This is a genomic window from Sphingosinicella sp. CPCC 101087 (genome assembly GCF_004151485.1).
Taxonomy (GTDB): domain Bacteria; phylum Pseudomonadota; class Alphaproteobacteria; order Sphingomonadales; family Sphingomonadaceae; genus Allosphingosinicella.
Map to the genome: position 1 here is coordinate 111029 of NZ_SBFF01000010.1, position 115343 is coordinate 226371.

A 115343-nucleotide genomic window follows, 5' to 3' on the forward strand; every position below is an offset into this window, starting at 1 on the left:
CTCGGAAGCGGGAAGTCACGGCGCCGACCCGGCCATGATCGACTTCGTCGTGCCGGACATTGCCGGCTGGCTCGCCGAGATCCAAGGGACCTGGACCGACAAGGAAGCCATTGCATGACCGACTCGTTGCAGCAGAGGATCGACGAAGCCTGGGAGAAACGTGACGGGGTCGGCGCGGCGACGACCGGCGCGATCCGGGAGGCGGTCGAGGAGGCGATCCGCCGGCTCGATTCGGGGCAGGCGAGGGTTGCCGAGTCGGGGCCTGACGGCTGGCGCGTGAACCAGTGGCTCAAAAAGGCGGTCCTGCTTTCCTTCCGCCTGAATCCGATGGAGGCGATTAAGGGCGGACCCGGGGGGTCGATGTGGTGGGACAAGATCCCCTCCAAGTTCGCCGGCTGGGATCCGGATCGCTTTGCCGAGGCGGAGTTTCGCGCCGTTCCGGGCGCGATCGTCCGCCGCGGCGCCTTCATCGCCAGGGGCGCCGTGCTGATGCCGAGCTTCGTCAACATCGGCGCCTATGTCGGCGAAGGAACGATGGTCGACACCTGGGCGACGGTCGGGAGCTGTGCCCAGATCGGCCGCAATGTCCACATCTCCGGCGGTGCCGGAATCGGGGGGGTGCTCGAGCCGCTTCAGGCCGGGCCGGTTATCATCGAGGACAATTGCTTCATCGGCGCCCGCTCCGAAGTCGCGGAGGGGGTAGTGGTCGAGGAAGGGGCGGTTCTGTCGATGGGGGTGTTCATCGGCGCCTCGACCAAGATCGTCGACCGGACGACGGGCGAGATCTTCATGGGCCGCGTCCCGAGCTTCTCGGTGGTGGTTCCGGGATCGTTGCCGGGAAGGCCGCTTCCCGGCCGTGACGAGCCGGGCCCGAGCCTCGCCTGCGCCGTCATCGTCAAGCGCGTCGATGCCCAGACCCGGTCCAAGACCGCGATCAACGAGCTGCTGCGCGATTGACGAAGGCATCGCGCCGCGGGTCGGGAATGGGCGGCATAAGCGTTCCTTATGGCCCTGACCGCAACTTTCGTGACGGAAGGGCTCGCTCGATCGGCTAAGATCAAGGCATGAGTCCCACTATCGCCTTGCGCATGGGTGCCCGCGACTGGGCGATCCTGCTCTTCCTGTCGGTGCTGTGGGGTGGCTCTTTCTTCTTCATCGACGTCGCCGTCGATAGCGTGAATCCGCTGACGCTCGTGCTGGTGCGAGTGACCATCGCGGCGGCGATCCTTCTCGCCGTGCTCAAGGCGACGGGGCGGCCGCTCCCCTTCGCTCGCGCCACTTCCATCCCCTTCTTGGTCCTTGCACTGCTGAACAATGCGATCCCCTTCACGCTCTTTGCCTGGGGGCAGCAGCATATCGCCAGCGGCCTCGCCTCCATCCTCAACGCGACGACGCCGCTCTGGGCGGTTCTGGTCACGCACTTTCTCACCGCCGACGAAAAGGCGACTCCGCTCAAGGTGGCGGGGGTTGCGGTCGGCTTCGCCGGCGTCGCGGTGATGATCGGCGGCGACCTCCTGCTCGACATCAGCGGCGAGAACCTCCTCGCCCAGCTCGCCTGCCTTGGCGCAACCCTCTGCTACGCGCTAGCGGGGGTCCACGCGCGTCGCTTCCGCGCGATGGGCGTTCCGCCGATGACGGTCTCGGCTGGCCAGCTTCTCGCCTGCGCGCTGGTGATGCTGCCAATGGTTCTGCTCTTTGAACCCCCGTGGCGCGCCACCGCGCCGGAGCCGGGGGCGATGCTGGCGATTTTGGGACTCGCCGTCTTCTCCACGGCGCTCGCCTACATTCTCTACTTTCGGCTGATCGAAACGGCCGGTGCGACCAATGCCATACTGGTCACCTTCCTCATCCCTGCCACGGCCATTCTGCTCGGCGCCACCTTGCTCGGCGAATCGCTCGCGCCGCGCCATTTCGGCGGCCTCGCGCTGATCGTCTTCGGCCTCGCCGCGATCGACGGTCGGGTGTTCGCGAGATCACGGCCGCCGACGCCGGCTTGACTCCTAGCCCCCAGCCTCGGTCAGCAGCCTCGCTGCGCGCTCGCTTTCCCAATCGGCCATGCCGGTCATTCGCCAGACCTCGACGCCCTGCGCGTCGTAGAGGATGGTGGTCGGCAGCGTGTCGATGCGCAGTGACGTCATGAAGTCGAGGTCGGCATCGAGATAGGGCTCGAGCCGGCCGAAGTCGCGCTCGGCGAAGAAGTCGGTGACCTTCTGGCGGCCGGCCATGTCCTGGCTGAGCGCAAGCACCGTGAGTCGATCGTCTTCGCGCTTCGCCAGCGCATCCAGTGACGGCATCTCTACCACGCACGGCCCGCACCAGGTCGCCCACAGGTTGACCAGCACCGGCCGCCCTCGAAAATCGGCGAGCCGCGCCGGCCGGCCGTGCGGGTCCTCGAAGGTGACGTCGGGCGCCGGGGTGCCGCGATGGGAGCGGTCGAGACGCCCGGTCGGATAGGCCGCCGCGGCCGCGGCACCGTTCGCCGCAGTCGGCATCGCTTGTCGCGGATCCGACGCGGAGGCCTGCTCGGGCTCGCCTTGCGGCGCCCCGGCCTTTTGCCTATCGCATCCGGCCAGCGCGGGAGCCAGAGCCAGGCCGAGGAGAAGGGCGATAACGAGCCGCACGGATCAGGACTCCAACGCGATGTGGGGTGGGCGCTTCGCCGAGGGCCCCTCGGCACTGATGCGCGAGATAAATGCCTCCATCTCCTTCGACAAGCGCTTGTGGCGCCAGGACATCGCCGCCTCGCGCGCCCATGTCGCCATGCTCGCCGCCCGGGGAATCGTCGGCCAGGCCGATACGGACGCGATCGAGGAGGGCCTCGACCGGGTCGCCGACGAATATGAATCGGGAGGCGTGCCGGAGGATCCGGCGCTCGAGGACATCCACATGCATGTCGAGCACCGCCTCGCCGAACTGATCGGCCCCGCGGCGGGGCGACTGCATACCGCCAGATCGCGCAATGACCAGGTCGCCACGGACTTCAGGCTCTGGGTCCGCGACGCGATCGACGAGATCGATCTTCGTCTCGAGGCGCTGCAGCGTACGCTCGTCGCAACCGCCGAAGACCATGTCGACGCGGTGATGCCCGGCTTCACCCACCTCCAGGTCGCCCAGCCGGTGACGCTCGGCCACCACCTGATGGCCTATTACGAGATGCTGAAGCGGGACCGCTCGCGCTTCGCCGATGCGCGCACGCGGATGAACGAATGCCCGCTGGGCTCGGCTGCGCTCGCCGGTACCTCCTTCCCGCTCGACAGGGAGGCAGTGGCGCTCGCGCTCGGCTTCGACCGGCCTACCGCCAATTCACTGGACTCGGTGTCCGATCGCGACTTCGCACTCGATTATCTGATGGCGGCGACCCAATGCGCCCTGCATCTGTCGAGGCTGGCCGAGGAGTTCATCCTGTGGGCGAGCCAGCCGTTCGGCTTCGTCGCCTTGTCGGACGCTTTCTCGACCGGCTCGTCGATCATGCCGCAGAAGCGCAATCCCGACGCCGCCGAGTTGGTTCGCGGCCATTCGGGCCGAATCCTCGGCGCGATGACCGCGCTGCTGGTCGTGATGAAGGGGCTTCCGCTCGCTTATTCGAAGGACATGCAGGACGACAAGGAGCCGGTGTTCGAGGCCCACGACCTGTTGAACGTCTCGCTCGCAGCCATGGCCGGAATGGTCGAGACCAGCACGTTCAACATCGACCGAATGCGGGCCGCCGCCGCGGCGGGGCATTCCACGGCGACCGACCTGGCCGACTGGCTGGTGCGCGAGGCCGGCCTGCCGTTTCGGGAGGCGCACCATGTCACAGGGCGGGTCGTGCGGCTCGCCGACGAGCGCGGCGTCGGTCTGTGGGACCTGCCGCTGGACTCGCTTCGCGAGATTGACGGACGAATCGGCGCCGGCGTTTTCGATGTGCTTTCGCTCGATGCCTCGGTTAAGAGCCGGACCAGCTTCGGCGGCACCGCTCCGGCGGCCGTCAGGAAGCGGATCGAAGCGGCGCGGAAGGCATTGGGGATGAAGGCATGACGCGTTTTGCCTTTCTCCTTCCGGCGGCGTTGCTGGGCGCCTGTGGTTTGCGCGAGCCGCTCGAGCCCCCTCCGGGGGCAGCCATGCCGCCCGCCCCCGCCGCGGCGCGGCGTGCCCCGACCACCGAGGAATTGCTGACGCCGCCGCCCATCGCGCGGCCGGAACGCGTCGACGAGTTGCTGCGCCGCTCGGAGGAGCGCGAGGAGGATCGTTTCGACCTGCCGCCGCCAGACGTCCCGCCCGGCGCGGACCCGGTAGACCCCAAAGGAGATGATGAGCCCGAATGAAACCTGTCCGCAAGGCCGTCTTTCCCGTCGCGGGCCTCGGCACCCGCTTCCTGCCCGCCACCAAAGCGATCCCCAAGGAGATGCTGACGGTCGTCGACCGGCCGCTGATCCAATATGCGGTCGAGGAGGCGCGCGAGGCGGGAATCGAGCAGATGATCTTCGTCACGGGTCGCGGCAAGGACGCGCTCGAGGATCATTTCGACATCGCCTATGAGCTCGAGGCGGTAATGAAGGGACGCGGCAAGCCGCTCGACGCGCTCGTCGGCACCCGCTTCCCGCCCGGTGCGATCGTGTCGGTCCGCCAGCAGGAACCGCTGGGGCTTGGCCACGCCGTCTGGTGCGCGCGAGAGATTGTCGGCGACGAGCCGTTCGCGGTCCTGCTGCCGGACGACCTGATGGTCGGGCGGCCCGGCTGCCTCGCCCAAATGGTTTCGGCCTATGACAAGGTGGGCGGGAATATCGTCTGTGCCCAGGAAGTCGCGCCCGAGCGCACCGCAAGCTACGGGATCATCACGCCCGGAAGCCGCGACGGCCGTCTCACCGAGGTGAAAGGGCTGGTCGAGAAGCCGAAGCCCGAGGAGGCGCCCTCTAATCTGGGCGTGGTGGGGCGCTACATTCTCCAGCCGGAGATCATGGAGGTCCTCGCCAACATTGGAAAGGGCGCAGGCGGAGAGATCCAGCTTACGGACGGAATGGCGGCCCTGATCGGGCGACAGCCCTTCCACGGAGTGACGTTCGACGGCGACCGCCACGACTGCGGCGACAAGACCGGCTTCGTCATCGCCAACCTCGCTCTGGCGTTGCGCCGCGACGACGTGGCACCGGCGGTGCGCGCCTTCCTAGCGGAGATAGAGGGTTGAAACACTGATGGAGGGCGGCTTTCTCGCCGAAGGCGGCCGCGTCCGCCGACTCGGCGTGGAGGAGGCCGCCGCCTATCGCGGTCCCGGATTCCTCTGGCTCCACCTCGAAGCTCGCGGCGAGAGCGATCTCGCCTTGCTCAGGACGCATACCGAGATGCCGCCCGTGGCGGCCAGCGCACTCGCGGCGACCGAGACTCGTCCGCGTTGCGACAGGCTGGGCCAGGGCGCGATCCTCAACCTTCGCGGTCCGGGCGAGCTGGTGCCGGGCGATTCCGACCGGCTGGTTTCGATCCGCTTCTGGGTGGCCGACCACAAGGTGACGTCGTTGAGCCGCCGCCGCCTTGGCGCGACCGCCCGCGTGGTCGACAAGATGGAGTCGGGCCGCATCCACGATGCCGGCGACCTGGTTGCGGCTTTCTCCCATGCGATCAGCACCGAGCTCGACCCTCAGGTCGCGGCGCTCGGTGACACGCTCGACGACGTGGAGACCGAACTCGAGCCCAGGAACCTGTATCGCCTGCGCCGGACGATTACGTCGGTTCGTTCGGAGGCGATCGGCTTCCGGCGCTTCGTCGCGCCCGACCGGGATGCGCTTCGAACGTTGGTAGACCTCAATTTCAGCTGGCTCGCCGACGACGATCGCGTGCACATCGTGGAGGCGGCGGACCGCTTCGCCCGAATGGCGGAGGAACTGGAGGCGGTACGCGAGCGCGCGGCCCTGCTTCACGAGCAGATCACCGATCTGCGCGCCGAGCAGGTCGACCAGCGCGCCCTCTACATTGCCGTCGTCGCTTTCATCTTCCTGCCGTTGACCTTCATCACCGGCCTGCTCGGCATGAATGTCGAAGGCATACCCTATAAGGATGAGCCTTGGGCCTTCTGGGGTGTCGTCGCTTTCTGCGTGCTGATCGGCCTCTTCGTGCTCGGATGGTTCGTCAGGAGGCAATGGCTGAGGCGCTGAACGGTCGGCTCGATTGCTTCCTGTGCGGCCGTCCACTGGGCCGCCGCATCGAGTGGCATCATCCGGTGCCCAAGAGCCGCGGTGGACGCGAGACGCAGCCGGTTCACCCCATCTGCCATCGGACCATTCATGCGGTTCTGACCAATAGAGAGCTGGCGGCCCTTTATTCCCATCCGGCAGCGCTCCGGGGTCATCCAAAGATTGCCCGGTTCATCGACTGGGTGAGCGACAAGCCGCCCGACTTCCACGCCCCGACGCGCCGGCGCCGGCCCTGACCGCCAATGGCGGGTCCTCAAGTTCTTAGCGGCTCGGCGAGATGCCGCCTCCTTGGCCTCAGGCGTCCAGCTCGATGTCCCAGTAAAGATAATCGCGCCAGCTGTCGTGGAGGTAGTTGGGCGGAAAGCTCCGTCCATGCTCCTGAAGGTGCCAGCTGGTCGGCCGGAACGGGCGCCGGCGCAGCGTCATGTGCGCCTCTTTCGGCGTACGCCCGCCTTTGCGCAGATTGCAGGGCGCGCAGGCGGTGGCGACATTCTCCCAGGTCGTCCGCCCGCCTTGGGCGCGGGGAGTGACATGGTCGAAGGTGAGCTCGCGCGGATCGCCGCAATATTGGCAAGCGAAGCGGTCACGCAGGAACAGGTTGAACCGGGTGAAGGCGGGATATTCGGACGGCCGCACATATTGCCGGAGCGCGATCACCGACGGCAGGCTCATCTCGAAGCTCGGGCTGTGCACCTTGCGCTCATATTGCGCGACGATGTCGACGCGCTCGAGGAATACCGCCTTGACCGCGGTCTGCCACGGCCACAGGCTGAGCGGATAGTAGCTGAGCGGCGTATAGTCGGCGTTCAGCACCAGAGCGGGGCAGCTCTCGGGATGCCGGAGAAGATCGGGATGGTACAAGGCTCAACCAGCTCCGTCTTATGGAGTAGACTCCACAAAACGCCGCCCTCGAAGCCTGTCGCACTCAGAACGAGGGAGAAATCGGGCGTCTCGCCGTCTTCTCCTGTGTTCCGCCACGCCATGGCCGCTTCGCGTGACGCCGTCATGACACCATAGGTGTCGACTCGCGGTCAACAGAAAAGGTCCTTGGGCCTGCGATGATACCCGTAACCCGTTTCGCGCCGAGCCCGACCGGCCGGCTGCATCTCGGCCACGCCTGGTCGGCCTTGCTCGCCCATGACTTCGCTCGGCGACATGGCGGATCGTTCCTCCTGCGGATCGAGGACATCGACCCCGGCCGCGCCCGTGCCAGCCACGTCGATTCGATCCTCGAGGATCTGATCTGGCTCGGCCTCGAATGGGATGGGGAGATCGTCTATCAGTCGGAGCGGCTCGATCTCTATGCCGAGGCGCTGGAGCGGTTGAAGGGCGGCGGTCTCGTTTACCCCTGTTTCTGCACCCGTGCAGAGATCGCTGCCGAGGTCGCGGCCAGCGCAGCCGCACCGCATGGGGACGGGCCCCTCTATCCCGGGACCTGTCGGACCTTGGGCCCGGCGGATCGGGAACATATGGCGGCCGAACGCCCACATGCCTGGCGCCTCGACGTCGGGGCGGCGCTCGCCTCCCTCGGCGGCTCGCCATTGACCTGGATCGATGCGGCGGCAGGCGAGTTGCCCGCGCGGCCGGAGGCATTCGGCGACGTCGTTCTGGCGCGCAAGGATGCGCCCGCCAGCTATCACCTCGCGGTCACCCTCGACGATGCCGCACAGGGAATAAGCCACGTCGTCCGCGGAGTGGACCTGTTCGCCTGCACCCATGTCCACCGGCTGCTCCAGGCCTTGCTCGAACTGCCGACGCCGCATTATCACCATCATCCGCTGATCGTGGATGCCGAGGGACGACGGCTGGCCAAGCGCCACGGCGCTCCCACGCTCGCCGACCTGCGCAACGCTGGGGCCGACCCGGCCGAACTGGCCGCCCGGCTTCGTTCGGGGCGGATGCCGGCTGGATATTCCCTGGCCGATAACTAGATAGGGCCGATGGAAGTCTTGCTCATCATCCTGCTCGTCCTGGCTGCGGGCGCCACTCTCTTCGTCCTGGTCAAGGGCGTCATCGGCATGGCCCAGCAGAAGGACATATCCGGCCGCCGCTCCCAGGATCTGATGCGCAAGCGCGTCTTGTTCCAGGCGCTCGCCGTCCTGATCGCCGTCGTCCTGCTCCTGATGGCGAGCCAGTAAGGTCGAGGCCAAATTGGTCAGGCTGAACAAGATCTACACGCGCACCGGCGATGCCGGCGAGACCGGCCTTGTCGACGGCTCGCGGGTGTCCAAGGCTGATGCCCGGATGGCCGTGATCGGCGACGTCGACGAGGCCAACAGCGCGATCGGCGTGGCGCTGCTTCATGTAGAGGATGCCGGCGCGCGCTCCATGCTCGAGCGGATCCAGAACGAGCTGTTCGATCTCGGCGCAGACCTGGCTAATCCGGGCGACGATTTCACCCCTTCGGAAATGGTACTGCGAATCGTGTCGCCTCAGATTGCCCGGCTGGAGGCGGAGATAGATGCGATGAACGAAGGGCTGGAGCCACTTCGCAGCTTCATCCTGCCGGCCGGCCCGGGCGGTGCCGCTTCTCTCCACCTTGCTCGAGCCATCGTCCGCCGCGCCGAGCGCGCAGCCGTCGCCGCCGCTGGCACCGTTCCGCTCAACCCCCTCGCATTGACTTATCTCAACCGTCTTTCGGACCATTTGTTCGTACTCGCCCGCAAGCTCGCGGCGGCCGCGGGTGGCGAGCATTTGTGGCGCCCGGGGGCGACCCGCAGCTGAGGCGAATTACGCTTCGGCGTCGATTGGGCGATGAAGGCAGGCACCCCGGCGATCTCTGTTTGTTCCGGTGCCCTGACCTGTGTTAGGAGCGGCTATGGCGACCCACGCAACGAGCGGCATCCGAGGGATAGCCGATGCTTATGCCGCGGCAAGGCGGTTGAGCGTCGACTTGGCATCCCCTTTGTCGGACGCCGATGCAACCATCCAGCCGATGCCCGATGCCTCGCCGGCCAAATGGCACCTCGCCCATACGACCTGGTTTTTCGAAACGTTCCTGCTTCGCGACCATGTGCCGTGCTACCGGCCGTTCGACGAGCGCTGGGCCTATCTGTTCAACTCCTATTATGAGGGGGAGGGCGAGCGCCAGCCCAGGCCTCGGCGAGGCATGCTGAGCCGGCCGTCGCTCGACGAAATCCGCGCCTATCGCGAGCATGTCGATGCGGCCCTGCTGGATGCGGTCGACGACCTGCCGGAGGGTCTGATCTCGCTCGGACTGCATCACGAGCAGCAGCATCAGGAATTGATGCTGATGGACATGCTGGCCGCGTTCGCCGAAAATCCGCTGCGGCCCGCTGTTTGGCCTCCGGCCTCGGCAACGTCCGCATCGGATACGCCCGAAGGCTTCGGCTGGGTCGAATGTGCGGGCGGGATCGTCGCTGTCGGCCATGATGGCGTCGGATTCGGATTCGATTGCGAAGGCCCCCGTCACGAGGTCCTCCTTCGTCCTTACGCTTTGGCCGATCGCCCGGTGACCAATGGGGAATGGCTCGGCTTCATCGAGGCCGGTGGCTATGACGATGCGGGGCACTGGCTGTCCGACGGGTGGGCCTGGGTCCGGGAGCTGTCCATTCGCGCACCGCTCTATTGGGTCCGGGAACAGAGCGGCTGGCTGCGCTTCGGCCTCGACGGAGCAAGGCCCGTGGATCCGGCCGAACCGGTTACGCATATCTCCTATTACGAGGCGGACGCCTTTGCCCGTTGGGCGGGCGCACGGCTTCCGACGGAGCAGGAGTGGGAGAATGCGGCTGCGGCCGCCGATCCTCGGGCCGGGCACCAGCTCGACGAAGCCGGGCCCGCGCGGCCGCGTCCGACCGCAAATGGCGCAGGTCTCCGCGACCTGTTCGGCAATGTCTGGGAATGGACCGCGAGCGCCTTCCTTCCTTATCCGGGTTTCCGCCCGGCCGAAGGCACGGTCGGCGAATATAATGGAAAGTTCATGAGTTCGCAGATGGTGCTGCGCGGCGGAAGCTGTGCGACGCCGCGGGGCCATCTGCGAGCCAGCTACCGCAACTTCTTCTACCCGAATCAGCGCTGGATGTTCTCCGGCTTGAGGCTCGCAAAGGACCTGTGATGGATGCTGTCTCGACAATCACGAAGGTCGATCCCGCCTTCCGCGCCGACGTCCTCGCCGGTCTGGCCGCGCCGATCCGGGCAATTCCGGCGCGCTGGTTCTACGACCGGCGGGGCTCGGAGCTGTTCGAGGAAATCACCCGCTTGCCCGAATATTATCCAACCCGCACCGAGACGGCCCTGCTGGAGCAATATAGCGGGGATGTGGCGGCGCTTGCCGGGACCGGCGATGCTGTCGTCGAACTCGGATCGGGCTCCTCGGCCAAGACTCCGATACTTCTTCGCGCCGTGGAGCCCTGCGCCTATGTGCCGATCGACATCAGCGGCGATTTCCTTCGCGACTCCGCCGAGGCGCTTCGGACGGAATTTCCCGGCCTTCCGATCCATCCGGTCGAGGCCGATTTCATGCATTCGATCCCTATCCCCGAAGCGGTAGCGGACGCGCGCAAGCTCGGCTTCTTTCCAGGATCGACAGTCGGCAACATGGTACCCGGCACCGCCGTGGACCTGCTGCGCCGGCTCAAGCAGTCCCTGGGCTGCGGCGCTTTCCTCCTCATAGGAATGGATCGGATCAAGGATATCGAAACCCTGATCCGAGCCTATGATGATTCGGCCGGAATCACCGCACAGTTCAACCTGAACCTGCTTCATCGGATCAACGAAGAGTTGGACGGCGACATTCCCGTCCACCGCTTCCGCCACCGGGCCCGCTGGGATGAAGCCCATAGCCGGATCGAGATGCACCTGGAGGCGGTCGAGGATGTCGCCTTCACCGTTGGAGGCGAGCGTTTCTCGATGCGGGCGGGAGAGACCGTCCATACGGAGAATAGCCACAAATACGGCCCGCGCGATGCGCGGCTGCTGCTGCTTGCGTCGGGTTGGCGCGTCGTGCGGGAATGGACCGATCCGGCGGAAAGCTTCGCCATCCTCCTTGCCGAGGCCGAGCCGATCCGCTTCGCGCCCTGACGGATCCCTCTACCTCAGGGCGGCTCGACGTCCGAGCGCCAGGTCGTGATATACTGAAGCGAGCCCCGGCACTCACTCATCTCCTCCTGGCGGACGAGCTGGAAACGCTCGCCGTCCCAGCCATATTCGGCATGGACGCCGCAGTCGCCGAGCCCGCGGCCCTTCCGATATTCCTTGAGCAGCCGGGATTGCGGATCCCATTCGGCGTTGATCAAGGTCGGCCGGCGCAATTCCGCCTGCTCCCGCCCCCACTGGGACGCGAATGGAGCGATGTCGACGGCAAACGCTTCGCCTCGGCGCTTCGCGATGAAGGGGATGCTTGTCACATTATAGGCACCTGAGCCGCAGGCGAGCAGAATCAGCGTGGTCGCCGGCGCGATCGCCACCGCCTCGTGATGATCCGGTCCGCCGACTTCCTCGGTCGTGCAGCCGACCTCCCTTCGAAGAGCCTCGATCCCCGCCGCGTCCGCAGGAATCGCCGCCTCCCCTATCGGAGCGGGCGCGAGATTCAGGCGGGGCCGTGGTGGCGGATCGGGCACGCGGCTCGCGGGCATTGCGCCCGGTCGCGCCAGTGCGGTGACGGTGCCGACCCGGCCCTGCCGGTCGTCCATATAGAGCAAGGCGGCGGTCGCGCCGGCGAGGGAGATCCGGCCTATCGCTTCGCCGCCGGAGCTTCGCGCCTCGAGCGTTTCGCTCTGCCGCAAGGCCGCGAAAAAGCGGGTGGCGTCGTCGGAGACGACCGAATAGCCGTCTGCTTGCGCGGCGAAGCGCACGGCCAGCGGCCGGCCGTCAGCAAGCAGCGCTGCAGGCTCTCTGTCGAGATTCGGGAGCGTCACGATCGGAGCGTCCCCCGACGCGCCGCCGCGGCTGACGCTGAACGTCAACCATTGTTCCCACTCGGCATTTTCAGGCAGTAGAGCGATCGCTTGGCAAGCGCGGCCATTGTCGCAGCCGACGATCCAGTCGCGGAAGACCTCGAGCTCGCTCGGAACGGGCGCGGGCGCTGCGGCCGCCGCCGCGAGGAAAAGCCAGATCATCCTTCCAATCTAGGATGTTGCGGCGGCGGGAGGGAAGCGTCGATCGCGCAGCTGGCATTGCCCGGTCAGCGACGGCCCGTTAGAGGGCTGACGAGGCTATCCGGGAGAGACCATGCTGCTCGCCGTCTTCGACATCGTGATCATGCTGCTGTGGGTGCTCAGCTGGATCATCATCGGCCAGGCGATCCTGAGCTGGCTCGTCGCGTTCAACGTGATCAACACCCATAACGACTTCGTCCGCACCCTGCTTCAGGCGCTCGATCGGATCACGGCCCCGCTCTACCGTCCGATCCGCAAGATATTGCCGGATTTCGGGGGACTCGATTTCTCCCCTCTGGTCGTGCTCCTGATCATCTGGGGACTGCAGACCCTGCTCACCGGAATTGCTCGCGACATTGCCCTGAGCGGCTACTGATGAGCGCGGCGGTCATCGACGGCAAGGCCTTCGCCGAGAGGCTGCGCGAGCGGGTTGCCGAGGCCGTCCCCGCCTTTGCGAGCCGCGCCGGCCGCAAGCCGGGGCTGGCGGTGGTGCTGGTCGGCGACGATCCGGCGAGCCGGGTCTATGTCCGCTCCAAAGGCAAAGCGACGCTCGCCGCCGGCATGGCGAGCTTTGAGCATTGCCTCGCGGAGGCCACCGGCCAGGCCGAGCTGGTCGACCTTGTCCAAAGCTTGAACCGCGACGATCGCGTCGATGGGATCCTCGTCCAGCTGCCTCTTCCCCGGCATATCGACGACAAGGCTGTCATCGGTGTCATCGATCCGGCCAAGGACGTCGACGGATTTCACGTCGAGAATGCGGGGCGTCTCGCCGTCGGCGAAGAGGCCCTCGTGCCCTGTACGCCGCTGGGCTGCATCATGCTCCTGAAGGACCGGCTCGGCGACCTTTCGGGGCTCGAGGCGGTGGTCGTTGGACGATCCAACATTGTCGGCAAGCCGATGGCGCAATTGCTCATCAGGGAAAATTGCACCGTCACCACTGCCCATAGCCGCACGCGAGATCTGCCGGCGGTCGTCCGCCGCGGCGACATCGTCGTGGCCGCCGCCGGACGTGCCGAGATGATCAAGGGCGATTGGCTGAAGCCCGGTGCGACGGTGATCGACGTCGGCATCAATCGGATCGCCGGCAAGCTCGTCGGCGACGTCGATTTCGAGAGCGCCGCCGCCACCGCTGGCGCGATCACGCCGGTCCCAGGCGGCGTCGGTCCGATGACCATCGCGGTGCTGCTGCGCAACACGCTTACGGCCGCGCACGCGCGCGCCGGCCTTCCCGCTCCGGAAGGATTGTGAGCGAGCTCTTCGTCTCGGCTCTCGTCACTTTCCTGGTGGTGATCGATCCGCCGGGATGCGCGCCGATCTTTGCCGCCTTGACCAGCGACGCCACGCCGGTTCACCGGCGCGCCATGGCGGTCCGGGCGGTGCTGATCGCCGCTGGCATCCTGCTCTTCTTCGCCCTGCTCGGGGAGGACCTGCTTCGCGCCCTCGGGATCAGCCTCGGTGCCTTCCGGATCGCCGGCGGGATCATGCTGTTCCTCATCGCGATCGACATGGTGTTCGAGAAGCGAACCGAGCGGCGCGAGAGCCGCGCCCAGGAAGTGAGCGCCAGAGAAGCGGAGGACGTCTCGGTCTTTCCCATGGCGATTCCGATGATCGCCGGGCCGGGGTCCATCGCCTCGGTGATGCTGCTCATGGCCCGCAGCGAAGGCTTGCCTGAAAGTCTCCTCGTGCTTGGTGCCTTGCTGGCGACCCTGCTGCTGACGCTTGCCGCCTTGCTTGCCGCCGGCCCCCTGATGCGTCTCATGGGTCACCGCATCGAAGCGATGATCACCCGGATTCTCGGCGTCGTGCTGGCGGCGCTGGCCGCGCAATTCGTCATCGACGGGATCGAGCAGAGCTTCACCTGATGACGCGCCACATCTTGTAGGGCGAATCGTCCGGCAGCGGCACCGGAGCCAGCCAGTCCGGCGCCCGGCCGGCAGCGAGCTGCGCGTAGAAGCCGCGCGGCGCCTCCGATCGATAGATGGTCGATTCGGAGAGGTTCGGGCAGATCAGCACGTAATCGACGCGATACCGGTCGACCGTGCGGCGGGCCTGGGCGGCGTCGCCACGCCACGCTCGCATCACGTCGAGGATCTGCTCCGCATTGCGGTGATAGGGACCGGCGATGGCGCTATGCGGCGTCACCGCGATCAGGCGCGGGCCCAGGTCGACGAAGGTGAGCACCGTTCCGGGAGGCTGCTGCGCCACCGGCCGGAGCGCAGGCAGGGTCGGGCACCGCGCATTGGCCAGATTGATCGAGCGGCGATATTCGCTGACCGGCTGGGGAAAAGCCCTGTTCACATAGCTGGTCGCAATGCCCGAGACGATCAGGATGGTCACGACCGGGATGCCGACGCGCAGGATCATCAGCCGCAGGGACTGCACCCATTGCATGATCGCCCAGGCAAAAGCGGTCGCGCCCGGGATCGACAGCATCTGCGCCGCCGGCCCCGCCCGCGTCTGCCACAGCAGCAAGGCTGCGGCGAGGAAGGCCGGCAGCGCCAGCGCGAACCAGGGGATGAATCGGCCCGCATCGCGGCGGTGGGTCCAGAGCATCAGGGCGTAGCCGATCAGGCCGGCGATCGGCAGGGTCACGATGAGCGCCGCCGTGCGGGCGCCATGCCGCCAGACCGGCATTGCTTCGCGCACCCTGTTCAGCCAGAGCCGCTCCAGCTCGGGAGACGAACCTTCGAGCCGGCCGAGACAATGCGGCCACAGCAAAGCGAAGGCGGCGACCAGCGCCGCGCCCCCCACGGCGGCGGCGGCGATGCGCGTGCCGCGCCCGGCCGGGTTGACCAGGGCCAAAGCGACGGCGATGCCGCCGGCAGCGAGCATCGCCGAGAGCCAGACTGGCGAGAAGGCGTCGCACACCGGTGCGCGGTTCGCTTCCGAGACGAACGCCAGGAAGGCCAAAGCGCAGCCGCCGCCGAGCGCCGCCCCGTAGGCGGCCAGCCGGCGCGCTTCCTCGCGGTCGATGATCCAGCGCAGCACCGTCACCCCGCCGGCGAGGGCGAGGTAGAGCAGCATCTCCATTCCGATCGCCAGCGACAGGGCCGTCGCGATACCGAGCAGGACCCCGCCGCGGGCCCGCTTCGGATCCGTCAAGGCGGCCAGCGCCACCGCGAGCAATGCGAGCTGCCAGCCATGATGGTCGATCCTGAGCGGCGACCACATCCCACGGGCGGATCCCGCACAAGCGACGAGCAGGATGGCGAGCGGGAAGGCGCGGCCGTCGATCATTCGACGCGCGACCACCGACAACGCGACGATCGCGACGAGCAGCGGCAGCAGGGGGGCCGCCGCCACTGCGACCTGTTCCGCTGTCGGCCCACCGAGCAACGGCGTCAGCAGCAGCTTGATGCCGGCGATCGGCAGGTCGACCAGCCGCGACCAGTGGATGTCCGCGCCGGCCGGCGGGTTCAGCCGATACTGCCTGAGATCGAACCAGTCCTGCCCCTTTATGAGGGCGCGGACCTGCATCATCCGGAGATTGTCGTCGGTGTCGCCCAGCGCGAAGCCGCGGATCGCGTTCCAGCGCTGACCGATCAGATAGGCTGCGATACCCGCCCAGGCGAGGAGGACGAGGGGCCGCCAGTGCCGGTCCAGCCAGTCGGTCCGTACCCCCGCCATGCTTCGTCCCGCCCCTTTCCCGGCTTTTCAACGCGCCTCATGGGCATTAGTCGCTCGCCTCCAAAGGGCAAGCGGGGCATGTATCCGGCCGATGAAGATCATTGAGAGGCATGGAGAAATCCTCGGCCAGCTGATACGCTTCGGCCTCACGGGCGGGCTGCTGACCGTGCTCGTCGCCGGCGGCTACTGGCTGGTGGCGACCCTGCTTCACGTCGAGCCGATGCTGTCGCTGACGCTCAATTTCATCCTCTTCACCGGGCTCGGCTATCTGCTCCACAGCCGGTTCAGCTTCCGCGGCCACGGCGCGCGCGACCGAGCGGCGGCGCGGACCGCGCGCTTCTTCACCGTCAATCTGATCGGCTTCCTCTCCAATCAGTTCTTCGTCTGGCTGCTGGTCAAGCAATTGAACGGCCCCACCTGGTGGCCGGTCCTGCCCATCCTGTTCGTGACCCCCCTGATCACCTTCGCGCTCAACCGACGCTGGGTATTCGCCTGATGGAAATGACGCGCACTCCGGTGCCGGAATGTGGCACAACGGCGGAGATGAGCCCGACGTCCGCTCCCACTTTGTCGCTGATCGTCCCGGTCAAGGACGAGGAGGCGGCGATCGGCCCGTTCATCGAGCGGGTGAGGCCGCTCCTCGAAGGCCTGTTCGCCGGCGGGCCGGAGCCTTCATGGGAGATCATCTTCGTCGACGACGGTAGCGAGGATGCGACGCTGGCGGCCGTGGTGCAGGCGCACGGGCGGGACCCGCGCGTCCGTGCGCTGTCCTTGTCGCGCAACTTCGGCAAGGAGGCGGCGCTCACCGCCGGCCTCGATTTCGCCGCCGGCCAGGCCGTGATTCCGATCGACGTGGACCTTCAGGACCCGCCCGAGCTGATCGGCGCCATGCTCGCCAAATGGCGCGACGGCTATGAGGTGGTCTATGGCGTGCGCACCAATCGCCAGACCGACAGCCTGCCCAAAAGGCTGACCGCCGACCTCTATTATCGCGCGCACAATTACCTCTCGTCCGACAAGATTCCTGAGCATGCCGGTGATTTTCGTCTGCTCGACCGGTCGGTCGTCGAGATCATCCGCGCGATGCCGGAGCGCAACCGTTTCATGAAAGGCCTGTTCGCCTGGTCGGGCTTCCGCCAGGCCGCCGTCGAATATGAGCGGGCGCCCCGGGCGGTGGGCGAGACCAAGTTCCGCTACTGGAAGCTCTGGACGCTCGCGCTGGACGGGATCACGTCGGCCTCGACCATGCCGCTGCGCATCTGGAGCTATGTCGGCGTGGTGATTGCCTTCGTCTCCTTGCTCTATGCGCTCTACGTCGCGGTCAGGACCGTCGTGTTCGGCAGCGACGTGGCGGGTTATCCGTCCCTGATGGTGGCGATCCTCTTCTTCGGCGGCCTTCAGCTCATCTCGCTCGGGGTCCTGGGCGAATATGTCGGGCGGATCCTGATCGAGACCAAGCGGCGGCCGCTCTACGTGGTCCGCAGGAAAATCGGCTTTCCCGAGGCCGGAGGGGGATCCTGATGGAACGCGCCGTTTTCGATCGCATGGCCGAGCAGGACGAGGTCCATTGGTGGTATGTCGCGCGCCGCCAGATCCTGCACGACCTGATCGCGCGCGAGGTCCGGCTTCCGGAGCTGGCCCGGATCCTCGAGATCGGGTGCGGAACCGGGCACAATTTCGAGATGCTGCGCGGCTTCGGACGGCTCGACGCGATCGAGGTGGACGGCGAAGCCCGCGCGCTGGCCAGCCGCCGCCTGGGCCATGCCGTCGCATCGTCGCCGCTCCCCGACCTGAACGGCATCCCCGACCGCACCTATCATCTCGTCGCCTTGCTCGACGTGCTCGAGCATGTCGACGGGGACGAGGCGGCGCTGGAGAGCATCGCCGCCAAGCTTGCGCCCGGAGGCCGAATCCTGGTCACGGTCCCCGCTTATCAATGGATGTGGAGCGCGCATGATGTCGCCCATCATCACAAGAGGCGCTATTCGAGAGCGTCGCTCCGCGCGGTGGCCCAGGCGGCCGGCTTGCGCGTCCAGCGGATCGGCTATTTCAACAGCCTGCTCTTTCCGGTCGCCGCCGCGGCGCGGATCGCCGGGCGGGTCATCGGGAAGAAAGGCAGCGACGACCGGCTCCCGCCGGCCCCGCTGAATACCCTGCTACGCGCCATATTCGGGCTGGAGCGTCACCTGATCGGGCGCGTGTCGCTCCCGGCCGGCGTGTCGCTGTTCGCCGTGCTGGCGCCGCGTTCGACCCGATAGAGCACGCTCCGCCCGCTGCGCCAGATCGGCTGCAGGCCGCGGGTCAGCGCCGGATCGTAGGGCGGTGGCGAGATCAGCCAGACATAGTCGAAGGCGTCGCGCGGAAAGGTTGCCAGCGCCTGGCTCATCGTGCGCCAGCCCTCGCCGCGGCAGCGCCGGTGCGTGACGATCTGTGTCGGGTCGCCGACGAAGGGCCAGCCGGCGCGATAGTGCACGCGCAGGAGCTGCGCCCCGGCCATGAACCACTGGTCGTTGGAAAAGGCCTCGCGCCGGACGATCGCGAGTCCGGGCAGGTGGAGCAGCCGGTTCATCGCCCAGGGCTCGACGCAATGGCGGCCGACGAAGCTTACCATCGGCGCGCCCCGCGGCACGTGGTCGAGCGCGGCGAGCTCGCGGTCATAGGTTCGGTCGTAGAGCCACATGCTCACGGCCGTTCCGCCAGTCCGGACGATGAAGAAGGCGAGGCCCGCCACGCCCAGCACGCCGACAAGCCGGCGCCCGCCGCCTTCGGGGAATCGGATGGCGATGATCCCGATCGCGAACAGATAGGGTGCGAGACGCATGTCGGCATAAGCGGAACCGAAGACGATGCGCGGCAGCAGCACGAACACGATCGACAGGAACAGGGCCGAGGCGGCGAGATTGCGCGAATAGGCCATGCGTCGGTCGACCATCGCCCAGAGGATCAGGGCGCCCGCGACCCCGAGTGCGGCGAGATCGAAAACTTTCCACCGGTCGCGCAGCACCATGCCCAGCCAGTCGAGCTTGCGCTCCATGTTGAACCAGTCGGTAGTGACTCCGGCGGCATCGCTGCGCCACATCAGGACGAGGGCGATCGGCGGCGTCAGCGACAGACAATGGAAAGCCGCCCGGAAAGCTGACGGTATGAACGCGTGCCCCCGATCATATTGGCGCACTAGCTCGGCCGAGAAAGCGAGCACGCCGAGCGTCCCCCAGCCGAATGCGTGAACGACCCACAGTATCGCCGAGACCGGCACGAACAGGACGGCGCGGGCTCGCAGGCGGCCGAGCCGCGCCAGCCTCAGCCATAGCGCGAACGCCATCAGCGCCAGCGCCATCGATAAAGCGAAGTTCAGGAATCCGAACAGGAACGGGAAATTGTAGGCGAAGGGGAGCGCGAACAGAGCGGTTGGCGGAATCCGGCCGTGCACTTCATGGGCCACCCAGAGCAGCCCGCAGGCCGTAAGCGGCGGCACGGACAGCACGATCAGCTTCACGGCAGGCTCGAGTCCGATCACCGGCGCCAGCAGTTCGATCAGCAGATCGACGCCGAGATTGCCGATCAGCGCCCATTGAAAGCCGTAATAGTTCTGGAGCGCCGCCGACTCTGCGAGGTCGAGCTGGACCCGGTAACGCCCCATATGGCCGGGCAGGTCGAGCAACGGCGGGACGTCCGGCCACAGCAGCGGAATGGCGCTGGCGAGCACCAGCGCGAGCGCGAAGGCGCGGGTTTCCCACCAGCGCTGTGCTTCGCCCCCTGTCACGCTTCGTTCTCCCTGCCGTGCGCCGAGCGCGCCGTCTCACGCGCCAGCCGCGCGGCGTCAACTCCCAGGGGCCTCGTAGTGCCGCGTCAGCGCGCGGCGGCGAGGCGCAGGTCGGCGATGGGTTTGCGAGGGCGCAGCAGGATCCAAGGCACGCGATCGGGTTCGAACTGGGTGCGGTGATGCCGGTCGAAGAAGGGCGGGATGTGGTCGCCGACGATCAATATGTCGGTCGCCGGGAAGTCCGCGGCCACGATCTCGCCGGCCAGCGCCCGGCCGGTCTGATCGAACAGCTGCAGCAGCCGACAGGTCATCGGAAACTCGCGATCGAGCGTGGCATCGAACCGCTCGCAGTTCCGAGTCCCGAGCCGTTGACTGCGCAGGACCGGAAGGTGCGAGTTGACGGTGAGCCAATAGAGGAACTGAGGCTGGCGAGCCGCCTTGAGCGCGACGCCGATCTGCCTTGGTACGTCGCGGTCGCAGGCGCCGGCAAAGACTCCGGGGCAGCGTTCGGCGCCCGCCTCATGCAGCTCCGGCCAGAAGCGCATCTCGGAAAAGCCGATATTGGGGTACCATGAACGCCGATTGAAGAAGCTTCCGTTGAAGCTGTGCCAGGCTTGGCTGTGGTATCCGCGGCTGGCGAGCCGGGCCGGCAAACAGGTCGGATCAGTCTGGTCGATCAGCTGGTCATAATCGCCCCAGCGGCCGCACAGCTCCCGAATTTCGCCGCTCGTGGTGGATCCATAGAAGAGCGTCTCGCCGGATGAGACCTCGTAGCGTGCACGTACCTCCGGGCGGGCCCAAAGGTCGATCAACCGCTGCCGCACGGCCGGGTCGGTGGGCTGGCCCATCGCCTCGACCATCACGACCAGCACGTGCCGTTCGCCGGTCGCGATCCCCTCGAGACCACTGCCGCCGACGGCCGAAGTGAAAGGCGCACCGGTCTTGGGCGTTCGCATGTAGGAGCCGGCGTCGCTCTGCACGAAGGCGACATCGAACCAAGCCGCCAGGAGGGTGATCGCCGCCGCGGCGGCGAAGCGGGTCGGCTCGGTCAGGATCGTCGAACGGCGAAGCAGGCGCCAGGCAGCCACGATCGTCGCCACGACCGCCGCACCGCACACCAGATACTCCACCGAGGCCGCGGGATTCAGCTCGGTGGCGAATTGGAGGGCGTGAAGCAGCGAGAGGATGCTGAGATTGAAAAGCGCCGAGACGAAGAAGAAGGCGGAGACCGCCATGGCGGCCAGGAAGGCGGCGAACTTCACGGCGAACGGCGCGCGATGGACCAGAATGCCGATGAATCCGGTGACGATGATCGCCTGCGGCCGCGGCGGTCCCCCGACGATCCATAGCAGCCAGTAGGCGAAGTTCGGGAGCAGGATCCAGCAAAGGAGCCAGTTTTCGAGCGACCGAATGCCTTCCGGCCGTTCCCTCCATCTCGACCGCGGCAAGGCGATGTCCATGCTTCCTCCTCGGAAGCGCGGAAGTGCGCCAGTGGCAGTCAAGAAATGGTTAATGATCCCTTGTGGCCGCGTCCCCGTGGCCGATCATTCGGCGGCGCGGCTGAGGTGCCACTCCGGTGCCTCTTCCAATCCGCGGAGCCTTTGCTCCTCCTCGAACATGTAGTCGCGAGTCATCGGAACCGCGTCGCGCCGCTTGATATATTGGAGCTGCCAGTTGACGAGGCCGCCATAGCGGAACGCCGCTTCCGCTCCCGCCAGATAGAATTGCCACATGCGGAAGAATCGCTCGTCGTACAGCGCGACGATCTCGTCGCGCGCCGCATTGGTGCGCTCGTACCATTCCTCCAGCGTGTGGGCGTAATGATAGCGAAGCGCCTCCACGTCGGAGACGATCAGGCGGTTGCGCTCGGCCTCCGAGACCAGTTCCGACAGCGCCGGAATATAGCCGCCGGGGAAGATATATTTGCGCGTCCAGGCGTCCGTCGTACCGCCTCGCCCCATCCTCCCGCAGCAATGCGAGAACATCACCCCGTCCGGTTTGAGCAAGCGATGCGTGTGGGCGAAGAAAGTCGGATAATGCGGGGTTCCGAGATGCTCGATCAGGCCGACGCTAGTGATCCGGTCGAACTGGCCCTCGACCTCGCGATAATCCTTCAGCTCGAACTTCACCCGGTCCGCGACGCCGGCTTCGGCTGCGCGCTCGTTGGCGAAGGCGATCTGGTCCGGCGCCAGCGCCACCCCAAGCACGTCGACGTCGTAGTGACGGTGGAGATATAAAGCGAGCCCGCCCCAGCCGCAGCCGATGTCGAGCACCTTCATGCCCGGCTTGAGATCGAGCTTGGCGGCTATGTGCGCCTTCTTGTCGAGCTGCGCCTGCTCCAGGCCGTTCGCGGTGTCGCGATAGTAAGCGCAGGTATATTGTCGATCCTCGTCGAGGAACAGCTCGTACAGCCGCCGGGTCAGGTTGTAGGTGTGCTCGGCATTGCGCCGCGAGCGGCTCTTCCAGTTGATCTGGTCGAGCCGTCCGGCCGCGAACGCGGCGCCGCGGCGAAGCAGCCCTCTGGGCTTCAGCGCCCCGGGCCGCTCCCAGGGTGCGTTGTAGCGCGCGAACAGCAGGAGGTCCCGGATTTCGTGCGGCGGTTCGACCACCAGGCGGCCGTCCATATAGGCCTCGCCGGCACCGAGCCGCGGATCCTTGGCGATGTCGAAAGCGGCCCGGCGGTCGGTGAGCCGAACCGTGATCGGGCCATGATGGGCATCGGGAGATCCGTAGCGATAGGTTTTGCCATCATGGTCGATGACGTTGAGCTCGCCCTTCTGGACGAGCTTGCGGAGCATTTTGTCGAGCAGCCACATTGGGGTACATTATCGCAGCTCGGCCGAGGAGCAAGGGCGATGAACGGAGCCGGTCCTGCGGTGGACGCCTGCTCCCTCCGCAAGATCAGGCGATTGCCGCCTGTTTCTCCTCGGCGATCCGATCGAGCTCGGCGCGGCTCTTCTTCTCTGCGGCAGATTTGAGCTGGCCGCAGGCGGCCATGATGTCGCGGCCGCGCGGCCGTCGGATTGGGGCGCTGATTCCGGCTTCGAAGACGATGTCTGAGAAACGACGGACCCGCTCGTCGGACGAGCATTCATACGCCGCCCCCGGCCAGGGATTGAACGGGATGAGGTTCACCTTCGCTGGAAGACGATATTTCCGGATCAACCGGACGAGTTCGCGTGCGTCCTCGTCGCTGTCATTCTTGTCCTTCAGCATCACATATTCGAAGGTGATGCGGCGCGCATTGTTCGCGCCGGGATAAGCGGCGCAGGCCGCCAGCAGCTCCTCTATGCCGTACTTTCGGTTGAGGGGGACGATCTCGTCGCGAACTTCCTTCGTGACGGCGTGCAGCGAAACGGCGAGATTGACGCCGATTTCCTCGCCCGCGCGCGCCATCATCGGCACGACGCCCGAGGTGGATAAAGTGATGCGTCGACGCGACAGCCCCAGGCCGTCGCCGTCCATCACGATCTTCAGGGCGTCTCGAACGTTGTCGAAATTGTAGAGCGGCTCGCCCATGCCCATCATCACGATGTTGGACAGCATACGGCCCTCCGGCTGAGACGGCCATTCGCCGAGCGAGTCCCGGGCGAGCATCACCTGACCGACGATCTCGCCCGCCGTCAGGTTGCGCACCAGCCGCATCGTGCCGGTGTGGCAGAAACGGCAGTTGAGGGTGCAGCCGACCTGGCTCGACACGCACAGGGTGCCACGATCGGCGTCAGGGATGAACACCATCTCGAAATCGTGACCGTCGCGCGTCCGGAGCAGCCATTTCCGGGTCCCGTCGGTCGACACGAGCTCGGTCACCACCTCCGGCCGGCCGATCGTGAAACGCTCGGCCAGCCACGCGCGCTGGGGTTTGGCGATGTCGCTCATCGTCACAAAGTCGCGCATCCCCCTATGGTAGATCTGGTGCCAGATCTGCTTGGCGCGCAGCTTGGCCTGCCGCTGGTCCAGCCCCGCCGCCTCGAATGCGGCCGCTATGTCGTTGCGGGAGAGACCGACCAGATCCGGGCGCGGGTCGGCGTCCGCCGCCACGGGGCGGGGTACGGGAACCGGATCCACATGTCCGGGGATGGGCATCGGCGCTGTCATAGGACCGTCCATGTAAGGCGGCATCGGCGGAAATCCAGCCGGCCGCGGCTCGACACACTGTCGGGCCCTACTCGACGACCGACTCCCGACCCTCGATCAGCTCGGCGATCCGGCCCTGAGGCACGGCGGCCGCGATCGGCGCGCCGCAGCCAGGATGGTGAGGGGCTCCGGAAACAAGACCTCTCAAGACGCGCGAGGACATGCCGTGCATCACGACAAGCCGCGGCAACGTGCGGTGACGATGATCATCGAGCCAAGACTGCAGCCGCAGCGCAATCTCGTCATACCATTCTCCGCCCGGCGGGCGGCGGGTGAAGAGGCCCGTCGCCGGGTCGATCAAAGGTCCGGCTTTGGCCGCCACCTCCTCATAGAAGCGCCCACTCCACTCCCCCATGTGAATCTCCGCGAGCCGGTCGTCCAGCTGCGCGGTATGCCAATCGAGCTCGAGATGCTCGGCGACGATGGCCAGCGTCTGCTGCGCGCGGCCCGCCGGCGACGACCAGAGCTCGAGTTCGGGACGCCGGCCGAGACGGCGGCGGAGCGCCGCGCCCATCGCGTCGGCCTGGGCGAAGCCCGCGCGGGTGAGCGGGGTGTGGAGCACGTCGCCCTGCATGCGCGCGGCGGAATTGAACACGGTCTCGCCATGGCGCGCGATATAGAAGATCCGCGCCATCAGCCGCGGCTGGCGCAGGCGAGCGCTGCGGCGTCCATGGCCGTGGCGGCGCCCCGCAGCCGATAATGGTCGCGGACCAGCAGTCCCCGGCTCGATCGCGTCTCGACCACCATGTCGATGCCGGTGCGCATCGCCGCGATGATCTCGTCATCCGCGCGTTCGTCCGGCGCCCAGGCATCGCGGCCGCCGCCTCTCAGCTGGAAGCTGCGGCCGTCGATCCGCAGCAGGACTGCCGAGCCCTGGCGTTTTTCGCGGCTGAGGCGGACGTGGACCTGTCCGCTGATGCGCCGGCCCGGCCAATGTCCGATCGCGACGAACGGGCGCAATGCCTCCCGGGCGGGGCTGCGGAAGGGCTCGGAAATGGCGTAGCACCGGCCGCCGCCGCTGAACGCGCCCCACATTCCGAAGATTCCCAGCGACTGTTGCTGCGCTGCAGCAGGGGTCGCCATGATCAGGAAAAGAAAGAGAAACTTCTTGGCTTGCATGCGCGCCTGCTGGTCGCTCCGTGGTGGCGCTCCGGCCCGGGGGAAGCCCGTTTCGGCGTCGTTAATGAAACATTTCACAGGGCCGCGCGTGGGAGGCGCGTCCTCCAGACCCGAAACAGGGGTCATCAGTAGAATAGGGAGTTTGTTTTTATGCGTAAGTATCTTTTCGCGATGATCCTCGCCACCACCGCCGCTACCCCGGCCCTGGCGCAGGACAGCGCGCCCTTCTCCGGGCTGCGGACCGAAGGGATCATCGGGTACGATACCACCGACGTCGAAGGCGAGAATAGCGACGGCATCACTTATGGCGCCCAGATCGGCTACGACGTCCAGACTCGTGGCGCGGTATTCGGCGTGGAAGGCGAGATCGCCGATTCGACCATCGACGAGTGTGTGCAGGATGTCGATGTCACGGGCGACCAGCTCTGCGTCGAGGCCGGCCGCGACCTCTATATCGGTGGCCGCGTCGGCGCCGCGGTCAGCCCACGTGTCCTCGTCTACGGCAAAGCCGGCTACACCAATGCCCGGGTGAGAACCGACTATGAGGATGGAACGGACAGCGATACGCTGGACTTCAGCGTAGGCGAGAATCTCGACGGCGTGCGCGTCGGCGGCGGTGTCGAGTTCGCTGTCGGACCGAACAGCTATGCCAAGACCGAGTATCGCTACTCGAATTACGAGCAGGGCTTCGACCGGCACCAGGTCGTTGCCGGATTCGGCTTCCGCTTCTGATCGTTTCGATCGCAGCTGGCGGATATGGGGCCGGGGCGGCGACGCTCCGGCCCTTTTTATCGATACAACCACTGGCGGGCGCTGTTCCCGCCGCTATAACCTACCGCTGATCGCCCATGATCGGTGCGCAGGTGCGCCGATCGGGGCGTGAATCAGGATCTCGAATCGCGCGAGACCAGGATTCGCGTTGCGGGCGCTCCCGCCTGCGGCGATGTTGGTCTGGCGAACCGGAAAATTGCGGGCAGGCAGGGGTATTCGATGAAGGCGACGATCGAGCGGGCGACGCTTCTCAAGGGACTGGGCCACGTTCATTCGGTGGTCGAGCGCAGGAACACGATCCCGATCCTGTCCAACGTGCTGATCGAAGCGGAGGAGGCGGCCGGGCTGAGGCTGATGGCCACCGATCTCGATCTCCAGATCAACGAGACCGTGGAGGCCAACGTCACCGAGTCCGGGGCAACCACGGTGCCGGCGCACACTCTGTTCGAGATCGTCCGCAAGCTGCCCGAAGGGTCTCAGGTCGAGCTGATCGCCGCCGAGGGGCGAATGCAGGTCAATGCCGGCCGCGCCCGCTTCACCCTCGCCACCCTCCCGCGCGACGACTTCCCGATCATCGCCGAAGGCGAGCTGCCGACGCGCTTCGAGCTTCCGGCCGCGACACTGCGGCAGATCATCGATAAGACGCGCTTCGCCATATCCACCGAAGAGACCCGCTATTATCTCAACGGAATCTACGTGCACGTGTCGGATGACGCGCAGCCGGTGCTCAAGGCGGCGGCGACCGACGGACACCGGCTGGCGCGGGTGACGGTGCCACGTCCCGAAGGGGCGCAGGGCATGCCCGGGGTGATCATTCCGCGCAAATGCGTCGGCGAGCTGCGCAAGCTGCTCGACGAGGTCGACGGCAGCGTCCAGCTGTCTCTCTCCGATTCGAAGATCCGCTTCGGGCTCGGCAATGCAGTGCTGACGTCGAAGCTGATCGACGGAACCTTTCCCGACTATAGCCGGGTGATCCCGACCGCGAACGACAAGTTGCTCAAGCTGGACCCGCGCGGCTTCGAGGAAGGCGTCGACCGCGTCTCGACAATCGCCAGCGAGCGGACCCGAGCCGTAAAGATGGCGCTCGACCGCGATCGTGTCACCCTGTCGGTGAGCTCGCCGGAGAACGGCACGGCTTCCGAGGAAGTTCCCGCCGATTATGCGTCCGACGGGTTCGAGATCGGCTTCAACGCCCGCTATCTGCTCGACATATTGGGGCAGATCGAAGGCGACACCGTCGAGGTTCACCTTGCCGACGCGGCCGCCCCGACCCTGCTCCGGGAGAATGACAAGGCCCCGGCTCTGTACGTCCTCATGCCGATGCGGGTTTAGGCCGTCGCACTTGGCGTCGCTCGTTGCGCTCCCTACATTGACTCCGAAGGGGCCCGCCTGCTAGGCGCGCGGGCCTTCCCGCAAGCCTGAATTTCATGGAGCTGCCGTATGGCGCGCGTTACCGTCGAAGATTGTGTCGACAAGATCCCCAATCGCTTCGAGCTGGTCCTGCTCTCCGCCCAGCGTGCCCGCCAGATATCGGGCGGTGCCGAGCTGACCATCGATCGCGACCGGGACAAGAACCCCGTCGTCGCGCTTCGCGAAGTCGCCGAGGAGACGGTGAAGCCCAAGGAGTTGGAGGAAGCCCTGATCGGCAGTCTGCAGCGGGTTCAGGTCGACGAGGACGATGTCGCGGACGAGGTCGGCTCGATCAGCGCGTCGGCGGAAGCGCTCCGCCTGACGGCGGCCGCGCCGCAACGCAACAACAATGCGGGTGGCGACTACGAAGGCTAGATCTGCTTCGCACTGGAACCATAAGCGAATATCTATGCTGCCGCAGGACTTGGCGTAACGACTTCTTGTGTGATACGTGCGATTCGTGCGATGCGAATAAGACAACAGGGAGGCAATGAAGTGATCGCTCGTAAGTTGATGACCGTTTCCGCGGCGGCGGCCTTGGCGCTTGCGCCAACCGTCGCCTACAGCGCGGCCCCGGCGGCCCGCGCAGGCGCTGACATGGGGGATGTGAGCGAGCTTGCCGGCGGCCGGTCCGCTCAGATGGCTTTGGGTTTTCTCGTGCTCCTGGCGATCCTTTTGGTGACCCTTGGCGGCGACGACGAGGGACCGAACAACCCGCCGGTCAGCCCGTAGCACCGACCGGACAGAGGTAAGATCGATCGGGTCGCGGCCTTCCAGCCGCGGCCCGCGTCGTTTTGGCCCGGTTCAATCCAACCTTCTTTTCGGCTTCACTTCGATTCAGGCTTTGCCGGCACTTCCGCCCGGTCGATCCACTCGAGCTCATCGAGGTTCAGTGCTCGGCCGTCCGACGATCGAACGCACATCGCCGCAATCGGCTGACGGCTGTATCGATCGACCAGCACCGGATTGCTGGGCTTTCCCGAGACCCACCGCTCGCCCCATTGGCGCAGCGAGAGCAGCACCGGCAGGAGATCCTGTCCCTTCTCGGTCAGGCGATAGGAAACCTTTCGGCGGTCGGACGGGTCCGGCACGCGCTCCATGATCTCATTCTCCACCAGGCGGACGAGCCGGTTGGAGAGGATGTTGCGGGCGATGCCGAGCGTCGTCTGGAACTCTTCGAAATGATGGAGGCCGTTGAACGCGCCTCGCAGGATCAGAAACGACCAGCGCTCTCCCACCGCCTCGAGCGCAGCGGCTATCGAGCATTGGCGAAGCAGCTCGCGGTGCCGTTCCAAATCCAGCATGATCCGATCCTACCCCCTTTCACTTCAAGAGGATATGGCGCACCGACTTCCAGTTGCAAACGGAAACGGGAGGCGCTCGCGCGGTCGCGGACGGGCTCCGGAAGAGCGGATTCGAGCGAAGCGGGCCCGGACCGCAACCTGCCGTTCGTTTTCAGTTGCAAGCGCCCGGTCCCACACCCCATCTTGGTACCGTGCTGCGGCAGTATGAACTTGTGGAGAAGGTCAAGGGCTACGACCCGGACGCCGACGAGGCGCTGATCAATCGCGCCTACGTCTTCTCGATGAAGGCGCATGGCAGCCAGACGCGCGCGTCCGGCGACCCCTATTTCAGCCATCCGATCGAAGTAGCCGGGATTCTCACCGATCTGCGCCTGGACGACGAGACGATCGTCACCGCCATCCTTCATGACACGATCGAGGACACGCTCGCCACGCCCGAGGAGATCCGCAAGCTGTTCGGCAAGAATGTTGCCCGGCTCGTGGACGGCGTCACCAAGCTTTCCAAGATCGAGGCGCAGAGCGAAAGCCAGCGCGCTGCGGAGAATCTGCGCAAGTTCCTGCTCGCCATGTCCACCGACATCCGCGTGCTGCTGGTGAAGCTCGCCGACCGGCTGCACAACATGCGCACCCTCCATTTCATCAAGGTCGGGGAGAAGCGCCGGCGAATCGCCCGCGAGACGATGGATATATATGCGCCGCTCGCCGAACGGATCGGCATGTACGAATTCATGACCGAAATGCAGACCCTCGCCTTTCGCGAACTCGAGCCGGATGCCTATGAATCGATCACGCGACGGCTCGAGCGCCTCCATCAAGGGGGCGGCGGCGACCTGATCGACAGGATCGGGCGGGGTATCAAGGCGCATCTCGAGGCCAACGGGGTGGAGGCCGAGGTGCAGGGCCGCGAGAAGCATCCCTATTCGATCTGGCGCAAGATGGCGGAGCGCCATGTCAGCTTCGAGCAGCTGTCCGACGTCATGGCTTTCCGGGCCATCGTCGGTACCGTGGAGGAGTGCTACCGGACGCTGGGGCTCATCCATCAGCGCTGGCCGATGGTCCCGGGCCGTTTCAAGGACTTCATCTCGACTCCGAAGCGCAATGGCTACCGCTCGCTTCACACCACCATCATCCACGACGAGCAGATGCGGATCGAGATTCAGATTCGTACTCTTGAGATGCACGTCCAGGCCGAGCACGGACTGGCGGCGCACTGGGCCTACAAGGAAGGCAAGCTCGCCGCCAAGACGAAGCACCCCTGGATCAGCGACCTGGTCGAGATCCTCGAGCACGCCGCCACGGCGGAGGAACTGCTCGAGCATACCCGCATGGCGATGTATCAGGATCGGATCTTCGCCTTCACCCCGAAGGGCGAACTGATTCAGCTTCCCAAGGGCGCGACACCGATCGACTTCGCTTATGCCGTCCATACCGATCTCGGTGATCAGACCGTCGGCGCCAAGATCAACGGCCGGGTCATGCCCTTGCGCACGCCGCTCAACAATGGCGACCAGGTCGAGATCCTGGTCTCGAAGGCACAGCACCCCCAGCCCAGCTGGCTCAGCTACGTCGTCACGGGCAAGGCGCGAGCCAAGATCCGGCGCTGGGTCAAGTCCAAGGAGCGGGAAGAGACGGTCGCGCTCGGCCGCAAGATCTTCGACGAGATCGTCCAGCGCCTCCCGGCGCCGCTCGGCTGGGAGGCCATGACGGAAGCCCTCCGGCGCCTGCACCTGCCCGACGATGAGGGGCTGATGGAGGCGATCGCGCTGAAGCGGGTCGACGACGTCGCGGTCATGGAAGCGCTGATGCCCGGATCGGCGACAAAGGACGGAGCCAAGCCGCCGCCGCAACGCGCCGCCATCTCGATCAAGGGGCTGACTCCGGGGGTCGCCTTCCAGCTCGCGGACTGCTGCCATCCCGTTCCGGGCGATCGGATCGTGGGGCTGCGGCGCGAAGGCGAGGGGATCGAGGTCCACACGATCGGCTGCGAGAATCTCGCCAATGGCGTCGATGCCGACTGGGTGGACCTCGCATGGGGCGACGAAACGGACGGCGGGACGGCGCGCCTGTCGATCATCATCCGCAATCAGCCCGGATCGCTTGCGGTCATTGCCGGCATCCTCGGCAGCCATGGCGCCAACATCGTCAGCATGGACCAGACCGCGCGCGACGGCAGCTTTCACACCTTCCATCTCGATGTCGAGGTGCACGACCTTCAGCACCTCATGCGGATCCTCGCGGCCCTGAGGGCAACCGACGTCGTCTCCACAGCGGAGCGGATCTGAGGCCGGGATCGTTTGCGGAAGAGGGCGCGCACCCGCCCGGACCGGGTCAGCCGCCTCGCCCTCGCCAGCGGACGTTCGATCGCGAACGTCCGCAACGCTCATTTGCCGCGCCGGAGCGGCATGATAGACGCACGTCATGACCGATCCCATGACCTACGGCCACTATCTCGGCCTCGATACGTTGCTTTCGTCCCAGCATCCGATCTCCGACCATCACGACGAGATGCTTTTCATCGTCATCCATCAGACCAAGGAACTGTGGCTCAAGCAGATCATCCATGAGCTAAGGCTGGCCATCGAGCTTGTGCGGCAGGACAAGCTGATCGAAGTTCACAAGAATCTCTCTCGCGTCTCGCGCATCCAGGCGGTGATGACGTCGAGCTGGGACATATTGTCGACGCTCACGCCGACCGACTATCTCACCTTCCGCGGCGTGCTCGGATCGTCGAGCGGCTTTCAATCCGCCCAGTTCCGCACCTTCGAGTATCTTCTCGGCCTGAAGGACTCGGGCCACCTGCGTCATCAACAGGAGGGGTCCGAGCCCCAGCGCATGCTCGCCGCAGCGCTGGCTGCGCCGAGCCTGTGGGATGAGGCTAATGCCGCGCTAAGCCGGAGCGGCTTCGCGCTGCCGGCCGAGGTGCTGGAGCGCGACTGGAGCCGCCCCTACGAGCCGAACGAGGCCGTCGAGGCAGCGTGGGCCCAGGTGTATCGCGACGTCGAGCGCCACTGGCCTCTCTATCAGCTGGCTGAGAAGCTGGTCGACGTGGACGATGCTTTGGCGATCTGGCGGCACAAGCATGTCGTGACGGTCGAACGGGTGATCGGTTTCAAGCGGGGTACCGGTGGGACGGCGGGCGTGTCCTATCTTCAATCGACCCTCTCGCGGCGGGCCTTTCCCGAACTTTGGAGTCTCAGGACCCAGCTGTGACCGGGCCGGCCCCCGAGTGCCGTATGTGCCGGGGAGGATGCCTTTATCGCTTGGCACCGCCGCGCGGGTATCGCTAGGGCGTGCCGATACGGCGGGTGGCCGCGAGAGAGTGGGGAACCGAATTGTCCGCATCGAAGGATATGCGCATCGTCGTCGTCGGCCTTGGCTATGTCGGTCTGCCCTTGGCGATCGCGCTTGCCCGGCAATTTCCGGTGGTCGGTCTGGATATCGACCAGGGGCGGATCGACGAGTTGTCGCGCCATCATGACCGCACTGGCGAGATCGATGCCGACGTCCTTGCACTGTCGACGCTCCGCCTGAGCTCCCGACCGGAAGATTGCCGCGGCGCGGATCTGTACATCGTCACCGTTCCGACACCCGTCGATGCTCAGAACCGCCCCGACCTGGGCGCGCTGATCGGAGCCTCCCGGACCGTAGGCGGGCTCATCGGCAAGGGCGCCATCATCGTCTATGAGAGCACGGTCTATCCGGGCGTTACGGAGGAGGTTTGCGGTCCTCTGCTCGAAGAGGCGTCGGGTCTGGTCTGTGGGCAGGATTTCTTCCTCGGCTATTCGCCGGAGCGCATCAATCCCGGGGATCGCGAGCATACGGTCGATCGGATCGTCAAGGTGATTGCCGGCCAGACCGACGCGGTGACCGACGCGCTTGCCCGGGTTTACGGCTCGGTCACCAGCGCCGGGGTATTCCGTGCCGCCTCGATCCGCGCGGCGGAGGCCGCCAAGGTCATCGAGAACGCCCAGCGCGACATCAACATCGCCTTCATGAATGAGATAACGCAGATATTCTCCCGCCTCGGCCTGTCCATCTGGGACGTGCTCGACGCGGCCGGGACCAAGTGGAACTTTCTCGCGTTCCAGCCCGGACTCGTCGGTGGCCACTGCATCGGCGTCGACCCATATTATCTCAGCCATCGGGCGCAGCAGCTCGGCCACGAACCGGAAGTGATTCTGGCGGGCCGATCGATCAACGACGGCATGGGCCGCTGGGTCGCCGATCGCCTGCATGGGGAGGTGGGCGAGCGCGCCGGCAGCGCACTCATTCTCGGGCTCACCTTCAAGGAGGACGTGCCGGATCTGCGAAACAGCAAGGTGATCGACGTGATCCGCCGGCTCGAGGCGCTCGGGCACGAGGTGACCGTGCACGATCCTCGCGCCGACCCCGCCGAGGCGAGGCATGAATATGGGGTGGCACTCGACGGGGAGGCGCTTGATCGCCGCTACGATCTGGTCGTAGCGGCTGTGCCTCACGCCGAATATCGCGCGCTACCGGCCGACCGGATCCTCCAGCTCGTCCGCGAGGGCGGCTGCGTCGCCGACCTGAAGGGTATCTGGCGCCGGCTGGACCTCGGGCCTGCTATCCGGCGCTGGACCCTTTGACTGAGACGACGGCCTCGCTCAGAGGCCGTGATAGTCCCGATACCAGGCGACGAAGCGCGGCACGCCTTCGTCGATCGTCGTGGTCGGGCTGTAACCGAGGTCGCGCTGGATGGCGCTGATGTCGGCGTAGGTGTCGCGGACGTCGCCCGGCTGCATTTCGAGCAGCCTTTTCTCGGCCTTGCGGCCGCACGAGGCCTCGATCAGGCCGATCATGCGCGTCAGCTCCTCGGATCGGTTGTTGCCGATATTGTACAGCCGATGGGTGGCGCGGCTGCCGCCGGCTTTCTCGTTGCCGTCGTCCGGCGGCGGGTTGTCGAGCGCCGCAACGACGCCGGTGACGATATCGTCGATATAGGTGAAGTCGCGCCGCATATTTCCCTCTCCGAACACGTTGATCGGCTCGCCGGCGAGAATGGCTTTGGTGAACAGCCACATCGCCATGTCGGGCCGTCCCCAGGGGCCGTAGACGGTGAAGAAGCGCAGGCCGGTCTGGGGTAGCCGGTATAGATGGGCGTAGGTCTCGCTCATCAGCTCGTCGGACTTCTTCGTCGCGGCGTAGAGCGAGAGCGGGTGATCGACGCGATCCTCGACCCGGAACGGCAAAGTGTCGTTGCCTCCATAGACGGAGGAGGAGGAGGCGTAGACGAGATGGGAGCTTTGGCGGTGGCGGGCGAGCTCGAGCAGATTCAGATGCCCGACCAGGTTCGCCTGGACATAGGCGCGGGGATTCTCGATCGAATAGCGGACCCCGGCCTGGGCGCCGAGATGAATGATTCGATCGAAATCGAGGGCACCGATCCCGTTCTCCAGCGCCGTCTCGTCGGCAAAGTCCGCCTCGACGAACCGGAAGGCATCGCCGTGGCGCCGCTGCAGTTCGGCGAGGCGGTCCCGCTTCAGAGAAACGCTGTAATAGTCGTTGACGCTGTCGAGGCCGACGACCTTGTCGCCGCGAGCCATGAGACGATCGGCGACGTGAAATCCGATGAAGCCGGCCGCGCCGGTGACGAGAATGTTCATGAGTCCCCAAACATGCTGTGGTCGCCCGCGCGCTTACAGAAGGCGTAGCGGGTCGACAACCGGCGGGGCTGCATGTAGCCAGCCCGGTGCCGATCCCAGTGGACTTGGCTGCCCTGTCTTCCCTACGCTCATCGCGCCTGAGCCTTGCTTCACCGAGGAGCCCTGGTCCGACCATGGCCGACCAACCGGAAAGATACACGATTGCGCGCCGCGATCTGTGGAGCAGTGCGCGCTTCCAGCTCGGCTTTGGCCTGCTGGTCGCAGTGCTGCTTCCCTGGGCCGTACGCGTCAATCTCGAGATCCAGGAGCTCGAATGGCCAGGGCTGCAGAATTCGCTCGTCGGAACGGTGATCGCTCTGTCGATCGGCTATTTCGCCTACCGGCGGTTGTCGCGCTACCCCGGGGTGCGGGCGTCCTATAATATCTTGCCGACCTTCGCCGCCTCCTACGGAGCCGTGCTGGCCGTCTTCTTCTTCGCGCGCCTCGACTATAGCCGATTGCATTTCTCGGTCAGCTTCCTGCTCTGCATCCTCTGGTTCTACCTGCTTTATTTCAAGCTTCGCCGCAGGCGCCTCAGGATCGGCTTCATACCGGGCGGCGCTACCGAGCGCCTCACCGCCATCCCCGATGTCGGATGGGTGGATCTCTCGACGCACCGTTCGGCCACCGGCGAGTTGGACATGATCGTCGCCGACCTGCGCGCCGATCTCGGCGAGCGCTGGGAACGCTTCCTGGCCGATCGCGCATTGGACGGAATGCTGGTGATGCACGTCAAGCAGATGGAAGAATCGCTGACCGGCCGTGTCGCGATCGAGCATCTTTCGGAGAATAATCTCGGTTCGCTCATCCCGGGCATCGTCTATGGCAAGGTGAAGCGCTTCGGCGATCTCGCCGCCGCCTTGGTCGCGCTGCCGCTGCTGGCGCCTTTCATGGCAGCCATAGCGGTAGCGATCCGGCTCGATTCCCCCGGTCCTGCCTTCTTCCGGCAGCAGCGGATGGGATATCGGGGTTTCGCCTTCCGCATGCTCAAGTTCCGGACGATGCGCTTCGAAACCGCGGCCGACCTCGATCCCCGGCTCGCCGCCATCACCGACGACAAGGACCTTAGGGTGACCCGTGTAGGACGATTCCTGCGGCGCTATCGGCTGGACGAGCTGCCCCAGGTGATAAACGTGCTCAAGGGCGAGATGAGCTGGATCGGCCCTCGGCCCGAGGCCATTCCCTTGTCGAGCTGGTACGAAGCCGAGCTCCCTTTCTACCGCTATCGCCACATCGTCCGGCCGGGAATCACCGGTTGGGCCCAGTTGAAGCAAGGCCATGTCGCCCAGGTCGACGAGGTGCTCGAGAAGCTCCATTACGACTTCTACTACATCAAGAATTTTTCCTTCTGGCTCGATCTTCTGATCCTCGCGGGCACGATTCGGGTGATCGTGAACGGTCACGGCGCGCGTTGAACGTCCCATAGGCGGCATCGCCAGGAGCCCTTCGGCTTGCTCCGGCGGCCCGCGCCATTTAGGGCCGGCGCTGGGAGTCCGGAATCGATCCGTGAAATCGATCTGGGGCTTCAAGGGGGCGTCATTCAGAGCCGGAACGATGGAAGAATGAGCTTCTTCAGGAGATTGTCGCGCCGATCCCCCGCGCAGCGTTCCGGGCCCCGCGGCAAAGCGGACGCCCGTCTCTATGCCATCGGCGACATTCACGGCTGCCTCGACCTGCTCGATTCCCTGCTTCGGCAGATCGAGGAGGATGCTGCCTCCAGACCACCTAAAAGCACGTATATCGTCTTTCTCGGCGACCTGATCGACCGCGGGCCGGCTTCGGCGGGGGTCGTCGAACGCCTGCTCGGCTATCGCCCCTCCGGCGCCACGCCTGTGTTTCTGGCCGGCAATCACGAGGAAATTTTCACCCGGATCCTCGACGGAGAATCGGCCATTCTTGCGGACTGGCTGAAGTTCGGCGGCGCCGAGTGCGTCGAAAGCTACGGGCTTGATCCGGCGGCACTCAAGCGGATGGAGCCGGACGCCGCCGTCGAGCAGTTGAAGGCCAAGGTCCCGAAGGCGCATCTCGAATTCATCGAGAGCTTCGCCGACACTTTCCGCTTCGGCGATTATCTCTTCGTCCACGCCGGCATACGCCCGGGGATCGATCTGAACGAGCAGGACCAGTTCGACCTGCGCTGGATACGCGAACCCTTCCTGAGCTTCGATGACGAGCATGGCCTGGTCGTCGTTCATGGCCATACCATCGTTCCCGAGGTGGAGGAGCGCTCCAACCGGATCGGGGTCGATACCGGCGCCTATCGCACCGGCGTGCTGACTGCCTTGGCCGTGGAGGATGAAGCCCGTTGGTATTTGTCCACCGCCGGCTCTCCCGCGCCCGCTTGGGCAGGAGACGCTTCGCTGCCGAGGGAGCCGCGATGAGGAAGCGGGACTCGGCGGAGCGTTTCCGCCCTTCCCGCCGTCGCTCCATATCGTCATCGGGCGAGGCGGGCATCTCCGGGAGGGCTCCGCTTCCAATCCTCCTGCTGGCTGCGATCGGAGCCCTGCTGCTCGGCTGGGTCGTGGTCCGCGTTTCAGCGGCCAACGCGCTCATCGAAAGTCGTCCGGCGGCAGCGCCCGTGGGGGCGACCGGACAGGCAGAGGCGCAACTCGAGCTGGCGCGGGCAGAGCTCCAGCTGGCCGGGACGCCTTCCGAAGAAACCGTCCGGTCTGCCCACGAAGCGTTTCGCCGTCTGCCACTGTCGGACGTCCCGCTGCTGATCGGCGTGCGCCGGGCGATGGATGCGGGCGAGGACGACAAAGCGGACCGCCTGCTCGCCATGGCCGCGCGCCGTAATCCGCGCTCCCGCTACACCCTCTTGCTCGAGCTCGACCAGCATGTCCGGCGCGGCCGCACCGCCGAGGCGGCCGAGACCATTGCCGTCCTCACCCGCTTCTTTCCCGAAGTGGGCGATTTCCTCGTCGGCGAACTCGGCCGGATGGCAGGCGATCCGGCGTCGCGTGGCGCGGTCCGCAAGGTGATGGAGACCGATCCGCGGATCCGCACGAGCGTGCTCGAGCAGCTGGCCCGCGAGGGCGCCGATCCGGACCTCATCCTCGCTTTGGCCGGGCCGCAGGGGCGCCAAGCGGCGCGGAGCGAGACTCCGCGCTGGCAGCGGCTGATGCTCGACCGGATGGTAGAGCGGGGCCGGGTCGACGAGGCGCTTCGCGTATGGACGAGCCTCGTCGGTGTCGATCCTGCGGCGCGCGCCGCCGGCATTTACGACGCCGAGTTCCGGGCTCTGCCCGGGCCGCCGCCCTTCAACTGGGACCTTGAGCTCGGCTCCGACGGCTTCGCCGAGCGCGATGGATCGGGCGGTCTCCACGTGCAATATTACGGCCGCGGCAATGCGGTCCTCGCCAGTCAGCTGCTGACCCTCGCTCCCGGAACATACGAAGTCGGCTTCGATGTCGAAGGCGAGGCTGACGGCGAACATGGGCAGTTGGCCTGGACCGTTACCTGCCATCCCGGCGGTGGACGACTGGTGGCGGTCCCGATCACCGGCGTCGACTTCGCCTCGAGGCGGCTCTCGGGCAGCTTCACGGTGCCGGCCTCCGGCTGCCTCGGCCAGTGGCTGCGGCTCGTCGGCACCGCGGCGGAATTCCCCGAGGACCAGCAGGTGACCGTCACCGGACTTCGTATCGCGGGAGCGGAAACACGATGAGGCAGGTGGCGATCTCGGGCGCTCTTGCGGCCTACATGCTGCTCTGCCTGGTGCTCGGCGGTGCAAGCGCGGCCGGCCTGTGGGCGAATTTCGTCCTCCAACTGCTCGCCATCCCGATCCTGTTCGCGTCCCTCGCCTTCATGCCCGATCCGCCGATCGGCCAGCCGGCGCGCCGCCTGCAGCTCCTGCTGGCACTCATGGTCGGGCTGATCCTTCTGCAGCTCGTGCCGCTGCCGCCCGCTTTGTGGACCGCGCTGCCCGGCCGGGATCATGTCCGCGACGGATTCGAGCTCATTGGCGAGCCGCTGCCCTGGCTGCCCTGGTCGCTGGCTCCCGATCGGACCATCGCCTCGGCGCTCTGGCTGCTTCCAGGGGTCGCGGTGCTGCTCGGCATGATCAGGCTCGGTGCGCGCGAGACGTGGATCGGCTGGACGATCGTCGCGGCCACGGCGCTGTCGGTGCTGGTCGGCGCCCTGCAGGTCGCCGGCGGGCACGACTCGCCTTGGTATTTCTATGAGATCACCAATTACGGCGTCACCGTCGGCTTCTTCTCCAATGCCAACCACATGGCGACCCTGTTGGTGTCGGCGATTCCGTTCCTCGGCGCGCTGAACATGATGGCACGCCGCCGCGGTCGGGCCGCCCAGAAATCCGCGGGGCTCTGGCTGATCCTCGGCGGACTGCTTGCGATCATTTTGGTGGGGTTGGCGATCAACGGGTCGCTCGCCGGGCTGGGTCTTGCCATCCCGGTGGCCGCCGCGACCTTCCTGCTGATGCTTCGCCAACGGAAAATGCCGCTCTGGGCGCTTGCCGCGGTGCTGCTGCTTGCCGCGGCATCGGTCGCCGCCGTTTTCTCGGGACGGTTCGACAACAATCTGATCAGCGACGAGGCACCGACCGACGTCGTTTCGCGCTACACCACCTTCACCACCAGCTTCGAGGCTGTGAAGGACTATTTCCCGCTTGGCTCGGGAATTGGGACGTTCCGACCGATCTACCGGATGTACGAGGATCCGGAGCGGGTGACGACCACCTATATCAACCATGTCCACAGCGACTGGATAGAGATCGTCCTGGAAACGGGATTGCCGGGGCTGCTCCTGCTCCTGCTCTTCCTCTTCTGGTGGGGCCGCCGCACGCTCGTCGTCTGGCGGGCGGCCGAACCGGATTATCTCGCCCGTGCCGCCACGATCGCCTCCGCAGCGATCATGGCGCACAGCCTAGTCGACTATCCGCTGCGCACCGCCGCGATCGGGGCGGTGTTTGCCGCCTGTTGTGCGATCATGGCGAGCAGCAGGATCGGAGCGCGGCGGGAGGGCAGGTCATGGGCGGCCAAACGGCCGACGCGACACCTCAGCGCCGATTGACGGGGCCGACGGCGGCGAGCTTCTCGTCGATTGCGTCGCGATAGGCGCCGATCACCCGCTCCTCCGCATAGTCGCGCTCGACCCGCTTTCGACCTGCCGCGCCCATCGCCCGCCGTGCTTCTTCGTCGAGGCGCAGCATCGCGAGCATCGCGTCGGCAAGCGAGCGGGCATTGCGCACTTCGCAAAGCAGTCCGTTGACCCCGTGCTCCACGACCTGCCGGCAGCCCGGAACGTCACTGGCGATCAGCGGCTTCGCCAGCGCCGCACCTTCGAGCAGCGATCGCGGCAAGCCTTCGCGATAGGATGGAAGGACGAGGCAATCGGCCGCGGCCACGAGCGGCCGCACGTCGTCGACCTGGCCAAGATAGTCGATCAGTCCTTCCGACTGCCAGCCGCCGACATCCGCCCGCCCGACCGCCGACACGTTCGCGGCTTCGAGAAAGCCGAGCAGCTGGAAACGGGCATCGGGCACTTCGCGTCGGACGAGGCGGGCCGCCTCGACATATTCGGCCACGCCTTTCTGCCACAGCAGCCGCCCGACCAGCAGGAAGGTGAAAGGCCCGGGCGGCCGCTCCCGCCCTGACGCCGGTGCAAAGCGGGCAAGATCGACCCCCGATCCGGCCAGGAGGCGCGCTTGCTGTGGCCGCACGAGACCTGAATCGAGGAAAAGGCGGCGATCCTCCTCGTTCTGGAAGAAGATGATGGCCGAGCGGCGTAAGGCGACCCGGTAGAGGCGCTCGACGATCCAGCGCAGCGGACCCGATTTCATGAACGCCGTGCCGAGCCCGGAGATATTGTTGATGACTGGGATACCGAGCGCCTGCGCGGCGAGCGATCCGTAGACGTTCGGCTTGGCGGTGAAGCCGAGAAATATGTCTGGTCGGATCCGGGCGAGACGCCGGTAATAGCCGGCGAGCAAGGCGAGGTCCCTGGCTGGGGAGAGGCTGGCGCTGTCGATGGCGATCGGCACATGCTCGACGCCCATCTCCGCCAGCCGCGGCGCATATTCGTCAGCCGGGGCAAGCACGACGACATGCCAGCCTGCTTCGCGCAGCGCCGCGACGAGCCCACGCCGGAAGTTGAACACGTTCCAGCTGGCGTTGATCGACAGGACGACAGTGCGGGCCATCGGCCGAGGCTCAGCATCGCTCGTTACGGCTGGCAAGCAGTTTCGGCCGCGCATCGCTAGACTGGCATCCGTCCTCTTCTATGATAGGGGCCGCAGCGAGCGGAGGGGGCGGGCCCCTTCCTTTTCCCGGGGAAGCGAGCGGGTGTCGAACGGCGAAACAGCCTCACGGGGCGCGACGCGGGAGCGCAATTTCGCGCTGATCGGCGCGGCCGGATATATCGCGCCGCGCCACATGCAGGCCATTTCGGCAACCGGCAATCGGCTGGTGGCCGCGCTCGACCCGAGCGACAGCGTCGGGATTATCGACAGCTGGTTTCCGGACAGCGCCTTTTTCACCGAGTTCGAGCGGTTCGACCGCCATATCGACAAGCTGCGCCGGGCGGATGGATCGGAGCGGGTGGACTATGTCTCGATCTGTTCGCCCAATTACCTTCACGATTCGCACATCCGTTTCGCTTTGCGCTCCGGCGCCGACGCGATCTGCGAAAAGCCGTTGGTGCTCAATCCGTGGAATATCGACGGGCTGGTGGAGGCCGAGGCCTCGGCAGGCCGCAAGGTCAGCACGATCCTTCAACTGCGCGTCCATCCCGCCATCCTCGCGCTGCGCGAGTGCGTCCGGGCCGCAGCGGGTTCGGGGCGCAAGCATGAGGTCGACCTCACCTACGTCACCTCGCGCGGCCGCTGGTATCTTTATTCCTGGAAGGGCGACGACAAGAAGTCCGGCGGGATCGCCACCAACATCGGCGTGCACTTCTTCGACATGCTGCACTTCGTGTTCGGCGAGCTGCAGGACAATCGCGTCCACCTCTGCGATCTGGTGCGCGCCGCCGGCTATCTCGAATATGAGAATGCGCGCGTGCGGTGGTTCCTTTCGGTCGACGCGGCCGACGTTCCGCAAGCGCGCCGCGAAGCGGGGCAGCGAACTTTCCGGTCGATCACCGTCGACGGCGAGGAAGTGGAGTTTTCGGGCGGTTTCGCCGATCTCCACACCCTGAGCTATGAGCAGATACTGCAAGGGCGCGGATTTGGATTGGAGGCGAGCCGCTGCGCGATCGAGACCGTCGCCGCGATCCGGACCGCGCGTCCCGTTCCCGCGGCGGGCGACGCTCATCCCATGGCGAGCGGGCACGGACTCGGATGAGCTATTTCCGCCACGACAGCGCGGTCGTCGACGATGGCGCCCTGATTGGTGATGGCTCGCATGTCTGGCACTTCGTTCATGTCTGCGCCGGCGCCCGTATCGGCCGCGACGTGACGCTCGGCCAGAATGTGTTCGTTGGAGGCGGGGCTCGGATCGGCGACGGCTGCCGGATCCAGAACAATGTTTCGGTCTATGACGGCGTCGTGCTGGAGGAGAGGGTCTTCTGCGGTCCCAGCGCCGTCTTTACCAACGTCGTCAATCCGCGCGCCGGCGTCGACCGCAAGCAGGAATATAAGGAGACGCGGGTGAGGAGCGGGGCTACGCTCGGCGCCAATTGCACGATCCTGTGCGGCGTCACGATCGGCGAGCATGCCTTCGTCGCAGCCGGCGCGGTGGTGACCCGTGACGTGAAGGCTCACGCATTGGTGGTCGGCGCACCGGCCCGGCAGACCGGCTGGATGAGCCGGCACGGCGAGAAGCTCGCTTTGCCGCTCGACGGGAAGGGCGAGGCGGTCTGTCCGGCGACGGGGGAAATCTATCGGCTGAGCGGAGGGGAATTGACTTGGCTGGCGCGATGATCCCGTTCGTCGACCTCAAGGCGCAATATGCTGCGCTGAAGGCCGAAATCGACGCGGCGATCGCCGGCGTGCTCGACCATGGACGCTTCATCCTGGGTCCCGAGGTTGCCGAGATGGAGGAGGCGCTCGCCGCTTATGCGGGCGCGCGCCATTGCGTTGCCGTGGCGAGCGGCACCGACGCATTGCTGATCAGCCTCATGGCGCTCGATATCGGGCCGGGCGACGAGGTGATCGTGCCGGCCTTCACCTTCGCCGCGACGGCTGAGGTCGTCATCCTGGCGGGCGCGACGCCGGTGCTCGCTGACGTCCAGCCCGACACCTGCAACCTCGATCCGGCGGGGCTTGAGGCAATGGTCAATGAGCGGACCCGTGCGATCATTCCCGTCAGCCTGTTCGGCCAGCCTGCCGACATGGAGGAGATCGGCGCCGTCGCCTCCCGCCACGGCCTGGCGGTGATCGAGGATGCCGCGCAGAGCTTCGGCGCCGTCTACCGGAACCGGCGGAGCTGCGCGCTTTCGACCATCGGCTGCACCAGCTTTTTCCCGTCCAAGCCGCTCGGCTGCTACGGCGACGGCGGCGCCTTGTTCACCGATGACGAGGCGCTCGCCACGGCCTGTCGCGAGATACGCGTCCACGGCCAGTCGGGCCGTTACCATCACACGAGGATCGGTGTGGCGGGCCGAATGGATACGCTGCAATGCGCCATCCTGCTCGCGAAACTCAAAGGCTTCGACTGGGAGATCGGGCGGCGCATCGAGATCGGCGAGCGATACAATCGCCTGCTGGACGCTCGCGGCATCGATCGCGTCGCGCAACGGGGCGATCGCACCAGCGTGTTCGCCCAATATACGGTCTTCGTCGAGGATCGCGACGCGGTGCGCGCAAGCCTGGAGGGAGCAGGCATCCCCACCGCCGTCCACTATCCGGTGCCGCTCGACGGCCAGCCGGCGTATCGCGAGCGCTGCATCGCCGGGCCGTTGCCGCATTCGCGCCGCGCCGCTGATCGGGTCCTGAGCCTTCCGATGCACCCCTATCTCGACACGGCCTCGCAGGACCGGATCGTTGCCGCGCTGGAGCAGGCCATTGCCTGATGCCGGCCCGTCGCTCCGCAAGGGTGGACGCCCTGAACGCCTCCGCCTAAGGCCGTGTCTCCCCGCCGCCGCCGGCCCTGCGCCGCTGGAGCAACTTCCTGAAACGAAAGGCCGAAATGCGACTTGAAGGCAGCAAGCTTGTGCTGATCGGCGGGGCCGGCCTGATCGGTTCGCACACCGCCGATCGCCTGCTCGCCGAGGACGTCGGCGAGGTTCTGATCTACGACAATTTCGTCCGCGGCACGCCCGAGAACCTCGAGCAGGCGCTGAAGGATCCCCGTGTTCGGGTCTTCGACATAGGCGGTGACATCCTCCAGACGGACATATTGGAGGCGGCGCTCGAGGGCGCCGACGGCGTCTTCCATTTCGCCGCTCTGTGGCTGCTGCAATGCCATGAATATCCGCGCAGTGCGTTCGACGTGAACGTTCGCGGCACGTTCAACGTCATGGAAGCCTGCGTAAGGCAGGGCGTGAAGCGGCTGGTCTATTCCTCGTCCGCGTCCGTCTATGGCGACGCGGTGACCGAGCCGATGACCGAGGACCATCCGTTCAACAATCGGAACTTCTATGGCGCGACTAAGATCGCGGGCGAGGCGATGCTGCGGGCGTTCCATCACCGGTACGGCCTCGACTATGTCGGCCTGCGCTACATGAACGTTTACGGGCCGCGGCAGGACTATCGCGGCGCCTATATCGCGGTGATCATGAAGATGCTGGACGCGATCGACCGGGGCGAGAGTCCGACCGTGCTCGGCGACGGATCCGAGGCCTTCGACTTCGTTGCGGTCGAGGATTGCGCCCTGGCCAATGTCCGGGCGATGGAGGGCGAGGCGAGCGATCGCTTCTACAATGTCGGCACCGGCAAGCGCACCTCGCTTCGCGAGCTCGCCGAGCTGCTTCTCGATCTGACCGGATCGAACCGGCCGATCCGCTACGCGCCGCGAAGCACGGCGACCCTGGTCCGCAACCGGATCGGCGATCCGCAGCTGGCGGCCGACGAGATCGGATTTCGGGCCGAAATCGGCCTGCGCGAAGGGCTCGAACGGCTCATCGCCTGGCGCGCCGCCCACAAGGCGGAGGTGGAGGCGCGGCGTGACCGGGCCGGAGTCGAGGCATGACCGAGCGCCCGATGATCCAGATATCCCTCCCCGCCACCGGGGAGGAGGAGTGGCAGGCCTGCCGCGAGCCGCTGATGTCCGGCTGGCTGACGCAGGGGCCCAAGGTCGCCGCCTTCGAGCAGGCCTTCGCTGAGCGGCATCGCGTCGACCATGCGCTGGCGACGACGAGCTGCACGACCGGCCTTCATCTCATCCTCGCAGGGATGGGCATCGGGCCGGGCGACGAGGTGATCGTCCCCGCCTTCACCTGGGTCGCGACCGCCAATGTGGTCCTCTATTGCGGCGCCACCCCGGTCTTCGCCGACGTCGATCGCGAAACCTACAATGTCGATCCGGCCGACGTGGCGCGGAAGGTCACGGCGCGCACCAAGGCGGTGATCGCCGTCCACCTGTTCGGCCTGTGTGCCGACATGGCGGCGATCCGGGCGGCGGTACCCGACGGCGTCAGGATCATCGAGGATGCCGCGTGCGCCGCCGGCGCCGCCTGGCGCGGCACGCCGGCCGGCGGGCTCGGCGACGCCGCCGCTTTCTCCTTCCATCCGCGCAAGTCGGTGACCACCGGCGAAGGCGGGATGGTGACGACCAACGATTCCGAGCTGGCCGAGACGATGGCCCGGCTCCGCAATCACGGCGCCTCCGTCTCCGAGGAGCAGCGCCATCGCGGTCCCAAGCCCTATATTCTCCCGGACTTCAACCTGCTCGGCTTCAACTATCGGATGACCGATCTCCAGGGCGCGGTGGGGCTGGTCCAGCTCGGCAAGCTCGACCGATTCATCGCCGAGCGCCAGCATTTCGCGGAGCGCTATCGCGACGGCCTGCAGCGGCTCGGCTGGCTGCGCATGCCCCGCTTCGGCGAGAGTGGCGGGCATGCCTGGCAGGCTTTCGTGACCTATGTCGATCCCGAGACCGCCCCGATGCCGCGCAACGCCTTGATGGAGCATCTCAAGGCGGCGGGTATCTCGACCCGGCCGGGTACGCATGCGATCCCGACGCTCGGCTATTATAGAGAGCGGTTCGGAATCTCGCCGGACGAGTTTCCCGGCTCGCGCGACTGCGACGCCAACACGATGGCGATCCCGCTTCACAACCGGATGAACGCCGAGGATTATGACTATGTCATCGAAACCCTCTGCGCGCTCTGAGCCGGCCCGATGTGCGGGATAGCGGGGCTGATCCACCTAAACGGGGCACCGGTGTCCCCCGTCGTGCTGCAGCGTATGACCGATGCTCTCGCCCATCGCGGACCCGACGGCGAGGGACAATGGATCGAAGGTAATGTGGGCCTCGGCCATCGCCGGCTCGCGATCATCGACCTGTCGCCCGCCGGCCACCAGCCCATGGCGAGCGCCGATCATCGCTATCTGCTGAGCTACAATGGCGAGGTGTACAATTTCCGCGAGCTCCGGGCGGAGCTGGAGGCGCTCGGCTATTGGTTCAGGTCGCGCTCCGACAGTGAAGTCGTGCTCTATGCGCTCGCCGAATGGGGCGTGGCGGCGCTCGAACGGTTCAACGGCATGTTTGCGCTGGCGCTGTGGGACCGCAAGGAGCGCCGGCTGCTGCTTGCCCGGGACCGTTACGGCATCAAGCCCCTCTACGTCTGGCAGCGGGGCCGCCATTTTGCCTTCGGATCGGAGCAGAAGGCGATCATGGCGCTGCCCGAATTCAATCCGGTGGTGGATCGTGGGGGTCTGTTCGAATATTTCACCTTCCAGAACATCTTCACCGACCGGACGCTGCTGCAGGGAGTGGAACTCCTTCCGCCCGGTCATCATGCCGTCCTCGATCTGGCAGCGGCCGAACCCGTGCTCAAGCGGACGCGCTACTGGGACTATGACTTTCGCGAACCCGAGGCTCCGGCCGACGACGAAGCCTATCGCGAGGAGCTCGACCGGCTGTTCCGCCAGGCGGTCTCGCGGCAGCTGGTCACCGACGTCGAGCTGGGCTCCTACCTCAGCGGCGGGATGGACTCGGGCTCGATCACCGCCGTCGCCGCGCAGTCCTTTCCCTATCTCAAGACCTTCACCTGCGGTTTCGACCTGAGCTCGGCCTCGGGAATCGAGCTCGCCTTCGACGAGCGCGTGAAGGCCGAGGCCATGTCCTACCATTTCAAGACCGAGCACTACGAGATGGTCCTGAAGGCGGGCGACATGGAGCGGGCGATGCAGCGCCTGAGCTGGCATCTGGAGGAGCCGCGCGTCGGGCAGAGCTACCCCAATTATTATGTCGCGCGGCTTGCTTCGAAGTTCGTCAAGGTCGTGCTGAGCGGTGCCGGCGGCGACGAGCTCTTCGGCGGCTATCCTTGGCGCTATTATCGCGCGGTCGTAAACGACAGCTTCGAGGCCTATGTCGACAAATATTATGGCTTCTGGCAGCGCATGCTGGCCGACGGGGAGCTGAAGGACCTCTTCGCTCCCGTCTGGGGCGAGGTCTCGGGCGTCTCCACGCGCGACATCTTCCGCGACGTGCTGAAAACCCATGACGAGGGGCTCGACAGCCCGGAAGGCTATATCAACCACTCGCTCTATTTCGAGGCGAAGACTTTCCTGCACGGCCTGCTCGTCGTCGAGGACAAGCTCAGCATGTCGCATGGGCTGGAAACGCGGGTGCCGTTCCTCGACAACGATCTCGTCGATTTCGCCATGCAGGTTCCGGTGCGGCTGAAGCTCAACAATCTCGCCGAGGTGGTGCGGCTCAACGAGAACGAAGCCGGCGACAAGCCGGCGCGCTATTTCACCAAGACGAAGGACGGCAAGCAGATCCTGCGCGACGTGATGGGCCGCTTCATCCCCGAAGAGGTCGCGCAGGCGGAGAAGCAGGGCTTCTCCGCACCCGATGCGAGCTGGTTCAAGGGCGAGAGCATTGACTTCGTGCGTGGCACGCTGCTGGACAGCAAGGCGCGCCTCTACGACTATCTCGACGCCGCGACCGTGCGCCGCCTTCTCGACGAGCATCTGAGCGGGACGAACAATCGGCGCCTGCTCATCTGGTCGCTGCTGAGCTTCGAGCAGTTCCTGCGGAACATGGATCATGCCTAGCCTGATCGAGGAGCTGAAGGCTTTCTGGCGCGAGCGGCGCCAGGAAATCGACGTCCGTTTCCGCCGGACGTTGCCGTTCGGCGACTATGTCGTGGATCGATGGGAGAAAGCGCGGGCGCTTGGCTTCGGCGAGGGCGCCTCCATCTATGATAGCGCCCTGGTGATCGGTGACGTCACGGTCGGCGAGCAGACCTGGATCGGCCCCGGCGTGGTGCTGGACGGATCGGGCGGGCTCGCCATCGGCGCCTATTGCTCGATATCGGCCGGCGTCCAGATCTACAGCCACGATTCTGTTGCCTGGGCGACATCGGGCGGCAAGGCGGAGATCGAGCGCGCGCCCACCCGGATCGGTAACCGCTGCTACATCGGCCCCAATACGGTCGTCGCGAAGGGCGTGACGATCGGCGACGGGAGCGTCGTCGGCGCGGGTAGCATCGTGCTTTCCGATCTGCCGGCGGGAAGCCGAGCCGCGGGCGCGCCGTGCCGGATCATCGGCGGCAGCGAGGAATGAACGGGAAGCCGAGCGGGGGGATGATGGACCAGGCCGTGCGGCAGAGCGCGGCTTATGGCACGGCGACGATCCTGTCGCGTGCCACCCTCGTGGTTGCGCTGCTGGTCCTGCCCTTCATCCTCACTCCGCGCGACTATGGCGCGCTCAGCATGATCGTGACCGTCACCGCACTGGTCGTTATCCTGATCCCGCTCGAAATCGCTCAGGCCGTGGCTCGCTTCTATGCGCCGGCTTCGGCGGCGGAGAAGAAGCGGATCGCAAGCACGGCCTGGACCTTCCTGCTGATGATGCTGGTCTTGTTCCTCGTGGCCGGCCAGGTCCTGGCCGCGCCGCTCTGCCGCCTTATCCTCGGCGATCTCGCCTTCCTCCCGGCCTTCCGCATCGCCCTGCCGCTGATGGCCCTGACCAGCCTGTTCTACTTCCTCCAGAATCAGTGCCGCTGGGAATTCCGCACCGCCGAATATGTGTTGATCAGCCTCGTGTTCAGTTTCTTCAGCCTTGCCTTGTCGCTGGCGCTGGGACTCGTGGTCGATCCGCCGCTGACCGGAGTCGTGCTCGGCCAGGGCCTGGGCGCGGCCATCGCGGTCGGCCTCGGCATTTTCGGTCTTCGCCGCAGCTTCGAGCTCAAGCTCGATCGCGAAAAGCTGTCGACCTTGCTGCAATTCTCGCTGCCGCTGGTGCCGGCGGGCATTGCCTTGTTCCTCAGCGTCCATGCGAGCCGGCTGATCCTCAACGGCTTGTCGAGCCTGGAGGATGTCGGCCTCTATACGCTGGCCGCGCAGATCGCCGGCATCGCCACGCTCGGCATCGTCGGCGTTCAGGGAGCGCTGACGCCCCTCGTCATGAAGCATCATCAGGACCCGCGCACGCCGGCTCAGCTGGCGCGCTTGTTCGAGCTCTTCTTCGGCTTCGCCGTCGTTGCATCCCTGGCGCTCGGCTTGTTTGCCCCCGAATTCATCCGTTATCTCGGCAATCCCGCTTATGCCGACGCCGGGCCGCTCGTCCTGCTGCTCGCGCCGGGCCTGCTGTTCGCGCAAATGTACGTCTTTGCGCCCGGCTTCGCGATCGCCAGGCGGACGATGCGACAGATGTGGGTCTCGGTCGCGAGCGCGGGGGTGGCCGTGGCCGCCAACTTCGCCTTCATCCAATTGTGGGGAATAACGGGCGCCGCTCTGGCTACCTTGCTTGCAGGGAGCGTCTTCCTCCTCCTCTGGTTCGTCTTCAGCCAGCCTCTCTACCGAATCCCCGTCCGCTGGGCGAACATCGCGCTCGGGGCGCTGGGCGGCGTGCTGATCGGCGCTGCGATCGCGAACCTGCCGGATCTCGGCCTGGCGCTGACGCTGGCCGCCAAGGCCGCCGCTCTGGGCCTCGCCGCTCTCCTGGTCGTGCTGATCGGCCTGGTGCCCTTCCGGACGAGCCTTGGCGCGCTCAGGAAGCTGGCGGTCGGGATCGTGCCCCGGCCCTCGTCGCGCCGCGCTTGAAGGGGCGATCATGACCGCGAAGCCCCGCCGGCTGCTCTATATCGACATGGCCTACACGATGGAGATCGTGCGCCGGAAGGGGCACCACCAATTCTTCGAGATGCGCCACAGCGGCGGCTATTTCGATCATGTCTGGGGCGTGCATCCGCTCGCCGATGCCGCCGGCAAGCGGAGCCGGCAAATCGAGACGATCCCGTTCACGGACCGTCAGACGATCATCGAAGGCGCGGCGGAGATGCTGCCGCTGCCGCGCCTCCTTCTCCCGCTGAACTTCATCGTCTCGCAGTGGAGACTGGTCCGGCGGCTCGAGCGCCTGATCGAGGCCGAGGACATCGACCTGATCTTCGCCACCGACGCTTATTATTCGGGGCTGCTCGGGCTCGTCCTCAAGCGTCTGACCGGGCGTCCCGAGATCGTCGCCGTCTTCGCGAACCAGGACGATCTCTATGCCGCGACCGGGGCACTCGCCATGCCGCGCCTGCTCCCGTTCCGCTTCCTCGAACAATGGATGGCCCGCCTCGTCTTGTCGCGTGCCGACCTGGTGATCGCGGGCAACCGCAACAATATGGGCTTCGCGAAGGCCAATGGCGCCCGCGGCGAAACGGCGATCATTCCGGTCGGCAAGAATATCGAGGCGGCGCATCTCGCGCCGCCGGCGGAGCGGGAGTCACCGGCGGCGCTGCTCCAGGCGCTCGGCGTGCCGCCGGGCGCCCCTAAGATGCTGTTCGTCGGGCGATTGCTCGCCCTCAAGCATCCGGACGAAGCGGTGCGCGCCATGGCCGGCGTGATCGCCGAGCGGCCGGATGCGGTCGGTCTCGTCGCCGGGAGCGGCCCGATGCAGGCCGAGTTGGAATCGCTGGCGCGCTCCCTCGGCGCCGAGGGACAGATCCATTTCCTCGGCCATATCGAGCAGGCCATGCTGGCCCGATTGACCCCCCATTGCATCACCTTGTCGCCGCTTACCGGCATGGCGCTGATCGAATGCGGTCTCGGCGGCTCGCCGATGGTCGCGTTCGACCGCGATTGGCAGGCCGAGTTTGTCGAGGACGGCGTCAACGGCTTCGTCGTCCCCTTCCTCGATTACGACGCCATGGCGCGCCGCGTGCTGGAGATCATCGCCGACCCAGCCTTGCGGGCCCGCATGTCCGCGGCGGCGCGCGAGCGGTCGCTGGAGTTCGCCGACAAGGATCGCATCTACGCGCGCGAGCATGCGCTCTACGATCGGCTGCTCGCCCGGTTCAGGCGATGAGGCTGCTGTTCGCCATCAAGTCCCTGGCTCTGGCGGGCGGCGGTGCGGAGCGGGTGGCGTCGGAAGTCGCCGGCATGCTGGCGCGGCGCGGCAACGCCGTGATGATGCTCACCTTCGATCGGCTTGGCTACCCACCCTTCTATCCGCTCGACCCGGCCATAGAGCGGATAGCGCTCGGCATTGGAGACGTTGCGCGGCGAACGGGAAAAGCCGAGGCGCTGCGGAGGATCGGCGCGATGCGTCGCGCAGCCCTCCGCGCGCGGCCGGACGTCGCCATCGGATTCATGCACAGCACGTATATTCCGCTTGGGATTTCGCTGCTGGGCACGGGGCTCCCGCTCGTCGCGAGCGAGCACATTTCCTACGATCATTACCGCGGGCGTCCGCTCCAGGCGGGGTTGCTACGTCTCGCGCCTTGGCTGGCGCAAACCATCACGGTCCTGTCGGAAGCCGTCCAGGCCGGTTTTCCCGCCGCTCTGCGCCGATCGATGACGGTTGTGCCGAACCCCGTGGCTCTCCCTGGTGCGCGCGCGGACGTCGCGGGCTCTGAGCGCGGCCCCAGGATTCTGCTCGCGGTGGGTCGCCTGGAGCCTCAGAAGGATCATGCCATCCTCGTCGAGGCTTTCGCGCGCATCGCCGGCGACTTTCCCGACTGGCGGCTTCGGATCGTCGGCGAAGGCGCCCTGCGCCCCGCGCTGGAGGCTCAGGTCCTTCGGCTGGGCCTGGAGGCGAAAGTGGAGCTGCCGGGCGCCGTCGCCGACATTGGCCGGGAATATGCGGCGGCGCAGCTCTTCGCCATGCCCTCGGCTTACGAAAGTTTCGGCCTCACCACGGCCGAGGCGCTCGGCCACGGCTTGCCGGTCGTGGGCTTCGCCGATTGTCCCGGCACGAACGAGTTGGTTCGCGGCGGCGTCAACGGCTTGCTGGCGGCGGGGCAGGACCGGACGACGGCCCTCGCAGAGGCATTGTCGCGGTTGATGGCCTCGCCCCGGCTCCGGCAAGAGCTCGGTGCCCGCGGCCCCGCTTCGCTCGAACCCTTTGCCCCGGAGAAGATCGCCGATCTATGGGAAGCGCTGCTGAGCCGGATCGCCGCGGGCGACCGTCGAGGGCGAGGCGGATGAACGGAGCAGGGATGCCATATTCCGACGATCAGCGGCAGATCGAGCGCAATGTCAGGATCCACGACCGCGTGGCCGCCGATTATGAGAAGATGCACGATGAGATATTCAATCCTGTCGAGCAGGACCGGTTGCGCCGCGCCCTCGCCCGAGCCAAGGAGGCGCTGCGCACCGGCGCGGAGCGGCCGCGCGCGCTCGACTTCGGCTGCGGCTCGGGCAATCTGACACGCCACCTGCTCGCGCTCGGCTTCGAGGTCGTCGCCGCCGACATCTCGCCCGCCTTTCTCGCGCTGATCGAGCGCCGCCATGCCGGACAGCCCGTCGAGACGCATCTGATGGACGGCAGGAGCCTCGCATCCCTCGCAGACAGCGCCTTTGATTTCGCAGCCACTTATTCCGTGATGCACCATGTTCCGGACTATCTCGGCGCTGCGACGGAGATGGGCCGCATCGTCCGCCCGGGCGGGATCGTCTATATCGACCACGAGCATAGCCCGTCTTACTGGGGCGCGGATCCCGCCTATCGTGATTTCCTGCGCCGGGCCTCCCGCTTCGACTGGCGCAAATTCCTGGTGCCGCACAATTATTACGGCAAGTTCCGGCGCATGTTCGTCGATCCGCATTATTCCAATGAAGGCGACATTCACGTGTGGCCCGACGACCATATCGAATGGGACGAGATCGAAGGCGTGCTCCGCGGCGAAGGCTTCGATACCCTGTTTGCCGAGGATTACCTGGTCTTCCGCGGCCGCTACCGGCCTGAAGTCTATGAGGAATATCGAACGCGCTGCACCGACATGCGCGTCCTCGCCATGCGAAAGGCCGGCTGAGCGATGTGCGGGATCGCCGGCCTCGTCTCGCCTGATGCGGCCGACGACAGCCTGCTGCGGCTGATGGCTGGGCGGCTCGCGCATCGCGGCCCCGACGACCGAGGCATCTGGTCCGACCCGGAATTGGGTATCGGCTTCGCGCACCGCCGGCTTGCCATCGTCGATCTGTCGCCGGCAGGCCACCAGCCGATGGAGTCGCTCGACGGCCGGTGGGTCCTCACGTTCAACGGCGAGATCTACAATCATTCCGAGCTGCGTGCCGAGCTCGTGCGAGGCGGACATACCGGCGCGTTTCGCGGCCAATCCGATACCGAGAGCCTGCTGGAGGGGATCGCCCGCTGGGGGCTCGAGGCGACGCTCGCGCGCTGCGCCGGCATGTTCGCCCTTGCGCTGTGGGACCGGCGCGAGCGCCGGCTGTTCCTCGTCCGCGACCGCTTCGGGGAGAAGCCCTTATATTATGGCTGGGTCGGCGGCCGCTTCGCCTTCGCGTCCGAACTCAAGGCGCTGACCTGGCTCCCCGGCTTCAACAATGCGGTCAGCCGCCGGGCGGTCGGGCAGTTCGCGCGACTCGGCTACATTCCCGCGCCGCATTCCATCTACGAGCATATCTACAAGCTCGAGCCAGGCTGCCTCCTTTCCGCGACTTCCGAAGCGCTCCGGGCGCCGATGGACGCTCCGCCCGCGGCGGGCGACTCCATGCTTCGGCGCTGGTGGAGCTATCGCGACATCGTCGCGCAGGGTGTTCGCGAGCCGATCGATGACGAGGTGGAGGCGCTCGAGCGGCTCGAGGCGGCGCTGCACGATTCGATCCGGGGTCAGGCGATGGCTGACGTGCCCGTCGGCGCCTTTCTGTCGGGCGGGGTGGATTCCTCGACCGTGGTGGCTCTCTATCGCGAGCATTCGCCGGTCCGCACCTTCACGATCGGATTCGAGGGTGCCGCCTTCGACGAAGCGCCTTACGCCCGTGCCGTCGCGGCCCATCTCGGGACCGAGCATCACGAGGCCTATGTGACGGCCGCCGAGGCGCGGGAGGTCATTCCGATGCTGCCCGGAATCTATGACGAGCCGTTCGCCGACTCGTCCCAGATCCCCACATATCTGATCTGCCGCCACGCCCGAGAGAGCGTGAAGGTGGCGCTTTCCGGCGACGGCGGCGACGAGCTCTTCGGCGGCTACAACCGCTATCTGGCGGCGCCGCGCCTCTGGCAGCGCCTGAACCGGCTGCCGGCGTCGGTCCGGGCTGCCGCCGGCGCATCGCTCGGCAGCGTTCCGGCCGGTGCGTGGAACATGGCCGCAGACCTGGCCGGCCGGCGAAGCCGCCAACCCCATTTCGGCGCCAAGATACGCAAGACCTTGCGCGCGATGGGCCGAGCGCGAGGAATCGACGAACTGCATGAAAGTTTCGTCGACGAATGGCATGGCGAGGAATCGCCGGTCCGCGGCAGCGGTCTCGAAAATGCCTTCGGCCCAGTTGATCTCGGTCGCGCGCCGGATACGGTGCGGATGATGTATCGCGACGCCGTCACCTACCTTCCGGGCGACATATTGGCCAAGCTCGACCGTGCGGCGATGGCGGTGAGCCTCGAGACGCGCCTGCCCTTGCTAGATCACCGTGTAGCTGCGGTCGCCGCGCAGGTTCCGCTCGGGATGAAGATCGGCGGAGGGGTGGGCAAGCAGCCGCTTCGCAAGCTGCTTTTTCGCCATGTACCCCCCTCGCTGATCGAACGTCCCAAGACCGGCTTCGCCGTGCCGGTCGGCGAATGGCTGAGGGGGCCATTGCGCTCCTGGGCGGAGGAACTGCTCGACGAGAAAAGGCTGCGCGAAGGCGGCTGGTTCGACCCGGCGCCGGTGCTGGCCCGCTGGCAGGCACATCTCGCCCGCCGCGACGACTGGACCGCTTCGCTGTGGTTCGTCCTCATGTTCCAGGCATGGGCGGCGAATTGATCGGCCGCAGCCGGGGGTGACAGCCGGCGGACGATCCCTATTCTCCTGCGCATGACCCTGAACCGACGCGAATGGCTCGCCGGCGCTTCTGCCGGCGTGGCCGGGCTGCTCCTTCCCGCCGGCTGCGCCGAGGCCGGGCACCAGGTGACAGAGCCCCCCGATCCGCTAGCCCCCGGCTCGGTCGCCACGCCGCCGCCTTCGGCCGGCGCGGTGACCCCGGAGCAGTTCGGCGCGCGCGGCGACGGGATCGCCGACGACAGCGAGGCCTTTGCCGCTTTGGCGGCGCATGTGAATGCGCGAGGCGGCGGCGAAGTTGTGCTTCGCCGGGCCACATATCGGGTGGGGCGGCAGGGAGGCTACGAGCGTCGGACGCGCTACGCCTTCGAGCCGGCGCCCTTGCTCGAATTTTCCGGCTGCACCCGTCCGCTGACGATCCGGGGCAATGGCGCCGTGATTCGGTGCGCCGCGGGGTTGCGCTACGGAACGTTCGACCGTCGCACCGGCGAACCGCTCTTCCACCCCATGCCGCATCGCGGCTGGGACCAGCTCGCCGCGCCCTATCGCTGGATGATCAAGGTAGAAGGCTGTACGGCGCCGATCGAGATCAGCGATCTCGAGCTGGACGGGAATCTCGCCGCGCTCGAGGTCGGCGGCGGCCATGGCGATACCGGCCACCAGATCCCCGCCACCGGTATCGGCCTGTACGACAATCGGGGCGGGGAAGTCCTCCGGCGGATCCACACCCACCATCATGCCCTCGATGGGCTGCTGATCGACGGCCCCGACTGGGACGGGTCGGAGGGGCCCGTGCGGCTGATCGAGGACGTGCGTTCCGAGCATAATGGCCGTCAGGGGTGCAGCGTCACTGGGGGCGGCGGCTATGAATTCCGGCGCTGCCATTTTTCCCACACCGGTCGTGCCGGCATCTCGAGCGCTCCCGGCGCTGGCGTCGACATCGAGGCCGAGGCCGGCAAGCGCGTCGGCGGCCTGCTCTTCCGGGACTGCGTCTTTGCCGACAATGTGGGGCAGGGGATGGTGGCCGACAGCGGACCGAGCGAAGGCGCCCGTTTCGTCGCCTGCACGTTCGTCGGCACGACCAATTGGTCGGTCTGGCCGAACAAGCCCGGCATCGTCTTCCAAGGCAGCAATTTCGTCGGTCCGGTCGTGCGCTGCTTCGGCGATCGGGAGCGTCCGCAGCGGGCGACGCGATTCCTGGCCTGCACCTTCCGCGACGATCCGCGGCTCAGCCCGACCGGTAAGGTCTATGGCGGCGAGAATCCCGACCGCCCGATCACGGACCTTCCCGACAATCCGAACGTGCGCTTTTCCGACTGCGATTTTCGCCTCACCCATCGGGCGGTCCTGCCCTGGACGACCAATGCCGTCATTTTCGAGGACTGCACGATGTCGCAGCGCGCTTCCGAACAAAGCTATCCGCGCGGCACCTTCGTGGGCCGCAACCGGATCGACGGCAATGCCGTGCTGACCGGCGCGGTCGTGCGTGGCGATCTTGTGCTGAACGGACATCTTGTGCCGCCAGGACGCGTGGGCTGAAAGGTCCTCATCCGGCTTCGATCTCGACCGGCCCGGAGAACAGGAAGCTCGGACGGATCAGGCCGCCTATGCCGATCTCGTTGACCGAATCCTCGCGCGAGATTTCGACGACCAGGCGATTCTCGCCCTCGCGGTCGATCGTTTCGCTGAGATCGAAGCGCGCGGGGCGCGAAAATTGCCGGCCGCTCGCGCCGACCGGGATGCCGTTGAGCCAGACCCGGGCCGCATCGTCGAACCCGCCCAGAAAGAGGCCGATCGGTTCGCCCGGAGCGACATCGTCCAGGCGGAACGAATGCTCGTACCAGACCGATGCGACCGGCTGCAGCCCCTGGGCCGCCCAGGTGGCCGAATAGGTCCGCGTCGCGGCGCCTTCGCCTTCGGGCAGCCCGCGAGGGAAGCCGCGCGCCTCGCCCCGCCGCTCGGGATCGCGGACGGTCGCGAGGGCATCGGGGATACGCGCGAGCAGCCGCCGCTCGCCGGAAGCGAAGGCGGGCGCCTGTTCGGCGAAGGGGCCGATGAATCGCTCCAGATGCTGCGGCGCTTCCTTGGCGACCAGGTCGGGATTGAGCGCATAGGCCTCGCGCCAATGAGCATGCAGCGCCCGATAATGACCGAGCGCCACCTCGAAATCGAAGCGCTGCGTGGCTTCGAAGTAAGCGAGATAGAGGTCGAGTGCGCGTAGCCCGATGCGGACATAGCCGATCCGGATCTTCTCCTCGTCCAGCTCCGCCGCACGTTCCGCGGCGGCGAGGTCGGCTTGCGCAGCATCGACGAAGGCCCGATCGTAGATCAGGGGAAAGCTGTGGTAGGATCCGGCTTCCTGGTTGGCGGCATGCTGGCGATCGATCAGACGCCGCCAATAGGCCTCCATCCGGTCGGCCCCCGCGCCATAGGCCATTCGGCAATAACGGGTGACCAGCGCCCGCCAATCCTGGCGGGGATTCCAGGCGAGCTTCGCATAGATCCAATCGCTCAGGGCGTAGACGCTCCAGGCCTTCGTCGCCTCGACGTTCAGTCCCTCGATCCCCAGCTCGGCATAATAGGGAAGCTCCTCTCCCCAGATCCGCGCCTTGCAGTAGGGCAGCAGGTTGTCGGCCAGATTCCAGCTGTAGCCGCGGAAGACCATCTTGTTCCCCTGGCGCCGCGCCAGCTCCCCCCAGCGGTCGAGCGAAGCCTTGTAGGTGCGCTGCGTTTCGGACCTGCCGTCGAGCAGCGAGTGGAATCGCGAATAGCCGATCGGCGCGAAGGTCGGCACCAGCCGCGGGTGCGGCGTGTAGCGCTCGGGAAAGGTCCCATGAACCGAGTAGGAATAGAAGCCGACATGGACGTTCGGATATTCCTCGCCCAGCCGTTCGAGAATGGTGTTGCCGAGCAGGACGACCAGGTCGGTGACGTCGGGCTCACCAGAGACGGGGTCGACGCGCCCGCTATTGGCGGCGACGCTCTCCGGCGATCGGGAGAAGCCGAGCCCGTCCGAAGGTCCGATCGGGAAGCCGACCGCATGGTCGTTCGCCCAGCCTTGGCGCCGGAACTCAGCCTTGATATCCTCCACCATCAGCTCGATCACGCGGGGATGGGTGGTCTCGAGCTGCGGGCCACGCCGCTCGAGCCGGCCCTGGCGGTCGGACCGAAGGGCGTACATTGTCGGATCCGCATCAAAAGCCGCCCGATGCCTCCTGATGAACTTGCCCCAAAAGTGGCCGGCGGTCTCGCGCGCAGGTGTCATCTTGTTCCCGCCCCGCTGCCGACGGAGCCACTGGTCCAGCCGTTTTCTGTCCCGCCGCGTAACGATCCGTCGCCCTCCGCCGTACCAAAGGTTACGGAACCGAAAGGCGGGTGCTTCCTCGATGTTGAGCTGCGGGATCGGCACGCTCGCCCTTTTCGGTATGATCTCGCCGATCCGGCCCGGCATCACCCACTCGCAGCCGAGTTCCTCCAGTACTCGGTATGCGCCGAACGCGGCGCCGAGGCTGCTTTCGCCGCCGATCAACAGGACGCTTTCGCGGCTAACGATCCGGAAGCCCTCGCGCGTTGGCGTGGCCCGGACAGGTCGCGCTCCGAGCTCATTGGCGAGCCGTCCTAACACGATCGCTGGCGCGACCACCTCTTCCGGTGCGCCGGTTTCGATCACCTCGAGTTGCGCGCCGGTCATCGCGGAAAGATGGTAGTTAAGCTCCGAAGCCGCCGACGCTTCGTCCGGTTCAGGTCCCACCATCAGATAAATTCGTCCCTTCGGGCTGCCGTCCTCGACAAGCAGCTGCCGACCGTCATTTCGCAATGAGACGACGGCCGCCGCCGTTGCGGCCGCGCGAATCCTTGCCGAAGTTACTGCAATAGCTGCTATTTGGGCGACGAACCCGCGGCGGGAGATGGGGAAGGGGCGAAGACTTGGCACCAAGCGGCTCTAGCATCGGATGGGGTCGTTGCGGAATCGCTCGATCCGGTCGCGTGGCGACCGCATCCCACCGCGTGCCGATAAGTTAGCAATCTGAAATGAGAATCGCGCCATTGCCCGGGCGCATGGCGACGTTTATCGGGGCCCTATGCATTGGTACGAGTTCAAGGAATATCTGTCCAAGATCACGGATCTGGACCAAGATGCGCTGCACGTTTATGCGGCCGTGCTGCTGCACATAGCGGCCGCAGGCCTGCTTCGGCGGACGCTTGCAAGTATTATTCCTTGGCTCGCCGTTCTTGCCGTGCTCGTCCTCAACGAATGGAGCGACCTGCGCGAGCCGGGCGGGCCGATCGAAGAGTGGCAGGTGATCGGCGGGTTGAAGGATATCTGGAACACGATGGCAATTCCGACGATCCTGCTGCTGCTCGGGCGCTATTCTCCTTGGCTGGTGACTGATCGGGGGAACTATCCGAGTCCGGAAGGCTCGCGGTCCAGGTGATAATCGAGGCAGGCGGGATTCCGGGCATGCGCAACACCGACTTGCACGGCGGAGCCTACGCGCAGAAACCGCTGCGCCTCACCCATCTCGAGCGACTCGAGGCGGAGAGCATTCACATCATCCGCGAGGTAGTCGCGGAAACTGAGCGGCCGGTCATGCTCTATTCCATCGGCAAGGACAGCTCGGTCATGCTGCACCTGGCCCGCAAGGCCTTCTATCCCGCGCCGCCGCCCTTCCCACTGCTCCATGTCGACACGACCTGGAAGTTCCGAGCGATGTACGAGATGCGCGACCGGATGGCGGCCGAGTCGGGGATGGAACTGATCGTCTACCGCAATCCCGAAGCGGAGCGGCTCGGAATTAATCCGTTCGACCATGGATCGCGGCACACCGACCTGTGGAAGACCGAGGGGCTGAAGCAAGCGCTCGACCTTCACCAGTTCGACGCGGCGTTCGGGGGCGCCCGCCGCGACGAGGAGAAGAGTCGGGCCAAGGAGCGGATCTTCAGCTTCCGTTCGGCGAACCACCGCTGGGATCCCAAGAGCCAGCGCCCGGAGCTCTGGCGGCTCTACAACGCCCGCAAGAGTCCGGGCGAGACGATCCGGGTCTTTCCTTTGTCCAACTGGACGGAGCTCGACGTGTGGCAATATATCCACCGCGAGGACATTCCCATCGTGCCGCTCTATTTCTCGGCGCCCCGACCAACGGTCGAGCGGGACGGACTTATCCTGATGGTCGACGACGAACGCTTTCCGCTACGTCCGGGCGAACAGCCGGTCGAGCGTTCCATCCGGTTCCGGACGCTCGGTTGCTATCCGCTCACCGGCGCGGTCGAGAGCGAGGCGGCAACCCTGCCGGACATCATTCGCGAGATGCTCCTCGCTACCACATCGGAGCGGCAGGGGCGGGCGATCGATCATGATCAGTCGGCGAGCATGGAGAGGAAGAAGCAGGAGGGGTATTTCTGATGACCCTTCAGGTCTACGGCTCCTCCGACCTGATCGAGCAGGATATCGGCCGCTACCTCGACCAGCATCAGAAGAAGGATCTTCTGCGTCTGATCACCTGCGGCAGCGTCGACGACGGCAAGTCGACCCTGATCGGACGGCTGCTCTACGACTCGAAGATGATCTTCGAGGACCAGCTTGCGGCGCTCGAGGCCGATTCGCGCCGCCACGGCACCCAGGGCCAGGAGATCGACTTCGCGCTCCTGGTCGACGGGCTCGCCGCTGAGCGCGAGCAGGGCATCACCATCGACGTCGCCTACCGCTTCTTCGCGACCGACCGGCGCAAGTTCATCGTCGCGGACACGCCGGGTCACGAGCAATATACGCGCAACATGGTGACCGGCGCCTCCATGGCCGACCTTGCAATCATCCTGGTAGATGCGCGAAAGGGCATCCTCACCCAGACGCGCCGCCACTCCTACCTCGTCCACCTGTTGGGTATCAGGGAGGTCGTGCTTGCGGTGAACAAGATGGACCTGGTTGGCTATAACCAAGCCCGCTTCGACGAGATCGTCGCCGATTATCGCGCCTTCGCCGATCAGCTCGGCATCGGCCGGTTCGCCGCCATTCCGATTTCCGGCCTGAAGGGCGACAATATCACGGCGCGCTCGCCGACCATGGCCTGGTACGAGGGCCCGGCGCTGCTGCGTCACCTGGAAGATGCGCCGCTCGACGACCAGGCCCTTCAGCACGCGCCGTTCCGCATGCCTGTCCAGCTCGTCAACCGGCCCAATCACGAATTTCGCGGCTATTGCGGCCTCGTCGCGGGCGGGACGGTTCGGCCGGGCGATGCCGTGCGGATCCTGCCGTCCGGCCGGACCTCGACGATCAGCCGGATCGTCACCTTCGACGGCGACCGGTCCGGGGCCGTCGCCGGTCAGTCCGTGACGCTTCTCCTTGCGGACGAGCTCGACGTATCGCGCGGCGACATCATCACTGCCGCGGAAAGTCCGCTGGAAGTGTCCGACCAGTTCGAGGCCATGCTGGTGTGGATGGACGAGGAGCCGATGCTCCCGGGCCGATCCTATTGGTTGAAGATCGGCAGCGCGTCGGTCGCCGCTTCCGTCACCGACATCAAGCATCAGATCAACGTCAACACGCTCGAGGAGATGCCGGCAAAGTCGCTCGAGCTCAACGGAATTGCCGAGATCAAGCTTGCGTTGAACTGGCCGGTTCCGTTTGCCCCGTTCGTCGAGAATCGCGATCTGGGCGGCTTCATCCTGATCGACCGGCTGACCAACGCCACCGTTGGCGCCGGCATGATCCGCTTCGCGCTGCGGCGCGCGCAGAACATCCACTGGCAGCATCTCGAGGTGACGCGCGAGGCGCATGCCGCCCTCAAGGGCCAGAAGCCGCGGGTGGTGTGGTTCACCGGCCTATCCGGCGCCGGCAAGTCGACTATCGCCAATCTGGTGGAAAAGAGGCTGCACGCGATGGGCCGCCACACCTTCCTGCTAGACGGCGACAATATCCGGCACGGGCTCAACAGGGATCTCGGCTTCACCGACGCCGACCGGGTGGAGAATGTGCGCCGCATCGGCGAGGTCGCGAAGCTGATGGCCGATGCCGGCCTCATCGTGCTGTGCGCCTTCATCTCGCCGTTCCGCGCCGAGCGGCGGATGGTCCGCGACATGATGGCGCAAGGCGAGTTCTTCGAGATCTTCGTCGACGCGCCGCTCTCGGTGGCCGAGGCACGCGATGCCAAGGGCCTCTACGCCAAGGCCCGCCGCGGGGAGCTTCCCAACTTCACCGGCATCGACAGCCCCTACGAATCGCCCGAGCAGCCCGAAATCCGGATCGACACGACAGCTCTCACTGCCGACGAGGCGGCCGAGCGGATCGTTCGTAACCTGCTGTGACGGACGCTGCGAACGCGGTCGGCCGCCAATTGTTGGAGCTGCGGAAGAAAGGTGGCGCGGAGTGGTGCCGTACTATCGGCAAGCTCGGCGACCGCATTGCGATCGGCATCATCATCGATCTGTTGCCCGACGGTATCCTCGCTGAGGAAGGGGCGGACGATAGCTTGCCTTCTTCGAAGGTGCGCGTGTGGATTGTCAATCCCCTCGACAGCCCAAGGGAATTTGCTGAAGGACCTCACGACCGGGTCGTGCATATCGCACTTGCCGCCAACAGAGCGGTGGCAGTCGGCGCCCTCGCTTTTCTCATGCAGGATCTCGATTTAGGGTTCGACCGGACGGGCGATGCCTCGCAGCGCCAAAGTGGACTCCGGCTCCTAATTAGCCGTACCGCTCGGCTTTCGACGCGGCTCGAATCGCGGAATTGCTCACCTTTGAGACGGTCTCGATGGCCCCGCCCGGCGTCAAGGTCTTCGCCGTCGCGGTCGGTCGGGCGAACAGCTGTGTCCACGGCGGCGGGCAGTACGAGTGGGACAGGCGCGTTCCGGTTGCCGTCGCAATGCCGCACAGATTGGTCGCGACGCGGCTGGACGACGACCAGCTCGAATACCATCGATCCGATTCTCGTTTTCGGACTTGCTCGTGTGCGCGCCGTCGCTGCTGGTGAAGGTCCACCGCACGTTCTGACGCGTACGGGCGAGCACCCGCGAGATCATGCCAATGTCTTCACACATCCCCCGGAAAGGAAGTGAAGTGCTGCCGAACCTGATCGTGATTGGGGCCATGAAGGCGGGGACGACCAGCCTTCACCAATACCTGAGCCTCCATCCCGAGATATGCATGTCGGATCCCAAGGAGACAGACTTCTTCGTCGAAACTGGAAACTGGCAAAGAGGCCTCGCCTGGTACCAGTCGAGCTTCGCGCGCCCGGCCGCGATATGGGGCGATGCCTCTCCCAACTACACCGCCTATCCGCACCTGAAGGGGGTTCCGGAGCGGATGCATTCGGTCGTCCCGGACGCGAAGCTGATCTACGTCGTCCGCGATCCGATCGCCCGGATGGTCTCGAACTATCTCCACAACGTCCATGGCGGCAGGGAAGAAAGGCCCATTGCAGAAGCGCTGCTCGACCCGTCCTCCCGCTATTTAAATCGGAGCCGCTATTATCTCCAGGTTCGGCAGTTCCTCGACTATTACGACCAATCCCGGATTATGATTGTGTCGAGCGAAGAGCTGTCTGCCGATCGGGTCAAGGTGCTTCGCGAGGTCTTCGCATTTCTCGGCGTTGACGACACCTTCCGATCAGATGAGTTTCATGGAGTCAGCGGCGCGTCGGCCGAACACAAGCGGCAGCTGACACTCATGGGTCGCCTGTCGAGGGGGCTCGCTCGGGCGGTCGAGCCGATCATGCCATCGCGAAATGAAGCTTGGAGCGAATTGAAGCAAAGTGCTCGGCTGCTGCTCTCTCGCGAACGGGCACGCCCGATGCTCAAGGATGATGCGCGTGAACGGATTGCGGACCTGCTCGCCGAAGACGTGGCCCAATTCCGAAGTTGGTCGCGCGTCGATTTCAATAATTGGTCGATCTAGCAACGACGCGCTGTCGGCGTCGGACCCCAACGTTCACTGCGAGGCTCCTCCGCGCGATGTCCGCCCGTTCGCGCGCGATGTACCGCCCCCATTCATGGCAACTGGAATAGGATCTAACGGCCGTCCCGACGCTGGATCGAGGCTGCGTTGGGGGAAGGCATTTCAGTGACGCTGGCCGATTACAGCGGACAGCGGCCACTACCCCATCGACAGCACCGCGGTCCGCGCTCATATTTCGGCAGCGGGCGGAAAAGGGGGACTCATCGACCAGTTCTTGGCCGCGCGCGGGGCGGGTTCACCAGTAAGCTTCACTGCCTGGCCGCGCTGCCCTCCGACGACCGCTTGCCTTCCACCTGACGAGTGGTGAAACCGCTGATTACAAGGCATACGATGCGCTGATGGGCCTGCTCGAACGTGCTACCAAGGCTCTGCTCGCGGACAAAGGCTATGGTGCCACCTCGGTCCGTCCCGACCTTGCTGATAGGAACATCAAATCCGTCATTCCGGCGCGCCTAAATCGCCGTGTGAAGTTCGAACTCGTGGTGCGCCCTACAAGCAGGGTAACCGCATCGGGCGTATGTTAGGCCGTTTGAAGATCAACCGTTCCATCGCTACCTGCAATGTTCAGCTAGCCGACAGCTTCCCAAGCACGGTCGATTTCGCCACAGCAAGATACTGGCGCAAATCTGGTGGTGCCTTAAGTCAGGAGGATGACTTGGGAGGCATGCCCAACATCGACCAGTACGAATGCTCGCCAGCTGTTCTGCATCAATAAAGAGAACTAATCTTCGCGGATGCGGGCTAGACGCCGATGAGTTGCGAGATTGATTAGCGCTTTAGATAGAACCAGCGCTTCGGACTCCGGCCCGATGGGCCGACCCGAAAGCAGCCATAGCAGCCCAGACGTGACGATATAGCTCACCGTGCCAACTACAATCGAGAATAAGATAAGCAAGGCCAGGCCTGCGTTGCCCCCTCCGGTTGGAAATGCCCATTGCACAATTAGAACAGCCCCGATCATAACTGCGCCTGCAGCAAGACACCGGATATTCGCCCGCAATTGAGCCGCGACAGTGAGTCCGGTCATTCGGTAGATCAGTTGCATATTTATGAGAATAGTTATCGCGCCCACAGCTGTGCGTGCGTAGATTAGGCCCACAAATCCCCAATAATACATTCCCAAAAGTATCAGCGGGACCCGGAGCACGAACTGCAGCAATGCCCGCCTGAACAGGGTGGCAGTGATGCCTTGCGCCATGGCAACAGACGCCGCCAATGACCCGAGGGTCCCGAAGGCATAGATGGCGCCAATCGCCTGCACGATGATAATGGCCGGAGCCCACGCTTCCCCCATCGCTAAGCGGACAAGCGGATCGGCGATCAGGGCTGTGCCGAGGCCCGCCGGCAACGCCACGGCCGTCACGAGAGCTTGGGCACGCTGATAGGCATTGCGCAAGGAACCCGGGTCGCCCGAAAGTAGAGAAAAGGCTGGAAAAAGTGTCTGAGTCAATGGTTTCACCGCCTCTCGGGTCGCGACAGTCGCCAGGCTGCTTCCGACGGTATAGAAGCCCAGAGAGGCGCGCCCGAGGACTCCGCCAACGAGCATGTGATCGAACCGATAGTTGAGCGTGTCGACGACCTGGCTCAGCGTAAGCCACATAGAAAATGACCAAAGCTCCCGCCCGTGTTTCCAGCTGAACCGCGGACGAAAGGGAAACAGGCTGTACGAAAGCACTGTGCTCGTAAGTTGGCCGGCGATCGTGCCGATTACGAGCGCCCAATAGGTTTGATATGAAACTGCAATACTAACGGAGACGACGGCGAAAACAAAGTTATTCGCCACACTCAATACAAATACCTGCCAGAACACTAGCTCCTTCTGCATCTTGATCAGCCGTGGGTTGGTGAAGCCGTTCAAGATCACGCTAGCCGAGAGCGCATACATCACATCGTCGAGTCGCGGTTCCGAATAGAGAATTGCGAGCGGCCATGCGGCTACGCAGAATATGCAAGCTAAAACGAATCCTCTGATTATTCCAAGTGTCCAAGCCGTATGATAATGGTCATCAGCGGGGCTCTTGTGATGTATCAGTGCCGAGGCCATCGAAAGGTTCGTGAGCGAGTTAAGTATAGCCAAGCTAGTCGAGGCCAACGCAACTAGTCCGAAATCCTCCGGCACGAGCAGCCGGGCCAAGACAAATGTGCTCAGGACCGTGAGCAGATTGCTGAGCCCCCTGCCGCCACTAATCCAAAGGCTACCCTTTGCAAGCCTGCTTCTAATGCTCGTCAAAATACGCACCCCAAACGCCGCAATGGCTGCATTGAGATCGCTGCAGCCATTGCGATTGGCTGCAGTCGCAGCCTGTGTCAGGTCCGTCCGTCGCCAAGGTCGGGCTTACCTGAACGGGCCGATCGGCGCCTCATCTGCCAAACCTAATCGCTGGCAAACGATTATGATGAACCACGCCATCTCGGGAGCATTCAGGCGGCTTGTCGTTCGAAGACGTAGAAATCGGCAAAACTCGTGTTTACCGGATCGGCCGGATCGAAGGGGTGCCGATTCTTCACGTGCTGCACGACCTTGAATTCTGGGCGCTTCTCCTCAACCCAGGCTGTAAAGTTGCGGTGCCGTACGTGAGGCACGCGGGACGGTTCTTCGACGTTGCTCGAGTAGATAATCACAGATCGTGTCGACGCATCGAACAACCTGTGCATATACGCTTCGAAAACCTCGTCCTCGACCAAATGATATACTACATCCAGAGAAAGGACGAGGTCAGCAGTTAAATCATCTGGAACTTCATCTATGTGCATAAATCGCAAATCAGGACGATTGCTAAACTTTCTCCGGCAGATATTAACGGCAACATGAGATACGTCGACGCCTACGTAAGCAGGATACTCAGCAAGAGCGACCTGCGCTCCGTCGCCAGATCCAAATTCCAACACCGATCGGACCTCGTGCAATTTCACGAAGTTGTTGAGGAAATCGGCCTTGAAGCGGGCAAGACGGTTATATGAGCCCGCCCCCGAATTTCCGCCGCTATCATAGCGTTGCTCCCAGTAGCGGTCGGAAGACGTAAACTCAATCCTCGGCGTCTTCGATCCACCTGAATTCCGATGTCTGGGTGCTCGAAAACGAGCCAATATCCTGCTTGCGATTCCGCGAGGCATCCGCATTCCTTTGTCGAGTGCGGATCAGATATCGTTAGGGGCTCGGTATCGCAATGGTCCAAGTGCGGGGTCCAGCCCAATGGGAGCGGCGATCGCATTCCCGGCTGGCGGTGTGGCTTCGCGCGGACCATCATCGGCGATCATCAGGGGTAAAACCTCAGCCTACGGTGATTGCCGACGACCAACAACCCGATGGCCCTCATAGTGTTGCCTCGGATGAGTGCTGATGCCTGGTCTCTCTGTTTCGTGCTCGCCTTTGTCGCAGAGCGGGTGATGCGACTGAAGGCCGGCTCCTGCCGTGCTGATATTGCCGAGAAGAACTCGGAGCGCCTGGTGCAGCGCGCTAGCGCGATTCGGAGACCCGCGCCGCCGGCACGGTCGCGTTCAGGAGATTAGAAAGGATAGCGGACCGGCCAAGCTGCACGGCCACAAGAGAATCTATCCTCCCCTCCGAACTTCAAGGGGAATCCAACACGATGGGTTGAGCCCGCGCCTGCTGCTGCTATAAGCTCGCCCGGACATATCTGAGGACGGACTCAAGCTCGCGCTCCTCTCTCAAGAAATGCAACCGAGGCGGTGGCCGGCTAGTCGGAGTTAGGAGAATGATGCTCGCGTCCATCGGTCAATTGCCTATCATCGGCCCCACTACACGTGCTTTCCGTCGCACCCTGCGCGGCCCAGCTCACATGGTCCTGAATCGGAGTTCTACCGCAAGGGAACTCCGGAGGCACCTTCCCGTGGCGCGGCAACTCGCCCGGGCGGGACGCTTCATGGATGCGGCGCGGTGGGCTATACTTACGGCCAGGGGGAAAAAGGAGCAGCTTCGGATGAAGCTGCACGGACGATGGATCATCGTTCGTACCTGCTCTCCGGATGCGCGTGTCGCTTTGAGCTGCTTTGGAGGAGAGTTCGACGAACTTTTACGAGCCGTGCCCAGGTTGCGCCATGGGCTCATCATCGACGGAGGCGGCTACATTGGTACGGCCGCAATTGTCTTCGCGGAGGCCTTTCCAGAAGCGACCATCGTGACGCTCGAGCCCAGCCAAGGAAACTACGAGGTGCTGAAGATGAATGTCTCCAGTTATCCGAATATCCGCCCGATGATGAAAGCGTTAACGCCCAGATCGGGTCAGCGGACACTTCGCAACCGGGGGACGGGGGAGTGGGGCTTCACTATCGTGGATAACCCACGCGACAATACCGAAAGTCAGCCTATAGAATCTGTGGACTGCATCACGATCGAAGAGATTATGGGGCAGCTTTCTAAGGTGGGTGTGGACATCCTCAAACTGGATATTGAAGGTGGTGAGCATTCCGTTCTCGGGGAGAACAATGATTGGATCGGACGGACTGGTGCAATCTGCATCGAGCTTCACGATCGGATCGTAGATGGATGTACCAGTGTCTATCAGCGCGTGACTGAGGGAAGAGAGAACAGCAAGATGGCAGGCGAGAAATTCCTGTCCATTTCAGGCGCTCTGTTCAGCGACAACAAATGAGGTGCCACGACGTCGCTTGCGGCCGCGGCGTGCCGACGCCAGCCTCACCAGCATCAAAAATCCTCTGCGATTGATCCCGGGAGGTCCGCGAGCGAAGCGGTCCGCCTCAGACTCGAAGGACTATATGAAGTTAGCGCAATTGATCAACAGGGCCGTGGCTCCATTCGGTCTGATGATCGTCCCGAAGAGGACGGAACCACTCCTGTACCAACATGAATATGGGTCGGGTGGGTATAACGAATATAAGCGGATCCAAATCCGCCACAACAAACGGAAGCTGGATGCGGTCTGGGCAGACGAGGAAACTCTCGAGTGTATCGCACGCTATCTCGAGGACTCTCCAATTAATCTGAGCCAGGGGCTCTGTCACGGTGCAAGGAACGGCTGGGAGGTCACTTGGTTCAAGAAGCGGCTTGGATGCCAGATGATCGGCACAGACATATCGGACACGGCCAATGGCCTAGAGGACATGGTTCAACACGACTTCCATGACGTCAAGCCGGATTGGATTGGTAAGTTCTCGTTCATATACACGAACTCTCTTGACCAAGCCTTCGCCCCTGATCGCGCGCTCAGCGCATGGGCAGATCAGTTGTCCCCAGGCGGCGCAATATTCATCGAGCACACCATGTACCATTCTGCCTCCCATGCGTCGGAGATGGATCCATTTGGAGCTCACCCGATGGTGATGCCTTATCTCCTGTTCGAGTGGGGCAGAGGGAAGTATGCTCTCGCCGACATTCTCAAGGCGGGGGGGCAGAGCAATCGCCGTGCCGTTGTCGAGGACAAAGGGCAGGTGTGGGTGTTCGTCGTCAAGAAGATCTAGCGCATTCTGAGTTTTTGCGCCCTCCCTTAAGCCCTTCGCCCGATATGCTGCCAAGCCCCGCAAGCCGTTCGTATCCGTGCGATGTAGAACGGGTACCACAATGATCCTAATGAGGAGACGATAAGGGTGCCGCAATCGCGCGGACGGTTTCATTCGGCGCAATGGATCTTGCGGGTAGCAAGACGCCTGCGAGACTATCGTGACACGATACTTGGGTGGCTAAGGGAGGTGCTATTCCCGTTGCGGATTCGCCACGTCGCCGGCCCACGACGTTTACAGGCGAATTCATCACATGTCGTTGTGGTTTGCCTCGTTCGCGACGGCAGGGCGTACATCGAAGAATTCCTACGTCACTATCGTGAAATAGGTGTGAAGCATGTTGTCTTCCTCGATAATGGCTCGAGCGACGGAACGGTCGAGACTGCCTCCCGATTGGGCGCGACCGTGCTGCGGACGCAGGCGCCATACAAGCACTATAAGGTGATCACCAAGCGTTATCTGATCCGGCGATTCGGCCGGCGGAACTGGGTCCTCTGCGTCGATATCGACGAATTGTTTGACTATCCTCTCCGGCACAAGATTCCACTTAATCGTTTGATCGCGTATCTCGAAGCGAAAGGCTTCACAGCGATGGCGGCTCAGATGCTTGATCTCTTCCCCGCGGACAGCTTGTCGAAACCCACGGAGGAACCATGGCGAACTGAGCACCGATATTATGATTGTGGTCCTGTTGAGCACATGGACTACACAGAGTACTTCTCAGGAAAGAACGTAAGCAGTAATCCGAACGTGAAGGCGCTGGTTGGCGGAGTGAGGCAAGCTCGTTTCGGTGTTCGGGCTCTCCTGACAAAGCATCCTCTCGTATACCCACCGAGCGGTATAAAGTATATCAATTCACATCTGGTAGAAGGAGCTGTTGTTGCCGACGTGACAGGAGTGCTTCTCCACTACAAGTATGTCGGAGACTTTCTAACCTACTTCAGAAGGATTGTCCAGGAAGAGAGTTTCTGGAAAGGATCTAGTGCGCAGGTGGACTACCTCCGGGCGATAGAGGCGGACGAAACTTTCTCACTCTTCGGAGCTTCCGCGCGTGAGTTGCGAATGATCGGGCAGCTCGTGGACGAGGGCTTTCTCTACATGTCGCAGGAGTTCGTGCACTATGCCGGGGTGCCGATCCAAACCCTGCCGGAGCAAGCGTGAATCCTCGCGTGGTCCTGCACTGCCATTTGGCGTGCGCAAAGATGGGACTTCTGGCATCGGGGAGCGCGGGGTGATCGGGCCGACTGACACGGCTGCGGGAGCTGCTGCCAGATGACCGAGAAATCATTCCGTACCGGGCGGCCGCTGGTTAGCATCGTCATGTCCGTGTACAACGGGCTGCCATATATGACCGCCGCGCTCGAGAGCCTCGTGGGGCAGACCTATACGAATCTTGAGTTCGTTATCGTCGATGACGGCTCCACTGATGGCTCGCGCGAGGTCCTACGCGCTTACGCGGTCCGTGATGAACGCTTTCGATTGATCGAGCAGCCAAATGCAGGCCTCACCAAGGCTCTAATTCGGGGCGTATCGGAATCTCGTGGGACTTATGTGGCTCGCATGGACGCAGACGATATCTCAGTCCCACATCGTATCGAACGACAGGTTGAGGCACTTGAAGCTGATCCGTCGGCGGTGGGGGCTTTCGGACGCTACGAACGTATAACCGCGGACGGAGCTGTCGTCAGGATCAGCCCACCAATTTTATTCCCACACCTTCTGCCATGGTATCAGACATTTCGAAACCTGATTGGGCACGGACCGATGATGTTTCGAAGGCAGGCTTATGAAAGGGCCGGCGGCTATGATGCGGAATTCCGCTTTGGGCAAGACTATGATCTGTGGTCGCGCCTGATAAAGCTCGGCCGCATCATCGTTCTCGATGAAGTGCTCTACAAGTTCCGAATTGGACATGCCAGCATATCGACGCAATACTCCAGCGATCAGCAGAACTACGGGACAATCGTGAACCAGCGCGTCTACCATGAGCTTACGGGCCACAAAATAGATGCGCTGTGGGCGCGAAAGCTAAGGCACTTTTGGGGCGGAAACGACAAGATCCCGTTCGAAGCCAAGGACGCCGTGCAGCTGAACCGATTTCTTGTGACAGCGTTTCGGGCTTATTCTGCTTCCGTCGGCGCAGAGCGGGATTGCCGAGTTCAGCTTCAAACCACTGTCGCCCGGCAGTGGATCAGATGGGCGAGCCGGAGCGCCCATTCAACGGACGTTGTCGCTTCACTCAAGTACCTTCTCCTGGCCCTGCGATGGCAGCCTTGGCTGCCGTTCGAGATTGCGAGCACCCGCGTGCAACGCTTCCGAACTCGCCGTCAAATGGACTAGCACGACAATCTAACGACCGGTCGATTAGGCCGCCAAGTCCGGCTGGCCGAACGCCTGCCGTAATGCGGCCACTTGATGATCGTTACCGCCCATCTTGTTCGTGTTGAACAATCGAATTGACTGGCTTTCCGGCCACGTTGCCAGCCGAAACTTAGGGCCCACCTTGCGATGACGCACGGCGCCCAAGCGCGCCATCCAGAAGAACCAAAGGTCGTCCGCGTCCGGGCAGAGCTCGAGAAACAGGCGGCGGTCCAGTGCCTTGGATGGAAGGCAGCCCGGGAAGAACAGAACTCCGGCACCAGTCGTGCCTATCAGGTCGGCAGAGGGCATTCGCGCCCTTGCGTCCTGCACATCCCTTTCCCACTCGAGATATGGCGCAATATGACCGTCCGATGTGATCCGGACGCGATGGGCTCGGTGACAAACTAAACAGGGGTTGCTCGGATCGTAGCCGTCGACCAGCATCTCCAACCAATCAGGGCTGTACCTGAGGTCGTCGTCCGCGGTTGCAATAAAGGCGTCTGGATAGGCTTCGAGCGCAGGAACGAGCTTCTTGTACGATCGGATATCCTCGCACGGGATAATCCGTACGCCACGGTTCTGAAGCGATCTTACCTTGTTAGGCAGTGCCGCCACGTCGCTATGCGCAATCCACAGGAGAATGCCGTCCGCTGCCGTCGTCTGCTGAAGCAGGGATTCGAGAGTCAGGTGGAGGGTCCGGAAGCGCGGCGGGTACGAGGTAAGCGAGATGAAAAGCTTCCCGGGAAGGGAGTGGGCCCGACTGCTGTCCGCAGCCCATCGTGACGCGTGCAGTTCCCTTTCTGCACGCCAGATGGCCCGGCGAGTGCGTAGTTCGCGCCGGATGCCTTGAGGAAACAGGGACAGAATGGCCGCTCGAATCACTTCGTGCTCCCCTTGCGCGATTCGGCCGAACTCGTCCAGCGAGCGTGCAATGCCGCCGTTGCTGATAGTCGCAATCCTTTTCAGACTCAGGCGGTGCCGGATTGTGTCCCTTGTGGTGGCTTATCCTGGATGCCGTCCTAAACTCATGTCTGCCACGGCCATTGTGGCGCGAGCGTGGCCAAGCTGGCTGGAAGCTTGTCCTACTTGAGACTCGGTAGTAGTCACTGGCGCGACTTGAGCGCTACAGGGCCTCGGGTCGAAGCCGATCGCCAGCGCTGCCAATCCCGCGCACAGTGATGAGATCCACATGCTACCAAACCTGATTGTCATCGGGGCCATGAAATCCGCGACGTCGAGCCTCCACCATTATCTCAGTCTCCATCCGGAAATCGAGATGTCCCGGACAAAGGAATTGGATTTCTTCGTCGCAGAGAAGAACTGGGAACGTGGAATCGAATGGTACAAGAGTAATTTCGTACCGGGCGGTATACGTGGAGAATCTTCGCCAAATTACACGGTGTATCCAGAGTTCGACGGCGTTCCCGAGCGGATGCATCGCATAGTACCAGGCGCAAAATTGATCTACCTGGTTCGGGATCCTATCGATCGGATGATATCCCATTATATTCATTCCGTCTATATGAAGCGGGAGCAAAGGACACCAGATGAAGCACTTTCTGATTTGACCGCCATATACCTCAAGAGAAGTCTGTATTACTCTCAGATCGAAAGATACCTTTCTTACTATCCCCTTGAGCAAATTATGATTGTTATGACCGAAGAGCTTATGAGATCGCGCGGAGCTACATTGAGATCCATATTTGCGTTTCTCGGTGTCGATCATACATTTGAGGCTGAATCATTCGATACGATAGTCCATTCCTCCACTACAAAGAAAAAGCTTACTAGTGCTGGAGAGTCGGTGTTTCGCATTTTTAGCGCAGCGAGGGAGATCATCCCTCTACCGAGGAGCGCGCTCGAGGCCGCTTCGCTGGTCCGGCGGAGCATATTTTCTCGCGAGATGCCTCGCCCGACGTTGAGCCAAAGCGTTCGCGATCGGCTTAGCGACAGGCTCGCACCGGATGTGGCCAATCTTCGTGCGCTTACCGGCAAGTCGTTTGACGAGTGGTCAATCTGATTTTCGTGCCCCGGATTGCAAAGGCCAAGAAAATGCTCATACAGCGAGCCCGAAGGCGCAGGTGATTTGAATGTCGACTTTGTTTTCAGTCATCATTCCGATCTATCGTGACTGGGGCCGTCTTGCCCTCTGCCTTGCGGCGCTTGAACGGCAAACGCTACCGCTCGATCGTTTTGAGATCCTGATCGCGAACAATGAACCTGACGGGAAATTTCCGCTTGCTCACATTCCGTCAAACGCCCGCATTGTTCACCAGCCTCGGCCTGGCTCCTATGCCGCTCGGAATGCCGCTGTGGCGGCCGCTCAAGGCGAATACCTTGCATTCACCGACAGCGATTGCATCCCTGACCCGAAGTGGATGGCGAACGGGCTAGCGGCGCTCAGAGCCAATCCGGGAGCACGCGTAACGGGCCCAATAGCGATCTTCAGGGAAGCGGGCTCAAGCTATTATGCCTTTCTATATGATCTCCACACGGCTTTTCCCCAATCCACTTACGTTAGCCATGGTCAATGTCCGACCGCCAATCTCTTAGTGGAAAAGCGGATTTGGGAAAAGGTAGGGCCATTTGACGAGTGCTTTTCCGGTGGTGACACCTTGTGGAGCCAACGGGCGCAGAAAATCGGAGTTCCGCTGATGTTCGATGAGAAGGTCGCGGTGGGGCATCCAGCCCGTCGTTCGGTCGCTGATATCCTCAAAAAAGGTCGCCGGGTTGCCGGCTCAATGGCAAAGGATCGCAGAGCTCCTCCCTATCGGTTTTTTTTCGGACGGCTGAAACCACCACGGCCAAGTAAGCTGCCGTTTGACCGCAATCGCCTCGGCTTGCGCGATTGGCTTGCGCTCTTTCTCATTTTTTGGACCAAGGGTGCGGTGGAGGCGGTGGAGTTCGGCTCCGTCTATGTCGGACTCAAGTTGCCGAACCGGATGTAGCCCTTGCTCGCCATTTCAGTCATCATCCCTGTCTATCGGGATTGGGAAAGGTTGCGCCTTTGCCTTGAGGCGCTCGAGCGCCAGACTCTCCCGGCGTCGGAATGGGAGATTATTGTTGCCGACAACGAGCCAGAAGGCGGATCGTCATCCACCCGGCTGCCGGTCAATGCGCGAATCGTCCATGAGCCGCGGCCGGGTTCCTACGCCGCACGCAATGCTGCCGTGGCCTTAGCCCTCGGCGAACATCTGGCCTTCACCGACAGCGACTGCATCCCGGATCCTGCGTGGCTCGAGAACGGGTTGGCGGCGCTCCGGTCTCGGTCAGGCGCACGAATCACCGGACCGGTGGTGATTTTTCGTGAGCCTGGATCCCACTATCTCCCTTACCTGTACGATCTGCACACGGCCTTCCCTCAGCAGGAATATGTCCGGCAGGGCCATTGCGCCACTGCCAACCTGCTGGTCGCACGCCGGACTTTTGATCAAGTTGGAAAATTTGACGAATGTCTGTCTGGTGGCGACTCGCTTTGGAATATGCGCGCTGCATCAATGGGCGTACCGATCCTCTACGATCCAGGCGTGTCCGTCGGCCATCCCGCTCGGCGTTCGCTCTCAGAAATCCTCCGAAAGCGCCGCCGTGTCGTCGGATCGCTGGCTCTGCGTCAGAAGGTCTCACTCCAGCGATTCGCCTTGTCGCGCCTGACACCTCCCGTGCGCCGGCTGCTGGCGCTACGGCGAGCGAACGTGGGTCTGCGAGAGTCGATCCTGCTCTTCCTGATCATCTGGTTCGCCCAGCTCGCCGAAGCGAGGGAATATGCCTTGGTCAGACTTGGAATGAAATCGCCTAACCGGACATAGCCTGCGGTGCGGCCTCACGAGCCGTACAGAACGCGCTCCAGTCCGAGACGGCTAATGACGAGGCGTGCACCCTCCGGCGTCAGATGTCCTTCGTCCCGATAGATTGGAAGCGCACCGACCCGGGTCCCGCATAGCCCGCCGGAACAAACTGCATCTTCCGGCAGGTAGAGGGGAACGCCGGCCCGATCCGCTACATTTTGGAGGATTTCCTTCAGTTCCAAATAGTCCGGCGTCAGCTCGCGCTGGGTGAAGTTGCAGTCTGGACGACCGATGGTGACGAGTCCCTCGAAAGCCCGGTTCTGGCAAGCGCCGGGATCGAAGTTCACGCGGGGCATCGGTCCCACTAGAATAACCGACTTTCCCGCCCGCCTCAGCCTAGCCAGCGCATCTACGAGGAGATCGCGCGCCACCGGCGTCCATCGTGTGACTCGCTCGCCGATGATCAGTTGCTGCCCGGCGTCATGCGTAACCTGGAAGAAGGCGGAAGCTATGACGACATGTCTGATATGACGATCATGAAGGATATACTCCTGAGCGCTCTTATTGAAGGTTAAGCACTCTCGCCCCCACTGAAGTGGGTGGTCGGCGGTGACCTGCGCTACCTCCGGAATGGGCGCGCAGGCAGTCTTCGTGATCTGGACTATCGGAAGGTGTCGAAGCCCGGGTACGAGATGGATCGCGTTGCTGTCCCCCCACAGAGCGATCTGAGGTGAGTCCGTCGTTCGGCAGGCCGGCAGGTCGCGCCACACGGGTCCATTCTGCCGGCATTGTTGAGCGAGGCCGATATTCCCAGGCCGGTCCGGCCCCTCCCTGACTTTGGCCAAGACAGCAGGAGCCGCGACAATTCCAACGCTGGCGGTCATTGCCGCAAATGCCAGCCACGCCTTTCGCGGCGCTGAGGGCCAAGCATACCGAAACGGAGTTTCGACGAAGCGATATTGCAGCCACGCAAGCGCCAGCGACAGGCCGATGAGCAGCGCCGTCACGGTCGTGGGCGGCTCTCCTAGGTACCCAATGTATGCGAAGGAAAAGAGCGGCCAGTGTACAAGGTAAAGCGAATAGGACCAGTCCCCGATCGTGCTGATCGCTCGAGTGGCGGGATTGAGCGGCAACCAGCCGTCGCCACCCAGGATGACCATCGAGGTCGCAAATACCAGGACGAAGGCGTCGCCGCGGGGATGCACAGAATCGAACCCGACGATGCAGACAAGCAGGATCCCGAGCGTCGCGATCCACTGAAGCCACCTCGGCACTCGAAGTCGGGGCCGGTTCAAAGCTAGCCATGCGCAGCCGGATCCTGCCAGCAGTTCCCACGCTCTCGTAGGCAGCATGAAGAAGGCGAAGCTTTGGAGATCTGGCAATGGTGCTAGAAGAATACAAAGAAGCAGGCTAAGACCGAGGCCTCCGAAAATGAAGAAAGGCTGCCGCTTGGCGGAAACTACCCGAAGAAAGAAAGGTATAATGAAGTAGAACTGCTCTTCGAGCGACAGGGACCAAATATGAAGTAGTGGCTTTAGTTCCGCCGCAGGCGCAAAGTAGTCTGTCTGATACCAAAGGGCTATGTTCGCCGTAAACGTAACCGTGCCAATAAACTGGAGCAGGTACATGCTCCATTGCGTGGACGTCAGCATCAAGTAGCCGAGCAGTGTCGTGCCGATCAGAGTGGAATAGGTTGCGGGAAGCAGGCGTTTCGCGCGTCGAAGATAGAAAGCGCGCGCGCTGAAGGCCCCATCGTCCAGGTCACGCAAGATCATTCCGGTGATGAGATAGCCCGAAACGACAAAGAAGAGGTCGACTCCGAGAAAGCCTCGAGGGATCGCATCCCCGAAGCCGTGAAACAGGACAACGAGGAGGACGGCGACGCCTCTCAGGAACTGGATATCGAAACGTTTTGAATGGTGCTTCGGCTCGAAAGGCTTTGAGGGCGCGGCGGACATGGGAGACTGTGTACGAGACTTATGCCTATTTTCAATTCTGCTCGTGAACCTCGCGTCCAGCCGCTTCGTTCGAACCTCCACATTTCTTCCGCTCTGGAAATGAAAGGCTTAGCCGGCATCGACGGTCATCCAACGGTGGCGCGGCTGCCGTAATTCCTTTCAAGCCACACGCGATAGGATCCGTCCATCACCGCTCGCCACCAATTTTCGTGGGCAAGGTACCAGTCGACCGTCGCGGCCAGACCGGACTTGAAGTCTCGGGCAGGGCGGTAGCCGAGTTCCTCCTGTATCTTGCGCTCGTCGATCGCATAGCGTCGATCGTGGCCGAGGCGATCTGTGACGAAGGTCTTGAGTGATGACGAAGCTTGGCCTTTCGCCGCAGGAGCGTCGGGAAAGCGCGCCGCCAGTGCCGGATCGGCATTGAAGCGTTCGTCCACGGCGGCGCAGATGACGTCGATCACCGTCAGGTTCGGCAGCTCCTCGCCCCCTCCGATATTGTAGGTTTGCCCAACCTGTCCCCGATCCAGCACAAGCTCGATGCCGCGGCAATGATCCTTCACATAAAGCCAGTCGCGCACGTTCATGCCGTCACCGTATATCGGCAAAGGCTTTCCGGTGAGGCAATTGATCAGGAAGAGCGGGATCAGTTTCTCCGGAAACTGGTAGGGACCGTAATTGTTTGAGCAGTTCGTGGTTGTCGTCTGAAGGCCGAACGTATGGTGGTAGGCGCGTACCAGATGGTCGCTTCCTGCCTTCGATGCCGAGTAAGGTGAGTTCGGAGCATAGGGGGTCAGCTCCGAAAAGGGCGGGTCATCGGGCCCCAGGCTGCCGTAGACCTCGTCGGTCGAAATATGATGGAAGCGGTGGGGCCGGCCGCTGCCCCTGTCGAGCCACTCAGACTTGGCCGCCTTGAGCAGGCTGTGCGTGCCCGTGATATTGGTGTCGATGAACGCGTCCGGTCCATCGATCGACCGGTCGACGTGACTCTCGGCGGCGAAGTGTACGATCGTGTCGATGTCGTGATCACGGATCAGCGACGAGACGATTTCGGTCGCCCGAATGTCCCCGTGCACGAAGCGCAAGCTTTCGAGTCCCGCCAGACTGGTGCGGTTGCCCGCATAGGTGAGCGCGTCCAGGACAACCATGCCGTCGTTCGGGTGGTGCTCGCGCCAGTAGTGAACAAAATTGGCTCCAATGAAGCCGGCGCCGCCGGTGACGAGCAGATTAGCCAACTTCCTTCAGCTCCTTCAGAACGATTCGCAGGTTCGCGCGCCAATGCGGTGCCGGTTCGCCGAGGAGGGTCCAAGTCGCCGACTTGTCGAGCACCGAATAGCGCGGTCTCGGCGCCGGTGTGGGAAATTCGGCGGCTCGAATCGGAATCACGTCGACGTCATTGCCCACCATCTGCAACGCAGCAGCCTCTTCCTTCACGGCGACCGCGAAATCGTACCAACTCGCCACGCCCGCATCGGTGAAATGGTGAATGCCGTTCGCGTGCCTTTCGGCCAGACCCCAGACCGCCCGGGCGAGCGACGTTGCTGCGGTCGGCGTGCCAATCTGGTCGTCGACCACCCGGACGAGATTCCGTTCGGCCATGAGGCGCAACATCGTTCTGACGAAATTCGCCCCTTGCGCCGCATAAACCCATGCAGTGCGGACAATCAGCGCGCACGGATCGGCGGCGGTGACGGCCAGTTCGCCTTCATGCTTCGTCCTTGCATAGACTCCCTGCGGAGCCGGCGGGTCGTCTGGCCGATAGGGTCGCGAAAGGCAGCCGTCAAAGACGAAGTCGGTCGAGATGTGGATCGTACGGGCGCCGGCGGCGCGGGCGCGCTCCGCGATGATGCCCGGCGCTACGGCATTCACCATCGTAGCGCGCTCGGCCTCCTCCTCAGCCCGATCCACTGCCGTATAGGCGGCAGCGTTGATCACGAGCTGCGGCCCGGCGCGCTCGATCTCCCGCTCGATCTCGTCGGCATTGCCGATGTCGCATCGGTTGCGCCCGCAGGCGACGACTTCGACGCCGGCGGGCGTAACCGCAGAGAGGGAACGGCCGACTTGGCCCAGTGCGCCGAAGACTAGCGCCTTCATGGATAAACGTCAGCCTCGGTCAGGCTAGATCCGCGTGCATCCTTCGCGGAAACCAGCGGCTGTCCAAGCGCCCCCAACGGCCAGTCGATTGCGATCCGAGCATCACGCCACAGGATCGCCCGCTCGTCGTCGGGGGCGTAATAGTCGGTGCATTTGTAGACGAAGTCGGTCCCATCCTCGAGACTGAGGAAGCCGTGCGCGAAGCCGGGCGGTATCCACAGCAATCGCTTGTTCTCGGCTGAAAGCTCCACGCCGGCCCATTGTCCGAACCTGGGAGATGACCGGCGGATGTCGACCGCGACGTCGAACGCCCGTCCGGAGATCACGCGAACCAGCTTTCCCTGTGGCTTCTCCAGCTGATAATGAAGGCCGCGAAGAACGCCCCTCGCAGAGCGACTGTGATTGTCCTGGACGAAGGTCTGCTCCAGTCCGGCGCCTGCATAATCGCGTGCGTTCCACGACTCGAAGAAGAAGCCCCGTTCGTCGCCGAAGATTCTAGGTTCTACGATCTTGACCTCGGGCAGGCGGGTATCGACAAGCTTCACCGACCGCGACCTTTCTCCAGCATCGAGAGAAGATACTGCCCATAGCCGCTCTTGCACAGCGGTTCGGCGAGGGCGACCAGCTGCTCGTCCGAGACGAAGCCCATTCGCCAGGCCACCTCTTCGGGACAGCATATTTTGAGTCCCTGGCGGTCCTCGATGATCTTCATGAACAAGGAGGCGTCGAGCAGCGAGGAATGGGTTCCGGTGTCAAGCCAGGCGAAGCCGGCGCCCATCAGCTCGACGTTGAGGGTGCCGGCCTCCAAATAGCACCGATTGACGTCCGTAATCTCCAGTTCGCCGCGCGCCGACGGAGCAATCGAATGGGCATAATCAACGACACGCCCGTCGTAAAAGTAGAGACCCGTCACCGCGAAGTTCGATTGGGGAGCCGCTGGCTTCTCCTCGATTGTGAGCGCCCGCCCCTTGTCGTCGAACGACACCACGCCGTAGCGTTGGGGGTCGGAGACATGATAGCCGAAGACGGTGGCGCCTTCGGACTGCGCATCGGCGTGGCGCAACAGATCCGCAAGTCCGTGGCCGTGGAAAATATTGTCGCCCAGTATAAGGGCGCTCGGACCGCCCGCCACGAAATCGGCGCCGATATGGAAGGCCTGTGCGAGGCCGCCCGGATGCGCCTGCTCGGCGTAGCTGATCTGAAGCCCCCAGCGCTCGCCGTCGCCGAGCAGCAGTTCAAACATCGACCTGTCATGTGGCGTGGTGATGATAAGGATGTCCCGTATTCCGGCCAGCATCAGGACCGAAAGCGGGTAGTAAATCATCGGTTTGTCGTAGACCGGCATCAGCTGCTTGCTGAGGACGGAGGTGATCGGGTGGAGCCGGGTGCCAGAGCCACCCGCCAAGATTATACCTTTGCGCATCGGGTCCATGCCTGATTGGGTTGAGCGGGTCGGCGCCGAGGCCGGCAGGAGGACGGTCCGCCCTAAGATCCTTGCCTCTATCGTATGTCCCTTGACCCTCACAAGCCCCTTCTGTCCGGGGCCTTGACAGTATAGCGTATACGGCAAAGTGGCATGGTGCATGGCTAGGCGTTGATTCTAGAAGCGAACGCCTTCCAACGCCTTGCATCGGAAGCTCATGTCGCACGATATCAAACCACCGTCGCAACCTGTCGTGACAGTCGTTATCCCCGCCTACCGCGCTGAGCGGACAATCGAGCGCACCGTCGAGAGCGTGCTCCTGCAGCAAGGGGAGCCGCCCGAGGTGATCGTGGTCATTGACGGTGATTTGGACCGGACCGAAGAAAGGCTGCAGGGGTTCGGCGATCGTATCACCGTCCTGCTCAACGTAGAGAATAGGGGTGCCCAGCGCTCTCGCAATCGCGGTCTTGCGGTGGCCGCGGGCGAGTTCGTCATGTTCCTGGATGCGGACGATCTGCTCGAAGGGCCTGTACTTGCTGGGCTTCGGGAAAGGATGACCGAGGTTGGAGCCGATCTCGGCTTCGCCCCAATGAGCCGGTTGCTCGAGGTGCGGGGAATCCGGCAAGCGCCTTTCGTGCCGAACTTCGAAACGTCCGAGGATGTTCTGACGTCCTGGCTCGTGAAAGGTCGTTTCGTAGCGCCCTGCTCAATTCTTTGGCGAAGCAGCTTTCTGCGGAGCATCGGTGGTTGGGACGAAAGCGTCGAGCGGAACCAGGACGGCGAGCTCGTCGTCCGCGCAATTCTCGGCGGGGCCAAATTCGTTACCTCCACCAAGGGGTGCGGTCTCTACGTCCAGCACGATTCGGCGGACCGGACGACGCGGCGTCCTGAAAACCTCCCCGATCTCATGCGGGTCGCCGACAAGTTCCTCCGGCTGCCTTCCGGCGTCGTTAGCGAGGATGCAAAGGTCCGGCTCGTGGCCGCCCATTTCTACAATATAGCAGCCTGCTATCAGTCGTTCGGAATGGACGATCTCGCCCGGGAAGCGCTGGCCAGGTCTCGTGCTCTCGGCTTCAGAGGTCATGGAGGTCCCTTATATCATCGGCTACTGTGCTCGCTGCTTGGGCTGCGCCTCCGCTACCGGCTGACACACTCAATAAAGCGGTTCCGCGGACGGAGTTAGGCGCAGGTTGGGTCTAGCTTGCGAGACCATGCTCGCGGTAGCGCTGCGGATTGAAGGGAGTAATGAAGCAACGGGCGGGTAGAGGCCGCCGTGCCTCGCTGCTAGGGACCTGTCTTCGAGGCCTCGCAGCTGCGCGAGAAGCTGCGATACTTTCTGCAGGGGCAGGGCTTGAAGCTACTTTACGTCACATGGGACTCGCCGCAGGTCGCGTATCTCGAAGGGCTTTTCCTGCCGATCCTTGAGCGATTGCGGGATTTCGACTTCCGCTTTGACGTTCTCCAATTCACCTGGGGCGATCGAGATAGGATCGAGGCCTCGGCCTCGGCATGCGCCGGGGCGGGCATCGGCTACAGGGCCGCGCGTGTTCGCCGCGGGTGGGGCGGCGCTGGACCATTGCTGACGGCCTGGAGGGGAGGGCGCCACATCTTTCATCAGGTGCGGGCTAGTGAGGCGCACGCCGTTCTAGCTCGTAGTACTATGCCCGCTTTGTCCATGTTGTGCGCGGCACGTAGGGGGAGCGTCCCATTCGCGTTTGATGCGGATGGTCTTCCATTAGACGAGCGAATCGATTTTGCCGAGAGGAACCCCGCTGGACTTACCCATCGTGTCCTGCGCGATGTAGAAGCGCAAGCGGCTCGGCGCGCAGCCGCCGTTTTGGTCCGCACGTCGGTTGCCCGTGACATCATGATCGCGCGCGCTGGCGCTGGATGCGATCCGGCGAGGTTTTTCGTAGTCACGAATGGGCGGGACCCATCGATTTTCGCTCCCCTTAGCCCGGAGGAGCGATCGATCGTTCGCAGGAGTATCGATATCCCGGATGAAGCGCTCCTTCTTGGCTATGCCGGCTCGCTTGGACCGCAATATCGCTACGAAGAAATGCTGTTGTTGCTGCGAATGTTGCGAGAGAGAGGGACTGACGCGCGGCTGCTCATGATCACGCCGGAACCACATGCTGCTCTCGACCTTGCGCGCGCCACCGCGCCGGACATGCTGGCGAACTGCGTCTCATTTCGCGCTGAACCGAACGGCGTCGCCCGATGGATGAGCGCATGCGACATCGGGCTCGGCCTGAGGACTTCCTCATTCTCAATGCAAGCGGTCGCACCAATCAAGTTAGCCGAGTACCTTCTCTGTGGGCTCCCAGTGGTCGGAACGAGCGGGATCGGTGATACTAAGATTGCCGAGGAATCGGGCGTGTTCTTTCCCGTGCGCAACAGCAATCATCTTGACCTCGCGGCGGCGTGCGAGTGGATTTTTCACGTCACCCGAGATGGCGGCGCCCCGGGCCGGGCGCGCACCGTGGGGATGACCCAATTCTCAATCGATACGGCAGTAAGAAGCTATGCCGCCGCTTTGTCGGGGTTGCGCAATGTCTGAACCGCAGGTGTCCGAGGATCCGCTTCGCAGGGTCGTTCTCGCTATCTCGGCCTTCCGGAACGACGCAGAGGTAATCGCGCTCTTGGAGCAGGTGTTCGCAGACGGAGAGAGTCCGTTCGCAGGGGTGATCGTCGTGGACTCCCTGACAAGCGGCGCGATTGAAGCGGCGATTCAGGTCCGGGGTTGGAACGTTCAGTTCTGGAGCGCGTCCGTCAATCTGGGAGCTGCAGGAAATCATGCCAAGCGGATGGAATTGGCGACGCACCTAGATGGGGATTGGTGCTACGCCGTTAATGCGGATGGCGAGCTGAACCTCGCCGCCATTCGATCGCTGGTGCAATGGGGCGAGCGAAATGGGCGCATTGGTGCGGTCTATCCCCGGCGCAGGAGGCCCAATCGAGGCAACAGCTGGGAAGCGCCCCGAAAGGCCTTTCTGCCTTGCTCCGCTCCGCCGCTGAGATCCCGGCAGCCGCTCTCCTCTGAAGAGGTGCTTTGGAGCAGTTCGAACGGCGCGCTCTATTCCCTTGATCCTCCACGCGCGGGCCTATTCGTCTGGACTGATCTTTGGATGGGGTGGGAGGACTTGGCCTACTCATGGCTCTTGTGGAAACACGGATGGCAGCAGTTGCTCTGCCCCGATGCTGTGTTTGTCGACCCGTACGAGCATCGGCAGGTCACTTTCATAGGCCGTCGGATCTACATTCATGACAAGCCCCCATGGATATCCTATTATACTGTACGAAACCTGGCCCTGTTCGTCCGGCGTTCGAACGCTGGCGTGAGGGGCTGGCTGGTGGTGCTTTGGCGCTGGTTCCAGGAATCGGTGCTCGTGCTCTTGTATAAATCCGAAAAAAGGAAACGTCTGAAGCTCTTATGGAGAGGGCTCTGCGACGGAGTAGGAGATCGGGTCGGGATGGTGACATCGCCGGCAGACTGATGAACCGGAAGGGCCGTCGAGGACGCGCGGCTGATGGACGGCAACTTTTCCACGATACTGCAACGTTCTCTGGAAAAAAGATTTTGAGCTGCTAGAGCGATCTCCCGAAGCTGCTGCGAGGGCAGGGAGGGAACGTTGCCTCGTCGCGCTATGCGGCGTCCGGCCGGACGCGCCGGCCCCTGGATCCAGCGACAACAGGACCTGAGATGATCGTTTCGCTGCTCGGCTTGGTGATAAGCCTGTTTGCTTATCTTCTGGCATTCCCACAGTCGCACCAGCGGCGCTTCGACATCTATGGAGCAATCCTCGCCGTCCACATCGCCGGAGCCGTGGGATACTGGCTGCTGAGTTTCGAATCGGCGATGGACGCGTTCACTTACTATCGCGACCCGTTCGGGTACGTCAGAAAAAGCCCCTTTGCAGAGGGCACATTTTTCATCGTCCACGTGGTGCAGTTCATCCGGCGCACGCTTGGAGGATCTTTCCTGGACCATTTCCTATTCTTTCAGTGCTTTGGGATGATCGGCGTGGCGCTCCTCATCCGGAGCTTCAACGAAATTGCCGAATCGTTTCATATGGCGGTGCCGTTTCACGTCTATCTGCTGCTGTTTCTCCCGGGCCTGCACTTCTGGAGCGCCGGAATCGGCAAGGACGGGCCGATGATCATGGCGGTCTCGTTGGCCGCCTGGGCAAGTCTGCGAATCCACAAGCGGATAGTTTGGATGGTCCTCTCGCTTGGGATAATGGCGCTCATCCGTCCTCACGTTGGAGCAGTTGTGATGGTCGGCGTCGCAAGCGCTCTCCTCTTCACTAAGCAGATGAGTATGAGGGCGAAGGCTGTTCTTGCTCCGGTCGCGCTGATGGGATTGCTTTTCCTCGCCTTTCGCGCGAGCGAACGACTGGGCGTGGGATTCAGCGCCGACTCCGTCGCCGAGTTTGTCGAGCAGCAGCAAGGCTTTGGGGACGAATATGGCGGAGGGGCCGATCTGGCGAGCCAACCGTTTCCGCTGAAGATCTGGGCGCTGCTGTTCCGGCCGTTTTTCTTCGATACAGATTCTTGGATGCAGCGCATCGCTTCCATCGAAAACGCAGTCTTGCTGTATTTTTTCGCCTATCTCGCCTACAACTGGCGCACTCTGCTGACGCTCGCCAAAAATGTATTCTATGTCTGTTATTCTATCGTCTTCTGTGGATTGCTGATCGTGTTGCTCGCTATGGTGAATTACAATATTGGGCTGGGGCAAAGGCAGAAGATGATGGCGGTTCCACTTGTCATTCTCCTGTATGGGACGGTATATATCTACAAGCAGTATCGTAGACGTGAGCAGGCCTCTATGCAGTATCAGCCGGAGTCGCTAGCGCCCGCAGCGTCCGGCGTTCCTGCTAAAAGTTAAGCGCTTGCGGATTATGTCCACGGCCGCCTCGCCTACGCTGAGTCGCGAGACAGACGACAATGATAGCGTCGCGCCGAAGCGAGTCCTTATTCTGGGTTCCTATGCACCATCGCTGATCAACTTTCGTGGGCCGCTGCTCAGCGCGATGGTGTCGAAGGGACATTTAGTGATGGCTGGTGCGCCTGAGATGGACGAGGCGACGGCCGACCAAATCCGGGCTCTGGGAGCCGAGCCTTTCTCGCTCCGTTTGGAAAATGCCGGCCTCAGCCCGATCGGGATGCTGCGGTCGTATGGCGAGATACGACGACTGCTTCGTGCCTCCCGACCGGACCTGCTTCTTTCCTACACGATCAAACCGGTCGTGCTTGGCGCCCTGGCCGGTCGGGCTGAAGGCGTTGGCCGCATCGTCTCCCTGATCACCGGCCTCGGATTCGCCTTCACCGGTGACAGGATCGACGTGAAGAGGCGGCTGGTCCGCACGGCCGCGCGCATCCTCTATCGTCTCGCCCTTGCGCGATCGGATGTCATCCTGTTCCAAAACAAAGACGACGCGGCGCTCTTTCGGGAACAGAGGCTGCTGTCGCCGTCCGCGAATGCATTCATCGTTGACGGGTCGGGAGTGGACATCGACTATTATCGACCGGCGCCGCTGCCGGACCGTCCTTCGTTCCTCATGATCGCGCGCCTGCTCGGCGACAAGGGGGTCCGCGAATATGCAGCGGCCGCCCTCCGGCTGCGCCGGGAATATCCCGACCTGCCCATCGCTCTTGTCGGGTATACCGACCCATCGCCCGATTCCCTGACAGAGGCCGAGGTCGCCCGCATCGTCGCAGAAGGGGTAGATTTCCGCGGAAAGCTAGAGGACGTTCGGCCAGCCATCGCCGGCTGCAGCGTCTATGTGCTGCCCAGCTACCGTGAGGGGACGCCGCGGTCGGTCCTTGAGGCGATGGCGATGGGCCGGGCGGTGATCACCACCGACGCGCCGGGATGCCGGGAGACTGTGGTAGATGGCCTGAATGGCTTTCTCGTACCGCCGCGCGATTCCGACTCGCTCTACGCAGCTATGAAAAGGTTCGTCGAGTCTCCGGACTTGGCTGCTCGCATGGGTGGCGAGTCTCGAAGGATCGCCGAAGGACGCTATGACGTCAGGAAGGTGACAGCCGACGTCGTGCGCTACGGCGGGTTATGATGAGCCGTCAGGGTGCCGGAGGCCAGGGGCGATCATGTGGAGATATCTGAAGCGACCGTTCGACGTCACGGTGGCGGCGGCTGCTCTGCTGCTGCTGTCGCCAGTCATAGCAGCGGTGGCCGTCCTACTATGGCTGAACACAGGGCGGCCAGTATTCTTCATTCAGGTCAGGCCGGGCTTAAACGGCAGACCCTTTCGGCTCGTCAAATTCAGGACAATGCGTCCGCAGCCATCCGCGTCGGACGACCGGCTCAGTGATTCGGAGCGTCTGACTTCGTTCGGGAAGCTCCTGCGGTCGACGAGCCTCGACGAGTTGCCGGAGCTTTGGAATGTCCTGCGCGGAGAGATGAGTCTGGTCGGTCCGCGGCCTTTGCTGCTTCACTATCTCGAGCATTACACGCCCGATCAAATGCGGCGGCACGACGTGCGCCCCGGACTGACCGGCTGGGCGCAGGTCAACGGGCGCAACGCGATTGCCTGGGAGGCGAAGTTCGCCCTGGATTTGTGGTACGTCGATCACCTGTCCTTCCTCTTGGACATGAAGATCCTGCTACTGACGGCGCTGCAGGTGGGGATGCGGCGCGGAATTAGCGCCGAGGGTAGCGCTACCATGCCGGAATTCGCTCCCCGCCGGCGAGGCGGCGATGCTGCGGAGATGAGCGAATGACCTTGCGGATCCTCGGGGCCGGAGGCCATAGCAAAATCGTTCTCGAGGCTTGGCGTTCGACCGGAGGGACGGTGTCGACCCTCTACGACGATGACCCAACCCTTCGCGGACGTAGTCTGCTCGGAGTCGAGGTCGCCGGCTCTATTCGCGACGGGCTTGCCTCCCCCGGCTCCCTTCACGTCGCAGTCGGTGACAATTGCGCGCGCGCGCGGATCGTCGGCACACTCGGCGAGGATCGCTTTCCACCGATCGTGCACGCCGCCGCGGAAGTGAGCCCCAGCGCGACTTGCGGGCGCGGCACGCTCGTCTGCGCAGGTGCGGTCGTTCAGGCGGAAGCGACCTTAGGACGGCACGTGATCGTCAATAGTCTCGCCCTCGTCGAGCACGACGTGCTTCTCGACGACTTCGTCCACCTCGCACCGGGCTCGCGGCTCGGCGGTAGGGTTCGAGTGTGCACTGGGGCCATGATCGGCCTTGGCGCCATCGTGTTGCCCGGCTTGACCATCGGCAGCTGGGCGATGATTGGCGCCGGTGCGGTGGTGATTTCCGACGTGCCCAGTCATGCAGTGCTGGTCGGAAATCCGGCCCGAGCAATCGATCGCGGCGTGCCGAGAGGCTAACTCGGCTCGTCAGGACCGGGCAAAGCGCTGGATTATGCGCGGGAAATTACCTAGAGGGGCCGCAGCCTTCGGCGGAATGCGACGAGCGGGTTATCGGCTGCTTGCTATTCCAATCGGAGGATATATGGTTGACGTGGCAGGAAAATTCGCGGCTTTGACGCGCGATGCTATCTGGAAATTGGTCAGGAATGGAAGTCGGATGAGCTCGGTTGGCCGATCGAAAGCCATTACGAGGAGGGGCGCGATCGTTCTCCTTGCCTCGTCATTTTCTCTTGCGGGCTGCAGCACCTATGAGCGGGCCGACATTCCGCCTCCAACCCCACAATTCTTCGCCCAGCCCGATCAGCTGTTCGTGACCAATCGCGATCATCGGCTGGGGCCGAGCGATCTCGTGCAGGTATCGGTATATCGCGCGCCCGAATTCTCCGGAGAGTTCCGGGTCGATCCAGCGGGGCAGATCATGATGCCGCTGCTCGGCCTGGTGGACGTGCAGGGTATGACGACAACCGAGCTGGCTGGGGACCTCCGGCAGCGCCTTTCCGGACGATATTACGTGAATCCCGACGTCAGCGTCGCTCTCAAGGAAAGCAACAGCCAGCGCGTCGTGGTCGACGGGTCTGTAGGCAATCCGGGCGAATATGCGCTCAGCGGCCGCACGACCTTGATGCAGGCGGTCGCTCGCGCCGGCGGGACGAACGCCAACTCAAACTTGCGTCGTGTCGTGATCTTCCGCACCATCAATGGCCAGCGTATGGTGGCGGCATTTGATCTCGCGGCCATTCGCGAGGCGCAGGCGGATGATCCGGAGATCTTCGCGCAGGACATCATCATCGTAGATGGCAATCAGACTCGGGAGTATATGCGGGACTTCCTGCTGACGCTGCCGGTCATCGGGCTCTTCCGCCCTTTCATCTACTAGAGCAGCAGGTCTCCTCATGAACACTCCCATGCCGCACTCGCCCGGACTGAGGCCTGCCACATCCGGACCGACCAATGCTCTTGGCTTCCCGATGGTCGGCGGCACCGTTGTCGCGGCACCGCCGAAAGCCGTGACGTTCGGGATCGCCGACATTTGGCGCATCCTCATCAAGTATCGCTGGCTCATTCTGGCGTCGTTGCTGCTAGGAATCGCGTCCGCCATTGCGGTGGTCATGATGACGACGCCTCAATACAGGGCGTCGGCGACGCTTGAGATCAGCCTCGAACAAATGAAGATGGTTGACGTCGGCGGTACCGTTTCGGCGACGCCAATGACGGATGTTCAGTCGCTCGAAACCAATTATGGCCTGCTGCGGAGCCGCGCTCTCGCCGAACGTGTCGCAAGGGATATGAACCTCGCACAGGATCCGGGATTTGCGAATCAGGAATCGCCGCCGGGGATGCGGCTGCGGCAGGCGACCAATACGCTGGTCGACCGCTTTACAGTAACACCCGTTCCGAGCAGTCGGCTTGTGCAAGTTGCTTTCATTCATCCCGATCCGGCGATGGCCGCGCGCGTGCCGAACGCGTTCGCCGAGAATTTCATAGAATCGACGCTTGAGCGTCGCTTCGGCGCTAGCCGATATGCGCGTGAATTCCTGCTGAGACGGATTGGCGAGGTGCGCCAACGCCTCGAGGAAGCTGAGCGACAACTCACGATGTACGCGCAGCAAGAAGGCATTGTCACGGTCCGCGGTGCTGAAGGGGGCCAGGGACAGAATGCCTCTGACAGCCTCGAAGGCGCCCGGCTGATCGCCGCGAACACTGAACTGGCCTCGGCTGAAGCCGCCCGGGCCACGGCGGAGACCCGCTATCGCCAGGCCCTGTCGGGCGACCCGACCGCCGAAGTGCTGAACAATGGCACCGTGCAGGGGCTGAGGCAGCAGCTCAACACGCTGCGCACCGAATATCAGACTAAGTCGAACCTGATGCGCCCCGAGCATCCCGTCATGGTCGACCTCAGCACGCAGATCGAGGGGATTGAGGCCGCGATCGAGCGCGAATCCACCAATGTCATCGGCACATTGCGCAGCGCCTTTCTCGCTGCACAGGCGCGCGAGAATGAGGTGGTCGCGAAGGTTAACCAGCTGCGCGCCGAAGTTTTGGACCTTCGCGGGCGCAGCATTCAGTACAACATCCTCCAGCGCGAGGTGGACACCAGCCGCACCATGTATGCGGCGCTTCTCCAGCGCTACAATGAGGTTGGAATCGCCGGCGGCGTCGGTGAGAATCTCATTTCGGTGGTCGACGAAGCACAGCAGCCCACCACCCCAGTGGAACCGCAGCCAGTCCGCAGCACTGTGATTGGCGCCCTGATCGGACTCCTCGCCGGCTTGGCCACTGCCTTCGCCCTCGAATTCCTCACCTACACGATCAGGAGCCAAGAGGATCTCGAGATCAAGCTCGAAATCCCGCCGCTCGGGGTCATCCCGAAGAGCGATAAGGCGGGAAGCCTCAGCGAAGTGCTGGACAATCCGCGCTCGCCGATGATGGAGGCATATGCGTCGCTGCGAAGCGCGATCCAGTTCGCGACTGCCCAAGGTGCGCCTTCGACCCTCCTCGTCACGAGCTCGGGCCCGGCCGAGGGCAAGACGACGACTTCGTTGGCGCTCGCCCGGAACTTCGCTCGGCTCGGCTACAGCACGTTGCTACTAGACGCCGACCTTCGCAATCCGTCCTTCTCGATGGACGAAGGTGTCGAGAATCGCGGCTTTTCGGGCCTTTTGACCGACGCCGTGACAATGGACGAGGTTATCAAGCCGACCAGTATTCCGGGCCTCTCATTGCTTGAGGCGGGGCAGGTGCCGCCCAATCCCGCGGACCTGCTGTCTGACCCGTCGCTCGCCGAGATCCTGCGCAAGCTCTCGGGCATGTTCGACATCGTCATCCTTGACGGTCCGCCGGTCCTCGGCCTTGCCGACGCGCCCCTGCTCTCGGCCGTGTGCGATCGTACGCTAATCGTGTTCGAGGCGGAAAAGATCAAGTTGTCGGTGGCTCAGAATACGGTTGCTCGCCTTAGGGCCGCCGGAGCGCGTATCGTTGGCGGCGTGCTGACCAAGTTCGACGCGCGCAATGCAGGTTATGGCTACGGTTACGGCTACGGTTATGGATACGGCCAGGGAGGCAAGGACGAAGCCTCGCGGACCCGCTTCATCCTCCCCGGCCTGATCGGCAAGCGCGCCGAGCGCGACGCGAATCCTGCTGAGGAAGCGGAGCTCGGTCGCGGGTGAGTTCGCGACGGGGGAAGCTCCTCTCCCCGCTGGCGCGGACGGGCTGGCTCGCCGTTCTTGCCATGCTAGTTTGGCTGGCGCTGCGCAATGCGGCGGTCGCCCTGTTCGCTCAGGCCCAGCCCTCCTTCGCCTTGGCCTTCCCGCCACCGTCGGGCGACGCGTTGGCGGTCCAGGCGCTGCGCGGCCGCTCCGCGCCGGAACGACAGGAGGGGGCCGCCGCGGAAGCGTTGGCCCGCAGCCCCGTGTCATACTGGCCCATCCTGGCCGCAGCGGAAGCGGCGCTCGCAAAGGACGACGATGCGCGCGGCACGGCGCTGCTCGTTGAGGCGGTGCGGCGCAATTCGCGCCAGGCCGATTCGCGAGGGCGGCTGTTCCAGCTCCTCCTTTCACAAGGCCGGTGGAGCGAGTCGATCGACGAGGGCCTCGCCTACACCCGGCTGCGCGCTTCGACGTCCGAAAGCGTCATGCATGGCGTGTTGATGCTGCTCGGTGACGTGCGCGGCCGCGCTATCCTGGCGCGCAAGCTGCGGACGAATGCTGAGTTGCGCGAACGCCTGGTCCGGTTGGCGGCACGACGGCCTGAGGAGCGGCAGCTTGCCACCTTGCTGGATTGGCCCGAGGGCGATCCTGACGAGCTCAGCGCCGACGGCTACATTGCCTGGGTTCAGGCGCTTCCCGACGAAGCGCTCCCTCATGTCCGCGCTGTCTATGACGGCGAATTCCGCGGGCTTCCGGGTTCGCCGCCGTTCGGCTGGAGATTCGCGCGTGACGTTCGGGTCGATCCAAGCGAAGGGCTCATCGCGCAGGCGTCGGCTGGCGAGCAGGCCCGGCAGACGCTGGTGCTTTCGCCCGGCCCCTACCGCCTCACGGTCTTCGGTTCCGGCCGGATGGCTTGGCGCATCTCCTGCCTGTCCGGCGCCGTCCTTGTCGAGGCGCCCCTCCCTGCGGGTGATCCCGCGCCAGTCGAGCGGCCTTTCACCGTCCCAGCGGGTTGCGCCTTCCAGCAGCTCGCGCTGACTGGGACCGGCGGTGCTTCGCGGACGCTTCGTGTCGCAGTCCGGCCCGGCTTGTGAGATCCGCGATCCGCCCGCTGGTCGCCGCGACCTATCTGATCCTCTGCCTCGTATTCGGTGGCGCGAGCAGCGCCGGGATCCTCGGTAATCTTGCGCTCCAGCTCCTCGGCGCGGCGATTCTCGCCATTCTCCTGTTCACCGACCGCACGCCTGTATTCAAAGGCCCAGGGAGCGGCCTGTGGTGGCTCGCTCTGGGCTGGGTGGCGGTCGTGGCGCTGCAGCTCGTCCCTCTGCCCCCCAGGCTCTGGACTTCGCTGCCGGGCCGGGAGGCGGTCGTGCAAGGCTTCGCCCTTGTCGGCGTGCCGCCGCCGTGGCTCGGTATCTCGCTGACGCCGGACCACACGATCCGGGCGCTTGTCTCCATTCTGCCCATCGCCGCGATCGTGGCTTTAGTCGCGCCGGTGTCGGCGCGCTCACGCCAGCTCTTCCTTCCGCTCGTCATCGCCTTTGCGATGGCAGCGCTACTGGTGGGCCTGATTCAGAAGGTGGGCGGCCCGCAGTCGCCCTTGTATTTTTATGCGGTGACCAATTGGGGTCAGACCGTCGGTTTCTTTTCCAACCGCAACCACCAAGCCACCCTGCTGCTGATGACCCTGCCGTTCGTCGCGGCGCTCGCCACACCGCTCCTCCAGGGCGGCCGCATCCGCGAGGAAGCGGTCCCCAAAATCATCGTCATCGCAACCTTGTTCGCTGTCATTGCCGGCGGCGTGATGATGACTGGGTCGAGGGCAGGAATAGCCCTGGTTCCGATCGTCACGGGTCTTTGCACGCTGATGGTGCGAAAGGACCTGACCGGCAACGTGCCGCGCAGCTGGGTGGCGGTGTCAGTCCTGCTCGTCGCGGCCGGAATCGCGGCGGTCGCCGCTTCGGGCGTGGTCACTCGGGATGCCTTGTCGCAGGGCAATGTCGAGGAAAGCACGCGCGAGGCGATCTGGGGCAACACCATCCGCCTCGCCGTCGCCTTCCAGCCGGTCGGCGGCGGCCTCGGCAGCTTCGTGCCTCTGTATCGGATACAGGAGGACCCTCACGCCCGCCCGGACGAGTTCACCAATCACGCCCATAATGATTATCTCGAATGGGTGCTCGAGACGGGCCTTCCCGGGCTCCTGCTGCTGGCCACCTTTCTCTTTTGGTATGTGCGAGGGCTGAAGCTCAGCTGGTCGGCCACTGAGTCTGCGCTCGGCCGCGCCGGTTCGATCGCAATCGTCGCAGTCTTGCTCCATTCGCTTGTCGACTATCCGGTGAGGACGGCCGCGATCGCCGCCTTCTGCGCCTTGTGCCTGGGCCTCATGGTCCCGGCGCCAGAGACCGACTACACTGAAGAGTCGAGCCGACGTCGGTCATCCCGTCGCAGCTCCAGGCGCCGCGAGCGATAGAGGATCGTGCGGAAAGGCGGTTCGGGATTTCTGCACCACGACGCGGGAAAGGAATTGCTAGACCGGCGCCAATGACGCCGCATCTGCGTAAGCCACTCTGGCCGATTCAATCGGATCAGCCAATAATGTCTCGGGCGATCTGCGCGATGGCGTCAGCCCGGTCGCGCAGGCGCATCGTGTCGAGCGTCGGATGAACCTCGAACATCAGGCTGCTTTCGCCGAGCTCCTTCGCCACGGGCAGCGGTTCCACCGGAATGTCGGCGAAGGCCGCTTCCCGATAGACTTCGGAGCAGGAGCCTGAGAAGGCCCGCAGCCCAGCTGCCGTCGCAGCCTCGAGAATGGCGTCCCGCAGGCGCGCATTCTCCGATAAAGCGACGTCCACATAGGCGTAGAATTTATAGTAACCATGCGTGATATTGCGCGCCGGCTGCGGCACGCGCAGCCCTCCGACGGACCGCAGGGCCTCGGCCCAGCTTTCGGCGTTTCGCTGCCGCCTGGCCTGCCACTGCGGCAACTTCTCGAGCTGTCGCAGCCCGATCGTGGCGGCGATCTCCGTCATGCGCCAGTTGGTACCGACTCGGTCGTGGAGCCATCGGAACCCCGGCTTGCTCGGGTTTTCGAGAGCACGGCCCCGATCCTTGCCATGATCCTTGAAGGACCACGCCCATTCGAACGCTTCGTCGTCGCGGAAGGTGACGAGACCACCCTCGCCGCCTGTCGAAATAATCTTGTCCTGGCAGAACGAGAAGGCGGCAGCATCGCCGAAGCTTCCGACCGGCAGCCCGTCAATCTCCGCTCCGTGAGCCTGGGCGCAATCCTCGATCACGCGGATGCCATGCTCGCGCGCCAGCGCCATGATCGCGGGCATGTCTGTCGGCCAACCGCCCAGATGAACGGGGATGATCGCCTTTGTCCGCGAGGTGATCGCCGCGGATATCGTCTCTGCGGTGATGTTGCCGCTGTCGCGGTCGACCTCGGCGAAGACGGGAGTAGCTCCGACTAGCCGGACGCAGAAGGCCGATGCCACGAAGCTGCGCGGCGTTACGATCACTTCGTCGCCTGCCCCGACCTGGAACGCGCGCAAGGCGAGCTCGAGCGCCACCGAGCCGTTGGCGAGCGCGATGGCGCGGCCGTTGCGCAGCAGCCTCGTATAGGCCTGTTCGAACTCGATGACTTTGCTACCGGTCCACTGGTTGACCCGGCCAGAGCGCAGCACGTCCGTTACAGCTTGGATCTCGTCCTCCGCAAAGAAGGGCCAGGCTTCCGCCGGCAGCGGGGAGAGTTCCTGTGCCGGCCTTTTCCTCGGACCGGGCCGCTCGACCTTCTGCGGCAAGGTTGAATCGAACCGGGTGCTAGTTGGTGCCGCCGTCGGCGCCGGCCCAACCCCGGCCAGCGCGGGCTTCATCTTGTAATGATCCTCGGTCTTTCGACGGGAGCCGAGCCGGCTTTGCCGACGGCGGCGGAACGCTAGCGGCGCTGCTGGCTTCGCCAGTCCCCCGACCAGCCGCAAGGCCTTGCGAGTTGCCGGATTCAGCCGCCTCGACCGTCGTAGTACGAACCGCGCTCCGACGACCGCCGCGATGAAAGCGCACAGGACGAGGAGCACGACCACGCCGAAGCTTGCAACCGTGTCGAGGAGGCCGGGCTGATAATAGTCGCTTGTGACGTAATGGGCGGGGTCTGACAAGGTCGATCCTGAATATCGAATGGGCTACGCACTAAGGACGCAGACCAGGCTTCGTAAGGTGCCGGCTTCCGTTCGCGGAGTGAGACGGTCGCCTATTCGGGTGTTAGCGGAATCGCCTTGGCCGCACGAGACTTATCCTTCGGCTTTTCCTGCCGCTCCGTCCAGCTTCCGAAATTGACCGTATTGTCGTAGACTATTGCGGCAAGGATGAAGATCCCTAGGCCAATGACGAGTCTGACGAAAGATCTCTTGAAGAAGCGGATGACGCTCCCAAGCAAACCAGTACTGTCGCTCACCTCCACGATCTTGCCCTCGTTTGGAAGGCCGCCAGCCCAGTGGGCGGGAGGGCGGCTTGGTCGCCAGGCCTTCGCCTCTTCGATCTCTACGTTATGCGTCACGAGTTTCAATTCCTTGAAGCATTCAACGGTGGAATGGTCTCCGGCAGCGTCTCGCTTTCGCCGCGACGTTCGGCAAAATCGAGCTCCAATATCTTACTCAGCAAAGTCCGAACGGCGCGGGGATCATGAGCTTCGAGCGCCATGTCGAGGCGGCGCAGGTGAGGCACCAGCTCCTCGAGCGGCATCGATCGTTCCTCGGCCATCTTGATCTGCGGATGCACGGTCTCGGTAATCACCTCGCCGACGAAGAGTTCCTCGTGCAGCTTCTCGCCTGGCCGCAGCCCGACATAGCTGATCTCGATATCACCGTCGGGATCTTCGGGAGTCTTCTCAGTCATGCCGGACAAGGCGATCATTGTGCGCGCCAGGTCGGCGATCCGAACCGGCTCGCCCATGTCGAGCACGAACACCTCGCCCTTGGCCGCAAGGCTGTTGGCTTGGAGGACGAGCTGCGTCGCTTCGGGGATCGACATGAAGAAACGGGTGATGTCCGCGTGCGTGACGGTCACCGGTCCGCCTTCGCTGATCTGGCTGCGGAACCGCTGGACCACCGAGCCCGAGGAATCGAGCACGTTGCCGAATCGGACGATTCCAAACTGGGTGGGCACGTCCGGCTCTCGGGCGAGCGCCTGGATGTACAATTCGGCTACCCGCTTGCTGCGGCCCATCACGTTGGTCGGGCGCACGGCCTTGTCCGTCGAGATCATCGTCAGGCGCGGAATGCGCGCATCAACGCAGGCGTCGGCAAGTATGCGGGTGCCGACGACATTGTTCGTCACGCCGACCACTTCGTTCAGCTCGAGCAGCGGGACGTGCTTGTAGGCGGCAGCATGAAAGACCGCGTCGATCGCGTGATCCGCAAGTATTTCGCGAACGAGCCGCTCGTTCAGCAGCGTTCCGATGATCGGGATCAGCGCCGGCCCATCCGCTTGTCCGTCGCATAGCGCGCGAAGCTCGGTTTCGATGCTGAACAAGGCGAACTCGCTGTGATCGAGCAGGACCAGTCGCCGCGGGCGATGCTGGACGACCTGCCGGCATATCTCCGAGCCGATCGAGCCGCCGGCGCCGGTGACCAGGATCGACTTGCCGCGAAGGCCCTCCTCGATCAGTTCGCGAAGCGGAGGAACGATGTCGCGCTTGAGCAGGTCCTCGACGTTGATTGGCCGCACGTCGGAAATCGTGTAACGGCCGCTCATGATCTCCTCATAGGAGGGGATCGTCATCACAGGCACGCCGAGGCCTGAAAGAGACGCAAGCGCCGCCATTCGGTCGCTTCGCGTGGCTGACTGGATGGCGAGGAAGACCTGCTCCACAGCCCCCGACTGTACCTCCTGACGCAGCTGCTCCAGGGAGCGGATCGGCGCGCCCACCATAAACCGGCCGACGAGCGCCGGATTATCGTCAACGAAGCAGCGGAGCCGGTACTCCGGATGCCTCCGCAGCGCTTCCGCGAGGGAGGAACCTGCCGAAGTGGCCCCGTAGATCGCGACGCGGGTCTCCTTGACCTGACCGTCGGCGGTACCAGGCGTTCGAAGTAGGCTGTGATGTTCCTCGTTCAACAGGCGCGCGGCGGCCAAGCGTCCAAAGAACATGAAGAGGAAGACGATCCCGAAATAGATGAAGCCTACCGAGCGAGGCAGGTTTTCGACCCTCGATACGTAAGCGAGGATGAACCAGATCGCGGCCACTGCGCCCGCTCCGACCGCTATTCGGAGTGCGGCGTGGACGTCCATGTAACGGACCACGACCTTGTAGATTCCCAGGAGCAGGAGCGCGCCCACGCCCAGGGCCACGGCCGCGGCAGCGAGCGGTACGACCCATCGGTTTACCGGCGTGTAGAGCTCGCCGTAGCGGATGCAGAAGGCGAGCCAGAGCGCGAGCGACATCGCCACCGTATCGAACCCGACGATCACCGCCCGCTTCCGCGCTCGCGGCAGCGCCGTCAGCTTGTTGACCGTGGGTCTCATTCAGCCCCTTTTATTCCTGGCAAGCTTTGGTGGCCGCTCCGCGCCACCATCACCTTGTTAGTACGAGCTTTTTCCTCAAACGTCAAAGATGCTGCGCTGCAATAGACGCTTTCACACACAAGTTGAAGCCAAAGGGGAGGCAGGGGCGGGGCCTGTCCTGATCCGATTTGACTGTTCCTAGCGATCGAATTCGGTGACGGTCTGCTGGGCGAGTATCTCCGAATTCTCGCTGGCGCGTACGGTCACGACCTGCTCTGCGGGGTCGCCCTCTTCGCACACCGCATGGTAGGCAATGGCCTTGATCAGGCCGTCCTGCATGCTCGCGGGAATGGAATACCACAGGCTACGGCTGATCCGGACGTTCCCCTCACTATCGTAGCGAAAGCTCGTCTCGGCGGCGGACATCTGGCCCAGCAGTCGTCCGGCCTCGCTGCAACCCTGCATCAGGCGAGTCTCGTTCTGCTGCTCGTCGGCGACGGATTCCTCCACGCTCGGCTGGCAACCGGCGAGCATCGAGCCGAGCGCGATCAATGCGGCTATCGAACCTGTCTTCACTCTCCAGCCCCTTTTGGTCTCGAAGCTGTGGCCGCTACAGGAGCGGACAATTGCGGGCAAGGCGGCGTCTGCGGCGACCCGCTCAACGCGCCCTGAAATCGGTGGAAGGCTCAACGCGTTGGGACGTCAGCACCACCCCCCGTTCGTCACGGATCGTGATCTCGACCTCGTGTTGCGGGGTTTCGGCGCTGCACGCCGCGACCACCGCGAGTTGACCGATCAGTCCATCCCGCCTCGACTCGTTGAGGCGCATCCAGGCGTCACGCTCGGTCATTGCCTCTCCACTGTCCTCGAACAGGAACGTCCCGTCGCGTCCACGTCGTTCCAGGTCGGCCCGCGCTTGCTCGCAAGCAGGCTCGGGCGGCCGCCGTGCGGATTTCCGCTCGGGATCGGGCGGTGGCGGGTCGGCCTGGCAGGCGGCGAGCGCCGCGAGCGCACCGGACAGAATTCCAAGCTGTATCTTCATCGAAGGCCTTCCAACCTTTCACGAAAGGTCGTGGCTACGAAGCGGGCGCTCGGGCTGTCAACGCTCCCTGCGGAAGCGCCGCCCGAGCCGTCCCGTTTCGCGGACAAAAAAATAGCGGCCCTGAGGCCGCTATTCTCTTGAACTGGTTCCGTTGTTACGGGCTGACCGGACGATCGTCGCCGCCATCAACTGCAACGTAGATACCTGCGATGATCGCGAGAATCGCGAGCAGCGGAATCAGGAAACCGCCGCGCACCGCATTGGCGTCGTCCATGGCCGCGCCGCTACGGGCCGAGCTGGCCACAGCTGGCGATGAAGAGGCAGAAGTGGCGGTCTGCGCCAGAATCGGCGTGCTGACCATCGACGCGGCGAGCATCGCCACCAAAGATGCCTTCTTGAAACTCATTTCGAACTCCCCTTTGAGCTGGCTGAGGTGAACTGCCACAGCGCTCTGCCGATGACAACCCCCATTTTTCGCCGCCGGGCGCGACTTTGCCGCACCGTGGCGCTTTTGCAAATCCCGTGTCTTTACTGCCACAAACCCGCGGATGCGGGGTGGATTTGCTCTCCATGGCGTCATACCGTTAAGACTTGCTTATCGTGCGTGCCGTCGCCTCCTTTTTGCAGGTGAATTGTTGTCCCTTCCTTCTGTTCGTCAGGTGGCCTTCTTGGCCCTGCTTATGTTTGCGGTGCCGGTGTCGGCTGTCACCGTCGCCGACCCGCGCGGGGACTCGCTCGTCGCGATGCGCGTCTTGGACGAGCAGGTGGCGAGAATCGGGCATCGATTGGCCGTCGCCAATCTCGACCTTTGCGCCGATCGTCGGTGGCTCCCCGGCTTCGCCGTCCACGATCTCTCCCAGTATGGAGGTGAGTACCGGGACGCCGCGAGTCGGGCGTTCGGCCTGGGTGCCAGGCCGGCGGTGCTCGCCGTCCCGCCCGGCGGTCCTGCCGACCGCGCCGGCCTACGAGCCGACGACTTGCTTGTCTCGCTTGACGGGGCGGCGCTTCCGGATGGCGAAAGCGCGTCCGACGGGTCGTTCGAGCGGATGGAGCATATTCTCGGCGCGATCGAAACCGCGTTTGCGGATGGGGTTGCCGATGTCGAGTTTGAAAGGGGCGGGGTGAGCCTTGCTGTCCGCGTGGAGGCGGAGAGGGGCTGCCCGAGTCGGTTCCAGGTCATCCCGTCGCGGCGGCTCAATGCCCTGGCCGATGGCCGCTATGTCCAGCTCACCACGGCCATCGCCGATTATGCGCAGGACGAGCAGGAACTGGCGGCCGTTCTCGCTCACGAATTCGCTCACAACGTCCTGAGCCACCGGGCCAGGCTCGACGCGGCCGATGTCGAGCGGGGATTCTTCGGCAATTTCGGGCGGAATGCGCGGCTCATCCGCGAGACCGAGATCGAGGCCGACCGGCTGAGTGTCTACCTGCTCGACCGCGCAGGCTACGACCCCGAGGCGCCGGTTCGTTTCTGGACCCGTTTCGGAAAGCGAGGGCTGAATTTCCTCGGAAGCGCGACCCATCCGAACTGGCGCCGGAGGATCGACCTGTTTCGGACCGAGATCGAGGCGATAAGGCGATCCAGGGCCGCGGGAGACCTGCCGATCCCCGAGTTCCTGTCGGCCCCGGCGGATGCGCCTGAAGCAACGGCCCGACGCTAGCCCGATGGCCGACACTTTCGACACGCCCGATGAAATCCGCCTCGACGCCCCGCGCGCCGTATTTTCGGCAGGGGCATGCGTTCGGCGCCAAGGTGGGGAAATCGGATTGTTCCGATCCGTCGTGCGCCTGTGCCTTGCGCTGATTCTGCTCCTCGGATGGGCCGTGCCGGCCTTCGCGGCGGTCGAGATCGCCTTCTATTCGCGGGAGCTCGGCGGCAACAATTTTCCCCACGCGTTCGTCAGTCTCACCGGAACGGTCGATGCGACCGGCGAGCGGGTCGACACCAGCTACGGGTTCACCGCGAAGTCGGTGACGCCCGCCATCCTGCTTGGTTCAGTGGCCGGCGAGATAATCGTCGAAGGCCCGCAACAGATCGCTCGAAGCGATCGTCAGTTCACGCTGGCGCTGACCGACGCGCAATATCGGGCGGTCATGGCCGTCGTGGAGGAATGGCGGAACCGGCCGCAGCCATCCTACAATCTGAACCGCCGCAACTGCGTCCATTTCGTTGCCGAACTGGCCCGCACGGTCGGCCTTCGCGTCGAGAATGCGGAGAGGCTGATGAAGCGTCCGCGCTCCTTCCTCCAACACGTCCGCAGCCTGAACCGAAACCTGCTTCTCGGGCCTCGGCTGGCTCGCCCGTAGAGGCTAACATCTGTCAGGGGTGGATCGTCCCGCCCGGGAGAGCCGGCGCGCGGGGTTGAACTCCAACAGTCGCCCTTCCTTATGTTTGCTGCCGGGGCTAAGGTTGCTATGCACTTCTTCTCAGGTGCAAGGGGGGTGTACGATGGTCCTGGCGGCCCGGGCGAGTCACGGCTTCTGGGGTTCTGCTCGTCGATCGCCCGCCGACTCGTGGCGCGGTCGCTCCTTCCTCCATCACTGGAAACTTGCTGCCGCGGGAGGCGCGATCCTCTTTTGCGGCGCGGCCGAGGCGCAGGTCGTGCCGCCGTCTGCCACCCCGCCGACCCGGGAGGAGGTGGAGCGACCGCTCCCCGATCGGCGCGAGCCGGCATCGCCGCGCCTCACCGTCGAAGGTGGGGTCGAACGCGCGCCCTGTGCGCTCGACAGGCCCGAATATCGCGATGTTCGCTTCACGCTGAACGATGTCCAGTTCGACAGCCTGCGCGGATTGCCGGCGGAAGCGCTTCGACCGGCGTTCGCGCCTTTCGTCGGGCAGGAGCATCCGGTCTCCATCATCTGCGAAATTCGCGACCGGGCCGCCACCATTCTGCGTGACTCGGGCTATGTCGCTGCGGTGGAGGTGCCTGAGCAGAGGATCGCCGATGGGACGGTCCGCTTCGAAGTGCTGATGGCCCGGCTCGTCGGTCTGCGCGTGCGGGGGGATGCCGGCCGGGCCGAGCGACTGATTGCCGGCTATCTGGAACCGTTGACCGAACGCGAGGTGTTCAATCGCCACGATGCCGAGCGCGCCTTGCTGCTGGTCGGGGATCTGCCCGGCTATGATGTCCGGCTGTCGCTGCGCTCCGCAGGCGGCGCCCGGGGAGAGGTGATAGGCGAGGTCCTGGTGCGCCACACGCCTGTGCTGGCAGACTTCTCCATCCAGAATTTCGGGTCGACCGAGCTTGGCCGCTGGGGCGGATTGCTGCGCGGTCAGTTCTTCGGCCTCACCGGCCTGGGCGACCGCACGGTCGTCGCGCTCTTCAGCACGCCGGATTTTCACGAGCAGCAGACGGTTCAGATCGCCCATGATTTCCGCCTCGGCAGCCAGGGTTTGGCCATCGGGGGGCAGATCACGTTCGCCTGGGCCAATCCCGAGCTTGATGACGACGCCGTCGACGTCGAGTCCCGGACGCTCTTTGCGACGCTGGAGGCGAGCTATCCCTTCGTTCGAAGGCAGGACCGGACCTTGCGCGGCGCCTTGGGTCTCGATCTCGTCGATCAGGACGTCGAGTTCAACGGTCTCGACTTGAGCCGCGATCGCCTGCGCGTCGCCTTTGCCAGGCTCGATTATGACGCCGTCGGTCTTTCGCAGGACCCCCGTTACCGGACGGGCGCACCGGTCTGGCGCCTCGGCGCATCGGCCGAACTCCGGCAGGGCCTCGACATACTCGGTGCCAGCGCGCCGTGCGGCCCGGCGCTCGCTGCCTGCCTCGTCCCCGGAGTCGTTCCGCCCGCCAGGCTCGAGGGCGATCCTACCGCTACCGTTCTTCGCGGCACGCTCAACGGCGAGTACCGGCCCGATCCCCGCTTCACGATCGGGATCGGCGCGCGCGGCCAGTATAGCGAGCGGCCGTTGTTCAGTTTCGAAGAGTTCGCCGCAGGAAACTTCACGATCGGGCGTGGCTACGATCCCGGTACGATCCTCGGCGACAGCGGATTGGGTCTGCAGGCCGAGCTGCGCTACGGCAGCCTCTTCCCACGCGGTCCGGATGCCTTCGCGTTCGAACCCTTCCTGTTCGCCGATCAGAGCTGGGTGTGGAACGAGGATCGGCTGTTCGCTTTCGATCGGCAGGAGCTGACCTCGGTCGGCGGCGGCCTGCGCGCGGCTTGGGGCAACCGCCTTCGGCTGGAGCTGCTCCTCGCCGTGCCGCTCGATCGTACCCTCTTCCAGCCCGACCGCGACCCGCGCCTGCTCGTGTCGGTGACGACCCGCCTTTGGCCATGGAGCTCGAGATGACGGCCGACCCACTGCCCGCCCGCTACGGGCATCTCCGTGCCAGGCGCCGTCTGCTCCTCCTCGGCTGCGCCTTTGGCTCGTCGATGGTCCTCGTCACCGCGCCCGAGCGCGCCGCGGCACAGGCTTTTCAGGGTAGCCCCTCCACGGTCGCAGGCAGCGTGAGCTACGACCGGGCGACGCCGGGGGTTGAAACCATCACAGTAGAGAGTGATTCGGCCATCGTTCAGTGGGACCTGCCGCCATCGGGGTCCGGGGAATACCTCTTCCTGCCCGAAGCGAACGTGGCCACCTTCCAGAACGGCGCCAGCAATGCCGACTTCGTCGTTCTGAACCGGATCGCCTCGACCGCTCCGAGCCGGTTCGATGGCACCGTCCTGGGGCGAATCAGCGACGGCCTTGGGAATGTTTCGCCGGGCGGCACGATCCTTTTTTCCAGCCCCGGAGGGATCATCGTCGGCGGAACGGCCTTGTTCGACGTCGGTAACCTTGTTCTCACGACGCTCAACGTCATTGACGAAGAGGGCACCTTCGTCACGCTCAGCGGCGGCTTCGAATTCGACGGAGGTGCTGCGCAGCCGAACGCCGCGGTGGTCACCCAGGCGGGATCGCGGATCGTCGCTTCTCCGGAGGGCAGCTACGTCGCCCTCGTCGCGCCGCGCGTGATCCATGGCGGGAGCGTCCGGACGAACGGCTCGACCGCCTTCATCGCCGGGGAGGAAGTCGAGTTCACCGTCAATCAGGGGCTGTTCGATATCGTCGTCTCGACGGGGAGCGACAATCCCAATCCGATCGTCCACACCGGATCCACCGGCGGCCCGGCCAGTGCCGGCGGTGCCGACAATCACCGCATCTACATGGTCGCGCTTCCCAAGAACCAGACGATTACCGCTCTCTTGAGCGGCCAGGTGGGATTCGACGCCGCCACCGACGTTACGGTGGAAAATGGCGCGATCATCCTCTCCGCAGGCCATGGGGGCGTCTTCGGCGATTCCGTCGACACCGCGACGGCCCCGGCGCAGGACGCCAGCTTCGCGATCGACGGCGGCACGGTCACGTCGGACCTGTTCGGTTATGCTTCGACTGAAATGTCCGCCTCCGGCGCCACCGCCTCGCTCGTCTTTCAGCAGGACGTCAGCCTGTTCGGCGCGCAACGCGCCCGCCTGTTTGCGGCAAACGGGGAAACGGTCTCCGTTGCCGGCAACGCGCTGGTCTCGGCCGCCCGCTCCTCTGGAGCTTCGGGCCTGGTTGACGTGACGGGCGGCGAGGCGCTCGCTTACGCCGAGAGCGGCGGCACCTTGAACGTGACCGGAAACCTCGCCGTGGACGCCTCGGGCTCGAGCGGCTCCGACGACGCGCCGCCTGGCGACGGCACCGGTGGCACGGCTCGGGTCTTCGCCGACAATGCCAGCATCCAGGTGAGCGGCGACTTGGCCGTGCTGGCCAACGGCACCGGCGCGGCCGGCTATTATTCGGTCGATGCGGGCGACGGATTCGGGGGCAGCGCGGCCGTTCAGGCCCTGAATCAAGGTTCGGTGGTCGTCAGCGGCGATCTTTCGGTCAGGGCCGAGGGAATCGGCGGCGACGGCGGCTATTCAGGCGGGAGCATCGGTGACGGGACGGGCGGCAACGCGTCCCTCGAAGCCTCCGGCGACGGCTCGGTCGTGATATCGGGCGACACGGAAATTGCCGCCCTGGGTTCCGGCGGATCCTTTGGCGGCTACTACGATACGGCATATTACATCCCGGTCGTCGGCGGATCGGGCCTCGGCGGCTCGGTCGTGGTGACTTCCAGCAGCGGAGGCGAGATCCGGTTGGCCGGGACGGCCACGCTCGATGCGGCAGGGCAAGGCGGCAGCGGGGGCTTCGGAGGCGCGGGCGGAAGCGGTGCAGGCGGCAGTGCCGACCTTTCGTCGGACGGCGGCGAACTCGTCGCCCAGCTTCTCGACATTTCGGCGGCCGGCATCGGCGGAATCGGCGGTCGCGCCTTTCCGGACGATGCCGGCAATCTCGGCCCCGGCGGCGATGGTGGTGAAGGCGTGGGCGGTCAAGCGGCCGTTCGAGTCGGGGCGGACGGCGCTCTCACCGTCGAATCCGTGCGTCTAGATGCCAGCGGCACGGGTGGCGCTGGCGCCGAAGGCGGGTTCGGCAGCTCTGCCGGAAATGCCGCAGGCCAAGGCGGCGAAGGTGGCACCGGGCGGGGCGGAACCGCGCTGGTCGGCACGACTGGTGGAACCCTGTTGATGACAGGCCCCAGTAGTCTTGACCTCATCTCCTCGGGCAGGGGCGGTTCGGGCGGCGACGGTGGTGACTCCTTCGGCACCGGCCCGGCCGGGGACGGCGGAGCGGGCGGCGACGGATTTGCCGGAACTTCCACGGTACAGGTCGTCGGCGGCTCGGTGACGGCGACCTCCACCAATGCCGACGCGGGCGGGTTTGGCGGAAGCGGCGGGGCTGCCGGCGACAGTGCCACCCTGCCCGGCGGCGTCGGCGCGGACGGAAGCGGCACCGGCGGAATCGTGCGCCTGTCGGTGACCGACGGCAATGGCGCTTCCGGCAGCGCTTCGCTCGGCGCGACCGTGCTCGTGGCCGGCGGCGCCGGGGCAAGCGGCACGGCCGGCGCGAGCGATAGAGCCGGAAGGATCATCGTCGAGGACGTTGGCTCCGCCAGTGGCGGGCTGGCCTTCACCGACCTGTCTGCCAGCTCGACCGGCGCGCCCGCCGGGGGCGGCCCGGCCTTCGAATTTTCCAGTGACGCAGGGCCGGTCGCCGCTTCGGGAGACGTCAGCATCACGGTCGCGGGAGATGTGATCTTCACGGCTGCCGGTAGCGGGGGGCTTGAGGCGGAAGGCGGCGTCTTCGTGATCACCGACGGCGCGATCGCGCTCGATCATGACGCGCCCACGGCCGATGCCGCCACCGTGTCCGGCGCGTCGGTCGTGATGGATTCCGGAACGGCGATCTCGGGATCGGCCGGGAGTCTGATCGAGGCCACGGGCGGGGCCGCCGTGCTGACGGCGCCCGTCGTAGACGTCGGAAGGGTGAGCGCGGGCGGCAGCCTGTTCGTCACCGCCGGCACCATCTCGTTGGTCGAAGCCACTGCCGGTCAGGATGTATCGCTCGAGGCTCAAGGCGACATCCTTGTCGGTCAGGCGCAGGCCGGCGATGACTTCGTCGCCAATGCGGGCGGTGCGTTCACCGGCGGCACGGTCGTCACGACGGGCCTTGGCCCCGACGGCGACAGCGGCACGCCGCCCGACGGAAGCAACATCCGTATCGAAGCCGCGGGCGATGTCCGGCTCGACACAGGATCCGCGCCCGGCACGATCAGTCTCGTCTCTTCGACGGGGAGCTTGCTGAGCTCCGGTACGCTGACTGCCGAGACGCTGATCGCCGAAGCGCCGCTCGACATCCTTCTCAACGACGTTTCGGTCGTCAGCGATCTCAATCTCGCGACCGCAGGGGGCGAGATCGCCGGCAACAGCTTCAGCAGCGACGGCAATATCAGCCTCGACTCGTCGGGCACCGTCACGCTGACGGGCATCGACAGCGGCGGCTTCCTCACGATCCGCGGAGCCGGGACGGCGGACGTCGGGACGTTGACGGCTGTCGGCGGCATCGTCGTGGACGCCGCGGCGATTCGTCTGGGCAGCGTTACCGCGGGCGTGGACATCGACCTCGGCGCCCCCGGCAACATCGTGGTGGGGCAGGCCCAGGCCGGCGACGACTTCATTGCGAGTGCAGGCGGGGCGTTCGCCGGCGGCACCATCGTCACAACCGGCCGCGGCCCGGACGGCGACAGCGCTGCGCCCGATGGGAGCAATATCAGCATCGGCGCGGTCGGCGACCTTCGGCTCGACACCGGCACCGCGCCCGGCACGATCAGTCTCGCTTCCTCGGCCGGATCCCTGCTCAGTTCCGGTACGCTGACGGCCGACACTCTGTCGGCCGAAACGCCGGCCGAAATGCTCCTCAACGACGTCTCGGTCGTCAGCGACCTCGTTCTCACGACCACGGGCGGCGACATCGTCGGCAACGCCTACAGCAGCGACGGCAATATCAGCCTCGACTCCTCGGGGGCCGTGATACTGACGTCGGCCGACAGCGGCGGCTTGATCACCATCGGTGCGGCCGAGACGGCAAATCTCGGTGCTCTGGCGGCGCAGGGCGACATACTGGTCGATGCTGCGGCGATCAGTCTCGGCAGTGCCGACGCGAGCGGCGATGTCGACCTCTCTGCGACCGGCGATATCAACGTCGGCACCGCCAATGCCGGCGACGACTTCCTCGCCAACGCGGGCGGCGCCTTCACCGGCGGCACCATAACGGCCAATGTCGGCAGCGACATCATCGTTACTTCCGTCGGCGATCTTCGCCTCGACGATGCCGAAGCTTCCGGCCTCATGCAGCTCACTTCCACAGGAGGCAGCGTCCTGAGCGACGGACTGCTCAGCGCAGGAGTGGATCTGGAGATCTCCGCGGCCGCCGACATTGCGCTGGGGGAGGTCGAGGCGGGGAACGACATTCTCCTCGACAGCCTCGATGGCGCGCTCGGCCTGAACCGCGGAAGCGCGGGCCGGGACATGAAGCTGTACGCCGTGACGAGCATCGCTGCGGACACGCTCGATTCCGGACGTCTCATGGACATCCAGACCTTCGTGGGAAATGGCGATCCTTCGATTCCCCGCAACATCAGCCTCGGCACGGCGACGGCTGGCGCGCTTCTCACTGTCGGCGCTTATGGCGCGGTTGTGGCCGACGGCCTGGTCGTGTCGGGCCCCGGCCTCCTCTATGTCGGTTCGACCGACTCGATCCGGGTCGGCTCGATGTCCAGCGGCGGCGATGTCGAGCTGTTCATGAGTCCGACCTCGCCTCTGGGCTTCACGATCAATGACGGCAGGGGCGGTATCGACGTCGGCGCGATCGACGCCCAGGGCAGTATAAGGGCACTGAACGAATCGAGCGGGATCGTCTTCGGTAGCGCCGATGCGGGCGGTTCGATCACGATCAGCACGACCGATCCGGATCCGACCTTTGCCGGGTTCACGTCAGGCCGTTTGACCGCCGGCGGCGCAATCGCCGTCAACGCCGGCGGCGCGGTCGCGATCGACTCCGCGAACAGCGGGGAGTCGATCACGGCCGAGGCCGGCCGCGATCTGCGTCTCGACAGCGCCACGGCGGTCGCCGACATCACCCTTGCTGCTGGCGGATCCATCACCAGCGCGTCCGCGCTGAATGCCGGCGAAACGCTCGAGGCGACGGCCGCCGGCGATACGACGCTCAACCGGATCACCGCATCCGGCGTCGAGATCGCCGCCCAGGGCACGGCCGCATTCACCGGCGCCGTCGATGCCGACACGATCGCGATCACCTCGGCCGACATTGCGGTGACCGGGGACGGCTCGCTCGGCAGCGACCGGACCCAGCTCGTCGCATTGACCGTCCTCGACAATGGGCAGCCGACCGTGATCGGCGGATCGGCCGACGGCACGGGCTATAGCCTCACGGCCGACGAGGCGGGCACGATTACCGCCGCCACGCTGCGGATCGGGAAGCAACTCGCCAATTCCAGCCCCGGCGGCGATCCCGATCTCCTGATTCGCGATCTCACCTTGAGCGGAGAGCGGATCGGGCGCCTTGAGATCCAGACGGACGGCGTTGCCCAGGTCGAAGGCGCGCTGCTGCTCGAGGGTGTTCGCACCGAGGGCGGCATCGCTCTGACGGCCGGCGAGCGCATTCAGATCGTCACGCCGACCGGCAGTATCCGCGTGCGCGACGCCAACGGAATGCCGGGTGGGACGCTGACCATGACCTCGCCGAACATCTGGGCGGCGAGTCAGTCGCTGCTTGACCGGCTGCAGGCAGATCCGAATTTTGCCGGGCGCAACGAGGCGCTGCTGGCCAATGACGGCCCCTTGGCGCCGCGCGGCTATATCGAAGCGGCAGACGTCACCTTGCGCGTCACCCGGACCCTGTTCGTCCAGAACAGCGGCGGCGCCGACTTTGCCGGCATCACCGTCGGCAGCACCCTCGCTATCGTGCCCATCGGCACATCGCCTCTGGACGTCTTTGCCTTCGGCCGACGGCTCAATCCGGACGGCACCTATGTCACCAACGATCAGTTCTTCGCGGACGTGATTTATGATGGGCGCGGCGGCCCGGTCGGCTTTACGGACGAATCCGAGTTCAACCGCTGTGTGATCAATACCGGCGTCTGCCCGGCCGTTGAGCCCGAGCCGGTCCTCGGCATCCCCGGCAGCTCGGACATCGTCGAAGGGCCGCTCGGCGGCAAGTTCACGCTGAATCCTCCCCGGACGTTCCGACAGGACCTGGTCGATACCAGCTTCTCCGCCGAGCCGCTGGTGGAGGAGCCGGTGACGAGCGGTGGAGACAGCATCCTTTGGGAATGCGACGTCGATGGCGATGGCGATTGCGACGGGGGTGACTGAAATGGACTCGACGAAGCCGCGCTACCTGGGCCTCGCGGCCCTGCTGATCGCGGGGCTGACCTCCCAGGCTCCGGCGGCGGCGCAGCCGCTGAGTTATCGGGATAGTTTTCGTATCGGATCGGGCAGCGGCGTCCTGTGCACGGCTCAGGCGATGCTGGCCGACCCCGCCCTGACAAACATGTTCGATCGCGGCTATTCGATCGTTTGCCGCGACGCGTCGGCTCCGGTCGGCCAGATCTATGCCTTGCGCAGCCGCGATGACGATCCGCTGGGCCGGCTGGCGGCGATCCGCGCCGAGCGCGCTGCCTGCGATACGGGCGCTCCCGCCGAGCTGCCCGGCCTCGGTGCCGTCGAAACGCTGTCGTGCCGGCTTGCCGCAGCCGACATCGCCTACGTCGCTTACGTCAAGCGCGCCGGCGATACAGTTTACGTCGCCGAAGGGCTCGGCGGCTATGACAGCGCGCTCCGGCTTGGATTGAGGAGCGTCGTCGAGGAACGCGAAGTCGAGGGTGAAGTGTCGGTCGCCACGACGGGCGCCGGCGATCCCGCAGCGTTTGCGCGGGCCCAGGCGGGCACATTGGACCCGCAGCGCGCACTTGCGGAAGCCTACCGACGCAACAATGCGGGCAGCTATGCGGAAGCGGCCGAGTTTTTCGGCCAGATCACCAGCCGCGACGAGAGCCTGACGGCGCGTGCCGAGGCCTTGGCCAACGAAGCTCTGCAGAAATCCAACCTCGGCCGTTATGCCGAGGCCGAGACCCTGTTCGCACGAGCCTCGGAGGTTGCGGGGACGGAGCCGGTAACGGCGCGACGGCTGCGCAATTACAGGGCGATGCATCTGCTCAACCAGGGATTGGCGGAACAGGCGCTGGCCGAACTCGACCGGCCGCTGCCCACGCTGGCGGCAGTGGAGCAGGTCCGGGAGCTGGTAATCGATCCTGGCACGGCTGCGCAGCTCACCGCCGAATCGCCCGGCTCGCGGCAGCTCGGCGGCATCGAAGGGCTCACACCCCAGGACAAAGCCAGGATACTTGACGGCCAGGCGCTTCAGCTGCGTGGGACCGTGATGCGCCTTCTGGGCCGTGATGCGGAGGCGATCGGCCCGTTGACTGCTGCGCTTGATCAGCTGGTCGCGATCCGGGAGGGCAGGATCGCCGCCACCATGTGGATGCGCGCTCAGATCCTGGCCGAGCTGGCGTCGATCGCCGAAGCGCGCGGTGATCAGACGGAAGCGGAACGTCTGCATCGGGCCGCCGTCGACCTCCTGGAGATCGACTATCCGGGTTCACCCGCGCTGCTCAGCGCCCAGGGAAGGCTGGCGGGCTTCCATGCTCGTACCGGCCGCACCGAAGAGGCGACCGCCTTGTTCCGCCAGATCGTCGCGGCAGTAGCGCAGGGCGGCGACAGTTCGCCGACCTTGCGCAGGCTCCTTGCGCCCTATTTCGCCTTGCTGGCCGAGCGCGGCGACGACCCGGCCGCGGTTGCGGACCTGTTCGCCGCCAGCCAGGTCCTCGTCAGGCCGGGAGTCGCCCAGACCCAGGCCATTCTGGCCCGCGAACTCAGCGGGGGCAGCGACGAGGCGGCCCGCTTGTTCCGTCAGTCGGTAACGCTCACCAGAGAGATCGAGCGCGCCAGGATCGAGCTGGCGCGCATCGAGGCCGACGAGGCTCGAACCCCGGCGGATGCGGAGCGGGCGGCGGCGCTACGTCAGTCGGCCGAACGGATGCAGCAGGACCAGCTCGTCACCCAGGCCCGGCTGGCCGAATTCCCGCGCTATCGCGTCGTCGCCAGCAACGCCATCACGCTCGCCGACGTCCAGGCACTGCTTCGGTCGGGCGAAGCCTATTACAAGTTGATGGCGCTGGACGATGCCGCCTACGGAATGTTCGTCACGCCGGAAAGTGCGCGGGCCTTCCGGCTGGGCGCCAGCCCGGCCGAGCTGGAAAGCCAGGTCGACGCGCTGCGGGCGACCATCTCCCTCGTCGAGAACAACCAGCAGCTCACCTACCCCTTCGACGTCGCTCTGGCCCATCAGCTCTATCGGGAACTCTTCGCCCCGGTCGACGCCGCGATGGCGGGCGTCACGCATCTCGTTTTCGAGCCGGACGGGGCGCTGCTTCGCCTCCCTCCCAACCTGCTCGTCATGGACCGAGCCGGCGTCGAGGCCTATCAGGCCCGTGCCGCCGACCCCGCCAGCGACGGATTCGACTTTCGCGGCATCGAATGGCTCGGCCGCCGCCGCGACGTCAGCACCGCCGTTTCCGCCCGCGCCTTTCGCGACGTCCGCCAGGCGCCGGCTTCCCGCGCGTCGGCCGATTATCTCGGCTTCGGCCAGAACGATCCGGTGGGCCAGGCATATGGCGCTCCGACCGGTACGCGCGGCGCCGGTGCGCAGGACGGCTGCGCCTGGCCGCTTCTCGCCTGGAACCGCCCGATCTCGGCCGCCGAATTGTTCACCGCCCGCAGCGCCATTGCGTCGACGAGGGGGAGCGGGGGCGAGGTCGTCACCGGCGAGGCCTTCACCGACACCCGCATCGTGCAGCGGCAGGACCTCGACGAGTTCCGGATCCTCCACTTCGCGACCCACGGCCTGGTGAGCGGCCCCCGGCCCGAATGCCCGGCCCAGCCGGCCTTGCTCACCAGCTTCGGCGGAGAGGGTTCGGACGGACTTCTGACCTTCGCCGAGATATTCGACCTGCGGCTCGACGCCGACCTCGTCATTCTCTCCGCCTGCGACACGGCGGGGCATGGTGGCCGCGCCGCCGCCGAGGCGGCCGGAATTTCCACCGGGGGCGAATTCGCGCTGGACGGGCTGGTGCGGGCCTTCGTCGGCGCCGGCGGTCGCATTGTCGTCGCCAGCCACTGGCCCGTTCCCGATGATTTTGATGCCACCCAAAGGTTGATCTCGGGTCTGTTCCAGGCCCCGCCCGGGACCGGCACCGCCACGGCCCTCCGGATGGCGCAGCTTGGTCTGATGGATCAGGCGGAAACCTCCCATCCCTACTACTGGTCCGGATTTGCGGTCGTCGGCGACGGAACGGCCCCGGTCGTTCCGGCGGCGCCCACCCGGACAGCCGGAGTCAATTGAACCTTATCGAGGCTTCTTCGTTGCGTAGCCGGCACTTATTAGCCCGTGGGGCGAGCGGGGAAGATTGAGAGAAGCGCGCATTTTGTGGGCCGCGATCGCCGGAGGCGTCCTCGTGGCGCCTTTCGCCGCGCAAGCTCGGCAGGCTCAGCCCGCGGATCAGATTCCCCTCGGCGATGAGCCGATCGTTCCCGATTCCGCGTTCGAGGAAGCGTTGCCGCCGCTCGATCCGGAGCTGATCACGCCGCTCGAGCCGATCGAGGGGCTGGCGCCTGATCCTGCGCCTTTCCCGCCGGTACCCGGTCCGGTCGGGGACGCGCCGCTCGGCGATCCGGCTCTCTCAGAACCGCTGCCTCCATTGTCGGTTACCGACGTCGAGCCCGCCGATATCGGCGAGGTCGAGGACGGCGGCGAGCCGGCGCCGATCCGCTATACGCTGGTCGTGGAAGGGCTCGAGGGAACCGACCTGGAGGGGCGGTTCCGCAGTCTTTCCGCGCTGGAGGATGCGCACGGAGAGGCGGTCAACGGAGCGATGATCGCGGCCCGGGCCGAGGAGGACGAAGTCCTGCTCGTCCGGCTGTTGCGATCCGAAGGCTATTATGATGCGGTCGCCGCGTCCTCGATCGAAACCGTTCCCGAGAATCCGCGCGCACTCCGGGTCGTCCTCACCGCCTCACCCGGCTACATCTATCGCCTCGGCGAAATTCGGATCGACGGTCCGGAAACGGTGCCGCCGGGGCTCGCCCGCGAGGCGCTGGCGCTGGAGAGCGGCCGGCCGATCATCGCTGCGGAGGTCGAGGCGGCCGAGGCGAACGTGCTGCTCCGCCTGCCGCAGCAGGGCTATCCCTTTCCCGAGATCGGGCTGCGCGACATCCTGCTGGATCCTCAGACCCAGATCGGCGATTACACGCTGCCCGTCACGCCTGGCCCGCGGGCGCGCTTCGGCGGCTTCACCACCGAAGGCAATCTCGCCTTCGACGCCGAGCATGTCGGCGTCCTCGCGCGCTTCGAGCGCGGCGACCTCTACGACCGGCGCAGGGTCGACGATCTGCGCGAGTCGATGGTCGCCACCCGCTTGTTCGAGAGCGTCTCGGCCGAGCCCGTGCTTACCGGCGAGACGGCGGAGGACGGAACCGAATATGTGAACATCCTCGTGCGGCAGGATGCCGGCCCTGCCCGCTCGATCGACGGCCAGGCCGGCTACAGCACGGGAGAGGGCTTCCGGGTCGAGGCGGCCTGGGAGCATCGCAACCTTTTTCCGCCGGAAGGCGCGCTTCGCTTCGCGGCGATCGCGGGAACTGCCGAGCAGAATATCAGCGTCCGCTTCCGGCGCAGCAACTGGCGCCAGCGCGACCGCTTCCTGCTGCTCCAGCTCGAGGCGGGCCAGCGCGACTATGAGGCATTCCAGGGCTATACGGCGCGATTGTACGGGCTGGTCTCGCGGGAATCGACGCCGATATGGCAGAAGGTGTGGACCTACGCCTACGGCGCCGAGATCCTCGCGACGAACGAATCGCGGCAGGGGCGCGCTCAGCTCTCGTTGAGCGACGCTTATTTCATCGGCGGCCTCATCGGCCAGGTCGGATACGATAGGTCCAACAGCCTGCTCGATCCGACCCGGGGTTTCCGTTTGCTCGCGCGCGTCAACCCGGAAGCCTCGCTCGGCAACGGCACCGACGTCTATGTCCGCAACCTCGTCGAAGGCAGCGCTTATTATCCATTCGGCGAGAGCTTCGTCCTGGCCGGTCGGGCGCGCTTCGGATCTATCTACGGCATCGCGCGCGACGATCTCGCGCCGTCGCGTCGCTTCTATGCCGGCGGCGGCGGCTCGGTGCGCGGGTTCGGCTTTCAGGAGCTCGGGCCGCGCGACGAGAACAACATCCCGCTCGGCGGCCGCAGCCTCAGCGAGTTCGCTATCGAAGGCCGCTACCGGTTCGGCAATTACGGCGCCGTCGCCTTCGTGGATGCCGGCCAGGTTTACGAGAGCCAGTATCCGACCTTCGGCGACATCCGCTTCGGCGTGGGCATCGGCGCCCGGCTCTACACCAATTTCGGGCCGATCAGGCTCGATGTGGCGACGCCGATCAGCCGGCGCGAAGGTGAATCGCGCGTCTCTGTCTACGTCTCGATCGGGCAGGCATTCTGATGGCGACGCAGGCGGAGCCTCCCTCGGCCCTCATCGTCCGACGCCATCCCGCGAGAGTTGCAGCGAAATGGGCCGGCATCGTCCTGCTGGGAATTTTCGGGCTGGTCATCGCTCTGCTGCTCTGGCTCAATACCGATCCCGGCCGCAGCTTCATCGTCCGGCAGATCAACAATTTCGAAGCGGCGTCAGGGCTCCAGGTCCATGTCGGTCGCATCGAGGGCTCGGTGTTCGGCGAGCTCACGCTTCATGATCTCGCACTCAGCGATCCGCGCGGGGTCTTCTTGCGGGCGCCGACCGCCGATCTGGCCTATCGGCCCTTGGCCTACTTCCGTAACCATATCGACATCCGGTCCCTGATCATCCCGCAGGCGCGAATCCATCGGCTCCCGGAGCTTCGTGCCGGCGATCCGGACGCGCCTCTGCTCCCGGACATCGACATCGATATCGGTCGGCTCCGGATCGGCCGGCTGCTCGTCGACCCGGCGGTGACGGGCCGGCGCCATCTTCTGTCGATCGACAGCCGCGCCAGGATCGCGGACGGACGCGCCGAAGTCGGCCTTGCGCTCGGCACCGTCGCCGCTGCCGGGCTCCCTGGCGGCGACCGGCTCGTTCTTCGCCTGGACGCCGTGCCGGCGGCCAACCGGCTCGACATTGACGTCGCCCTGCGCGGCCCCGGCAACGGCTTTCTCGCAGGGATGATCGGAATCGACCAGCCGATCGCTGCAAGGCTCGAGGGCCGCGGCGACTGGACCAACTGGCAAGGTCGGGCACGGGCCCTGCTCGGCGGTCGTGGCCTCGCCGACCTCGCTTTGTCCGCGCAGGACGGCACCTTCACCGTTCGGGGGCCGCTGCGTCCCGGCCTGCTCGTCGAAGGTCCG

General features: G+C 64.6%; 101 protein-coding genes (2 of these 101 running past the window's edge). 73 read left to right on the top strand and 28 right to left on the bottom strand.

Translation table 11 applies throughout. The features are described 5' to 3' along the window. The 3 genes from EKM57_RS16285 to EKM57_RS16295 all read left to right on the top strand — a co-directional run. A protein-coding gene (locus EKM57_RS16285) for a pyrimidine 5'-nucleotidase (RefSeq protein WP_129793574.1) crosses the window boundary here: on the top strand, window positions 1–118 show its final stretch. The gene continues 572 nt to the left of window position 1, outside the view; the window shows 118 of its 690 coding nt (coding positions 573–690); the start codon falls outside the window, past its left edge; its stop codon occupies window positions 116–118. Then, entirely contained in the window at window positions 115–957 is an 843-nt protein-coding gene (gene dapD, locus EKM57_RS16290; protein WP_129793575.1) for a 2,3,4,5-tetrahydropyridine-2,6-dicarboxylate N-succinyltransferase, read from the top strand. The genes EKM57_RS16285 and dapD overlap by 4 nt, the downstream gene beginning before the upstream one ends. Before the next feature lie 107 nt (window positions 958–1064). Beyond that, entirely contained in the window at window positions 1065–1997 is a 933-nt protein-coding gene (locus EKM57_RS16295) for a DMT family transporter (RefSeq protein ID WP_206185471.1), read from the top strand. A 3-nt stretch (window positions 1998–2000) separates the two neighbouring features. On the opposite strand, the gene EKM57_RS16300 is transcribed toward EKM57_RS16295, so the two are convergent. Continuing rightward, window positions 2001–2492 (bottom strand): TlpA disulfide reductase family protein, encoded by a 492-nt coding sequence (locus EKM57_RS16300; RefSeq protein ID WP_243451092.1) that lies wholly within the window; start codon window positions 2490–2492, stop codon window positions 2001–2003. Window positions 2493–2640: 148 nt separating this feature from the next. On the opposite strand from EKM57_RS16300, the gene argH reads away from it, so the two are divergent. The 5 genes from argH to EKM57_RS16325 are packed head-to-tail and all read left to right on the top strand — an operon-like array spanning window position 2641 to window position 6400. Further along, window positions 2641–4017 carry an argininosuccinate lyase gene (argH, locus tag EKM57_RS16305; protein ID WP_129793577.1) on the top strand — a complete coding sequence of 459 codons (1377 nt, stop codon included), beginning with the start codon at window positions 2641–2643 and terminating at the stop codon, window positions 4015–4017. Then, a complete protein-coding gene (locus tag EKM57_RS16310; protein ID WP_129793578.1) occupies window positions 4014–4304 on the top strand; it encodes a hypothetical protein in 291 nt (96 codons plus the stop codon). The genes argH and EKM57_RS16310 overlap by 4 nt, the downstream gene beginning before the upstream one ends. Beyond that, window positions 4301–5164 carry a UTP--glucose-1-phosphate uridylyltransferase GalU gene (gene galU, locus EKM57_RS16315; protein WP_129793579.1) on the top strand — a complete coding sequence of 288 codons (864 nt, stop codon included), beginning with the start codon at window positions 4301–4303 and terminating at the stop codon, window positions 5162–5164. The genes EKM57_RS16310 and galU overlap by 4 nt, the downstream gene beginning before the upstream one ends. Before the next feature lie 7 nt (window positions 5165–5171). Next, a complete protein-coding gene (locus EKM57_RS16320) occupies window positions 5172–6125 on the top strand; it encodes a CorA family divalent cation transporter (protein WP_129793580.1) in 954 nt (317 codons plus the stop codon). Then, window positions 6110–6400, top strand: a complete 291-nt coding sequence (locus EKM57_RS16325) for an HNH endonuclease (RefSeq protein WP_129793581.1) — start codon at window positions 6110–6112, stop codon at window positions 6398–6400. Before EKM57_RS16320 ends, EKM57_RS16325 begins: the two co-directional genes overlap by 16 nt. A 58-nt stretch (window positions 6401–6458) precedes the next feature. On the opposite strand, the gene EKM57_RS16330 is transcribed toward EKM57_RS16325, so the two are convergent. Beyond that, window positions 6459–7025, bottom strand: a complete 567-nt coding sequence (locus EKM57_RS16330; protein ID WP_129793582.1) for an HNH endonuclease — start codon at window positions 7023–7025, stop codon at window positions 6459–6461. A gap of 197 nt (window positions 7026–7222) precedes the next feature. Between EKM57_RS16330 and gluQRS the strand changes: the two genes are divergently transcribed. The 5 genes from gluQRS (at window position 7223) to egtD (ending at window position 11204) form a co-directional block, all read left to right on the top strand. Next, window positions 7223–8095 (top strand): tRNA glutamyl-Q(34) synthetase GluQRS, encoded by an 873-nt coding sequence (gene gluQRS / locus EKM57_RS16335; RefSeq protein ID WP_129793583.1) that lies wholly within the window; start codon window positions 7223–7225, stop codon window positions 8093–8095. A gap of 9 nt (window positions 8096–8104) precedes the next feature. Then, entirely contained in the window at window positions 8105–8302 is a 198-nt protein-coding gene (locus tag EKM57_RS16340) for an HIG1 domain-containing protein (RefSeq protein WP_129793584.1), read from the top strand. 13 nt (window positions 8303–8315) lie between these two features. Continuing rightward, window positions 8316–8888, top strand: coding sequence for a cob(I)yrinic acid a,c-diamide adenosyltransferase (locus tag EKM57_RS16345; RefSeq protein WP_129793585.1), 573 nt, complete (start codon window positions 8316–8318; stop codon window positions 8886–8888). Window positions 8889–8982: 94 nt separating this feature from the next. Then, window positions 8983–10239 (top strand): ergothioneine biosynthesis protein EgtB, encoded by a 1257-nt coding sequence (gene egtB / locus EKM57_RS16350; protein WP_129793586.1) that lies wholly within the window; start codon window positions 8983–8985, stop codon window positions 10237–10239. Beyond that, complete coding sequence (gene egtD, locus EKM57_RS16355) at window positions 10239–11204, top strand: L-histidine N(alpha)-methyltransferase (RefSeq protein WP_129793587.1); 966 nt, start codon at window positions 10239–10241, stop codon at window positions 11202–11204. The genes egtB and egtD overlap by 1 nt, the downstream gene beginning before the upstream one ends. Before the next feature lie 14 nt (window positions 11205–11218). Here egtD and EKM57_RS16360 read toward each other — a convergent pair whose 3' ends face one another. Beyond that, window positions 11219–12241, bottom strand: a complete 1023-nt coding sequence (locus tag EKM57_RS16360) for a DUF1176 domain-containing protein (RefSeq protein ID WP_129793588.1) — start codon at window positions 12239–12241, stop codon at window positions 11219–11221. A 112-nt stretch (window positions 12242–12353) separates the two neighbouring features. Between EKM57_RS16360 and EKM57_RS16365 the strand changes: the two genes are divergently transcribed. From EKM57_RS16365 to EKM57_RS16375, 3 genes are read left to right on the top strand one after another with little or no spacing between them, the layout of a single operon-like run. After that, the gene (locus EKM57_RS16365; RefSeq protein ID WP_129793589.1) at window positions 12354–12656 is read left to right on the top strand and encodes a YggT family protein; all 303 of its coding nucleotides are present in this window, start codon (window positions 12354–12356) and stop codon (window positions 12654–12656) included. Continuing rightward, on the top strand, window positions 12656–13528 hold the full coding sequence (folD, locus tag EKM57_RS16370; RefSeq protein WP_129793590.1) for a bifunctional methylenetetrahydrofolate dehydrogenase/methenyltetrahydrofolate cyclohydrolase FolD: 873 nt from the start codon (window positions 12656–12658) through the stop codon (window positions 13526–13528). Before EKM57_RS16365 ends, folD begins: the two co-directional genes overlap by 1 nt. Next, on the top strand, window positions 13525–14142 hold the full coding sequence (locus EKM57_RS16375; RefSeq protein WP_129793591.1) for a MarC family protein: 618 nt from the start codon (window positions 13525–13527) through the stop codon (window positions 14140–14142). The genes folD and EKM57_RS16375 overlap by 4 nt, the downstream gene beginning before the upstream one ends. Here the strand turns inward: EKM57_RS16375 and EKM57_RS16380 are convergent. Further along, complete coding sequence (locus tag EKM57_RS16380) at window positions 14135–15907, bottom strand: AcrB/AcrD/AcrF family protein (protein ID WP_129793592.1); 1773 nt, start codon at window positions 15905–15907, stop codon at window positions 14135–14137. The genes EKM57_RS16375 and EKM57_RS16380 overlap by 8 nt on opposite strands. 91 nt (window positions 15908–15998) lie before the next feature. On the opposite strand from EKM57_RS16380, the gene EKM57_RS16385 reads away from it, so the two are divergent. From EKM57_RS16385 to EKM57_RS16395, 3 genes are read left to right on the top strand one after another with little or no spacing between them, the layout of a single operon-like run. Next, a complete protein-coding gene (locus EKM57_RS16385) occupies window positions 15999–16403 on the top strand; it encodes a GtrA family protein (RefSeq protein ID WP_129793593.1) in 405 nt (134 codons plus the stop codon). 47 nt (window positions 16404–16450) lie between these two features. After that, window positions 16451–17428: a glycosyltransferase family 2 protein gene (locus tag EKM57_RS16390; protein ID WP_129793594.1), complete on the top strand. Its 978-nt coding sequence runs from the start codon at window positions 16451–16453 to the stop codon at window positions 17426–17428. Beyond that, window positions 17428–18165 (top strand): bifunctional 2-polyprenyl-6-hydroxyphenol methylase/3-demethylubiquinol 3-O-methyltransferase UbiG, encoded by a 738-nt coding sequence (locus EKM57_RS16395; protein WP_129793595.1) that lies wholly within the window; start codon window positions 17428–17430, stop codon window positions 18163–18165. Before EKM57_RS16390 ends, EKM57_RS16395 begins: the two co-directional genes overlap by 1 nt. On the opposite strand, the gene EKM57_RS16400 is transcribed toward EKM57_RS16395, so the two are convergent. The 6 genes from EKM57_RS16400 to EKM57_RS16425 all read right to left on the bottom strand — a co-directional run bounded on the left by EKM57_RS16400 (window position 18090) and on the right by EKM57_RS16425 (window position 24926). Then, entirely contained in the window at window positions 18090–19670 is a 1581-nt protein-coding gene (locus EKM57_RS16400) for a hypothetical protein (RefSeq protein WP_129793596.1), read from the bottom strand. The genes EKM57_RS16395 and EKM57_RS16400 overlap by 76 nt on opposite strands. A gap of 86 nt (window positions 19671–19756) precedes the next feature. Continuing rightward, entirely contained in the window at window positions 19757–21130 is a 1374-nt protein-coding gene (locus EKM57_RS16405) for a sulfatase-like hydrolase/transferase (RefSeq protein ID WP_129793597.1), read from the bottom strand. A gap of 84 nt (window positions 21131–21214) precedes the next feature. Next, complete coding sequence (locus tag EKM57_RS16410) at window positions 21215–22486, bottom strand: cyclopropane-fatty-acyl-phospholipid synthase family protein (protein WP_129793598.1); 1272 nt, start codon at window positions 22484–22486, stop codon at window positions 21215–21217. Window positions 22487–22571: 85 nt separating this feature from the next. After that, window positions 22572–23756 (bottom strand): 23S rRNA (adenine(2503)-C(2))-methyltransferase RlmN, encoded by a 1185-nt coding sequence (gene rlmN, locus EKM57_RS16415; protein ID WP_243451093.1) that lies wholly within the window; start codon window positions 23754–23756, stop codon window positions 22572–22574. 79 nt (window positions 23757–23835) lie between these two features. After that, window positions 23836–24441 carry a histidine phosphatase family protein gene (locus tag EKM57_RS16420; RefSeq protein WP_129793600.1) on the bottom strand — a complete coding sequence of 202 codons (606 nt, stop codon included), beginning with the start codon at window positions 24439–24441 and terminating at the stop codon, window positions 23836–23838. Next, complete coding sequence (locus tag EKM57_RS16425) at window positions 24441–24926, bottom strand: hypothetical protein (protein ID WP_129793601.1); 486 nt, start codon at window positions 24924–24926, stop codon at window positions 24441–24443. Before EKM57_RS16425 ends, EKM57_RS16420 begins: the two co-directional genes overlap by 1 nt. 150 nt (window positions 24927–25076) lie before the next feature. On the opposite strand from EKM57_RS16425, the gene EKM57_RS16430 reads away from it, so the two are divergent. The 4 genes from EKM57_RS16430 (at window position 25077) to EKM57_RS16445 (ending at window position 27839) form a co-directional block, all read left to right on the top strand. Beyond that, window positions 25077–25658, top strand: a complete 582-nt coding sequence (locus EKM57_RS16430; protein ID WP_129793602.1) for an outer membrane protein — start codon at window positions 25077–25079, stop codon at window positions 25656–25658. Between the two features lie 258 nt (window positions 25659–25916). Beyond that, window positions 25917–27029 (top strand): DNA polymerase III subunit beta, encoded by a 1113-nt coding sequence (dnaN, locus tag EKM57_RS16435; RefSeq protein ID WP_129793603.1) that lies wholly within the window; start codon window positions 25917–25919, stop codon window positions 27027–27029. Window positions 27030–27137: 108 nt separating this feature from the next. After that, entirely contained in the window at window positions 27138–27482 is a 345-nt protein-coding gene (gene rpoZ / locus EKM57_RS16440; protein ID WP_129793604.1) for a DNA-directed RNA polymerase subunit omega, read from the top strand. Window positions 27483–27602: 120 nt separating this feature from the next. Continuing rightward, window positions 27603–27839 (top strand): hypothetical protein, encoded by a 237-nt coding sequence (locus EKM57_RS16445; RefSeq protein ID WP_129793605.1) that lies wholly within the window; start codon window positions 27603–27605, stop codon window positions 27837–27839. 95 nt (window positions 27840–27934) lie between these two features. On the opposite strand, the gene EKM57_RS16450 is transcribed toward EKM57_RS16445, so the two are convergent. Continuing rightward, window positions 27935–28411, bottom strand: coding sequence for a helix-turn-helix domain-containing protein (locus EKM57_RS16450; protein ID WP_129793606.1), 477 nt, complete (start codon window positions 28409–28411; stop codon window positions 27935–27937). A 191-nt stretch (window positions 28412–28602) separates the two neighbouring features. Here EKM57_RS16450 and EKM57_RS16455 point away from each other — a divergent pair, with 191 nt between their 5' ends. From EKM57_RS16455 to EKM57_RS16465, 3 genes are all read left to right on the top strand, one after another. Then, window positions 28603–30693, top strand: a complete 2091-nt coding sequence (locus EKM57_RS16455) for a bifunctional (p)ppGpp synthetase/guanosine-3',5'-bis(diphosphate) 3'-pyrophosphohydrolase (RefSeq protein ID WP_129793607.1) — start codon at window positions 28603–28605, stop codon at window positions 30691–30693. Window positions 30694–30829: 136 nt separating this feature from the next. Beyond that, window positions 30830–31621 carry a tryptophan 2,3-dioxygenase gene (locus tag EKM57_RS16460; RefSeq protein ID WP_129793608.1) on the top strand — a complete coding sequence of 264 codons (792 nt, stop codon included), beginning with the start codon at window positions 30830–30832 and terminating at the stop codon, window positions 31619–31621. 140 nt (window positions 31622–31761) lie between these two features. Beyond that, a complete protein-coding gene (locus EKM57_RS16465) occupies window positions 31762–33018 on the top strand; it encodes a nucleotide sugar dehydrogenase (protein WP_129793609.1) in 1257 nt (418 codons plus the stop codon). 18 nt (window positions 33019–33036) lie between these two features. Here EKM57_RS16465 and EKM57_RS16470 read toward each other — a convergent pair whose 3' ends face one another. Next, window positions 33037–34035, bottom strand: coding sequence for an SDR family NAD(P)-dependent oxidoreductase (locus EKM57_RS16470; protein ID WP_129793610.1), 999 nt, complete (start codon window positions 34033–34035; stop codon window positions 33037–33039). Between the two features lie 173 nt (window positions 34036–34208). On the opposite strand from EKM57_RS16470, the gene EKM57_RS16475 reads away from it, so the two are divergent. From EKM57_RS16475 to EKM57_RS16490, 4 genes are all read left to right on the top strand, one after another. Then, on the top strand, window positions 34209–35489 hold the full coding sequence (locus tag EKM57_RS16475) for a sugar transferase (RefSeq protein WP_129793611.1): 1281 nt from the start codon (window positions 34209–34211) through the stop codon (window positions 35487–35489). Window positions 35490–35636: 147 nt separating this feature from the next. Continuing rightward, a complete protein-coding gene (locus EKM57_RS16480) occupies window positions 35637–36455 on the top strand; it encodes a metallophosphoesterase family protein (RefSeq protein WP_129793612.1) in 819 nt (272 codons plus the stop codon). Next, a complete protein-coding gene (locus tag EKM57_RS16485) occupies window positions 36452–37738 on the top strand; it encodes a hypothetical protein (protein WP_129793613.1) in 1287 nt (428 codons plus the stop codon). Before EKM57_RS16480 ends, EKM57_RS16485 begins: the two co-directional genes overlap by 4 nt. Next, window positions 37735–39105 (top strand): O-antigen ligase, encoded by a 1371-nt coding sequence (locus tag EKM57_RS16490; protein ID WP_129793614.1) that lies wholly within the window; start codon window positions 37735–37737, stop codon window positions 39103–39105. The genes EKM57_RS16485 and EKM57_RS16490 overlap by 4 nt, the downstream gene beginning before the upstream one ends. On the opposite strand, the gene EKM57_RS16495 is transcribed toward EKM57_RS16490, so the two are convergent. Beyond that, window positions 39092–40234, bottom strand: coding sequence for a glycosyltransferase family 4 protein (locus EKM57_RS16495; RefSeq protein WP_129793615.1), 1143 nt, complete (start codon window positions 40232–40234; stop codon window positions 39092–39094). The two genes, EKM57_RS16490 and EKM57_RS16495, sit on opposite strands and share 14 nt — an antisense overlap. Window positions 40235–40376: 142 nt before the next feature. Here EKM57_RS16495 and EKM57_RS16500 point away from each other — a divergent pair, with 142 nt between their 5' ends. The 13 genes from EKM57_RS16500 to EKM57_RS16560 all read left to right on the top strand — a co-directional run bounded on the left by EKM57_RS16500 (window position 40377) and on the right by EKM57_RS16560 (window position 55884). Continuing rightward, entirely contained in the window at window positions 40377–41375 is a 999-nt protein-coding gene (locus EKM57_RS16500; RefSeq protein WP_256386904.1) for a Gfo/Idh/MocA family protein, read from the top strand. Further along, complete coding sequence (locus EKM57_RS16505) at window positions 41372–41953, top strand: acyltransferase (protein WP_129793616.1); 582 nt, start codon at window positions 41372–41374, stop codon at window positions 41951–41953. Before EKM57_RS16500 ends, EKM57_RS16505 begins: the two co-directional genes overlap by 4 nt. Further along, window positions 41950–43044 carry a DegT/DnrJ/EryC1/StrS aminotransferase family protein gene (locus tag EKM57_RS16510; RefSeq protein ID WP_129793617.1) on the top strand — a complete coding sequence of 365 codons (1095 nt, stop codon included), beginning with the start codon at window positions 41950–41952 and terminating at the stop codon, window positions 43042–43044. The genes EKM57_RS16505 and EKM57_RS16510 overlap by 4 nt, the downstream gene beginning before the upstream one ends. A 116-nt stretch (window positions 43045–43160) precedes the next feature. Beyond that, complete coding sequence (locus EKM57_RS16515) at window positions 43161–44162, top strand: NAD-dependent epimerase/dehydratase family protein (RefSeq protein ID WP_129793618.1); 1002 nt, start codon at window positions 43161–43163, stop codon at window positions 44160–44162. Then, entirely contained in the window at window positions 44159–45304 is a 1146-nt protein-coding gene (locus EKM57_RS16520) for a DegT/DnrJ/EryC1/StrS aminotransferase family protein (protein ID WP_129793619.1), read from the top strand. The genes EKM57_RS16515 and EKM57_RS16520 overlap by 4 nt, the downstream gene beginning before the upstream one ends. A gap of 9 nt (window positions 45305–45313) precedes the next feature. Further along, on the top strand, window positions 45314–47197 hold the full coding sequence (gene asnB / locus EKM57_RS16525) for an asparagine synthase (glutamine-hydrolyzing) (RefSeq protein ID WP_129793620.1): 1884 nt from the start codon (window positions 45314–45316) through the stop codon (window positions 47195–47197). Continuing rightward, the gene (locus tag EKM57_RS16530; RefSeq protein WP_129793621.1) at window positions 47190–47708 is read left to right on the top strand and encodes a DapH/DapD/GlmU-related protein; all 519 of its coding nucleotides are present in this window, start codon (window positions 47190–47192) and stop codon (window positions 47706–47708) included. The genes asnB (EKM57_RS16525) and EKM57_RS16530 overlap by 8 nt, the downstream gene beginning before the upstream one ends. Further along, on the top strand, window positions 47705–49189 hold the full coding sequence (locus tag EKM57_RS16535) for a lipopolysaccharide biosynthesis protein (protein WP_129793622.1): 1485 nt from the start codon (window positions 47705–47707) through the stop codon (window positions 49187–49189). Before EKM57_RS16530 ends, EKM57_RS16535 begins: the two co-directional genes overlap by 4 nt. 10 nt (window positions 49190–49199) lie before the next feature. Further along, window positions 49200–50438, top strand: a complete 1239-nt coding sequence (locus EKM57_RS16540) for a glycosyltransferase family 4 protein (protein ID WP_129793623.1) — start codon at window positions 49200–49202, stop codon at window positions 50436–50438. Further along, window positions 50435–51559 (top strand): glycosyltransferase family 4 protein, encoded by a 1125-nt coding sequence (locus EKM57_RS16545; RefSeq protein ID WP_129793624.1) that lies wholly within the window; start codon window positions 50435–50437, stop codon window positions 51557–51559. Before EKM57_RS16540 ends, EKM57_RS16545 begins: the two co-directional genes overlap by 4 nt. Window positions 51560–51570: 11 nt before the next feature. Beyond that, the gene (locus tag EKM57_RS16550; protein ID WP_165357501.1) at window positions 51571–52386 is read left to right on the top strand and encodes a class I SAM-dependent methyltransferase; all 816 of its coding nucleotides are present in this window, start codon (window positions 51571–51573) and stop codon (window positions 52384–52386) included. A 3-nt stretch (window positions 52387–52389) separates the two neighbouring features. Then, a complete protein-coding gene (gene asnB / locus EKM57_RS16555; RefSeq protein WP_129793626.1) occupies window positions 52390–54330 on the top strand; it encodes an asparagine synthase (glutamine-hydrolyzing) in 1941 nt (646 codons plus the stop codon). A 51-nt stretch (window positions 54331–54381) separates the two neighbouring features. After that, entirely contained in the window at window positions 54382–55884 is a 1503-nt protein-coding gene (locus EKM57_RS16560; protein ID WP_129793627.1) for a right-handed parallel beta-helix repeat-containing protein, read from the top strand. A 7-nt stretch (window positions 55885–55891) separates the two neighbouring features. Here the strand turns inward: EKM57_RS16560 and EKM57_RS16565 are convergent, their stop codons facing one another. Then, window positions 55892–58099: a DUF4838 domain-containing protein gene (locus EKM57_RS16565; RefSeq protein WP_129793628.1), complete on the bottom strand. Its 2208-nt coding sequence runs from the start codon at window positions 58097–58099 to the stop codon at window positions 55892–55894. 328 nt (window positions 58100–58427) lie between these two features. Between EKM57_RS16565 and EKM57_RS16570 the strand changes: the two genes are divergently transcribed. The 5 genes from EKM57_RS16570 to EKM57_RS22800 all read left to right on the top strand — a co-directional run bounded on the left by EKM57_RS16570 (window position 58428) and on the right by EKM57_RS22800 (window position 63818). After that, window positions 58428–58781, top strand: coding sequence for a hypothetical protein (locus EKM57_RS16570; RefSeq protein ID WP_129793629.1), 354 nt, complete (start codon window positions 58428–58430; stop codon window positions 58779–58781). Window positions 58782–58807: 26 nt separating this feature from the next. Beyond that, window positions 58808–59749 (top strand): sulfate adenylyltransferase subunit CysD, encoded by a 942-nt coding sequence (cysD, locus tag EKM57_RS16575; RefSeq protein ID WP_129793630.1) that lies wholly within the window; start codon window positions 58808–58810, stop codon window positions 59747–59749. Then, on the top strand, window positions 59749–61647 hold the full coding sequence (gene cysN, locus EKM57_RS16580) for a sulfate adenylyltransferase subunit CysN (RefSeq protein WP_129793631.1): 1899 nt from the start codon (window positions 59749–59751) through the stop codon (window positions 61645–61647). Before cysD ends, cysN begins: the two co-directional genes overlap by 1 nt. 750 nt (window positions 61648–62397) lie before the next feature. Next, window positions 62398–63234 (top strand): sulfotransferase, encoded by an 837-nt coding sequence (locus EKM57_RS16590; RefSeq protein WP_165357502.1) that lies wholly within the window; start codon window positions 62398–62400, stop codon window positions 63232–63234. 311 nt (window positions 63235–63545) lie between these two features. Further along, window positions 63546–63818, top strand: a complete 273-nt coding sequence (locus EKM57_RS22800) for a transposase (protein WP_129793708.1) — start codon at window positions 63546–63548, stop codon at window positions 63816–63818. Between the two features lie 197 nt (window positions 63819–64015). On the opposite strand, the gene EKM57_RS16600 is transcribed toward EKM57_RS22800, so the two are convergent. Both EKM57_RS16600 and EKM57_RS16605 read right to left on the bottom strand, forming a co-directional pair. Further along, window positions 64016–65533: a lipopolysaccharide biosynthesis protein gene (locus tag EKM57_RS16600; RefSeq protein ID WP_243451094.1), complete on the bottom strand. Its 1518-nt coding sequence runs from the start codon at window positions 65531–65533 to the stop codon at window positions 64016–64018. Between the two features lie 182 nt (window positions 65534–65715). Further along, window positions 65716–66408 (bottom strand): bifunctional 2-polyprenyl-6-hydroxyphenol methylase/3-demethylubiquinol 3-O-methyltransferase UbiG, encoded by a 693-nt coding sequence (locus EKM57_RS16605; RefSeq protein WP_165357504.1) that lies wholly within the window; start codon window positions 66406–66408, stop codon window positions 65716–65718. 827 nt (window positions 66409–67235) lie between these two features. Here EKM57_RS16605 and EKM57_RS16610 point away from each other — a divergent pair. The 4 genes from EKM57_RS16610 to EKM57_RS16625 all read left to right on the top strand — a co-directional run bounded on the left by EKM57_RS16610 (window position 67236) and on the right by EKM57_RS16625 (window position 71112). Further along, window positions 67236–67907, top strand: coding sequence for an FkbM family methyltransferase (locus EKM57_RS16610; RefSeq protein ID WP_165357505.1), 672 nt, complete (start codon window positions 67236–67238; stop codon window positions 67905–67907). 124 nt (window positions 67908–68031) lie between these two features. Continuing rightward, complete coding sequence (locus EKM57_RS16615; RefSeq protein WP_165357506.1) at window positions 68032–68733, top strand: class I SAM-dependent methyltransferase; 702 nt, start codon at window positions 68032–68034, stop codon at window positions 68731–68733. Between the two features lie 300 nt (window positions 68734–69033). Continuing rightward, complete coding sequence (locus tag EKM57_RS16620) at window positions 69034–69933, top strand: glycosyltransferase family 2 protein (RefSeq protein ID WP_256386907.1); 900 nt, start codon at window positions 69034–69036, stop codon at window positions 69931–69933. Between the two features lie 111 nt (window positions 69934–70044). Further along, on the top strand, window positions 70045–71112 hold the full coding sequence (locus EKM57_RS16625; protein ID WP_129793639.1) for a glycosyltransferase: 1068 nt from the start codon (window positions 70045–70047) through the stop codon (window positions 71110–71112). A 24-nt stretch (window positions 71113–71136) separates the two neighbouring features. On the opposite strand, the gene EKM57_RS16630 is transcribed toward EKM57_RS16625, so the two are convergent. Beyond that, complete coding sequence (locus tag EKM57_RS16630) at window positions 71137–72015, bottom strand: glycosyltransferase family A protein (RefSeq protein WP_129793640.1); 879 nt, start codon at window positions 72013–72015, stop codon at window positions 71137–71139. 307 nt (window positions 72016–72322) lie between these two features. Here EKM57_RS16630 and EKM57_RS16635 point away from each other — a divergent pair, with 307 nt between their 5' ends. The 3 genes from EKM57_RS16635 to EKM57_RS16645 all read left to right on the top strand — a co-directional run bounded on the left by EKM57_RS16635 (window position 72323) and on the right by EKM57_RS16645 (window position 74939). Continuing rightward, entirely contained in the window at window positions 72323–73153 is an 831-nt protein-coding gene (locus EKM57_RS16635; protein ID WP_129793641.1) for a sulfotransferase domain-containing protein, read from the top strand. A gap of 70 nt (window positions 73154–73223) precedes the next feature. After that, window positions 73224–74081 (top strand): glycosyltransferase family 2 protein, encoded by an 858-nt coding sequence (locus EKM57_RS16640; RefSeq protein ID WP_129793642.1) that lies wholly within the window; start codon window positions 73224–73226, stop codon window positions 74079–74081. A 3-nt stretch (window positions 74082–74084) separates the two neighbouring features. Beyond that, complete coding sequence (locus EKM57_RS16645; RefSeq protein ID WP_129793643.1) at window positions 74085–74939, top strand: glycosyltransferase family 2 protein; 855 nt, start codon at window positions 74085–74087, stop codon at window positions 74937–74939. Window positions 74940–74953: 14 nt separating this feature from the next. On the opposite strand, the gene EKM57_RS16650 is transcribed toward EKM57_RS16645, so the two are convergent. The 5 genes from EKM57_RS16650 to rfbA all read right to left on the bottom strand — a co-directional run bounded on the left by EKM57_RS16650 (window position 74954) and on the right by rfbA (window position 80390). Then, window positions 74954–76876: an acyltransferase family protein gene (locus tag EKM57_RS16650; RefSeq protein WP_129793644.1), complete on the bottom strand. Its 1923-nt coding sequence runs from the start codon at window positions 76874–76876 to the stop codon at window positions 74954–74956. A 125-nt stretch (window positions 76877–77001) separates the two neighbouring features. Further along, on the bottom strand, window positions 77002–78108 hold the full coding sequence (gene rfbB, locus EKM57_RS16655; RefSeq protein WP_129793645.1) for a dTDP-glucose 4,6-dehydratase: 1107 nt from the start codon (window positions 78106–78108) through the stop codon (window positions 77002–77004). Then, entirely contained in the window at window positions 78101–78967 is an 867-nt protein-coding gene (gene rfbD, locus EKM57_RS16660) for a dTDP-4-dehydrorhamnose reductase (protein ID WP_129793646.1), read from the bottom strand. The genes rfbB and rfbD overlap by 8 nt, the downstream gene beginning before the upstream one ends. Further along, entirely contained in the window at window positions 78964–79512 is a 549-nt protein-coding gene (rfbC, locus tag EKM57_RS16665; RefSeq protein ID WP_129793647.1) for a dTDP-4-dehydrorhamnose 3,5-epimerase, read from the bottom strand. The genes rfbD and rfbC overlap by 4 nt, the downstream gene beginning before the upstream one ends. Then, window positions 79509–80390 carry a glucose-1-phosphate thymidylyltransferase RfbA gene (gene rfbA / locus EKM57_RS16670; RefSeq protein ID WP_129793709.1) on the bottom strand — a complete coding sequence of 294 codons (882 nt, stop codon included), beginning with the start codon at window positions 80388–80390 and terminating at the stop codon, window positions 79509–79511. The genes rfbC and rfbA overlap by 4 nt, the downstream gene beginning before the upstream one ends. 253 nt (window positions 80391–80643) lie before the next feature. Here rfbA and EKM57_RS16675 point away from each other — a divergent pair, with 253 nt between their 5' ends. The 11 genes from EKM57_RS16675 (at window position 80644) to EKM57_RS16725 (ending at window position 93415) form a co-directional block, all read left to right on the top strand. Then, entirely contained in the window at window positions 80644–81573 is a 930-nt protein-coding gene (locus EKM57_RS16675; protein WP_165357508.1) for a glycosyltransferase family 2 protein, read from the top strand. A gap of 168 nt (window positions 81574–81741) precedes the next feature. Continuing rightward, window positions 81742–82950: a glycosyltransferase gene (locus EKM57_RS16680; protein WP_129793649.1), complete on the top strand. Its 1209-nt coding sequence runs from the start codon at window positions 81742–81744 to the stop codon at window positions 82948–82950. Further along, window positions 82943–83887: a glycosyltransferase family 2 protein gene (locus tag EKM57_RS16685; protein WP_129793650.1), complete on the top strand. Its 945-nt coding sequence runs from the start codon at window positions 82943–82945 to the stop codon at window positions 83885–83887. The genes EKM57_RS16680 and EKM57_RS16685 overlap by 8 nt, the downstream gene beginning before the upstream one ends. Window positions 83888–84093: 206 nt before the next feature. Beyond that, window positions 84094–85281, top strand: a complete 1188-nt coding sequence (locus EKM57_RS16690; RefSeq protein WP_129793651.1) for a hypothetical protein — start codon at window positions 84094–84096, stop codon at window positions 85279–85281. A 13-nt stretch (window positions 85282–85294) separates the two neighbouring features. Next, window positions 85295–86470, top strand: coding sequence for a glycosyltransferase family 4 protein (locus EKM57_RS16695; protein WP_129793652.1), 1176 nt, complete (start codon window positions 85295–85297; stop codon window positions 86468–86470). 34 nt (window positions 86471–86504) lie between these two features. Continuing rightward, the gene (locus EKM57_RS16700) at window positions 86505–87137 is read left to right on the top strand and encodes a sugar transferase (RefSeq protein WP_129793653.1); all 633 of its coding nucleotides are present in this window, start codon (window positions 86505–86507) and stop codon (window positions 87135–87137) included. Continuing rightward, window positions 87134–87757, top strand: coding sequence for an acetyltransferase (locus EKM57_RS16705; protein ID WP_129793654.1), 624 nt, complete (start codon window positions 87134–87136; stop codon window positions 87755–87757). Before EKM57_RS16700 ends, EKM57_RS16705 begins: the two co-directional genes overlap by 4 nt. Further along, complete coding sequence (locus EKM57_RS16710) at window positions 87699–88676, top strand: polysaccharide biosynthesis/export family protein (RefSeq protein ID WP_129793655.1); 978 nt, start codon at window positions 87699–87701, stop codon at window positions 88674–88676. Before EKM57_RS16705 ends, EKM57_RS16710 begins: the two co-directional genes overlap by 59 nt. 16 nt (window positions 88677–88692) lie before the next feature. Then, window positions 88693–90966 (top strand): polysaccharide biosynthesis tyrosine autokinase, encoded by a 2274-nt coding sequence (locus tag EKM57_RS16715; RefSeq protein ID WP_129793656.1) that lies wholly within the window; start codon window positions 88693–88695, stop codon window positions 90964–90966. A 62-nt stretch (window positions 90967–91028) separates the two neighbouring features. Next, window positions 91029–92039 carry a hypothetical protein gene (locus EKM57_RS16720; RefSeq protein ID WP_129793657.1) on the top strand — a complete coding sequence of 337 codons (1011 nt, stop codon included), beginning with the start codon at window positions 91029–91031 and terminating at the stop codon, window positions 92037–92039. Then, a complete protein-coding gene (locus tag EKM57_RS16725; RefSeq protein ID WP_129793658.1) occupies window positions 92036–93415 on the top strand; it encodes an O-antigen ligase in 1380 nt (459 codons plus the stop codon). Before EKM57_RS16720 ends, EKM57_RS16725 begins: the two co-directional genes overlap by 4 nt. A gap of 115 nt (window positions 93416–93530) precedes the next feature. On the opposite strand, the gene EKM57_RS16730 is transcribed toward EKM57_RS16725, so the two are convergent. From EKM57_RS16730 to EKM57_RS16755, 6 genes are all read right to left on the bottom strand, one after another. Beyond that, a complete protein-coding gene (locus EKM57_RS16730) occupies window positions 93531–95102 on the bottom strand; it encodes a DegT/DnrJ/EryC1/StrS aminotransferase family protein (protein ID WP_206185474.1) in 1572 nt (523 codons plus the stop codon). A gap of 92 nt (window positions 95103–95194) precedes the next feature. Further along, entirely contained in the window at window positions 95195–95509 is a 315-nt protein-coding gene (locus EKM57_RS16735; RefSeq protein WP_206185475.1) for a hypothetical protein, read from the bottom strand. Beyond that, on the bottom strand, window positions 95506–97467 hold the full coding sequence (locus EKM57_RS16740; protein ID WP_129793660.1) for a nucleoside-diphosphate sugar epimerase/dehydratase: 1962 nt from the start codon (window positions 97465–97467) through the stop codon (window positions 95506–95508). The genes EKM57_RS16735 and EKM57_RS16740 overlap by 4 nt, the downstream gene beginning before the upstream one ends. 177 nt (window positions 97468–97644) lie before the next feature. Continuing rightward, the gene (locus tag EKM57_RS16745) at window positions 97645–98022 is read right to left on the bottom strand and encodes a hypothetical protein (RefSeq protein ID WP_129793661.1); all 378 of its coding nucleotides are present in this window, start codon (window positions 98020–98022) and stop codon (window positions 97645–97647) included. A gap of 82 nt (window positions 98023–98104) precedes the next feature. After that, window positions 98105–98488, bottom strand: coding sequence for a hypothetical protein (locus tag EKM57_RS16750; RefSeq protein ID WP_129793662.1), 384 nt, complete (start codon window positions 98486–98488; stop codon window positions 98105–98107). A 154-nt stretch (window positions 98489–98642) separates the two neighbouring features. After that, window positions 98643–98894, bottom strand: a complete 252-nt coding sequence (locus EKM57_RS16755) for a hypothetical protein (RefSeq protein ID WP_129793663.1) — start codon at window positions 98892–98894, stop codon at window positions 98643–98645. 262 nt (window positions 98895–99156) lie between these two features. Between EKM57_RS16755 and EKM57_RS16760 the strand changes: the two genes are divergently transcribed. The 7 genes from EKM57_RS16760 to EKM57_RS16790 form a co-directional block, all read left to right on the top strand. Then, window positions 99157–100149: a M48 family metallopeptidase gene (locus EKM57_RS16760; RefSeq protein ID WP_165357510.1), complete on the top strand. Its 993-nt coding sequence runs from the start codon at window positions 99157–99159 to the stop codon at window positions 100147–100149. 106 nt (window positions 100150–100255) lie between these two features. Next, window positions 100256–100795 (top strand): hypothetical protein, encoded by a 540-nt coding sequence (locus EKM57_RS16765; RefSeq protein ID WP_129793665.1) that lies wholly within the window; start codon window positions 100256–100258, stop codon window positions 100793–100795. 142 nt (window positions 100796–100937) lie between these two features. Continuing rightward, window positions 100938–102788, top strand: coding sequence for a ShlB/FhaC/HecB family hemolysin secretion/activation protein (locus tag EKM57_RS16770; RefSeq protein WP_129793666.1), 1851 nt, complete (start codon window positions 100938–100940; stop codon window positions 102786–102788). After that, window positions 102785–109234, top strand: a complete 6450-nt coding sequence (locus EKM57_RS16775) for a hypothetical protein (RefSeq protein ID WP_165357511.1) — start codon at window positions 102785–102787, stop codon at window positions 109232–109234. The genes EKM57_RS16770 and EKM57_RS16775 overlap by 4 nt, the downstream gene beginning before the upstream one ends. A gap of 1 nt (window position 109235) precedes the next feature. Then, window positions 109236–112322 (top strand): CHAT domain-containing tetratricopeptide repeat protein, encoded by a 3087-nt coding sequence (locus EKM57_RS16780; protein ID WP_129793668.1) that lies wholly within the window; start codon window positions 109236–109238, stop codon window positions 112320–112322. Window positions 112323–112434: 112 nt separating this feature from the next. After that, the gene (locus EKM57_RS16785; protein ID WP_243451096.1) at window positions 112435–114465 is read left to right on the top strand and encodes an autotransporter assembly complex family protein; all 2031 of its coding nucleotides are present in this window, start codon (window positions 112435–112437) and stop codon (window positions 114463–114465) included. Beyond that, window positions 114465–115343, top strand: partial view of a translocation/assembly module TamB domain-containing protein gene (locus EKM57_RS16790; protein ID WP_129793670.1) — the 5' portion only. 3324 nt of this gene lie beyond the right edge of the window; the window shows 879 of its 4203 coding nt (coding positions 1–879); the start codon lies at window positions 114465–114467; its stop codon lies off the right edge, out of view. The genes EKM57_RS16785 and EKM57_RS16790 overlap by 1 nt, the downstream gene beginning before the upstream one ends.

Bases quoted from the DNA above. Each gene is read 5' to 3' on its own strand.
- dapD (WP_129793575.1), top strand. From the start codon at position 115: ATGACCGACTCGTTGCAGCAGAGGATCGACGAAGCCTGGGAGAAACGT.
- EKM57_RS16295 (WP_206185471.1), top strand. From the start codon at position 1,065: ATGAGTCCCACTATCGCCTTGCGCATGGGTGCCCGCGACTGGGCGATC.
- EKM57_RS16300 (WP_243451092.1), bottom strand. From the start codon at position 2,492: ATGCCGACTGCGGCGAACGGTGCCGCGGCCGCGGCGGCCTATCCGACC.
- argH (WP_129793577.1), top strand. From the start codon at position 2,641: ATGTGGGGTGGGCGCTTCGCCGAGGGCCCCTCGGCACTGATGCGCGAG.
- EKM57_RS16310 (WP_129793578.1), top strand. From the start codon at position 4,014: ATGACGCGTTTTGCCTTTCTCCTTCCGGCGGCGTTGCTGGGCGCCTGT.
- galU (WP_129793579.1), top strand. From the start codon at position 4,301: ATGAAACCTGTCCGCAAGGCCGTCTTTCCCGTCGCGGGCCTCGGCACC.
- EKM57_RS16320 (WP_129793580.1), top strand. From the start codon at position 5,172: ATGGAGGGCGGCTTTCTCGCCGAAGGCGGCCGCGTCCGCCGACTCGGC.
- EKM57_RS16325 (WP_129793581.1), top strand. From the start codon at position 6,110: ATGGCTGAGGCGCTGAACGGTCGGCTCGATTGCTTCCTGTGCGGCCGT.
- gluQRS (WP_129793583.1), top strand. From the start codon at position 7,223: ATGATACCCGTAACCCGTTTCGCGCCGAGCCCGACCGGCCGGCTGCAT.
- EKM57_RS16340 (WP_129793584.1), top strand. From the start codon at position 8,105: ATGGAAGTCTTGCTCATCATCCTGCTCGTCCTGGCTGCGGGCGCCACT.
- egtB (WP_129793586.1), top strand. From the start codon at position 8,983: ATGGCGACCCACGCAACGAGCGGCATCCGAGGGATAGCCGATGCTTAT.
- egtD (WP_129793587.1), top strand. From the start codon at position 10,239: ATGGATGCTGTCTCGACAATCACGAAGGTCGATCCCGCCTTCCGCGCC.
- EKM57_RS16360 (WP_129793588.1), bottom strand. From the start codon at position 12,241: ATGATCTGGCTTTTCCTCGCGGCGGCGGCCGCAGCGCCCGCGCCCGTT.
- EKM57_RS16365 (WP_129793589.1), top strand. From the start codon at position 12,354: ATGCTGCTCGCCGTCTTCGACATCGTGATCATGCTGCTGTGGGTGCTC.
- folD (WP_129793590.1), top strand. From the start codon at position 12,656: ATGAGCGCGGCGGTCATCGACGGCAAGGCCTTCGCCGAGAGGCTGCGC.
- EKM57_RS16380 (WP_129793592.1), bottom strand. From the start codon at position 15,907: ATGGCGGGGGTACGGACCGACTGGCTGGACCGGCACTGGCGGCCCCTC.
- EKM57_RS16385 (WP_129793593.1), top strand. From the start codon at position 15,999: ATGAAGATCATTGAGAGGCATGGAGAAATCCTCGGCCAGCTGATACGC.
- EKM57_RS16390 (WP_129793594.1), top strand. From the start codon at position 16,451: ATGAGCCCGACGTCCGCTCCCACTTTGTCGCTGATCGTCCCGGTCAAG.
- EKM57_RS16395 (WP_129793595.1), top strand. From the start codon at position 17,428: ATGGAACGCGCCGTTTTCGATCGCATGGCCGAGCAGGACGAGGTCCAT.
- EKM57_RS16405 (WP_129793597.1), bottom strand. From the start codon at position 21,130: ATGGACATCGCCTTGCCGCGGTCGAGATGGAGGGAACGGCCGGAAGGC.
- EKM57_RS16410 (WP_129793598.1), bottom strand. From the start codon at position 22,486: ATGTGGCTGCTCGACAAAATGCTCCGCAAGCTCGTCCAGAAGGGCGAG.
- rlmN (WP_243451093.1), bottom strand. From the start codon at position 23,756: ATGCCCATCCCCGGACATGTGGATCCGGTTCCCGTACCCCGCCCCGTG.
- EKM57_RS16420 (WP_129793600.1), bottom strand. From the start codon at position 24,441: ATGGCGCGGATCTTCTATATCGCGCGCCATGGCGAGACCGTGTTCAAT.
- EKM57_RS16425 (WP_129793601.1), bottom strand. From the start codon at position 24,926: ATGCAAGCCAAGAAGTTTCTCTTTCTTTTCCTGATCATGGCGACCCCT.
- EKM57_RS16430 (WP_129793602.1), top strand. From the start codon at position 25,077: ATGCGTAAGTATCTTTTCGCGATGATCCTCGCCACCACCGCCGCTACC.
- dnaN (WP_129793603.1), top strand. From the start codon at position 25,917: ATGAAGGCGACGATCGAGCGGGCGACGCTTCTCAAGGGACTGGGCCAC.
- rpoZ (WP_129793604.1), top strand. From the start codon at position 27,138: ATGGCGCGCGTTACCGTCGAAGATTGTGTCGACAAGATCCCCAATCGC.
- EKM57_RS16450 (WP_129793606.1), bottom strand. From the start codon at position 28,411: ATGCTGGATTTGGAACGGCACCGCGAGCTGCTTCGCCAATGCTCGATA.
- EKM57_RS16460 (WP_129793608.1), top strand. From the start codon at position 30,830: ATGACCGATCCCATGACCTACGGCCACTATCTCGGCCTCGATACGTTG.
- EKM57_RS16465 (WP_129793609.1), top strand. From the start codon at position 31,762: ATGCGCATCGTCGTCGTCGGCCTTGGCTATGTCGGTCTGCCCTTGGCG.
- EKM57_RS16470 (WP_129793610.1), bottom strand. From the start codon at position 34,035: ATGAACATTCTCGTCACCGGCGCGGCCGGCTTCATCGGATTTCACGTC.
- EKM57_RS16475 (WP_129793611.1), top strand. From the start codon at position 34,209: ATGGCCGACCAACCGGAAAGATACACGATTGCGCGCCGCGATCTGTGG.
- EKM57_RS16480 (WP_129793612.1), top strand. From the start codon at position 35,637: ATGAGCTTCTTCAGGAGATTGTCGCGCCGATCCCCCGCGCAGCGTTCC.
- EKM57_RS16485 (WP_129793613.1), top strand. From the start codon at position 36,452: ATGAGGAAGCGGGACTCGGCGGAGCGTTTCCGCCCTTCCCGCCGTCGC.
- EKM57_RS16490 (WP_129793614.1), top strand. From the start codon at position 37,735: ATGAGGCAGGTGGCGATCTCGGGCGCTCTTGCGGCCTACATGCTGCTC.
- EKM57_RS16495 (WP_129793615.1), bottom strand. From the start codon at position 40,234: ATGGCCCGCACTGTCGTCCTGTCGATCAACGCCAGCTGGAACGTGTTC.
- EKM57_RS16505 (WP_129793616.1), top strand. From the start codon at position 41,372: ATGAGCTATTTCCGCCACGACAGCGCGGTCGTCGACGATGGCGCCCTG.
- EKM57_RS16510 (WP_129793617.1), top strand. From the start codon at position 41,950: ATGATCCCGTTCGTCGACCTCAAGGCGCAATATGCTGCGCTGAAGGCC.
- EKM57_RS16515 (WP_129793618.1), top strand. From the start codon at position 43,161: ATGCGACTTGAAGGCAGCAAGCTTGTGCTGATCGGCGGGGCCGGCCTG.
- EKM57_RS16520 (WP_129793619.1), top strand. From the start codon at position 44,159: ATGACCGAGCGCCCGATGATCCAGATATCCCTCCCCGCCACCGGGGAG.
- asnB (WP_129793620.1), top strand. From the start codon at position 45,314: ATGTGCGGGATAGCGGGGCTGATCCACCTAAACGGGGCACCGGTGTCC.
- EKM57_RS16530 (WP_129793621.1), top strand. From the start codon at position 47,190: ATGCCTAGCCTGATCGAGGAGCTGAAGGCTTTCTGGCGCGAGCGGCGC.
- EKM57_RS16535 (WP_129793622.1), top strand. From the start codon at position 47,705: ATGAACGGGAAGCCGAGCGGGGGGATGATGGACCAGGCCGTGCGGCAG.
- EKM57_RS16540 (WP_129793623.1), top strand. From the start codon at position 49,200: ATGACCGCGAAGCCCCGCCGGCTGCTCTATATCGACATGGCCTACACG.
- EKM57_RS16545 (WP_129793624.1), top strand. From the start codon at position 50,435: ATGAGGCTGCTGTTCGCCATCAAGTCCCTGGCTCTGGCGGGCGGCGGT.
- EKM57_RS16550 (WP_165357501.1), top strand. From the start codon at position 51,571: ATGCCATATTCCGACGATCAGCGGCAGATCGAGCGCAATGTCAGGATC.
- asnB (WP_129793626.1), top strand. From the start codon at position 52,390: ATGTGCGGGATCGCCGGCCTCGTCTCGCCTGATGCGGCCGACGACAGC.
- EKM57_RS16560 (WP_129793627.1), top strand. From the start codon at position 54,382: ATGACCCTGAACCGACGCGAATGGCTCGCCGGCGCTTCTGCCGGCGTG.
- EKM57_RS16565 (WP_129793628.1), bottom strand. From the start codon at position 58,099: ATGGTGGGACCTGAACCGGACGAAGCGTCGGCGGCTTCGGAGCTTAAC.
- EKM57_RS16570 (WP_129793629.1), top strand. From the start codon at position 58,428: ATGCATTGGTACGAGTTCAAGGAATATCTGTCCAAGATCACGGATCTG.
- cysD (WP_129793630.1), top strand. From the start codon at position 58,808: ATGCGCAACACCGACTTGCACGGCGGAGCCTACGCGCAGAAACCGCTG.
- cysN (WP_129793631.1), top strand. From the start codon at position 59,749: ATGACCCTTCAGGTCTACGGCTCCTCCGACCTGATCGAGCAGGATATC.
- EKM57_RS16605 (WP_165357504.1), bottom strand. From the start codon at position 66,408: ATGCCTCGCGGAATCGCAAGCAGGATATTGGCTCGTTTTCGAGCACCC.
- EKM57_RS16610 (WP_165357505.1), top strand. From the start codon at position 67,236: ATGAAGCTGCACGGACGATGGATCATCGTTCGTACCTGCTCTCCGGAT.
- EKM57_RS16615 (WP_165357506.1), top strand. From the start codon at position 68,032: ATGAAGTTAGCGCAATTGATCAACAGGGCCGTGGCTCCATTCGGTCTG.
- EKM57_RS16625 (WP_129793639.1), top strand. From the start codon at position 70,045: ATGACCGAGAAATCATTCCGTACCGGGCGGCCGCTGGTTAGCATCGTC.
- EKM57_RS16635 (WP_129793641.1), top strand. From the start codon at position 72,323: ATGCTACCAAACCTGATTGTCATCGGGGCCATGAAATCCGCGACGTCG.
- EKM57_RS16640 (WP_129793642.1), top strand. From the start codon at position 73,224: ATGTCGACTTTGTTTTCAGTCATCATTCCGATCTATCGTGACTGGGGC.
- EKM57_RS16650 (WP_129793644.1), bottom strand. From the start codon at position 76,876: ATGTCCGCCGCGCCCTCAAAGCCTTTCGAGCCGAAGCACCATTCAAAA.
- rfbD (WP_129793646.1), bottom strand. From the start codon at position 78,967: ATGAAGGCGCTAGTCTTCGGCGCACTGGGCCAAGTCGGCCGTTCCCTC.
- rfbA (WP_129793709.1), bottom strand. From the start codon at position 80,390: ATGCGCAAAGGTATAATCTTGGCGGGTGGCTCTGGCACCCGGCTCCAC.
- EKM57_RS16685 (WP_129793650.1), top strand. From the start codon at position 82,943: ATGTCTGAACCGCAGGTGTCCGAGGATCCGCTTCGCAGGGTCGTTCTC.
- EKM57_RS16690 (WP_129793651.1), top strand. From the start codon at position 84,094: ATGATCGTTTCGCTGCTCGGCTTGGTGATAAGCCTGTTTGCTTATCTT.
- EKM57_RS16695 (WP_129793652.1), top strand. From the start codon at position 85,295: ATGTCCACGGCCGCCTCGCCTACGCTGAGTCGCGAGACAGACGACAAT.
- EKM57_RS16700 (WP_129793653.1), top strand. From the start codon at position 86,505: ATGTGGAGATATCTGAAGCGACCGTTCGACGTCACGGTGGCGGCGGCT.
- EKM57_RS16705 (WP_129793654.1), top strand. From the start codon at position 87,134: ATGACCTTGCGGATCCTCGGGGCCGGAGGCCATAGCAAAATCGTTCTC.
- EKM57_RS16710 (WP_129793655.1), top strand. From the start codon at position 87,699: ATGCAGTGCTGGTCGGAAATCCGGCCCGAGCAATCGATCGCGGCGTGC.
- EKM57_RS16715 (WP_129793656.1), top strand. From the start codon at position 88,693: ATGAACACTCCCATGCCGCACTCGCCCGGACTGAGGCCTGCCACATCC.
- EKM57_RS16720 (WP_129793657.1), top strand. From the start codon at position 91,029: ATGCTAGTTTGGCTGGCGCTGCGCAATGCGGCGGTCGCCCTGTTCGCT.
- EKM57_RS16740 (WP_129793660.1), bottom strand. From the start codon at position 97,467: ATGAGACCCACGGTCAACAAGCTGACGGCGCTGCCGCGAGCGCGGAAG.
- EKM57_RS16750 (WP_129793662.1), bottom strand. From the start codon at position 98,488: ATGAAGATACAGCTTGGAATTCTGTCCGGTGCGCTCGCGGCGCTCGCC.
- EKM57_RS16755 (WP_129793663.1), bottom strand. From the start codon at position 98,894: ATGAGTTTCAAGAAGGCATCTTTGGTGGCGATGCTCGCCGCGTCGATG.
- EKM57_RS16770 (WP_129793666.1), top strand. From the start codon at position 100,938: ATGGTCCTGGCGGCCCGGGCGAGTCACGGCTTCTGGGGTTCTGCTCGT.
- EKM57_RS16775 (WP_165357511.1), top strand. From the start codon at position 102,785: ATGACGGCCGACCCACTGCCCGCCCGCTACGGGCATCTCCGTGCCAGG.
- EKM57_RS16780 (WP_129793668.1), top strand. From the start codon at position 109,236: ATGGACTCGACGAAGCCGCGCTACCTGGGCCTCGCGGCCCTGCTGATC.